Annotated in this window: 112 protein-coding genes and 1 pseudogene (1 of these 113 cut by a window edge); 42 read left to right on the top strand and 71 right to left on the bottom strand. The window is 64.7% G+C overall.

Translation table 11 applies throughout. The features are described 5' to 3' along the window. Together EN846_RS07330 and EN846_RS07325 are read right to left on the bottom strand one after the other, a co-directional pair. Window positions 1-373: the beginning of a 3-hydroxyacyl-CoA dehydrogenase gene (locus tag EN846_RS07330; protein WP_127393571.1), read on the bottom strand. It extends 389 nt beyond the left edge of the window; only the first 373 of its 762 coding nucleotides appear in the window; its start codon is at window positions 371-373; its stop codon lies beyond the left edge, outside the window. A gap of 198 nt (window positions 374-571) precedes the next feature. Further along, window positions 572-1,108, bottom strand: a complete 537-nt coding sequence (locus EN846_RS07325; RefSeq protein WP_127393572.1) for an N-acetyltransferase — start codon at window positions 1,106-1,108, stop codon at window positions 572-574. 274 nt (window positions 1,109-1,382) lie between these two features. Between EN846_RS07325 and EN846_RS07320 the strand changes: the two genes are divergently transcribed. Continuing rightward, window positions 1,383-2,372 (top strand): glutathione S-transferase family protein, encoded by a 990-nt coding sequence (locus EN846_RS07320; RefSeq protein WP_127393573.1) that lies wholly within the window; start codon window positions 1,383-1,385, stop codon window positions 2,370-2,372. 2 nt (window positions 2,373-2,374) lie between these two features. Here the strand turns inward: EN846_RS07320 and EN846_RS07315 are convergent, their stop codons facing one another. Continuing rightward, window positions 2,375-2,848, bottom strand: coding sequence for an NUDIX domain-containing protein (locus tag EN846_RS07315; protein ID WP_187331329.1), 474 nt, complete (start codon window positions 2,846-2,848; stop codon window positions 2,375-2,377). 98 nt (window positions 2,849-2,946) lie between these two features. On the opposite strand from EN846_RS07315, the gene EN846_RS07310 reads away from it, so the two are divergent. Next, the gene (locus EN846_RS07310) at window positions 2,947-3,882 is read left to right on the top strand and encodes a metallophosphoesterase (protein ID WP_128346111.1); all 936 of its coding nucleotides are present in this window, start codon (window positions 2,947-2,949) and stop codon (window positions 3,880-3,882) included. Here EN846_RS07310 and EN846_RS07305 read toward each other — a convergent pair. The 4 genes from EN846_RS07305 to leuA all read right to left on the bottom strand — a co-directional run bounded on the left by EN846_RS07305 (window position 3,872) and on the right by leuA (window position 9,121). Further along, window positions 3,872-4,489, bottom strand: a complete 618-nt coding sequence (locus tag EN846_RS07305; RefSeq protein WP_127282257.1) for a hypothetical protein — start codon at window positions 4,487-4,489, stop codon at window positions 3,872-3,874. The two genes, EN846_RS07310 and EN846_RS07305, sit on opposite strands and share 11 nt — an antisense overlap. Before the next feature lie 88 nt (window positions 4,490-4,577). After that, complete coding sequence (locus EN846_RS07300) at window positions 4,578-5,360, bottom strand: alpha/beta fold hydrolase (RefSeq protein ID WP_127391188.1); 783 nt, start codon at window positions 5,358-5,360, stop codon at window positions 4,578-4,580. Between the two features lie 132 nt (window positions 5,361-5,492). Next, the gene (locus EN846_RS07295; protein WP_135858244.1) at window positions 5,493-7,262 is read right to left on the bottom strand and encodes a hypothetical protein; all 1,770 of its coding nucleotides are present in this window, start codon (window positions 7,260-7,262) and stop codon (window positions 5,493-5,495) included. Window positions 7,263-7,444: 182 nt separating this feature from the next. Further along, the gene (gene leuA, locus EN846_RS07290) at window positions 7,445-9,121 is read right to left on the bottom strand and encodes a 2-isopropylmalate synthase (protein WP_187331335.1); all 1,677 of its coding nucleotides are present in this window, start codon (window positions 9,119-9,121) and stop codon (window positions 7,445-7,447) included. A gap of 456 nt (window positions 9,122-9,577) precedes the next feature. On the opposite strand from leuA, the gene EN846_RS07280 reads away from it, so the two are divergent. Next, window positions 9,578-10,744: an ATP-grasp domain-containing protein gene (locus tag EN846_RS07280; RefSeq protein WP_127391191.1), complete on the top strand. Its 1,167-nt coding sequence runs from the start codon at window positions 9,578-9,580 to the stop codon at window positions 10,742-10,744. Window positions 10,745-10,747: 3 nt separating this feature from the next. After that, entirely contained in the window at window positions 10,748-11,524 is a 777-nt protein-coding gene (locus tag EN846_RS07275) for an alpha/beta hydrolase-fold protein (RefSeq protein WP_127391192.1), read from the top strand. A gap of 87 nt (window positions 11,525-11,611) precedes the next feature. On the opposite strand, the gene EN846_RS07270 is transcribed toward EN846_RS07275, so the two are convergent. The 4 genes from EN846_RS07270 to EN846_RS07255 form a co-directional block, all read right to left on the bottom strand. Then, window positions 11,612-12,700: an AbrB family transcriptional regulator gene (locus EN846_RS07270; protein ID WP_127391193.1), complete on the bottom strand. Its 1,089-nt coding sequence runs from the start codon at window positions 12,698-12,700 to the stop codon at window positions 11,612-11,614. 79 nt (window positions 12,701-12,779) lie between these two features. Further along, window positions 12,780-13,088 (bottom strand): putative quinol monooxygenase, encoded by a 309-nt coding sequence (locus EN846_RS07265; protein ID WP_127282250.1) that lies wholly within the window; start codon window positions 13,086-13,088, stop codon window positions 12,780-12,782. 49 nt (window positions 13,089-13,137) lie between these two features. Further along, entirely contained in the window at window positions 13,138-13,926 is a 789-nt protein-coding gene (locus EN846_RS07260) for an SDR family oxidoreductase (RefSeq protein WP_127391194.1), read from the bottom strand. 81 nt (window positions 13,927-14,007) lie between these two features. Next, window positions 14,008-14,445: a DsrE family protein gene (locus tag EN846_RS07255; protein WP_127391195.1), complete on the bottom strand. Its 438-nt coding sequence runs from the start codon at window positions 14,443-14,445 to the stop codon at window positions 14,008-14,010. Window positions 14,446-14,610: 165 nt separating this feature from the next. Here EN846_RS07255 and EN846_RS07250 point away from each other — a divergent pair, with 165 nt between their 5' ends. Next, window positions 14,611-15,693, top strand: coding sequence for a hypothetical protein (locus EN846_RS07250; RefSeq protein WP_127391196.1), 1,083 nt, complete (start codon window positions 14,611-14,613; stop codon window positions 15,691-15,693). A 115-nt stretch (window positions 15,694-15,808) separates the two neighbouring features. Here the strand turns inward: EN846_RS07250 and EN846_RS07245 are convergent, their stop codons facing one another. The 5 genes from EN846_RS07245 to EN846_RS07225 all read right to left on the bottom strand — a co-directional run bounded on the left by EN846_RS07245 (window position 15,809) and on the right by EN846_RS07225 (window position 22,181). Further along, window positions 15,809-16,756 (bottom strand): cation diffusion facilitator family transporter, encoded by a 948-nt coding sequence (locus tag EN846_RS07245; protein WP_127282246.1) that lies wholly within the window; start codon window positions 16,754-16,756, stop codon window positions 15,809-15,811. A 5-nt stretch (window positions 16,757-16,761) separates the two neighbouring features. Continuing rightward, window positions 16,762-18,951, bottom strand: coding sequence for an anthranilate synthase (locus EN846_RS07240; RefSeq protein ID WP_127391197.1), 2,190 nt, complete (start codon window positions 18,949-18,951; stop codon window positions 16,762-16,764). 238 nt (window positions 18,952-19,189) lie between these two features. Next, window positions 19,190-20,245, bottom strand: coding sequence for a succinylglutamate desuccinylase/aspartoacylase family protein (locus EN846_RS07235; RefSeq protein WP_127391198.1), 1,056 nt, complete (start codon window positions 20,243-20,245; stop codon window positions 19,190-19,192). 101 nt (window positions 20,246-20,346) lie between these two features. Continuing rightward, window positions 20,347-21,723 carry an FAD-containing oxidoreductase gene (locus EN846_RS07230; RefSeq protein ID WP_127391199.1) on the bottom strand — a complete coding sequence of 459 codons (1,377 nt, stop codon included), beginning with the start codon at window positions 21,721-21,723 and terminating at the stop codon, window positions 20,347-20,349. Further along, entirely contained in the window at window positions 21,720-22,181 is a 462-nt protein-coding gene (locus EN846_RS07225) for a DUF4126 domain-containing protein (RefSeq protein WP_127391200.1), read from the bottom strand. Before EN846_RS07225 ends, EN846_RS07230 begins: the two co-directional genes overlap by 4 nt. 129 nt (window positions 22,182-22,310) lie before the next feature. On the opposite strand from EN846_RS07225, the gene EN846_RS07220 reads away from it, so the two are divergent. After that, complete coding sequence (locus EN846_RS07220) at window positions 22,311-22,868, top strand: sugar O-acetyltransferase (protein WP_127391201.1); 558 nt, start codon at window positions 22,311-22,313, stop codon at window positions 22,866-22,868. An 18-nt stretch (window positions 22,869-22,886) separates the two neighbouring features. On the opposite strand, the gene EN846_RS07215 is transcribed toward EN846_RS07220, so the two are convergent. Next, window positions 22,887-23,879: a helix-turn-helix domain-containing protein gene (locus tag EN846_RS07215; protein WP_127391202.1), complete on the bottom strand. Its 993-nt coding sequence runs from the start codon at window positions 23,877-23,879 to the stop codon at window positions 22,887-22,889. Window positions 23,880-24,003: 124 nt separating this feature from the next. Between EN846_RS07215 and EN846_RS07210 the strand changes: the two genes are divergently transcribed. Further along, entirely contained in the window at window positions 24,004-24,651 is a 648-nt protein-coding gene (locus EN846_RS07210; RefSeq protein ID WP_127391203.1) for a cysteine hydrolase family protein, read from the top strand. Between the two features lie 72 nt (window positions 24,652-24,723). On the opposite strand, the gene EN846_RS07205 is transcribed toward EN846_RS07210, so the two are convergent. From EN846_RS07205 to EN846_RS07165, 9 genes and pseudogenes are all read right to left on the bottom strand, one after another. Next, window positions 24,724-26,403 carry a formate--tetrahydrofolate ligase gene (locus EN846_RS07205; RefSeq protein ID WP_127391204.1) on the bottom strand — a complete coding sequence of 560 codons (1,680 nt, stop codon included), beginning with the start codon at window positions 26,401-26,403 and terminating at the stop codon, window positions 24,724-24,726. A 317-nt stretch (window positions 26,404-26,720) separates the two neighbouring features. Continuing rightward, window positions 26,721-27,845: a DUF2333 family protein gene (locus EN846_RS07200; RefSeq protein WP_127285352.1), complete on the bottom strand. Its 1,125-nt coding sequence runs from the start codon at window positions 27,843-27,845 to the stop codon at window positions 26,721-26,723. Between the two features lie 15 nt (window positions 27,846-27,860). Beyond that, window positions 27,861-29,168: a DUF6638 family protein gene (locus EN846_RS07195; RefSeq protein ID WP_128346253.1), complete on the bottom strand. Its 1,308-nt coding sequence runs from the start codon at window positions 29,166-29,168 to the stop codon at window positions 27,861-27,863. A 68-nt stretch (window positions 29,169-29,236) separates the two neighbouring features. Continuing rightward, window positions 29,237-29,648: pseudogene (locus EN846_RS07190) on the bottom strand (DUF559 domain-containing protein). 59 nt (window positions 29,649-29,707) lie between these two features. After that, entirely contained in the window at window positions 29,708-31,618 is a 1,911-nt protein-coding gene (locus tag EN846_RS07185; RefSeq protein ID WP_127392671.1) for an ATP-binding protein, read from the bottom strand. 24 nt (window positions 31,619-31,642) lie between these two features. After that, the gene (locus tag EN846_RS07180) at window positions 31,643-32,788 is read right to left on the bottom strand and encodes a hypothetical protein (RefSeq protein ID WP_127286364.1); all 1,146 of its coding nucleotides are present in this window, start codon (window positions 32,786-32,788) and stop codon (window positions 31,643-31,645) included. Between the two features lie 33 nt (window positions 32,789-32,821). After that, entirely contained in the window at window positions 32,822-33,910 is a 1,089-nt protein-coding gene (locus EN846_RS07175; protein WP_127392670.1) for a hypothetical protein, read from the bottom strand. 303 nt (window positions 33,911-34,213) lie between these two features. Beyond that, entirely contained in the window at window positions 34,214-34,597 is a 384-nt protein-coding gene (locus tag EN846_RS07170; protein ID WP_127286366.1) for a cytochrome c family protein, read from the bottom strand. Window positions 34,598-34,732: 135 nt separating this feature from the next. Beyond that, window positions 34,733-35,344, bottom strand: coding sequence for a thymidine kinase (locus tag EN846_RS07165; protein ID WP_127286367.1), 612 nt, complete (start codon window positions 35,342-35,344; stop codon window positions 34,733-34,735). Between the two features lie 332 nt (window positions 35,345-35,676). Here EN846_RS07165 and EN846_RS07155 point away from each other — a divergent pair, with 332 nt between their 5' ends. The 4 genes from EN846_RS07155 to EN846_RS07140 all read left to right on the top strand — a co-directional run bounded on the left by EN846_RS07155 (window position 35,677) and on the right by EN846_RS07140 (window position 39,933). Next, window positions 35,677-36,612, top strand: coding sequence for a choline ABC transporter substrate-binding protein (locus EN846_RS07155; RefSeq protein WP_127286369.1), 936 nt, complete (start codon window positions 35,677-35,679; stop codon window positions 36,610-36,612). A 120-nt stretch (window positions 36,613-36,732) separates the two neighbouring features. Then, complete coding sequence (gene choW, locus EN846_RS07150) at window positions 36,733-37,587, top strand: choline ABC transporter permease subunit (RefSeq protein WP_127392669.1); 855 nt, start codon at window positions 36,733-36,735, stop codon at window positions 37,585-37,587. Next, on the top strand, window positions 37,584-38,765 hold the full coding sequence (choV, locus tag EN846_RS07145; protein ID WP_127286315.1) for a choline ABC transporter ATP-binding protein: 1,182 nt from the start codon (window positions 37,584-37,586) through the stop codon (window positions 38,763-38,765). The genes choW and choV overlap by 4 nt, the downstream gene beginning before the upstream one ends. A 130-nt stretch (window positions 38,766-38,895) precedes the next feature. Next, entirely contained in the window at window positions 38,896-39,933 is a 1,038-nt protein-coding gene (locus EN846_RS07140; protein WP_127286314.1) for an MBL fold metallo-hydrolase, read from the top strand. 36 nt (window positions 39,934-39,969) lie between these two features. Here EN846_RS07140 and EN846_RS07135 read toward each other — a convergent pair whose 3' ends face one another. After that, window positions 39,970-42,042: a transcriptional regulator gene (locus tag EN846_RS07135; RefSeq protein WP_245493353.1), complete on the bottom strand. Its 2,073-nt coding sequence runs from the start codon at window positions 42,040-42,042 to the stop codon at window positions 39,970-39,972. A 169-nt stretch (window positions 42,043-42,211) separates the two neighbouring features. Here EN846_RS07135 and EN846_RS07130 point away from each other — a divergent pair, with 169 nt between their 5' ends. The 3 genes from EN846_RS07130 (at window position 42,212) to EN846_RS07120 (ending at window position 45,676) form a co-directional block, all read left to right on the top strand. After that, window positions 42,212-43,297: a pyridoxal-phosphate dependent enzyme gene (locus tag EN846_RS07130; protein WP_128346308.1), complete on the top strand. Its 1,086-nt coding sequence runs from the start codon at window positions 42,212-42,214 to the stop codon at window positions 43,295-43,297. Window positions 43,298-43,358: 61 nt separating this feature from the next. Continuing rightward, window positions 43,359-44,867 carry an aspartate aminotransferase family protein gene (locus tag EN846_RS07125; RefSeq protein WP_127393126.1) on the top strand — a complete coding sequence of 503 codons (1,509 nt, stop codon included), beginning with the start codon at window positions 43,359-43,361 and terminating at the stop codon, window positions 44,865-44,867. After that, window positions 44,858-45,676 carry an alpha/beta hydrolase gene (locus EN846_RS07120; RefSeq protein ID WP_127393127.1) on the top strand — a complete coding sequence of 273 codons (819 nt, stop codon included), beginning with the start codon at window positions 44,858-44,860 and terminating at the stop codon, window positions 45,674-45,676. The genes EN846_RS07125 and EN846_RS07120 overlap by 10 nt, the downstream gene beginning before the upstream one ends. A 34-nt stretch (window positions 45,677-45,710) precedes the next feature. Here the strand turns inward: EN846_RS07120 and EN846_RS07115 are convergent, their stop codons facing one another. After that, a complete protein-coding gene (locus EN846_RS07115; protein ID WP_245493354.1) occupies window positions 45,711-47,675 on the bottom strand; it encodes a BTAD domain-containing putative transcriptional regulator in 1,965 nt (654 codons plus the stop codon). Window positions 47,676-47,900: 225 nt separating this feature from the next. Between EN846_RS07115 and EN846_RS07110 the strand changes: the two genes are divergently transcribed. Next, a complete protein-coding gene (locus tag EN846_RS07110; RefSeq protein WP_127285662.1) occupies window positions 47,901-48,137 on the top strand; it encodes a hypothetical protein in 237 nt (78 codons plus the stop codon). Window positions 48,138-48,180: 43 nt separating this feature from the next. On the opposite strand, the gene EN846_RS07105 is transcribed toward EN846_RS07110, so the two are convergent. The 3 genes from EN846_RS07105 to EN846_RS07095 form a co-directional block, all read right to left on the bottom strand. Continuing rightward, entirely contained in the window at window positions 48,181-48,561 is a 381-nt protein-coding gene (locus EN846_RS07105) for a YciI family protein (protein WP_127285663.1), read from the bottom strand. A gap of 95 nt (window positions 48,562-48,656) precedes the next feature. Next, window positions 48,657-50,066, bottom strand: coding sequence for an ATP-binding protein (locus EN846_RS07100; RefSeq protein WP_127393697.1), 1,410 nt, complete (start codon window positions 50,064-50,066; stop codon window positions 48,657-48,659). Then, on the bottom strand, window positions 50,063-50,779 hold the full coding sequence (locus EN846_RS07095) for a response regulator transcription factor (protein WP_127393696.1): 717 nt from the start codon (window positions 50,777-50,779) through the stop codon (window positions 50,063-50,065). Before EN846_RS07095 ends, EN846_RS07100 begins: the two co-directional genes overlap by 4 nt. A 236-nt stretch (window positions 50,780-51,015) precedes the next feature. Here EN846_RS07095 and EN846_RS07090 point away from each other — a divergent pair, with 236 nt between their 5' ends. The 4 genes from EN846_RS07090 (at window position 51,016) to clpS (ending at window position 52,513) form a co-directional block, all read left to right on the top strand. Next, window positions 51,016-51,318 carry a hypothetical protein gene (locus tag EN846_RS07090; protein WP_127285666.1) on the top strand — a complete coding sequence of 101 codons (303 nt, stop codon included), beginning with the start codon at window positions 51,016-51,018 and terminating at the stop codon, window positions 51,316-51,318. A gap of 40 nt (window positions 51,319-51,358) precedes the next feature. Further along, a complete protein-coding gene (locus EN846_RS07085) occupies window positions 51,359-51,604 on the top strand; it encodes a hypothetical protein (protein WP_127285667.1) in 246 nt (81 codons plus the stop codon). A 174-nt stretch (window positions 51,605-51,778) separates the two neighbouring features. Next, window positions 51,779-52,093, top strand: coding sequence for a hypothetical protein (locus EN846_RS07080; RefSeq protein ID WP_127393695.1), 315 nt, complete (start codon window positions 51,779-51,781; stop codon window positions 52,091-52,093). 114 nt (window positions 52,094-52,207) lie between these two features. Beyond that, the gene (clpS, locus tag EN846_RS07075) at window positions 52,208-52,513 is read left to right on the top strand and encodes an ATP-dependent Clp protease adapter ClpS (protein WP_127285669.1); all 306 of its coding nucleotides are present in this window, start codon (window positions 52,208-52,210) and stop codon (window positions 52,511-52,513) included. Window positions 52,514-52,705: 192 nt separating this feature from the next. On the opposite strand, the gene EN846_RS07070 is transcribed toward clpS, so the two are convergent. From EN846_RS07070 to EN846_RS07055, 4 genes are read right to left on the bottom strand one after another with little or no spacing between them, the layout of a single operon-like run. Continuing rightward, window positions 52,706-54,793: a hypothetical protein gene (locus tag EN846_RS07070; RefSeq protein WP_128346310.1), complete on the bottom strand. Its 2,088-nt coding sequence runs from the start codon at window positions 54,791-54,793 to the stop codon at window positions 52,706-52,708. A gap of 3 nt (window positions 54,794-54,796) precedes the next feature. Beyond that, complete coding sequence (locus EN846_RS07065; RefSeq protein ID WP_127393702.1) at window positions 54,797-57,616, bottom strand: DUF4159 domain-containing protein; 2,820 nt, start codon at window positions 57,614-57,616, stop codon at window positions 54,797-54,799. Continuing rightward, window positions 57,613-58,590 carry a DUF58 domain-containing protein gene (locus tag EN846_RS07060; protein ID WP_128346843.1) on the bottom strand — a complete coding sequence of 326 codons (978 nt, stop codon included), beginning with the start codon at window positions 58,588-58,590 and terminating at the stop codon, window positions 57,613-57,615. Before EN846_RS07060 ends, EN846_RS07065 begins: the two co-directional genes overlap by 4 nt. Continuing rightward, entirely contained in the window at window positions 58,590-59,594 is a 1,005-nt protein-coding gene (locus tag EN846_RS07055) for a MoxR family ATPase (RefSeq protein ID WP_127282803.1), read from the bottom strand. Before EN846_RS07055 ends, EN846_RS07060 begins: the two co-directional genes overlap by 1 nt. 145 nt (window positions 59,595-59,739) lie before the next feature. Here EN846_RS07055 and EN846_RS07050 point away from each other — a divergent pair, with 145 nt between their 5' ends. From EN846_RS07050 to EN846_RS07040, 3 genes are read left to right on the top strand one after another with little or no spacing between them, the layout of a single operon-like run. Continuing rightward, window positions 59,740-60,369 carry a DUF1285 domain-containing protein gene (locus EN846_RS07050; protein ID WP_127393653.1) on the top strand — a complete coding sequence of 210 codons (630 nt, stop codon included), beginning with the start codon at window positions 59,740-59,742 and terminating at the stop codon, window positions 60,367-60,369. Continuing rightward, a complete protein-coding gene (locus EN846_RS07045; RefSeq protein WP_127393654.1) occupies window positions 60,369-61,001 on the top strand; it encodes a CoA pyrophosphatase in 633 nt (210 codons plus the stop codon). The genes EN846_RS07050 and EN846_RS07045 overlap by 1 nt, the downstream gene beginning before the upstream one ends. Then, a complete protein-coding gene (locus EN846_RS07040; RefSeq protein ID WP_127393655.1) occupies window positions 60,998-62,266 on the top strand; it encodes a CCA tRNA nucleotidyltransferase in 1,269 nt (422 codons plus the stop codon). The genes EN846_RS07045 and EN846_RS07040 overlap by 4 nt, the downstream gene beginning before the upstream one ends. Window positions 62,267-62,376: 110 nt before the next feature. Here the strand turns inward: EN846_RS07040 and EN846_RS07035 are convergent, their stop codons facing one another. The 5 genes from EN846_RS07035 to hemF form a co-directional block, all read right to left on the bottom strand. Then, window positions 62,377-63,429 carry a S8 family serine peptidase gene (locus EN846_RS07035; protein WP_245511275.1) on the bottom strand — a complete coding sequence of 351 codons (1,053 nt, stop codon included), beginning with the start codon at window positions 63,427-63,429 and terminating at the stop codon, window positions 62,377-62,379. A 14-nt stretch (window positions 63,430-63,443) separates the two neighbouring features. Then, complete coding sequence (locus EN846_RS07030) at window positions 63,444-64,022, bottom strand: hypothetical protein (RefSeq protein WP_127392126.1); 579 nt, start codon at window positions 64,020-64,022, stop codon at window positions 63,444-63,446. 273 nt (window positions 64,023-64,295) lie between these two features. Further along, a complete protein-coding gene (locus EN846_RS07025; RefSeq protein WP_126058661.1) occupies window positions 64,296-64,481 on the bottom strand; it encodes a DUF1059 domain-containing protein in 186 nt (61 codons plus the stop codon). A gap of 236 nt (window positions 64,482-64,717) precedes the next feature. Then, a complete protein-coding gene (locus EN846_RS07020) occupies window positions 64,718-64,978 on the bottom strand; it encodes a DUF1344 domain-containing protein (protein WP_127392127.1) in 261 nt (86 codons plus the stop codon). A 268-nt stretch (window positions 64,979-65,246) separates the two neighbouring features. Continuing rightward, complete coding sequence (gene hemF, locus EN846_RS07015; protein WP_127392128.1) at window positions 65,247-66,161, bottom strand: oxygen-dependent coproporphyrinogen oxidase; 915 nt, start codon at window positions 66,159-66,161, stop codon at window positions 65,247-65,249. 112 nt (window positions 66,162-66,273) lie between these two features. Between hemF and EN846_RS07010 the strand changes: the two genes are divergently transcribed. Further along, a complete protein-coding gene (locus EN846_RS07010) occupies window positions 66,274-66,531 on the top strand; it encodes a hypothetical protein (protein WP_006202578.1) in 258 nt (85 codons plus the stop codon). A gap of 6 nt (window positions 66,532-66,537) precedes the next feature. Here EN846_RS07010 and EN846_RS35015 read toward each other — a convergent pair whose 3' ends face one another. From EN846_RS35015 to EN846_RS07000, 3 genes are all read right to left on the bottom strand, one after another. Beyond that, window positions 66,538-66,699 carry a hypothetical protein gene (locus EN846_RS35015; protein WP_187331331.1) on the bottom strand — a complete coding sequence of 54 codons (162 nt, stop codon included), beginning with the start codon at window positions 66,697-66,699 and terminating at the stop codon, window positions 66,538-66,540. Between the two features lie 83 nt (window positions 66,700-66,782). Next, on the bottom strand, window positions 66,783-67,226 hold the full coding sequence (soxR, locus tag EN846_RS07005) for a redox-sensitive transcriptional activator SoxR (RefSeq protein WP_127392129.1): 444 nt from the start codon (window positions 67,224-67,226) through the stop codon (window positions 66,783-66,785). A gap of 151 nt (window positions 67,227-67,377) precedes the next feature. Continuing rightward, window positions 67,378-67,836, bottom strand: a complete 459-nt coding sequence (locus tag EN846_RS07000; protein WP_128346271.1) for a tRNA (cytidine(34)-2'-O)-methyltransferase — start codon at window positions 67,834-67,836, stop codon at window positions 67,378-67,380. A gap of 461 nt (window positions 67,837-68,297) precedes the next feature. Here EN846_RS07000 and EN846_RS06995 point away from each other — a divergent pair, with 461 nt between their 5' ends. The 4 genes from EN846_RS06995 to EN846_RS06980 are packed head-to-tail and all read left to right on the top strand — an operon-like array spanning window position 68,298 to window position 72,837. After that, window positions 68,298-68,714: a hypothetical protein gene (locus EN846_RS06995; RefSeq protein WP_245493342.1), complete on the top strand. Its 417-nt coding sequence runs from the start codon at window positions 68,298-68,300 to the stop codon at window positions 68,712-68,714. Window positions 68,715-68,739: 25 nt separating this feature from the next. Continuing rightward, a complete protein-coding gene (locus EN846_RS06990) occupies window positions 68,740-70,620 on the top strand; it encodes an ABC transporter ATP-binding protein (protein WP_127392132.1) in 1,881 nt (626 codons plus the stop codon). Between the two features lie 10 nt (window positions 70,621-70,630). Next, complete coding sequence (locus EN846_RS06985) at window positions 70,631-72,514, top strand: ABC transporter ATP-binding protein (RefSeq protein ID WP_127392133.1); 1,884 nt, start codon at window positions 70,631-70,633, stop codon at window positions 72,512-72,514. An 8-nt stretch (window positions 72,515-72,522) separates the two neighbouring features. Next, complete coding sequence (locus tag EN846_RS06980; protein ID WP_127392134.1) at window positions 72,523-72,837, top strand: DUF6665 family protein; 315 nt, start codon at window positions 72,523-72,525, stop codon at window positions 72,835-72,837. Between the two features lie 34 nt (window positions 72,838-72,871). Here EN846_RS06980 and EN846_RS06975 read toward each other — a convergent pair whose 3' ends face one another. After that, window positions 72,872-73,216, bottom strand: coding sequence for a cupin domain-containing protein (locus EN846_RS06975; RefSeq protein ID WP_127282833.1), 345 nt, complete (start codon window positions 73,214-73,216; stop codon window positions 72,872-72,874). 312 nt (window positions 73,217-73,528) lie between these two features. On the opposite strand from EN846_RS06975, the gene petA reads away from it, so the two are divergent. The 4 genes from petA (at window position 73,529) to EN846_RS06955 (ending at window position 76,938) form a co-directional block, all read left to right on the top strand. Beyond that, window positions 73,529-74,089: a ubiquinol-cytochrome c reductase iron-sulfur subunit gene (petA, locus tag EN846_RS06970; RefSeq protein WP_127282815.1), complete on the top strand. Its 561-nt coding sequence runs from the start codon at window positions 73,529-73,531 to the stop codon at window positions 74,087-74,089. A gap of 16 nt (window positions 74,090-74,105) precedes the next feature. Continuing rightward, the gene (locus tag EN846_RS06965) at window positions 74,106-75,407 is read left to right on the top strand and encodes a cytochrome b N-terminal domain-containing protein (RefSeq protein WP_127282816.1); all 1,302 of its coding nucleotides are present in this window, start codon (window positions 74,106-74,108) and stop codon (window positions 75,405-75,407) included. Between the two features lie 20 nt (window positions 75,408-75,427). Then, a complete protein-coding gene (locus EN846_RS06960; RefSeq protein ID WP_127392135.1) occupies window positions 75,428-76,297 on the top strand; it encodes a cytochrome c1 in 870 nt (289 codons plus the stop codon). Between the two features lie 95 nt (window positions 76,298-76,392). Further along, window positions 76,393-76,938 (top strand): adenine phosphoribosyltransferase, encoded by a 546-nt coding sequence (locus tag EN846_RS06955; protein WP_127392136.1) that lies wholly within the window; start codon window positions 76,393-76,395, stop codon window positions 76,936-76,938. A 169-nt stretch (window positions 76,939-77,107) separates the two neighbouring features. Here EN846_RS06955 and EN846_RS06950 read toward each other — a convergent pair whose 3' ends face one another. The 5 genes from EN846_RS06950 to EN846_RS06930 all read right to left on the bottom strand — a co-directional run bounded on the left by EN846_RS06950 (window position 77,108) and on the right by EN846_RS06930 (window position 80,739). After that, window positions 77,108-77,578, bottom strand: coding sequence for a MaoC family dehydratase (locus EN846_RS06950; RefSeq protein ID WP_127392505.1), 471 nt, complete (start codon window positions 77,576-77,578; stop codon window positions 77,108-77,110). Continuing rightward, entirely contained in the window at window positions 77,575-78,036 is a 462-nt protein-coding gene (locus EN846_RS06945) for a MaoC family dehydratase (RefSeq protein ID WP_127392504.1), read from the bottom strand. The genes EN846_RS06950 and EN846_RS06945 overlap by 4 nt, the downstream gene beginning before the upstream one ends. A 115-nt stretch (window positions 78,037-78,151) precedes the next feature. Then, window positions 78,152-79,255, bottom strand: a complete 1,104-nt coding sequence (gene ychF, locus EN846_RS06940) for a redox-regulated ATPase YchF (protein ID WP_127392503.1) — start codon at window positions 79,253-79,255, stop codon at window positions 78,152-78,154. A 95-nt stretch (window positions 79,256-79,350) separates the two neighbouring features. Then, a complete protein-coding gene (gene pth, locus EN846_RS06935) occupies window positions 79,351-80,076 on the bottom strand; it encodes an aminoacyl-tRNA hydrolase (protein WP_127392502.1) in 726 nt (241 codons plus the stop codon). A 21-nt stretch (window positions 80,077-80,097) separates the two neighbouring features. After that, window positions 80,098-80,739, bottom strand: coding sequence for a 50S ribosomal protein L25/general stress protein Ctc (locus EN846_RS06930; RefSeq protein WP_127282823.1), 642 nt, complete (start codon window positions 80,737-80,739; stop codon window positions 80,098-80,100). 353 nt (window positions 80,740-81,092) lie between these two features. Between EN846_RS06930 and EN846_RS06925 the strand changes: the two genes are divergently transcribed. Next, window positions 81,093-81,764, top strand: coding sequence for a glutathione S-transferase family protein (locus EN846_RS06925; RefSeq protein ID WP_127282824.1), 672 nt, complete (start codon window positions 81,093-81,095; stop codon window positions 81,762-81,764). On the opposite strand, the gene EN846_RS06920 is transcribed toward EN846_RS06925, so the two are convergent. Then, on the bottom strand, window positions 81,728-82,186 hold the full coding sequence (locus tag EN846_RS06920; RefSeq protein WP_126059384.1) for a MarR family transcriptional regulator: 459 nt from the start codon (window positions 82,184-82,186) through the stop codon (window positions 81,728-81,730). The genes EN846_RS06925 and EN846_RS06920 overlap by 37 nt on opposite strands. A gap of 153 nt (window positions 82,187-82,339) precedes the next feature. Between EN846_RS06920 and EN846_RS06915 the strand changes: the two genes are divergently transcribed. Then, window positions 82,340-83,182: an alpha/beta hydrolase gene (locus EN846_RS06915; protein WP_127392501.1), complete on the top strand. Its 843-nt coding sequence runs from the start codon at window positions 82,340-82,342 to the stop codon at window positions 83,180-83,182. A gap of 68 nt (window positions 83,183-83,250) precedes the next feature. On the opposite strand, the gene EN846_RS06910 is transcribed toward EN846_RS06915, so the two are convergent. Together EN846_RS06910 and EN846_RS06905 are read right to left on the bottom strand one after the other, a co-directional pair. Next, window positions 83,251-84,000 (bottom strand): SDR family oxidoreductase, encoded by a 750-nt coding sequence (locus tag EN846_RS06910; protein WP_127392500.1) that lies wholly within the window; start codon window positions 83,998-84,000, stop codon window positions 83,251-83,253. A gap of 212 nt (window positions 84,001-84,212) precedes the next feature. Then, the gene (locus EN846_RS06905) at window positions 84,213-85,457 is read right to left on the bottom strand and encodes an MFS transporter (protein ID WP_127392499.1); all 1,245 of its coding nucleotides are present in this window, start codon (window positions 85,455-85,457) and stop codon (window positions 84,213-84,215) included. Between the two features lie 111 nt (window positions 85,458-85,568). Here EN846_RS06905 and EN846_RS06900 point away from each other — a divergent pair, with 111 nt between their 5' ends. Beyond that, window positions 85,569-86,453 carry a helix-turn-helix transcriptional regulator gene (locus tag EN846_RS06900; RefSeq protein ID WP_127392498.1) on the top strand — a complete coding sequence of 295 codons (885 nt, stop codon included), beginning with the start codon at window positions 85,569-85,571 and terminating at the stop codon, window positions 86,451-86,453. Between the two features lie 12 nt (window positions 86,454-86,465). On the opposite strand, the gene EN846_RS06895 is transcribed toward EN846_RS06900, so the two are convergent. From EN846_RS06895 to EN846_RS06865, 7 genes are all read right to left on the bottom strand, one after another. Beyond that, window positions 86,466-87,401 (bottom strand): ribose-phosphate pyrophosphokinase, encoded by a 936-nt coding sequence (locus tag EN846_RS06895; RefSeq protein WP_006202540.1) that lies wholly within the window; start codon window positions 87,399-87,401, stop codon window positions 86,466-86,468. Between the two features lie 154 nt (window positions 87,402-87,555). Then, the gene (locus EN846_RS06890; protein ID WP_127282828.1) at window positions 87,556-88,164 is read right to left on the bottom strand and encodes a hypothetical protein; all 609 of its coding nucleotides are present in this window, start codon (window positions 88,162-88,164) and stop codon (window positions 87,556-87,558) included. Window positions 88,165-88,218: 54 nt separating this feature from the next. Further along, window positions 88,219-89,370: a Xaa-Pro peptidase family protein gene (locus tag EN846_RS06885; RefSeq protein WP_128273768.1), complete on the bottom strand. Its 1,152-nt coding sequence runs from the start codon at window positions 89,368-89,370 to the stop codon at window positions 88,219-88,221. After that, window positions 89,370-90,164, bottom strand: coding sequence for a peptidoglycan editing factor PgeF (gene pgeF, locus EN846_RS06880; RefSeq protein WP_127392948.1), 795 nt, complete (start codon window positions 90,162-90,164; stop codon window positions 89,370-89,372). Before pgeF ends, EN846_RS06885 begins: the two co-directional genes overlap by 1 nt. Window positions 90,165-90,267: 103 nt before the next feature. Further along, window positions 90,268-91,335: a class I SAM-dependent methyltransferase gene (locus EN846_RS06875; RefSeq protein WP_127392947.1), complete on the bottom strand. Its 1,068-nt coding sequence runs from the start codon at window positions 91,333-91,335 to the stop codon at window positions 90,268-90,270. Then, window positions 91,332-92,186 (bottom strand): prolipoprotein diacylglyceryl transferase, encoded by an 855-nt coding sequence (lgt, locus tag EN846_RS06870; RefSeq protein WP_127392946.1) that lies wholly within the window; start codon window positions 92,184-92,186, stop codon window positions 91,332-91,334. Before lgt ends, EN846_RS06875 begins: the two co-directional genes overlap by 4 nt. 105 nt (window positions 92,187-92,291) lie before the next feature. Continuing rightward, a complete protein-coding gene (locus EN846_RS06865; protein ID WP_127392945.1) occupies window positions 92,292-92,531 on the bottom strand; it encodes a BrnA antitoxin family protein in 240 nt (79 codons plus the stop codon). A gap of 182 nt (window positions 92,532-92,713) precedes the next feature. On the opposite strand from EN846_RS06865, the gene EN846_RS06860 reads away from it, so the two are divergent. The 3 genes from EN846_RS06860 (at window position 92,714) to EN846_RS06850 (ending at window position 94,212) form a co-directional block, all read left to right on the top strand. Further along, window positions 92,714-93,016: an accessory factor UbiK family protein gene (locus EN846_RS06860; RefSeq protein WP_127285884.1), complete on the top strand. Its 303-nt coding sequence runs from the start codon at window positions 92,714-92,716 to the stop codon at window positions 93,014-93,016. A gap of 317 nt (window positions 93,017-93,333) precedes the next feature. Further along, window positions 93,334-93,834 (top strand): YbjN domain-containing protein, encoded by a 501-nt coding sequence (locus EN846_RS06855; RefSeq protein WP_127285885.1) that lies wholly within the window; start codon window positions 93,334-93,336, stop codon window positions 93,832-93,834. Window positions 93,835-93,852: 18 nt separating this feature from the next. Next, window positions 93,853-94,212, top strand: a complete 360-nt coding sequence (locus EN846_RS06850) for a tRNA-binding protein (protein WP_127285886.1) — start codon at window positions 93,853-93,855, stop codon at window positions 94,210-94,212. Window positions 94,213-94,274: 62 nt separating this feature from the next. Here EN846_RS06850 and EN846_RS06845 read toward each other — a convergent pair whose 3' ends face one another. From EN846_RS06845 to EN846_RS06825, 5 genes are all read right to left on the bottom strand, one after another. Further along, on the bottom strand, window positions 94,275-95,192 hold the full coding sequence (locus EN846_RS06845) for a hypothetical protein (RefSeq protein ID WP_245493364.1): 918 nt from the start codon (window positions 95,190-95,192) through the stop codon (window positions 94,275-94,277). Between the two features lie 248 nt (window positions 95,193-95,440). Further along, entirely contained in the window at window positions 95,441-96,463 is a 1,023-nt protein-coding gene (locus EN846_RS06840) for a glycosyltransferase family 1 protein (protein ID WP_127392949.1), read from the bottom strand. A gap of 237 nt (window positions 96,464-96,700) precedes the next feature. Further along, window positions 96,701-98,116: an ATP-binding protein gene (locus EN846_RS06835; RefSeq protein WP_127285887.1), complete on the bottom strand. Its 1,416-nt coding sequence runs from the start codon at window positions 98,114-98,116 to the stop codon at window positions 96,701-96,703. Window positions 98,117-98,166: 50 nt separating this feature from the next. Further along, window positions 98,167-98,886, bottom strand: coding sequence for a response regulator transcription factor (locus tag EN846_RS06830; protein ID WP_127393548.1), 720 nt, complete (start codon window positions 98,884-98,886; stop codon window positions 98,167-98,169). Continuing rightward, entirely contained in the window at window positions 98,873-99,406 is a 534-nt protein-coding gene (locus EN846_RS06825; protein ID WP_127285888.1) for a MarR family transcriptional regulator, read from the bottom strand. Before EN846_RS06825 ends, EN846_RS06830 begins: the two co-directional genes overlap by 14 nt. Before the next feature lie 244 nt (window positions 99,407-99,650). Between EN846_RS06825 and EN846_RS06820 the strand changes: the two genes are divergently transcribed. The 3 genes from EN846_RS06820 (at window position 99,651) to EN846_RS06810 (ending at window position 101,785) form a co-directional block, all read left to right on the top strand. Beyond that, window positions 99,651-100,544 (top strand): branched-chain amino acid aminotransferase, encoded by an 894-nt coding sequence (locus EN846_RS06820; protein WP_127285889.1) that lies wholly within the window; start codon window positions 99,651-99,653, stop codon window positions 100,542-100,544. A gap of 147 nt (window positions 100,545-100,691) precedes the next feature. Beyond that, window positions 100,692-101,009 carry a hypothetical protein gene (locus EN846_RS06815; protein ID WP_127285890.1) on the top strand — a complete coding sequence of 106 codons (318 nt, stop codon included), beginning with the start codon at window positions 100,692-100,694 and terminating at the stop codon, window positions 101,007-101,009. Window positions 101,010-101,143: 134 nt separating this feature from the next. Further along, on the top strand, window positions 101,144-101,785 hold the full coding sequence (locus EN846_RS06810) for an MBL fold metallo-hydrolase (RefSeq protein ID WP_127393549.1): 642 nt from the start codon (window positions 101,144-101,146) through the stop codon (window positions 101,783-101,785). Between the two features lie 93 nt (window positions 101,786-101,878). Here EN846_RS06810 and EN846_RS06805 read toward each other — a convergent pair whose 3' ends face one another. The 3 genes from EN846_RS06805 to EN846_RS06795 all read right to left on the bottom strand — a co-directional run bounded on the left by EN846_RS06805 (window position 101,879) and on the right by EN846_RS06795 (window position 103,277). Next, window positions 101,879-102,307, bottom strand: coding sequence for a BA14K family protein (locus EN846_RS06805; RefSeq protein ID WP_127286567.1), 429 nt, complete (start codon window positions 102,305-102,307; stop codon window positions 101,879-101,881). Between the two features lie 194 nt (window positions 102,308-102,501). After that, the gene (locus EN846_RS06800; RefSeq protein ID WP_006202521.1) at window positions 102,502-102,714 is read right to left on the bottom strand and encodes a cold-shock protein; all 213 of its coding nucleotides are present in this window, start codon (window positions 102,712-102,714) and stop codon (window positions 102,502-102,504) included. A 350-nt stretch (window positions 102,715-103,064) separates the two neighbouring features. Then, the gene (locus EN846_RS06795; protein ID WP_006202520.1) at window positions 103,065-103,277 is read right to left on the bottom strand and encodes a cold-shock protein; all 213 of its coding nucleotides are present in this window, start codon (window positions 103,275-103,277) and stop codon (window positions 103,065-103,067) included. 512 nt (window positions 103,278-103,789) lie between these two features. Between EN846_RS06795 and EN846_RS06790 the strand changes: the two genes are divergently transcribed. Next, entirely contained in the window at window positions 103,790-104,194 is a 405-nt protein-coding gene (locus tag EN846_RS06790; RefSeq protein WP_128346362.1) for a Kazal-type serine protease inhibitor, read from the top strand. Between the two features lie 239 nt (window positions 104,195-104,433). Further along, window positions 104,434-106,068 carry a sulfotransferase gene (locus EN846_RS06785; RefSeq protein WP_127309562.1) on the top strand — a complete coding sequence of 545 codons (1,635 nt, stop codon included), beginning with the start codon at window positions 104,434-104,436 and terminating at the stop codon, window positions 106,066-106,068. Between the two features lie 145 nt (window positions 106,069-106,213). On the opposite strand, the gene EN846_RS06780 is transcribed toward EN846_RS06785, so the two are convergent. The 4 genes from EN846_RS06780 to EN846_RS06765 all read right to left on the bottom strand — a co-directional run bounded on the left by EN846_RS06780 (window position 106,214) and on the right by EN846_RS06765 (window position 108,952). Further along, a complete protein-coding gene (locus EN846_RS06780; RefSeq protein ID WP_127393677.1) occupies window positions 106,214-106,567 on the bottom strand; it encodes a DUF1428 family protein in 354 nt (117 codons plus the stop codon). Between the two features lie 10 nt (window positions 106,568-106,577). Further along, window positions 106,578-107,006 carry a glyoxalase/bleomycin resistance/extradiol dioxygenase family protein gene (locus tag EN846_RS06775; protein ID WP_127286563.1) on the bottom strand — a complete coding sequence of 143 codons (429 nt, stop codon included), beginning with the start codon at window positions 107,004-107,006 and terminating at the stop codon, window positions 106,578-106,580. Window positions 107,007-107,129: 123 nt separating this feature from the next. After that, window positions 107,130-107,318, bottom strand: a complete 189-nt coding sequence (locus EN846_RS06770) for a hypothetical protein (protein WP_127393678.1) — start codon at window positions 107,316-107,318, stop codon at window positions 107,130-107,132. 107 nt (window positions 107,319-107,425) lie between these two features. Continuing rightward, window positions 107,426-108,952: an ABC-F family ATP-binding cassette domain-containing protein gene (locus tag EN846_RS06765; RefSeq protein ID WP_127393679.1), complete on the bottom strand. Its 1,527-nt coding sequence runs from the start codon at window positions 108,950-108,952 to the stop codon at window positions 107,426-107,428. Window positions 108,953-109,447 lie beyond the last annotated feature (495 nt).

Genomic DNA, 109,447 nt, shown 5'->3' with positions numbered 1-109,447 from the left:
CGGCAACGAGGCGGATCATGTTGAAGGTGCCGATCAGGTTGATCTCGATCACCTTGCGGTACTGGTCGAGCGGGTGCGGGCCGTCCTTGCCGATCGTCTTCACGCCGATGGCGATGCCGGCGCAATTGACGAGGATGCGCGGCTCGCCGAGTTTTTGCGACACGTCCGCGATCGCGGCGGCGGCGCTGTCGCCGCTGCTGACGTCGCACTGGACGGCGATGCCGCCAATATCGTCGGCGACCTTCCTGGCGCGGTCGATGCCGACATCGAGGATGGCGACGCTGGCGCCCTTGGCGGCGAGGGCACGCGCCGTCGCCTCGCCGAGGCCGGAGCCGCCGCCGGTGACGATCGCTATCTGGCCATTCGGGTTCATGCCGGCATCCTTCACGCTTTTCCGGTCATGCTACGAAGGACGCCGCGAAGGCGCAACGGCAGACGGGGTCAATCGAAGTTTCAATCGAGATCAATCGGCATGCGCCGTTTGACCCGGGGATCGATTGGCATGCGCCAATCGACCCGTGGATCAATCGTACCGATTGACCGGGATCAATCGTGCCGATTGACCCGTGGATCAGGCTATTGCCGGAATTTGTTCGGGCAAACGCGCCTGATCCGCATGGCCGACCTCGCCCGTCAGTTTGGCCACGGCGCCCGGCTTGATTTCGTGGTGAAGCAGCCTGTCGAGATCGACGGGGCGCGGCATGGAAATCTGACCGCGCGGGAAGCGTTTGAAGCCGAGCGGGCCATAATAGGGCTCGTCGCCGACCAGGATCACGGCCGGTGCGCCGGCCTTGGCGGCGGCTTCCAGCGCGATCGCCACAAGCCGGCGGCCGATGCCGAGATTCTTGAAGGCGGGGCGCACCGCAAGCGGTCCGAGCATCAGCGCGCGCCCGGCGCCGGCGGCGATACGCGTCATCCGCACCGAGGCGACGACGGTGTCGCCATCGACGGCGACGAAGGACATCGCGCGATCATGCCCTCCGGCCTCGCGGATCTTGTAGGCGGCAAGCACGAAACGGCCCGGCCCGAAGGCCTCGTCGTTAATGGCTTCGACCTCGGGGTCATGCGCCGGGGTTTCCGGCAGGTATTCGACGTCGGCAAGGCTCATGGTCTTCGCGTTCCGGTATGCGAGGAAAGGTTTGCTGCAAGCGGCAGCGTTCGCCAGTCAGCGCTTCATCAAGCGCGGGCGCCCTTTCGTCGTCGGTCGAACCGGATTGTGGCAAAGTCCAACATGCGGGTTTTCCGCTAGCATCAATTTCCGGCCGCTGCAATCCGCCGTTTTCGTTCGCCGATTCCGGCAAAGTGACGGTCTGTTCAGCAGATCGCGTCTTCGGGATCGCCGCCGTACGCCTACATGCACCTCAAGCGTCAAGGAGATTTGCATGGGATTGCTGGTCGAAGGCAGGTGGCAGGATCGCTGGTACGAGACGGCCGACAATGGCGGCAGGTTCGTGCGGGCGCAGTCGCAATGGCGCGACTGGGTCACGCCCGACGGCGCGCCGGCCGAAGGCCGTACGCGCGGCTTCAAGGCCGAGCCCGGCCGCTACCATCTTTATGTCTCGCTCGCCTGTCCGTGGGCGCACAGGACGCTGATCTTCCGCGCCCTGAAGGGCCTGGAAGACGCAATCTCGGTCTCCATCGTGCACCATTTCATGGGTGCGCACGGATGGACCTTCCTTGCCGAAGACGGCGCCACCGGCGACACGCTGCATGGTCTCGATTTCCTGCACCAGGTCTACAGCAAGGCCGATCCGGCCTATTCGGGCCGGGTGACGGTGCCGGTGCTGTGGGACAAAAAGGAAGAAACGATCGTCTCGAACGAATCTTCCGAGATCATCCGCATGCTCAATTCGGCTTTCGACGAATGGGCCGACAAGAGCGTCGATTTCTATCCCGAGGCGCTGCGCGGGGAGATCGACCGCGTCAACGCACTGGTCTACCCGGCCATCAACAACGGCGTCTATCGCGCCGGCTTCGCCACCACGCAGGCCGCCTATGAGGAGGCGTTCGAAGAGCTGTTTTCGGCCCTCGACAGCCTGGAGGGGAGGCTGTCAAAGCAGCGCTATCTCGTTGGCGGCCGCATCACCGAGGCGGACTGGCGGCTGTTCACCACGCTGGTGCGCTTCGATCCGGTCTATGTCGGGCACTTCAAGTGCAACCTGCGCCGCATCGCCGACTATCCGAACCTGTCGAACTATCTGCGCGACCTCTACCAGGTACCCGGCGTCTCGAAGACGGTCAATCTGCATCACATCAAGGCGCACTACTACGGCAGCCACAAGACGATCAACCCGACGGGCATCGTACCGGTCGGGCCGGAGCTCGGCTATGCCGCGCCGCATGACCGGGCGCGGTTCGGGAAGGCTGCCTAGAGTTACCAATAAGGCGAGATCTCGGCCTTCGCGAAAATCTCGGCGATCCGCCGCAGCGTTGCAGGCGTCGTCGCTTCCGGCAAACGGTCGAGCGGGAAGAAACCCGCCTCGGCGATTTCGTGGTCGGGCAGTTTCGGCGCGGTCTGTTTGAAGCTCTCGATCAGATAGAAGCCAACATGGTCGCGCTTGCTGGAGCGACGGTTGAAATGCACCGACTTCAGCACAGGCGCGGCCGTAATCGTGATGTTGCCCTCCTCGGCCAGCTCGCGCGCCAGGGCCTCCAGAAGCGTTTCGCCGACCTCGACGCCGCCGCCCGGCAGCTGCCAGCCGGGCACATAGGTGTGGCGGATCAGGAAGACGCTGTTCGAGGCGCGATCGTGGACCAGGCCGCGCACACCGAGCGTCATCGGCCGCCTGAGCAGGAACAACAGATGGAACAGTCTTGCCCTGAGGCCCGGCCAGCCGGTCTGACGCATGGCCTGTTCCGGATCGAGGGGTTCCGTCACCGGGAGAACCGCGAGCCGGCGCAAAACCATGAGTGGAAAGCAGGCAGCGGCTCGCTTATGAAGAAGCTATGTTCAGGCTCGCGCATATTTCCGATGTCCATCTGGGGCCGCTTCCCGGTGTAACCTATCGCGAACTCGCCTCCAAGCGCGTGGTCGGCTACGTCAACTGGCAGCGCAACCGCCGCCGCCACATGCATGACGCGGTGATCGACACGATCGTCGCCGACCTCAAGGCCAGCCAGCCGGACCACCTCGCCGTCACCGGCGACCTGGTCAACCTGGCGCTCGACGGCGAGATCGAGATGGCCAGGCACTGGCTGGAGACGCTGGGCTCGCCCGACGACGTTTCGGTCGTGCCCGGAAATCACGATGCCTACGTGCCGGGCGCCTTCGACAAGGTCTGCCGGTCATGGGCGGCGTGGATGAGCGGCGACGGCACCGGCGGGCCGGTCGACCGCAATGCCTTTCCCTATCTGCGCGTGCGTGGCAATGTCGCGCTGATCGGCGTTTCGACGGCGCGCGCCACCGCGCCGTTCATGGCCAATGGCTTCTTCAGGGCAGGCCAGGCGCGAAGGCTCGGCAAGATACTGGACGCAACGGCCGGCAGCGGCCTGTTTCGGGTGGTCATGATCCACCATCCGCCGGTGCGCGGCGCCGTTTCCCAATACAAGCGCCTGTTCGGCATAGAGCTCTTCCAGCGGACGGTAAATCGGCATGGCGCCGAGCTTGTCCTGCACGGCCATTCGCACGATCCGAGCCTGTTCTTCATCGGCACTCGCGGTGTCAGGATCCCGGTCGTCGGTGTCGCCGCGGCCGGGCAGGGGCTCGGCGGCAGGCACCCGGCGGCGCAGTACAATCTGGTCGACATCGAAGGCGAAAAGGGCGACTGGCAGGTCCGCCTGACCCGGCGCGGGCTGACTGGACCGGCAATGCCGCCGTCGGACCTGCAAGTGATCGAACTGGGAGCCGATGCCGAGGCATCGCGCCCATTGGTCAAAAGCTGATTTTCATCGCCGCGAGACGATCCCAGAACAGCACGAGCGATACGGCAAGCCCGACCAGTGCGCCGGCCGCAATCAGGCCGAGACCGGACAGGACAGCCGACCAGGCCCTGCCGCGCCGGGCCGCCCGCAAAGGCGGTTCGGCTTCCGTCACCAAGGCGCGCTGCAGCCTCGGGATGGCATGTTCGGCACCGCCTTCCATCATCCGCTGTCGCTCGACGACGCGCTCTGCCACATAGCGTGTCACCTGATCGGCGACGACCTTCATCTCGCTCGATTCAGCGAGGACCACGCGGCCGATGCGCGTGTCCCTGAGGAAGCGATAGGTGCGACGGTCGCGGCCCATGGCGACGTGGCTGACGGCATCGATCCACAAGCGCGGCTGCAGACCGGACGAGACCGCGAAGTCGAAATTGTCCATGTCGGTGGGCACCTCGGCAAAGACAGGGGCGAGCTCGGCGGCAAGCAGATCGAGCCGCATGCGGTGCGCATCGCGCATGTCGACGACGATATCGTCGCGATCGGCGAAAGCGTTCTTCACGTCGCGGATGGCGTCGGACAGCTTGTGCGACGCCTCGATCGGGGTGGTCTTCTCGCCTGCGTCCTTCATCGGCGGCTGCCTCGCGGTTGGTTAACAGGGGGTTAACACAGTCGCCGGCAAAATGCACTGCCGAGATGGCGGTTCAGCCCTGCCGCCCTTACGCCATGGCCGAGCGCCTGGGGCGCCGACTTGTGTTGCGACGCACGGCGGAAGCGACCAGATCGGATGCTTCCTCGACCAGCATATGGCCGGCTTCCAGCACATGATGCAGGTGAAAATGCGCCGGCAAGTCGTTGGCCTGGGCAACCGGCAGCATGGCGTCGTCCGTGCCCCAGACCACCATCACCGGCATGGCGAGCGTGCCCAACTGTTCGCGCGGAATGGCGCCTTGCCGATCGTCCCTGGTCATGACGGCGGCGATCTCGACAAGCTTCTGTACCTGACCGGGGCGTTCGCGCATCTCGGCAAGCGTATCCACGATGTCTTCCGGGGGCAGGTCCCCCGGTCCGGACATGGCGGCCAAACAGGTACGGACCTCATTTCTGCCGGCGGCAGCCGCATAGCGGCGCAACAGCGGCCCGTTGATCTCCGTGCCAAATCCACCCGGCGCCAGAAGCGTCAGCGAGGCTACCCTTTCGGGCTCGCTCAACGCCATCAGGGTCGCGACCGCGCCGCCCATCGAATGGCCGACGAGATGCACTTTCTTCCTTCCGCGTGTCGCCAGGTCGGCGAGAATGGCCTTGGCGGCGGAGCGCGCCGATGTGCCTGGGACACCGAGTGAAAGGCCGTGGCCGGGCAGGTCGTAGGCAAGCGTCCGCAGGCCGGGAGACAGCGTCGAGATCACCCGGCGCCAGACATCATGGCACCCGCCAAAGCCGTGCAGGAAAACGACAACCTTCGAGCCGGCGCCCCGTTCGGCGGCATAAACGGAAGAATCCATGAAAATATATGAGTTTGTCCAAGCCCAAGCGACCGAACGGCCGCCCGGTAGTCAAATTGTGGCTCGATTGCTCCTTGTCCAGAGCAACAGTCAGTAAATTTTCTGCGATCAGCCGCGCCGGTCTAATACAATTTAGCTGGGGTTACCAAGGCCTGCTGCCTGCAAAGCTTGGACCAACCTGTCGGTGAGATCGGCGGGGTATTTCCGGTCGACGAAGGTCGCGCGCGGATCGGCGGCGAATTTCGGGAATTTGGCGACGAGTTCGTCGACCAACTGGCCGGCCAACTGGTCGCGGCCGGCAAGCTTGGCGCCGATCAGGCGCGCGGCCAGATAATGCGACTTGGTTGCGGTCGTCCGCAACGATTCACTGGCGATGGCAGCCTGCCTCGTATCGCCCAGCATGAATGCGCCGACAAAAAGTCCGTAGTCCCACCATGTCGGATGGCCGCTGAAGGTCTCGACGGCGTGCGCCATGATAGGGGTGCCTTCGCTGTACCTGCCGGCGAAGACCAGGCCGTAGCCGTAGGCCGCGGCCATGCCGAGATCGTAAGGGTTCAGCTCGTGGGCCTTGCGCATCCAGCGTATTGCTTCATCCGTATTGCCGAGGCGCGAATTGAGATAGCCATAGGCGCGATGCGCATAGGGGCTGGTCGGGCCGATCTGCACGGCACGATGGGCAAACGACATCGCCTGCTCGATCGTGGCGCCGGAGGGATAGGCGTAGTGATCGGTGACGGCCTCGAGATGCAGGGAGGCAAGCTCTGAATAGACGAGTGACGATCGCGCACCCTGGCGGGCCAGATCCTCGAGGCAACGGTAGGCGGCCTCATGCGTCGTGGCGCTTTGGTCGAGATAGTATCTGTCGTTGAGCACCAGGCATTGCGTCAGGCCGGTGCCGAGACCGCCTTGATCGATATAGCCGTAGATGGGCCCGGAGGCAGGAATGGTCGAGGTCAGTATGTTGGCGACGCTGTCCTCGACGGCGTCCGGCGCATTGTCCTCGGCCGTCAGGTTGCGCGACAGAAGCACCCTGCCGGTGGCGACGTTCTGCAGTTCGATCGTTACGTCGCTCGGCGTGGGTCCAGGCACGATGTCGAATACGAAGCTGGTGGCGTCGGCGGCCGGATCGTGGGTGCCGTCGGCGTCGCGTCCGATGAAGTCTATGGTGTCGAAACCGGCAAGGCCGGAGCGCAGCGAAGCTGCGACGCGTGCAGCTTCCGGACTGCTCGCCTTCACGGCGATGTAGATCAAAGGCAGGTTCTCCGCCGGCGGCGAAGCGACGCTGCTGGTCGCCGTCGTCTCGACCGTCGAGGCGGTATCCCCGCCGCCAAGCAAGGCATCGCCGCCCTGGCGAAGGATGAGCACGCCCAGCATGGCGATGACGAGGGCGATCGCGCCCCAGAAAAAGCGCAGGTGGCGGGTGAGCGATGGAGCAGGCGCCGAAGCCGCGGGCGACATCAGCGGCGCGGCCTCGGCAAGACCCGGCCCTTCGGGCAATCCCGACGGGACGCTGGCCGGTGCCGCGCCCTCCGCCTGCCTTTGCTCGGCCGGCAGGCGAATGGCATTCAGCTCATAGGAGGGAACATAGCCGCCGCGCGGGATGGCGATACGCACCGGTTCGGCAATGCCTTCATTGGCGAAATAGTGCTGCAGAAGCTCGCGCAGCCTGCCCGCCTGCACGCGCACCACGGCATCGGTCGACGGATCGAAATCGCCGTCCCGGCCGAAAACATCCATGGCGATGGAGAAGCCCTTGAGTCGGTCGGCCTCGCCGGCCTGCTCGCGCTCGACCAGATAGCGCAGCAGCTTTCGGGCACGCTCCGAGCGTCCGAATGTTTCGCTGGCAAGCAGTCGCTCAAGTGTCTCGCGCACTGCGGGGGCGGCAGGCGTGGCATGCTGCAAGTGTCGAACCTCTCGAAGTCGGCACAGGTTAGGGCGCGATCATATAGTGATGGGACTGCCGCACAAGCATACTTGTATTATGCTATCGCGTAAGCCACCGGATAATTGCCCATGGTTAACGGGGCCGGTATCGCAATGCGTGCGGAGCGCCGCGGACGTGCGACGCTCCGGGTAGGCATTGATCAGCCCGCCTTGCGGCCGACGATGCGGTTGGCGGCCGAGACCACAGCCTCCAGCGAAGCGGCGACGATGTTGGTGTTGATGCCGGCGCCGAACAGCTTGCCGCCGGGGTGCTCCATCTCGACATAGGAGATGGCGGAGGCATTCGAGCCGCGCTGCAGCGAATGTTCGGAATAGTCGAGCACCGACATCTCGACGCCGACATGCCGCGACAGCGCATCGACGAAACCATCGATCGGGCCGGTGCCGGTGCCGGTGATGGTCACCTCCTTGCCCTTGTCGAGGATCACCGCCTCGATCACGCGCCGGCCCTTCACCTCGGTGTCGGGATAGGTTTGGTGGTCGATGAATTTCAGCCGGGCGCGGGGCTGGTCGACATAGGTATCGAGGAAGCGCTCATGGATGCGCTTGGCCGGCACTTCCTTGCCTTCGGCGTCGGTGATCGCCTGGATGGCCTGGCTGAACTCGATCTGCAGGTTGCGCGGCAGATTGAGGCCGTAGTCGGCCTGCAGCACATAGGCGATGCCTCCCTTGCCGGACTGCGAGTTGATGCGGATGATCGCCTCATAGGTGCGGCCGACATCGGCAGGGTCGATCGGCAGATAGGGCACTTCCCAGAGCGGCGTGTTGGCCTTCTTCAGCGCCTTCATGCCCTTGTTGATGGCATCCTGGTGCGAGCCGGAGAAGGCGGTGTAGACCAGCTCGCCGACATATGGATGGCGCTCCGGGATTTTCAGCTGGTTCGAATATTCATAGACGTCCTTCATCCGGTTGATGTCGGAACAATCCAGCTCAGGATCGACGCCCTGCGTGTACATGTTGAGCGCCAGCGTGACGATGTCGACATTGCCGGTGCGCTCGCCATTGCCGAACAGCGTGCCCTCAACGCGGTCGGCGCCGGCCATCAGGCCGAGCTCGGTGGTGGCGATGCCGGTGCCGCGGTCGTTGTGCGGATGCAGCGAGACGATCAGGTTCTCGCGATTGTCGAGATTGCGGCACATCCACTCGATACGGTCGGCGTAGATGTTGGGCGTCGACATCTCGACCGTCGAAGGCAGATTGATGATCAGCTTGTTTTCAGCCGTCGGCTTCACGATCTCGGTTACCGCGTTGCAGATCTCCAGCGCGACTTCGAGCTCGGTGCCGGTGAAGCTCTCCGGCGAGTATTCAAAGCGATAGCCGCCGCCGGCCTTTGCCGCCATGTCGGTGATCATCTTGGCGGCGTCGGTGGCGATGCGCTTGATGCCGGCAACGTCCTTTTCGAAGACGACGCGGCGCTGCAATTCGCTGGTGGAGTTGTAGAAGTGCACGATCGGGTTGCTGGCATCCTTCAGCGCCTCGAAGGTGCGGGTGATCAGCTCCGGGCGGCATTGCACCAGCACCTGCAGCGAGACATCGGCCGGCACGTTGCCTTCCTCGATGCACCAGCGGGCGAAATCGAAATCGGTCTGCGAGGCCGAAGGGAAACCGATCTCGATCTCCTTGAAGCCCATGTCGAGCAGCAGCGCGAACATGCGCGCCTTGCGCTCATGGCCCATCGGGTCGATCAGCGCCTGGTTGCCGTCGCGCAGGTCGACCGAGCACCAGATCGGCGCCTTGTCGATGACCTTCGACGGCCAGGTGCGATCGGTGAGGCCGACGGTCGGGTAGGGCTGGTATTTGCGAGCGGCGTCCGTCATGCCCTGGGCTGACCGTGTCATGCCCTTCTCGGCATGGTCGGCCTGGATGTCTTCTCGTGCGTTCATCGTCATCTCTCCCGGCGGCTCGCGGATCCGCCTTCAGACGGATTGGTGCCGAGCGGCGCCTTTACCAAAGTTTCGTTCGCTTGATGTGACTTGCCAACTGGCCAAGGAGCGTGCGCGTAAGCGGCGATTTCGACCGCCGGGCGCTCCTTCAGCGAACCCGGCGATCGCCGATAAGGCCGAGAAGAAGCAGAGTGGAAGCAAGCGCGCGCACGGTCTCGCCGGCAAAGCCGGTCGGACGGGAAGCGACGGAGGAAGCGCGCGTGTTCATGGCGGTTCTCATACAGGAGCGGCATTCGAGAGGCAAGTGCCGGCGCGGGCAGGCTCTTCCCCACGTCCGGCAAATGCGCCAAACTCGCAGGACGAGGCAGCGACGCCGGGGGAGGCCCATCCATGAATTTTGTGTTCTTCTCGCCGCATTTTCCGGCCAATGGCGCCGACTTCTGCGATCGGCTGAAGAAGGCCGGCGCCACCGTGCTTGGCATCGGCGATGCGCCTTATGAGGCGCTGAGCGGAAAACTGAAGGCGGCGCTGTCGGAATATTACCGCGTCGCCGACATGGAGGACTACGAGCCGGTGTTCCGGGCAATGGGCCATTTCATCCACAAATGGGGGCGCATCGACCGTTTCGAGTCGCTCAACGAGCATTGGCTGGAGTTGGAAGCCAACATCCGGACCGACTTCAATATCTTCGGCACCAAGCTCGATTTCGTGAAGAACCTGAAGCGAAAGAGCCGCATGCGCGCCTTCTTCCGCAAGAGCGGCGTCGAGACCATTCCGCAGCGCAAATGCTCCGATCGGGCGGGCGCCATGACCTTCATCCGCCGCGTCGGCTATCCGGTGGTGGTGAAGCCTGATTCCGGCTCGGGCGCCTCGAACACGTTCAAGATTTCCAATGCGAAGGAGCTCGACCAGTTCTTCCGGGACAAACCGGAGGGCGTGACCTTCGTCATGGAGCAATTCATCGAGGGGCTGGTGGTGACGTTCGACGGTCTGGTCAACCGCGACGGCGAGGTGGTGCTGGCGGCCAGCCACCGCTACGACCAGAGCGTCATGGAGGTGGTCAACCGCGACCGCCACATGAGCTACACCTGCTTTCCCGAAATCAGCCCGGCGGTGGAAGAGGCGGGCCGCAAAATCCTCAAGGCGTTCGACGTCCGCGAGCGGTTCTTCCACATCGAGCTGTTCGAGACCAAGGACAAGCGCGTCATCGCGCTCGAGGTCAACATGCGCCCGCCGGGCGCCTGGATGACGGATGCCATCAACTACACGTTCGACGTCGACGTCTATGCGGCATGGGCCGACATGGTGGTCAAGGACGCCGCCGGCGGACCCTACGAAGGCAAGTATTTCACCGCCTACGCCAGCCGCAAACGCCACCTCCACTATTTGCACAGCCATGCGGACGTGCTAGCCGCCCATGGCGACAAGATCGTCCATCACCAGGCCATCGAAGAGGTTTTCAGCCGCGCCATGGGGAATTACGCCTACCAGATGCGTTCGAAGGACCAGACGGCGCTGCGCCAGGCGGTCGACTACATCCACGCGGAAAAGGCGTGAGCGATGGACGTGTCCTACCACAAGGGGTTTGCCAAAAATCTCGGCCGCGACATGGAGTACAAGCGATACGGCCACGCCGGCCGGCCGGTCGTGGTGTTCCCGACCTCGCAAGGGCGCTTCTACCAGTTCGAGGATTCCGGCGGGGTGGGGGCGCTGGCCGAGTTCATCGATACAGGCCGCATCCAGCTGTTCACGCTCGACGGCATCGATTCCGAATCCTTCTTCGACAAACATGGCGATCCTGCGCAGCGTATCGCGCGTCATGAAGCCTATTTCCGCTATGTGCGCGAGGAAGCACTGCCGGAACTGCAGTCGATTGCCGCCAAGGCCAATGGCGGGCGCAATCTGAAGCCGCTGTTCTCTGGCTGTTCGATGGGCGGCTATCATTCGTCGAACTTCGTCTTCCGCTTTCCGGAACTGGCCAGCGGCGTCATTGCGCTGTCCGGCGTCTATTCGACCCGCGATTTCTTCGGCCGGTCGCTCGAGGGCAGCATCTTCTTCAACTCGCCGCTCGACTATTTGCCGGGCATCGTGGACCAGAAGCTGCTCGGCCGGCTGCGGGCGCTGAGGCTGATCTTCTGCTGCGGGCAGGGCGCCTGGGAAGAGCGCATGCTGATCGAAACGCGCGAACTGGAACAGGTGCTGCGCGACAAGTCCATCCCCGCCTGGGTCGACTATTGGGGCGGCGATGTCAGCCATGACTGGCCATGGTGGCACAAGCAGCTGGTCTATTTCTTCGGCCGCTGGCTGGACGAGGACCTGATGAAGCGGCTGGATTGAACCGCAACCGACCCGGTCCGCGGTTTTGCGAAGCTTGCCGATGCCGGCGGCCCAAGGGCCTTTCCAGGCAGGTTCGGGCGCTTTGCCTTATTCCTTGATGCTTCTCGCCACCAGCCGCGCCACGCTCGGGCCGACGAGCAGCACGACGAGGAAGCGGGCCGACTGCAGCGCCATGACGAAGGAAATGTCGACGTTCTGCGCCGCGGCGGCGATGATGGCGACGCTGTCCATGCCGCCGGGGCTGGTCGCCAGATAGGCAGTGAGCGGATCGATGCCGAGCACGCGGCTGATGACGAATGCCATGCCGCCGCAAAAGGCGATCAGCGCCACGATCGAGCCGATGATCTGCGGCAATGCGCGGGTCGCGTCGCGCAGGATCGGCCGGGTGAAGTTCAGGCCGATCGACCAGCCGATCAGGGCGTAGCTGACGGCGAGCAGCCATTGCGGCAATTGCATCTCCACGCCGAAGCCGAGATGGACGATGGTGCCGAAGATGAAGGTGCCGAGGAAGAACGGCGACGGCAGCCGGCAAAGCCGACCGAGCAGGCCGCCGACAAGCGCGACAGCGAGCATCGCGGCAAAAGCCTTCCATTCGATCGGCGGGAACCAGACGATGGCCGGGGCTTCGATGCCCGATGTGTCGACCCACATGCGGGCGATCAGCGCCGCGGTCATCGAGACGAAGATGACGCGCAGATACTGCATGAAGGCGACGAGCCGCTGGTCGGCGCCGAAGGCGCCCGCCATCAGCACCATGGCCGTGGCCGCTCCCGGCGACGAGCCCCAGACGGCCGTGGTGCCGGGCAGTATGCGCCAGCGGCTGATCAGCCAGCCAAGCAGGCTGGAGGCGGCGACGGTCGCAATCACGGCGCCAAGGAAGAGCGGCCATTCCTTGTAGAAGACGGGGAAGATGTCGGCGGAGATCGAAGCGGCGACGAGGCAGCCGACGACGGCTTGCGCCGAGCCGAACAAGGGGCGAGGCACGCGCACCGTGGCGCCGTTGGTTCCGGCGAGGATCGCCGCCAGCATCGGTCCGATCAGCAGCGCCGCCGGCAGAGCAGCGACTTCCAGCGCGCCGGCGAACAGCAGCGAGAGCGCCAGCAGCACCAGCCACTGCCGGGGCGGACGGAGTCGCGCCATGCGTTCAACGGGCGGTTGTTCCGGCGAGGAGTCCATACCCGGCTCTTAGACCGGGCGGGGACAAATGCGAACCCATTTCCCGCGCAAAAGTCCTGATTTGCGTTGCTCCAGGGCGTCAGCCGGTGTTGCCGGCGGGCAAGCCGAAGCCGCCGACGGGATGGGTCTCCACCTGGAATTCAAAACCGGCGATGAAGGGCCGCGCCTTGGCGATCGCCGCCTGGACTTCCGGCAATTGCAAGGACGTCTTGTGGCTCGCCTGGTCGGTCCACACCTCGGTGACCCAGATCGCGTCGGCATCGGCGGGGTCGGTGGCGATGATGTAGCTCAGGCAACCGGGCAAGGCGCCGGTGCTTTCGCGCAGCACGTCCATGACCGCATCGCGCTGACCGCGCGCCGCCCGCATCTTGCCGATCAGTCCGTACATTTGCCCATGTCTCCTTACGGTTGCGCGACAAGAGTATGCAGTCGGCGCCTCACGGCATCAACTGGCCACCGTTCACCTCGATCACCTGGCCGGTGATATAGCCGCTCAACAGGTCGGACGACAGGAAGAGATAGGCGCCGACGCAATCCTCGGCGGTGCCGGCGCGCCCCTGCGGAATGGTGGCGACCATGCCCTTCATCTGTTGATCGGTCGAATAGCGTTCGTGGAAGGGCGTGGCGATGGTGCCCGGCGCCACGGCGTTGACGCGGATGCCGAAGCCGATCAGTTCCTTGGCCATGCCGCGGGTCACGTTGGAGACGAAGGCCTTGGCCGAGCCGTAGAGACCGGCACCACCGCCGGCGCCATTGCGGGCGGCGATCGAGGAGGTGTTGACGATGAAGCCACCCTGGCGCTTCAGCCAGGGTATCGCCTTGCGCGAGGCGGTGAGCACGGACCGCGCGTTGAGATCCATCACCGCGTCGTAATGCGCCTCGGTCTGCTCGGCATAGGCAATCCGGCCGAGCATGCCGCCGGCATTGTTGACCAGCCCGTCGAGGCGGCCGAAATGGCTGGCACTCTCCTCGACGACACGCTCGACATCGGCGGACACCGAGAAATCACCCTGGGTGAGGAAGACCTCGCCGCCGCGGTCGCGGATGATGCCGGCGAGCCTCTCGGCGGCCTCGCGGCTCGCATTGTAGTGGAGCGCGACGCGGCATTTCTGCTTCGCATAGGCCAGTGCAAGGGCGGCGCCGATGCCGGTCGAAGCCCCGGTGACCAGCACCGCTCTATCTGCGAGATCCGGGATGACAAGGGCAGAGCTAGCGGTCGCCGGCATTTCGATCCTCCGAATTTTCGCCCGTCCTTCGTAGGACCTCGCCGCCCCGGTATTCAAGCCCCCGGTCGTAACCCCGGGACTCTAGGGCCTGAGATAGACATAGCCCTGGCGCTGCAGTTCGGCGAGCTTGACGACGCCGCCCTTGTCGGCAACCTGGAAGCCGGCGAGCAGGTCGGCAAGCGTGATGTCCATGCCATGCATGGTGTTGCCGCAGGCTTGCGGAACCAGCCCCTGCTGGACCAGCCCGGCAAACCGGCTGGACGTGGCGCCGGATGCGGCCTTGGTCTTAAAGGCCGCAAGGGCCGGGCCATGCACGACAAGCACGATGTCGACATTGCCGCCGGTGCCTTCGTAGTGGTTCTTGATGTTGCCGAGGACGAAATTGGCCTTGTCGACGTCGCTGAGGTGATAGGCGACCTTCAGCCTTTCCTCCTCCGCGGCAGCCGCCTTGACCTGGCGCAGTCCGAAAAGGCCGGCGGCCCCGGCAAGACCGACACGGAAAATATCTCGGCGCAGCATCGCTCTTCCTCCACCAGCCGGGCACTATGGCCTTGCGTGGCCCCGGCCTCGCTAACCATTTGTTTCTACGCAATTCCCTATGGAAAACAGTTACACGCTTTTCCCGGAACTGCTCCTAGACTAGCATGAATCGCAGTCACGTCCTGTCGGTGGGAGGAGGGTCACATGACGTCGAGGATAGCGGTGGGCGCGGCGCTTGGCGCTGCATTGTTCGTTGTCGGCGCGGCTCTTGCCGACGACACTCCCAAGCTGACGGAACTCAGCCCCAACGGCGCCGATGCCTGTTTCGGACGCGTCTACGACGCGGCGCACCTCAAGGCGCATCCAAAGCAGAAGGTGGCGCGCATCTTCTTTTACTATGGCCACGATCCGGTCAGCCGGCCGAACGAGGAGCCGAGCACGTTTGGCGGCGCCGCCTATGATGGCTTTCTCACCACCACGGTGCGCGGCACCAAGAAGCCGGAATGGGCAGCTGGCTGGTGCAATCGTCAATCCGAGGACGGCAAGAGCGGCCCGATCCATTGCGGCATGGAATGCGACCGCACGCTCGCTTCACTCAAGGTCGACGACAAAGGCCGGCTGATCGTCTCCAACGTACAGCCCGATGTCTATCTGGACGCCGGCGCGGAGGAGGAACTCGGCACGGCGCAGTACAACAAGCAGGCGCTGGGCAGCGAGGACGACAATTTCCGCCTCGACCCGATGCCGGCCGCGACCTGCAAGGCGGAATTCGCGCGCATCGATCCGATCGATCCGGCGCTCGGGGCGCCATTGCGGGAGCGGCTGAAGCCCGACCAGGCGTTCTGCTATGGCCGCGATTACGATGCCGCGCATCTGAAGTCGCACCCCGACCAGGTGACGCAGTCGATCCGGGTTTTCCGCGGGCCGGTCGAACTCGCCTCCTACGCTTCAGGCGGCGATGTGGCCAACTGGCCGGACGGCGCCGACATCGCCGTTTCGGTGACGACCAGGCTGAAGTCGGGCAAGGTCACGCAGACCTATTCCTGCCGGGGCGAGGCCGACCAGTGGCGCTGCGCGGCAAGCTCGAAGATGAGCGATTTTGCCTGCGACGTCTCGCAGAAGGAGATTTTCCTCAAGCGCGGCGCCAACGGCACGATGATGCTGGCCAACCCCAACAGCGCGCTTGCCATCGTCGATCTCTGCTCGAAGGCGGCGGATGGCAAGACGAAGTCCGACGACAAGGTCTATCGGCTGAACCCAATGCCGCAGTCGGCCTGCGCACCGTAAGGTCTGTCGTTTCAGGTGATGCCGGCCTGCGAACGGCAACTTCCTGCGCTTCCGGTGCTCACGTACTTCAAGTACGCTCCGCTCCGGTTCTCGCATCAACAGACCTTGCTCGAGATCAAGCGAACGGCACCGCCGTCGTGCCCTTGGGCAGCTTCGCCTCATCGTCCGGCTCGACATGGATGGTGACGCGGACCGAGGGGATTTCGGCCTTCAGCGCGTCCTCGATGCGGTCGCAGATGACATGGCTGTCGCCCACCGTCATACCGGCGTCGACGACCATGTGAAATTCGATGAAGGTGGCGCGGCCGGCGATGCGCGTCTTGAGGTCGTGCACCTCAAGCGCGCCCTTCGAATTGGCCGAGATGATGTCGCGGATGCGCATATGCTCCTGCGTATCCACCGCGCGGTCCATGAGGCCGCTCAGCGATTCTCCGGTAAGCTTCCAGCCCTGGTAGAGGATGTTCAGCGCCACGAGCAGCGCAAGCAGCGGGTCGAGGATCCGCCAGCCGGTCATCACCGCGGCAACAAGGCCGACGATGACGCCGACCGAAGTCAGCACGTCGGTCATGATATGCTGACCGTCGGCGACCAATGCCGGCGATCGTTCGGCGCGGCCGTTGCGGATCAGCACCAAGGCCCAGGCGGCGTTGACCACAGCGGCGCCGCCGTTGATCATCAAGCCCTCCCAGGGCTGTTCGATCAATGCCGGGTTCTGCAGCGACTGCCACACCTTGGCTATGATCAGCATCGCCGCCACGACGATCAGCACGCCCTCGAGCACCGCCGAAAAATATTCAGCCTTGTGATGACCGAAAGGATGGTCGCTGTCGGCTGGTTTGTGGCTGATGCGGATGGCCCAGAGAGCGGCGGTCGCCGTGATGACGTTGACGATCGATTCCAGCGCGTCGGAATAGAGGGCGACGGAGCCGGTCATCTGCCAGGCGACAAACTTCAGCCCCATCACCAGGAAGGCGATGACGATCGACCAGAAGGCAAGGCTGGCAACCTTGCGCTTGGCTGCGGCTTTTGCCGCGGCCGCCGCCATGTCTTCCGTTGCGGCCATCGCTGCTAGGCTGCCTTTTCCTTGGCCTTGCGCGGCAGATGCGCAACGATGTTCTCGATGATGCGCATGCCGGCATTGTGGCCGAGCGTCATGATCGATTCCGGATGGAACTGCACGGCGGCGATCGGCTCCTTGCGGTGCTCGAAGGCCATGATGACGCCATCCTCGGTCTCGGCGGTGACCAGGAAATCGTCGGGCAGGCGCACCGGATCGGCGAAGATCGAGTGGTAGCGGCCGACGGTCACTTCCTTGGGCAGGCCGGAGAAGATGATGCCCGGCTTGGAGACGCGGATGCGCGACGGCTTGCCGTGCATCGGAATGTGCAACTGCCTGAGTTCGCCGCCATAGGCCTCGGCCAGCGCCTGCAGTCCGAGGCAGACGCCGAAGATCGGCAGGTCGCGGGCGCGCGCCTTCTTGATCGTGGCGGCACAGTCGAAATCCTTCGGCGTGCCGGGTCCGGGCGACAGCACGACGAGGTCGGGCTTCAGCCGTTCGAAAACCTCTTCCGGCACCGGCGTGCGCACGGTGGAGACATTGGCGCCGGTCTGGCGGAAGTAGTTGGCGAGCGTATGGACGAAGGAGTCCTCGTGGTCGACCAGCAGGATGTTGACGCCGTCGCCGACGTGCGCGGTGGCGCGTTCGGCACCGGCCGCATTGCCGGTCTTGGCGTCGCGGATGGCGGAGAGCATGGCGGATGCCTTCAGTTCGGTTTCGGCTTCTTCTTCCTCGGGAATGCTGTCGAAGAGCAGCGTGGCGCCGGCGCGCACCTCGGCGATGCCGTCCTTGATGCGGATGGTGCGCAGCGTCAGCCCGGTGTTCATGTCGCCGTTGAAGTTGACCATGCCGATCGCCCCGCCATACCAGGCGCGCGGGCTCTTCTCGTTCTGTTCGATGAAGCGCATGGCCCAGAGTTTCGGCGCGCCGGTGACGGTGACCGCCCAGGCGTGCGACAGGAAGGCGTCGAAGGCATCCATGCCCTCGCGCAGCCGCCCCTCGATATGGTCGACGGTGTGGATCAGGCGCGAATACATCTCGATCTGGCGGCGGCCGATGACACGCACCGAGCCCGGATCGCAGACGCGAGATTTGTCGTTGCGGTCGACGTCCGAGCACATGGTGAGCTCGGACTCGTCCTTCTTGGAGTTGAGCAGCTTCAGGATCTGCTCGGAGTCCGAAATGGCGTCGTCGCCGCGCTTGATCGTGCCCGAGATCGGGCAGGTCTCGACGCGGCGGCCATTGACGCGCACGAACATCTCCGGCGAGGCGCCGATCAGATATTCGCCCTCGCCGAGATTGATGAAGAAGGAATAGGGCGACGGGTTGATCGATTTCAGCTTACGGGAGATCTCGGAAGGCTCGGTCTCGCAGCGCTCGTAGAACATCTGGCCGGGCACCACCTCGAACAGATCGCCGCGCTTGAAGCTCTCCATCGCCCTCCGCACCAAATTGGCGTATTCGCCGGGCTCGTGATCGCCGCGCGGCGGGATGCGGTCGGCGGTCCTGAACGGCTCGACGGCGGCGTCGCGGTCCAGGCCTTCGGTCGAAAATCCCTCGCCGGAATAGTCGTAGCGGTCGGTCCAGGCCTTGGTCGAATAATGGTCGACGACCAGGATCTCATCGGGCAGGAACAGCACCAGGTCGCGCTGGCTGTCCTTGCGCTCGAGCTTGTAGTCGACCGGGTCGAACTGGAAGGCGAGGTCGTAGCCGAAGGCGCCATAAAGCCCGAGATTGGCGTCTTCCTCGGTCTTGAACAGGGCGGTGATGGCGCGCAGCACCGTGAACACCGAAGGCACGCGGCTGCGCTCTTCCTCGGTGAAGACACGGCCGGGCTTTGCCACATCGAGGCGAATGAGCTTCCTCGTGGACTCGGCGATCGTTACCTCGCTTAATCCGGCGAGCGTCTTGCCGATCACCGGCAGCAGCGCCTCGCCACGGCCGTTCAGCGCCTCGATGCGCATGGCGCGGCCGCGCGCCGAGATCACCAGCGGCGGGTCGATGATGGCGGTGTCCCAGCGCGTGTAGCGGCCCGGATATTCGTAATTCGAGGAGAACACCGCGCCGCGCCGCGAATTGAGGCCATCGACATAGGCGTCGATCGCCCCGTCATAGGGCCGGTCGTGGCGCTCGCGCGTTATCGTCACGCCGCCGGCGGTGACGAAGCGCTCGGCCCCGTTGTCCAGAACTTTTGTCGTCATTGCCGTCTCCATCAGCGTTTTGGGCAACGGACCCGGGAATGGCTTAAAAAACAAATGGCCGCCCGGACATTCCGTTGCGGCCACCCTCTCTATTCACGCGCACGCGTTCGAACAGGCCGCTGTCAGCGAGCCCACCACCAAACAGTCTTATTCGAGCGCATGTTCATGGGATTCCCATAGCGGCGAATGGACGGCCGCGCAACTGGATTCCACGAAGCTGGTAAAGGGCCTGCCTCTCTCAGTCCTCCAGCGTTCCCGACCTTGCGTCGTCGCTCCTTTTGTCGCCGACCAGCTTCAGAAGGTCTTCGCCGGCGCGGATGATGCGCCGCGAACGCCTGGTCAGGATAAGGCCGGCCTGGGGCGCGAACACTTCCATGCTGCCGCCCGTTTCGCCCGGGGCGTGGACGATTTTGGCGAGCCGCGCTCCCTTGGCGACGCGGTCGCCGGGCTTCACGTCATAGACGACCGCGCCACCCTTCGGCGCCGGCATCATGTCGATGTTTTCCAGCGGCGCCACGGTGCCGGTGAAGGCGCCGGGCGTGGCCAAGGCGGGATCGGCGACAACGCCGCGCGCGACCAGCAGCCGATAGAGCCCCTCGGCATCGGAAGCGGCCAATTCGCCGTCTACGTCGAGTATGCCGCGATACTCGACCGTGGTGGCGACCCGCCGGTCAAAACGCGCGACTTCGGCAGGAACGTTCTGATAGGGCATGATCGAGGCGCCCTCGAAGGTGCCGTCAGTGTCCTCGTTCCACAACAGCACCGCATCGACGCCCATGGCCGCCGCGCAATCGGCCATCGCCGGCCACAGGCTGGTGTGGATGTAGAGGTAAGGCAGGCCCTCGTCGTCGCAATGCAGGTCGAGCACGATGTCGTGGCCGAGCGAGAGTTGCAGCAGTCGCGACTTCAGTCGCTGGTCGGGTGTGGCAAGAGTCGTATCGGGCAAAAGCGCGGTGTCGGGGGCGGCAAGCAGCGGGAAGCCGCGGTTGAAATTGGTGCGCGTGCCAAGATGGAAGCGGCCCTGATGCTCGCCGAAATGGTACTGGGCGCGGCCGATCGGGTTGGCCCAAGGCACGATGGTGATGGCGCCCATGATGCGGCCCTCGGCTTCGGCCCTGGCGAGCATCGGCATCAGCGCGTCGATGGCGACCACGCCCGGCAGCTCGCCGGCGTGGAGTGCCGCCTGCAGATAGGCCGAAGGCGCCGCCTTGTCCGTTCCCTCGAAGCGGAGGACCGGGAATTCGTAGGAAACACCCTCGCTGTCGCCGGCTATGCGTTCGATCGATCTGTGCATGGAGGCCTCCGGGAAAGAGGCGAACCCATGCACTTTTGCGATTGCGCTGTCGATTGGTCCAGGCCGAGGCGCTATGGGCGCAAACCACGCCGATGGCGACACTAGGCCAGCGGCTTCAGCTCCTGGGCTATGGTCGGCAGAAGCTCGGAGACGTTGGGGTGGATGTGCATGGCACGCGCCAGCGTCGATATCGGCGCCTTGGCATACATCAGGTCGAGCACCGAGTGGATCACCTCGTCGCCGCCCGGACCAAGCACCGAGCAGCCGAGGATCTCGCCGGTGTCGGCGTCGGCCAGGATCTTCATGAAGCCCTGCGTCTCGCCCTTTTCGACGGCGCGGCCGACGCGGGTCATCGGCCGCTGGCCGACCAGCGCGCGGCGGCCGGATTTCCTCACCGCGGCCTCGGTCATACCGCAGCGGCCGAGCGGCGGATCGATGTAGAGCGCATAGGCCTCGATGCGGTCGCTGACCTTGCGCGGATCGTTGTCGAGCAGGTTGGCGGCGACGATCTCGAAGTCGTTGTAGGAGGTGTGGGTGAAGGCGCCCTTGCCGTTGCAGTCGCCCATCGCCCAGATGCCGGGCACGGTGGTGCGCAACTGGTCGTCGACGACGACGAAGCCGCGCCTGTCGACCTCGACGCCGGCCTTGTCGAGACCGAGATCGTCGGTGTTGGGGTTGCGGCCGAGCGCCAGCAGCACATGCGAACCGACGGCGGGCGGCTTGCCGGCGGCGAAGGTGACGGCGACATCGCTGCCCTGCTTGGCAAAACTGATGTCGTCGGCGCCGAGATGCACCGTGATGCCTTCGTTCTGGAGGATCGACAGGATGGCGGCCGAGACGTCCTCGTCCTCGCGGCCGGTCAGCCGCGGGCTCTTTTCGATCACCGTCACCTCGGAGCCGAAGCGGCGGAACATCTGCGCGAATTCGAGCGAGATGTAGCTGCCGCCGACGACGACGAGGTGGCGGGGCAGCACGTCGAGATCCATCATCGAGGAATTGGTGAGGTAAGGCACCTCCTCGACGCCGGGCAGGTCGGGAACGGCGGCGCGGCCGCCGGTGTTGAGGAAGATCTTCGGCGCGGTCAGCAGCTCGTCGCCGACGCGCACGGTGTTGGCGGACTCGAAACGCGCATGGCCGCGGTAGAGCGTGCATTTCTCCATGCCCGCGATCCAGGTTTCCAGTCCCGTGCGGGAAGCGCCCGACACCTTGTCCTTGCGCGCCTTGATCGCTTTGTAGTCGACGCCCACCGGGCCGGATAAGGTCACGCCATAGTCGGCGGCGCGGCGGGCGAGATGGGCGGCGTAGGCGCTCGCCACCATCGTCTTGGTCGGGATGCAGCCGGTGTTGACGCAGGTGCCGCCGACGAGCTTGCGCTCGACCAGCGCCACGCTCATGCCGGCCGCGTTCAGCCGGCCGGCGAGCGGCGTGCCGGCCTGGCCGGCGCCGATGATGATGGCGTCGAAGGTTTTTGCCGTCATGCCACGGCCGCCACGATCAGCAGGCCGCCGATGATCGCGACGGCGTCCTCGATGAAGGCGGCGGGCGGGTCCTTGCCGAAAGCAGCCGCCAGCCGGCCGCGGAACTCGGCGCCGCCGAGCGTGCCGATCACGGCGCCGATGGCGCCGGCGATCAGGCCGCCGATGGTGGCGCCGCCGGTCGCGCCGAGCACGGCGCCGCAAAAGGCGCCGATGATGACGCGGGCGCCGAACTGCTGCGGCACCTTGCGGCTCGGCGTCGACGGCAGCTGGTCGGTGACCAGCTCGGCGACCCCGAGGATGGTGGAGATGCCGACGGCGATCCAGTGCCCCATGAAACTCGCCCAGGTGCCGGCGACCGGCAGCCAACCGAGCCAGGCGCCCCAGGCGGTGACGGCAAGTGCCGTTCCGGCGCGGAGCCCGGCAACGACCCCGATCAGCAATGCAAGCAGATAGAGCATGATTGACCCCCTCGATGTCAGGACCTCGCAGTCCGGCGCGAGCAAGCTAGCATAGGCCGGACATTTGGCCAGCAGGCTTTCGCCCAGCAAAGGATTGTGCTTTGGCAGTAATTCGATGGAGACGCGGCCATGACGACAAGTGAGCGCATGAAGATGGCGGCGGGCGAGTGGTACACTTGCCTCGATCAGGAACTGGAAGCGCTGCGCGTCGCCGCGCGCGATGCGGTGTTCGAGCACAACGGCCTGCCGCCCCGGCAGCGCGGCGACATCGGCCCGGCCTTGCGGTCATTGTTGGGAAGCACGGGCGAGGGGGCGCGCATCGAGGGGCAGTTCCACTGCGCCTACGGGTTCAACCTCTTTCTAGGCGATGGTGTCTTCCTCAATGCCGGCTGCACAGTCCTCGATACGGCGCCGGTACGCATCGGCAAGCGGACGCTGCTTGGGCCCAACGTGCAGATCTACTGCGCCGAGCATCACCGGGAGGCTGCAGGAAGGCAGGCGGGCCTGGAGATCGCCAAACCGGTGACGATCGGCGCCGATGCCTGGATCGGCGGCAGCGCCATCATCCTCGGCGGCGTCACGATCGGCGATGGTGCCATCGTCGGCGCTGGCGCCGTGGTTACCCGCGACGTCGCAGCGAACACCACGGTGGTCGGCAATCCGGCGCGTCCGGTCAGGCAGCGTTGAGCGGCTTGCCGGTTCGGGTCAAAGCACTGCGGCGTGTGTCGGCCTTTTGGCGCCGGCACTCCTGGAGAACTCGCGCCGATATTGCATCGGCGAGGTCTTGAGCCGCGCGGAAAAATGCTGGCGCAGCGAGGTGGCGCTGCCGAAGCCGGCTTCGAAGGCCACCGTATCCATCGATTTCTCCGTCGCCTCCAGCAGCCTCTGCGCCAGCGCGATCCGCTGGTCGGCCAGCCAGTCGCCGAAGCTGGTGCCGATCGACTTCTGGAAGCGGCGCGTGAAGGTGCGGCGGGTGAGGCCGGCCGCCTCGGCGACGCTGTCGAGGCTGTGCGCCTCGCCGAGCGTCGCCCGCACCTTGTCGAGGGCCTGCGCGAACCGGTCGGCGGTCGGGGTCGGCGCCAGCGGGCGCTCGATGAATTGCGCCTGGCCGCCTTGCCGGTGTGGTGACAGCACGACATGCCGGGCAAGCCGCAACGCCACTTCCGCGCCGTAGCGGGCGCGCACGATATGCAGACAGCAGTCGAGCCCGGCGGCGACGCCGGCCGAGGTTACGATGTCGCCATCGTCGACGTAGAGCACGTCGGCGTCGACGGCGATGTCGGGATGGAGCGCCTGCAGCCTGTCGGTATAGGCCCAGTGCGTCGCCGCCTTGCGTCCGCCGAGCAGTCCCGCGGCGGCGATTGCGAACGTGCCGAGGCACAGCCCCACGATCAGCGCGCCGCGCCGGTGGGCGCGGCCGAGCGCCTCGGCTAGCACCGCCGGAAGCGGGTCTTCGAGATCCTTCCAGCTTGGAATGATGACGATGTCGGCATCGTCGAGTGCCGCAAGCCCATGCGGGACGGCGATGGTCAGCCCGGCGTCGGTGTGGATCGGTCCCTCCTCCATAGCGCAGACGCGGAAATCGAAGCGCGGCAGGCCGAGCCTAGTGCGGTCCGTGCCGAACACCAGGCAAGGCACGGAGAGGTGGAAGGGGCTGATGCCGTCGAAGGCGATGACGGTGACGATCGGGTCGGCCATGGGAGCTCCGGGAGAAACAGGCAAGATTGTCCCAATTCTTTCGCATGATGTCAATCGGGACACTTTTGCCGCGTTGGCGCCGGGCCTAGCTTCTGCCCATCAACCCGGTCGAAAGGAGATCGCCATGTCCGCACCAGCCAATGCCGCCCAGCCGCGCCGCGCCCTCGTCGTCGTCGACGTCCAGAACGACTATGATGGCGGCAACCTCGCCATCCAGCATCCGCCGTTCCGCGACAGCGTCGTCAATGTGGCGCGCGCCATGGACGCGGCGGCGGAAGCCGGCGTCAAGGTAGTGGTCATCAAGCAGATGGCGCCGGAGACCTCGCCGATCTTCGCCAAGGGCAGTCATGGCGGCGAGCTGCATCCCGAGATCGCCGGGCGAAGTCGCGACCATTATGTCGAGAAGACGCTGCCCTCAGCCTTCACCGGCACCGATCTCGAGGCGTGGCTGCGCGCCAATGCCATCGATACGATCGCGGTCGTCGGCTACATGACGCACAATTGCGACCTGTCGACCATCATCCATGCCGTGCATATGGGCTTTGCGGTCGAGTTCCTGTCCGACGCCAGCGGCTCGGTGCCATACGCCAACAGCGCCGGCTATGCCTCGGCCGAGGACATCCACCGCGTGGTCACCATCATCCTGCAGTCGCGTTTCGCGGCGGTGCTCAAGACCGCCGAGTGGGTCGACTGCCTGAAGACCGGCGCCTTGCCGGAGCGCGACACGATCTTTGCCTCCAACCAGCGCGCGCTGGCGCGCAATGCAGCGTAGCCGCGCTCAAATCCGCAAATGAAAAGGGCGCCGCGAAAGCGGCGCCCTTTGTTTTCGCAGCCGAAAGGAAGCCTAGAACAGGCCTTCGATCTGGCCGACCTCGTTGAGGAAGATCTTTTCGGAGGAGGGCGCCTTGGGCAGGCCGGGCATGGTCATGACCTCGCCGCAGATGATGACGACGAAGCCGGCGCCGGCCGAGAGCCGGACCTCGCGCACCGGCACGGTGTGGCCGGTCGGCGCACCGCGCAGGTTCGGATCGGTCGAGAACGAATACTGGGTCTTGGCCATGCAGACCGGCAGGTTGCCGTAGCCGGCCTGCTCCCAGGCGTGCAGCTGGTCGCGGATCGACTTGTCGGCGATCGCCTCGTCGCCGCGGTAGATGCGCTTGACGATGGTGTTGACCTTCTCGAACAGCGGCATCTCGTCGGGATAGAGCGGCGAGAACTGCGAGGCGCCGGATTCGGCGATCTCGACGACTTTCTTCGCCAGATCCTCGATGCCGGCGGAGCCTTGCGCCCAGTGCTTGCACAGGATCGCCTCGGCGCCCTGCGCCTTGACGAAGTCCTTCATCGCCTGGATTTCGGTCTCGGTGTCGGTGGTGAAGTGGTTGATCGCCACCACCGCCGGCACGCCGAACTGCTTCACGTTCTCGATGTGGCGGCCGAGGTTGAGACAGCCCTTCTTGACCGCCTCGATGTTCTCCTTGCCGAGGTCTTCCTTCTTGACGCCGCCATTCATCTTCATGGCGCGCACGGTGGCGACGATGACTGCGGCCGCCGGCTTGAGGCCGGCCTTGCGGCACTTGATGTCGAAGAATTTCTCGGCACCGAGGTCGGCGCCGAAGCCGGCTTCAGTGACGACATAGTCGGCGAGCTTCAGCGCCGTCGTCGTGGCGACGACCGAGTTGCAGCCATGGGCGATGTTGGCGAACGGACCGCCATGGACGAAGGCCGGGTTGTTCTCGAGCGTCTGCACCAGGTTGGGCTGCATGGCGTCCTTCAACAGCACCGCCATGGCGCCGTCGGCCTTGAGGTCGCGGGCATAGACCGGCGACTTGTCGCGGCGGTAGGCGACGATGATGTCGCCGAGGCGCTTCTCGAGGTCCTTGAGGTCGGTGGCAAGGCACAGGATCGCCATCACTTCCGAGGCGACGGTGATGTCGAAGCCGCCTTCGCGCGGATAGCCGTTGGCGACGCCGCCGAGCGAGCAGATGATCTCGCGCAGCGCCCGGTCGTTCATGTCCATGACGCGGCGCCAGGCCACGCGGCGGGTGTCGATGCCGAGTTCGTTGCCCCAGTAGATGTGGTTGTCGATCAGCGCCGAAAGCAGATTGTGCGCCGTGGTGATGGCGTGGAAGTCGCCGGTGAAGTGGAGGTTCATGTCCTCCATCGGCACGACCTGCGCGTAGCCGCCGCCGGCGGCACCGCCCTTGACGCCGAAGTTCGGGCCGAGCGAGGCTTCGCGGATGCAGACGATGGCCTTCTTGCCGATGCGGTTGAGACCGTCGCCGAGACCGACCGTCGTCGTCGTCTTGCCTTCGCCGGCAGGCGTCGGGTTGATGGCGGTGACGAGGATCAGCTTGCCGTCCTTGTTGCCTTTCACCGACTTGATGAACTCGGCCGAGACCTTGGCCTTGTCATGGCCGTAGGGCAGGAGATGCTCGGTCGGAATGCCGATCTTGGCGCCGATCTCCTGGATCTGTTTCTTCCTGGCGGCGCGCGCGATCTCGATGTCGGACTTCACTTCGGCCATGACGGCTTTCCTCTGGATTGGTCGGTGGAGGGGACGGGTTTGATGATCTGTGCATGTTCGAGACGCCGTGCGGGCGTGAGGGCATGTTCTAACCCTGTCGCTGCCGCGGCGTCAACTTTCATGCAACTATGTTTCCTGCGAAGAAAGAGTGTTCCTGCTGCCGGGCCGCTTTGGGTCGGCTGTCTCGAGCCCGGTCGTTGCGCCGTATAGAAGCCAGAGCGGATGCCGCGCCGCCGTCTCAAAACAGCCGCGCAATGCACCGAATGCGACAGGGGCGACGGCGCAAATCCGCAAGCGCCCTTGGCGGAGGGATGCGGCTACTGCGTCAGCACGTTGCTGATCTCGACCATGTTGGAGCGCACCCTCAGCACGTAGAAACCCATCGTGGTCAGGTGGGTCGGCAGCAGCCAGCCGTCCTCGCGGCCGTTGGCGATGATGAAGGGCTGGATGCGCAGCGCCGAGACGAATTGCGAATCCATCGTGTCCCACAGGTTCTGCAGGTGCTTTTCCTTGATGACGTCCTCGAAGTCGGCCTGGGCGGCCTTCATCAGGCCGTAATAGCCATAGAGCTGGCCGTAGGCGAACCAGAAGCGGTCGTCGGCGCGGAAATCGAACCAGCCGTCATTGTGGTTCTCGGCGCGCTCCTTGAGGATTGCCGAGGTCGAGCCGATGTCGGACGAGATGCGGTCGATATATTGCTTGAGATTGTCGGCGCGGGCGTCGAACGTCGCCTGGCAGCTGGCCAGCCTTGCGTTGAAGGAGCGCAGCTTGCGCACGGCGTCGCGATAGTAGCTCGGGGTCGGCGTCTTCGGACCGAACGGATTGAGTCCGAAATACCAGGTTTCCTCGTCGAACTGCAGATTGCCGCGCGCATCCTGGAGATCGGCGTCGATCTGCGAGGTCGTGCGCACGCGGCCGAGATTGTCGGCAAGCTCCGTCGCCGTGCGCCGAACCGCCTGGTTGATGCCGCGCTGGAAGGAAGCCTTGTTGTCCATCCACGGCGTATGATCCCAGTCGATGCCGAACAGGCCGAGCTTGTAGAGGATCATCGACGAGATCCAGGCATTCTGGTTGACGTTGAAGTCGGTCAGATCGGCCGCCACCTGGGCGATCGCCGAGTTGCCGCAGGTCTTGGCCGTATCGGTGCCCGCGCCGGCCGAGACCTGCTCGCCGGCCGACACGTTGCGCTTCTCGAACGTGTAGGTGTCGGGATAGTTCGGGTTGAAATTGTTCCACCACTGGGTGGCGTAGAAGAAATTGGCGTAGAGGCCGATGAGCACCAGCAAGGCCAGGCCAACCACCGCCTTCAGGATCCAGCCGCGCTGCCCATACCAGCGGCCGGCCCACATGAACGGCCACAGGACGACGCCGACGAGAAGACCGATGCCGCGGCCGATCCACTGGAAGATCTGGGTGAAGAAACTCACAATCGGGTCAAGCATGGCTCTCGTCACCCCTCAATCAGTCAAGCCGTAAAGGCGCGTGCGGAACGCCGCCTTGTCTTTCAAATATGTGGTTTTCAGAACGTCCACAACATGCGAGCGCCAGGCGTCGCTGAAGCCGTCATAGTCCCTGTAGAAGCCGGGCTTGTTGAAGACGTAGCGCGAGACGAAGTCCTGCGGCACGAAGTCGGAGATCAGCTGGTTGGTCAGCCAGGCATCGGGATGGTCGGGCTTGGCGCGGATCACCAGGAAGCGCTGCTGCGGGAACACTTCCTCGATCTTGAGATGGCCATACTGGGCGATCTCGCGCTTGGCGGCGTTGAGGAAGGGGAAATTGCCGTCCCTGGTGATCAGGTCGGTATGGCCATGGATCCAGGTCTGCAGCCAGACCTTGTCGACGTCGGTCAGATTGCGGTTCGGCTCGGTGTCGCGGATCAGCGCCCGCACCACCATTTCGGCGCGATGCTCGAGATAGCCGGAGGCTTCGATCCAGGAGGCGCGCGGCAGCTCTATGCGGCCGGTCGCGGCGAGGAATTTGAACACCTTGTCGGCGTCCTTGATCGACAGATAGCTCACCTGCCACGGCCGCGAGCGGCGGAAACCGGGCGCGGCCGGATCGCTGATGACGGTGGTCATGTCGGGATCGACGAAGACGTAGAGGCCGCCGAAATGGCTGGTCCAGTAGGCGTTGTGGCGGAAGATCACCTGGTCGGGCACCAGCGCGTTCTCGCGGATGTCGCCGCAGACCTTGGCCAACTCGACCATGCGCTCCAGCATGGCGTTGTAGCGCCAGGCGTCGGGCTCCTGCTTCAACCTGTCGACCAGCTTGCCGAGCTCGGCGGCCTTGCCGAGCACATCCTCTGCCGACAGCACCCTGAACTCGACCTGATTGATCGACAGCAGGTCCTCGATGTCGTCCACCTTGGGCACCGAGTCCTCGATCTCGCCGTAGATGACGTCCTTGATGGTCAGCGCGTCGATGGCGCGCTGGTTCTTGGACATGAACTCGAACATCAGCTGCGAGGTGTTTGAGAAGGCGGTGTGGACCACCGGCAGGTCGATCTGCGACGGCGTCAGGATGATGAAGCGGCGGTTGACCTCGTTGGGATCGAGATAGTCGTAGTCGCCGCATTCGTCGGCGACCTCGGGCGAGAAGCCGGTGCGGTCGATCTGGAAGCTGTTCAGCCTGGTGGGATTGAGGCCAAAGGCGACGAGCGCCTTGTTGTAGCGCTGGATGAGATGCGGCTCGTCGACGGTCAGCAGCCTGCCGTAGATCAGCTCATTGTCGCGCAGAAGGTCGGGTTTCTTGGCGGGGTGGGTCATTTATGCCTTCTCCCCGTTCACGGGGAGAAGGTGCCCGAAGGGCGGATGAGGGGCGGCGCAGGCGCTCATCATCTTTGCTCCGACGTGGTGACCGGCAGAAATCTCACATCGACACCAATCATTTTGCGATCCAGCCGGCCATCAAGGGCTGCGATGATCGTATCAAGTACACTCGCGCGGCTGTTCAAGACATCCGCGTGCCAAACCCTCAATACCGACCAACCATTTTCATTCATCGTTTCATCTCTGTATCGATCCCGAGACCGACCCGCGTGCTGGCTGCCGTCGACTTCCACGACCAGATTAGCTTCACGACAGGCGAAGTCTGCGAAAAAGGGCCCAATCGGTAGTTGGCGAACAAACTTGTGGCCGTTCAATCGCCGTCCGCGCAGTTCATGCCACAGTCTTTCCTCGGCATCGTTTTCAACCTTCCGATAGCTCACGGGCTCTCGTGACCTTCGGCTCATTTCCTCCACGCATGGCGCTGCCCCTCATCCGCCCTTCGGGCACCTTCTCCCCGTGAACGGGGAGAAGGAAGATCATGCATTCCATAGCCCCTTCTTCTTCATCTCCTCGATTTCGCGCACGGCGCGGTCGCGCAGCCTGGTGTCGCGGATCATCTTGGTCACGGCGGCGTCGTCGGACTTGTCGGAATAGCGGAATTCCGAGTCGGCGTAGCGGTTGATCTCCTGCATGACCATGTCCATCGAGAACGGTCCGCGCAGTTCCTCGATCATCGCCTTCTTGTCGTCGTAGCTCTTGTGCATGAAGGCTTCCGGCTTCTCGAACCACTCGTCGGGCAGCTCGATGTCCATGGCGCGCATCTTGATGGCGTCGGTGACGTTCTTGATGGCGCGGCCGGTGAAGCGCGGCTCGGCATCCTTGATCATGTGCAGGTAGGTGCCGATATCGGTCATCGACTTGGGCGCGCCGTTGTCCTTCATATAGCGCTCGTAGACCTTGATCAGCCCGTCTTCCTGCGGCTTTTCATGCTCCTCGTAGGCTTCCGCCACGGCGCGCTGGATTTCCTGAGCGGCATAGAGCTTGTGGTCGCCGAGCGGGATCTTGTGGTTCTTGCCGGCGAGCAGGACGAAGATGTCGATATAGTCGTCGCGGGTCTGCGGCCCGTCGACCAGCCAGCGGGCGCCGGCGCGCTGGCGCAGCGCGTCGTCGACATTCTCGGGATAGTTTGAAAACATGCCGAAGGCGCAGTTGCCGCGCACCACCGTGCCGGCGCCGGCAAAGGCGTCCATCAGGACGCCGGTGATCTCCTGCTGGCCGGCCGAGGCGCGATCGTCGGAGCGCCGTGCCGCCACCTGGTCGATGTCGTCGATGGTGCCGAAGCCGATGACGCGCGGATTGAGCACGTTGTTGATGAACTGGCGGCAGTTCTGGCCGGACTTGCCCTGGTAGGACGAGATCTGGTCGACGCCGAAATTCTCGTAGGCGAAGGGATAGCCGGCGACCTGGCAGTAGTCGTTGACGAGGCCGGCGATCATCTGGATCAGCGTCGTCTTGCCGGTGCCCGGCGCGCCATCGCCGATGAAGGTGAACAGGAAGCCGCCAAGCTCGACGAACGGGTTCAGCTCGCGCTCGAAATCATAGGCCATCAGCATCTTGGCGAGCTTCACCGACTGGTATTTGGCGATGTGGTTGCCGACGACCTCTTCCGGCTTCTTGAAGGTCATCACCAGCGGCTTCGAGCGCTTGCCGGGCGCGACGTCGAAGCCGTCGAGGGTGAAATCGTCGACATCGATGCGGATATGGGCATTCTCGAATGGCCCGATGCCGTCGAAGCGGCCTTTTCGCGCCAGCAGCCCGTCGATGGCGACGCGGGCAAAGGCGCGCGCGCGCGTCATCAGGTCCGCATCGTCCTTCGATCCGGCAATCGCCTTGTCGAGGCCGGCAATGATCGACTTCACCGCGTCCTGCTGGGTGTCGAACAGGAAGTCGGGCTCGGCGATGTCGTTGGGCGCCTCGCCGTCGCTGTCGATCAGCTGGAAGAGGTACGAGGCGAGGCTGAAGGCGGAGATGTAGGCCGAGGCCGACAGAAGCTTCTTGAAGGTCGCCGCCTCGTCGCCCTCGAGCGGCGCGCGGGCGTTTTTGGCCTGCAGGCTTTCCAGGTCGGAGCCCTCGGCGAAGACATCGGAAATGGCGAGCGCGATCGCCAGGCCGCGTCGGGCGCGGTACAGGAGCGTGTGCTGCGGAATGGTCAGCAGCTGGTCGTCGGGATGGACGGCGGCGACCGTCTTCGACAGCTCGACCTCGCGCGTACGGCGCACCGAACCGACCGAGACGGTCGAGACGAAGCGGCGATTGGTGCCGGCTAGCGCCGTGCCGGATTCGCGCGCCGGATCCTCCAGCACGGCAATGCGGGTGATGAAACTCTGCGCCGTGGCGCGGTGCTTTTCGATCGCGGCTTCCGAAATCGTGGTCAGGCCGGTGTCCATGAAGGGTGCTCCGTGGTGTGACGGTCAGACGTCTGAGATGACCTGTCCATTGGACAGGATGTGGACCTTGTAGCCGGAAAAGATCTTCTGCGCCTCGCCGGCGGCATAGAGCGCCTGATAGGCCTCGTGCGGGATCAGCGCATGGTTCTCGTAGCTCGACACGCCCTGGCGCGCGGCCTCCAGATCGTCGGTGTTGATGAAGAATTCCTGCGTCGTCTTCTCGCTCGAAAACAGGCCCTTGCGGCCGGGTTTCTCGGATTTGGAAAAGACCTCCTGGATGGTCCAGGTGAGCAGCCATGCGTTTTCCGGCTTGCGCACCTTGGCCAGAACCTCGGTCACTGTCGAATTGTTGTCGGTGATGCCCGCCGAATAGAAGGGGCCGAGCACGACGCGGCGGAGCTGCTTTGGGTGCAGCGGCTCGAAATCCTTGTCGAGATTGACCGCGATCGTTGCCGGGGACAGCGTGTAGGCGGAATTCTTCTCGGTGAAATCGTCGAAGCGATGGGCAAGCTCGGGGTTGAGCAGGCCGTCGACCGGCAGCGGGATGTCGACCCTCTCATTGAGCTTGCCGTTGCTGTCGACGAGCTGGCGCACCATGCTTTCGGAAGAGTCCTCGACCGTCACCATATAGATCAGCGGCAGGTTGGCGCTGCCGTCGAAGCAGGCCCAGTGCACAAGGTAATAGGGTCGAAAGGTCTTCGGATTGACCGAGACTTTCGCCGTCTGCGCCAGCGTGAACGGGCCGAAGGTCTGCTCGCTCCTGACGTCCTCCAGGTAGAGCCGCTCGGCCATCGACTTCTGCAGCGCCTCGGGAAACTCCTTGTGGCGCAGGATGAAGTCGGCCATCTCCTCGCGCAGCTCGCCGGCCTGCGGGATGTTGGCCAGCCGGCTCTCCGCCTGACGACGGTCGTTCTCCAGTTCTAGCAGGTTCTGGAACACCGGATAGCCGCTGTCGGCGCGCGAGATGCGGAACGTCTCCATGAAGCCGAGGCGGTTGCGCCAGCAGGAAAACGACTTGTCCAGCCGCGCAATGTATTCGGCGACGATCTTGGCGACGATGCCGTGCCGGTAGAGCGGCGAGCGATCGTCGCGCATGAACACTTCCAGCCCGCTCAGCGCCGCCGTGATGGCGGAAAAATAGCGCGCCGCCGCTTCATTTTCGGGAGTCATGGGTCTGCCTTGGAGACGAACGCCAGCCGCCAATCACTGCTGCACGTAGTTGGCGGAATTGTGCTTCTTCATCACCTCGTCGAAGCGGCGGGCGAAGGCATCGTCGGCCAGCTTCTTGCGGCGCTGGATGTCGGCCGAGGCCACCATGTTCTTCTCGTGCATTTCGAGCAGGTCGCCGATGTGCTTCTGCGAGGCGGCGCCGATGCCGGCCATGGTCTCCTCCGCGGTGTTGTCGACCTGGCTGCCCAGCGTGTTGATCTTGTGAGCGACATCCTGCTGCGCGGCGGTCTTCAGCGAATCCTCCAGCGCCTTGTACAGGACGATGCGCTGCTCGGTGTCGATGGTCAGCTTGTTGATCAGCGTCGACTGCGCGGCGATCTGGTTGTTGAGCGAATCGACGAAGGTCTGGAACATCGAGGTGTAGCGCTCGAGCGTCTGGCTCTCGGCCAGCAATTCCTGCTCCTTGGCCTGCTTCTCGTTGTATTCCGTGGCCATTTTCGAGCGCTCGCCCTCGAGCTGCGTGCGCTCCTTCTGGCTGGTCGAGGCGGCGATCTTGTTCTCGATGTCGAGCAGCATCGGGTTGAGCTCCTCGATGCGCTTCTGCACCGCCTCGAGGTTGGACATCGTCGTCTTGCGGCGCTCGATGACCTGCGACAGGCTGCTTTCCGAGGTCTTGTAGCGCTGGTCGAGCACTTCCTTCTGCGCTTTCAGGATGCCGACGATGGTATCGGACTTAGCCAGCAGCTCCTGCAGGTTGCCGGCCAGCGACATGTTGCGCACGCGATCGGTGCGCATGCGCTGCTTGCGCTGCGCCGAGAAGACGCCGACGAAGTTTTCCCAGCCGGTGTAGTTCTTCATGCTCTCGAATTCGGCGCCGAAGACGTTGGTCGCGTCTTCGAGGCCGATGATCAGGTCGGCGATGTTGCCTTCCATGATCTTCTGCTGTTTCAGCACATCCTCGATGCGGGCGTTCTCGATGTCGAAATTGGCATCGCCGATCTTCTTGTCGGCCCGGGCGAGCGTGTCGAGCACGGTGCCGGACTGCTCGATCTTCGAGCGCATGTCCTGGACGACCTGCTTGGTCTTGGCAATTTCGGCATCGAAATTCTGCAATGTCGCCATAGGGGCCTCCCGCATCGGCATCGGTTTCGTGTCGGCGCGAATATATGTGGAGCATCCGGGGATTGAAAGACGCAAGACAAGAGGTGCTGCGAAAACAAAAGGTTTCGTTTCTCCCTTGAAAGACAAACGAACCATGCGCATGGCCTGACTAGCCGTCCGCCGGCGCATTTCTTTTGCAATTCGACTGTCGCGCCGCCGGGCCGCGGGCGATGCATTTCGCTTCCCGCCGGCGCATCGTCTGGATATTCGGCAAACAATTGCCGGTGAACCGGCGCCTGCCGGGCAAATCGCAGCCGCGGCAGCTCAGGGCTTGGGGTCGGCCTTGAGATAGGCAATGACATTGGCGATGTCGGCGTCGTTCGTCAGTCCGCTGAAGGCCATTTTGTTGCCGGGGACCTTCAGCTTGGGCGCGCGCAGGTACAAGGACAGGTTCGCCTCGTCCCAGACCAGGCCGGCGGCGCCGGCGTCCTTCATGGCCTGCGAATAGTTGAAATTCTGGGCCTTGCCGGCGGTGCGGCCGACGACGCCCAGAAGGTGCGGTCCGACCTTGTCGTGATCGGTCGTCGCCTCATGGCAGGCCATGCACCGGTTGAAGACCTTCTTGCCAAGGGCCGCGTCGCCATCGGCATGGGCGGCAGCGATGGGGGCGAGCAGAAGGATAGCGGCGGACGAAATGGCTCGAAGCATGGCGGGACTCCTGGCTGAGGGCACCTGGATAGGGCCCATGCCTTAACAAACGCCGCACATGATGGCGGGATTGCGGAAGGAGCGCTCATCCGGGCGGCGCGCCTCGCGATGGCGCAAATGGCGACCCGCTTCCGGTCAGGCCTTGGTGAAGCCGATGAAATCGTCAGGCGCGGCGCGACCCATCTCCTCTTCCCAGTGGCGGCGGCAAAGCGAGACATAGACGTCCTTGCCGATCGCCACCTGCTCGCCCTGCCTCGCCACCTTGCCGTCGGGTCCCAGCCGCACGACCATCGTCGCCTTGCGACCGCAGCGGCAGATGGTGCGCACCTCGCGCAGATCGTCGGCAATCGCCAGCAGGGCGCGCGAGCCGGAAAACAGCTTGCCCTGGAAATCGGTGCGCAGGCCGTAGCACATGACCGGTATGTTCAGCCGGTCGGCGATCCGCGCCAGTTGCCAGACCTGGTCCTCCTCGAGGAACTGCGCCTCGTCGACGAAAATGCAATGCACCGTGGTGTGCTCGTGGTGCTCGGCGACCCGGGCGTAGAGGTCATCGCCGTCGCGGAACATCTCGGCCTCTGCCTCGAGGCCAATGCGCGACGAGATCTGCCCGCTGTCGCCCTTGCGGTAATGGCCGGCGACGAACAGCATCGTGGTCATGCCGCGCTCACGATAGTTGTAGGACGCCTGCAGCAGCATCGTCGTCTTGCCGGCATTCATCGTCGCGTAGTTGAAGTAAAGCTTGGCCATGCCGCCCTTGAGGTGTGTCGAGTTTCAGGTGATGCCGGCCTGCAAACGGCGGCTTCCTGCGCTTCCGGTGCTCACGGACCCTGACCTGAATCTCGGCACACCTTATGCCGAGTTGCGGCGAGGCGGGGAGGGGGCGTCGGCGCATTCCCCTGAAAAAGCTGCCGGCCATCAAAAAAGCGGCAGCCGTGTCGCTGATCGGCCAGTGCGCGCCGTTGATCGTGATTGTCTTAGTGCTTGAAACCGCTCCAGAATGGTGTTTGGCTGACGAAACAAGGCGGGGACACAAACCGTAACTTCGCCGCGCCAAAAAGAATCGCAATGGGAGAATATCTATGTCGCGCATGAATTCCTTCGTCGCCGGGCTCGGCCTGGCGGCTTTCCTGTCCACCAGCGCTGCTTTCGCCGGCGACCCCGAAAGCTGCAAGGCGGTGCGCCTCTCCGATGTCGGCTGGACCGACATCCAGGCCACGACCGGCGTCGCCTCGGTGCTGCTCACCGCGCTCGGCTACGAGCCGCAGGTGATCCAGCTGTCGGTCCCGGTCACCATGGCCTCGCTGAAGAACAAGGACCTCGACGTCTTCCTAGGCAACTGGATGCCGTCGATGACCAACGACATCAAGGACTACACCGCCGACGGCTCGGTCGAGACGATCAGCACCAACCTGACCGGTGCCGGCTACGGCATCGTCGTGCCGACCTATGTGGCGGACGCCGGCGTCAAGACGCTGACCGACCTCGGCAAGTTCAAGGACAAGTTCAACGGCAAGATCTATGGCATCGAGGCCGGCAATGACGGCAACCGCATCATCCTCGACATGATCAAGAACCCGAAGGACAATCTCGAAGGCTTCGAATTGGTCGAATCCTCGGAGGCCGGCATGCTGACGCAGGCCGAGCAGTCGATGAAGAGCAATGAGTGGATCGCCTTCCTCGGCTGGACGCCGCATCCGGTGATGGGCGCCATGAAGATCACCTATCTCGACGGTATGGGCGACAGCGGCTTCGGCGCCGCCACCGTCTTCACCAACGTGCGCAAGGGCTACACCACCGAATGCCCGAATGCCGGCAAGTTCATCGCCAACCTGAAGTTCAACCTGGACATGGAAGGCGAGATGATGGACGCCATCCTCAAGGGCGGCGATGCCAACACGGTCGCGACCGACTGGCTGAAGAAGCATCCGGACGCCGTCGCGCCCTGGATCGCCGGCGTCACCACCTTCGACGGCGGCGATGCCGCCGCGGCAGTCAAGACCGCGCTCGGAGGCTGAGCCGACCATGAATCCGGCATGACCGGAGCAAGGGCAGCCACCATGGAAAAGGCTGCCCTTTTTCATATCCTGTGACAAGATGACTGTCCGGCAAGGACGGCGCAGCCAGAGAGGGGCAAGATGGATCCGATTTCGAAATTCCTGGTCGCCTACAAGATCCCCATAGGACCGTGGGGGAAGGCCTTCTTCGGCTTTCTCACCGACAATTTCGACACCATCTTCAGGGCCTTCTCCAACGGCCTCAATTTCCTGCTCGACGGTCTGGTCGACATCTTGCTGGTGGTGCCTCCGGTGCTGCTGGCACTGGTCATCGCCGTCATCGCCTGGTTCCTGCAGCGCTCGCGGCCGCTGGCCATCGCCGTCTTCATCGGCCTCATCTTCATCATCAACCAGAACCTGTGGAAGCAGACGGTGCAGACGCTGGTGCTGGTGGTTGCGGCCGCCGCCATGGCGATGGCCATCGGCGTGCCGCTCGGCATCTGGGCGGCGCACAAGCCGAAGGTCTATCGCATCATGCTGCCGGTGCTGGACCTGATGCAGACGCTGCCGACCTTCGTTTACCTGATCCCGGTGCTGACCCTGTTCGGCCTCGGCAATGCGCCTGGCCTCATCGTCACAATCATCTTCGTCATCCCGACCGCGGTGCGGCTCACCCATCTCGGCGTCGTCTCGGTGCCAAAGGCGATCATCGAGGCCGGCGAGGCGTTCGGCGCCACCAAGAGCCAGCTTCTGTGGAAGGTCGAGCTGCCCTCGGCGCTGCCCACCATCATGGCGGGACTGACGCAGTCGATCATGCTGTCGCTGTCGATGGTGGTGTTCGCCGCGCTGATCGGCGCCGGCGGCCTCGGCACGGAAATCAACCGCGCGCTCGGCTCGCGCCGCATCGATCTCGGGCTTGAAGCCGGCCTCGCCATCGTCGTGCTGGCCATCGTGCTCGACCGGATGACGCGTATCGGCGTTGGAGGCAAGAAATGACCGTCGCCGTTGATTTCAAGGATGTCGATATCGTCTTCGGCGCCGATCAGGCCGGTTCGTTGGCGTTGATCGACAGCGGCGCGAGCCGCGCGGAGATCCTCGAGAAGACCGGCAACGTGCTGGGCTGCGCAGGCGCCAGCCTGACCGTGCACGAGGGCGAGATTTCCGTGCTGATGGGCCTGTCGGGCTCCGGCAAGTCGACCCTGCTCAGAGCCGTCAACCGGCTCAACGTGGTCTCGCGCGGCCAGGTCCTGGTCAAGGACGGCGACCGCACGGTCGATGTCGTCACCTGCGACGAGGCGACGCTCAGGCGCCTGCGCCAGAAGCAAGTGGCGATGGTGTTCCAGCAATTCGGTCTCTTGCCCTGGCGCACGGTGGAAGAGAATGTCGGCTTCGGCCTCGAGCTTGCCGGCGTGCCGGAAGCCGAACGCAAGGCGCGCGTGAAGAAGCAGCTCGAGCTCGTCCATCTCGACCAGTGGTCGAAGAAATACGCGCATGAGCTCTCCGGCGGCATGCAGCAGCGCGTCGGCCTGGCGCGGGCCTTCGCCACCGAGGCGCCGATCCTGTTGATGGACGAGCCGTTCTCGGCGCTCGATCCGCTGATCCGCACCAAGCTGCAGGACGAGTTGCTGCAGCTGCAGGCGGAGCTGAAGAAGACCATCATCTTCGTCAGCCACGACCTCGAGGAGGCGCTGAAGATCGGCAGCCACATCACCATCATGGAAGGCGGGCGCATCGTGCAGACCGGCGCGCCGGAAGACATCGTGCTCAGGCCTGCCAACGACTATGTCCGCGACTTCATCGCCAACGTGAATCCGCTGTCGGTGCTGACCGCCTGGAACGTCATGCGCGACCGCCGCGACCTCGACCACGGCGAGGACGGCTGGGTGTGGCTCGACCGGCGCAAGACGACGCGCTTCAAGATCGACGATCACGGGCTGGTGTCGGCCGCCGAGCGCGACGGCAAGCCTGCGGTGTGGGTCTCCTGTGCCGATGTCGAGCGGCAGCCGGAGGAGACGTCGCAGGTCTTCTGGGCGACACCTGGCACGTCGCTGAAGACGGTGATGCTGGCCATGCACCGCTCGCAAACGGCGCCGGTGGCGCTGTTCGACGAGCAGTCGCGCTTCGTCGGCGCGATCGGCATCCGCGACGTGCTGAGCGCCGTGCTGCGGCGATAGCCGCGGGTACGAGATTGCAGGCGCGACCCAAGGTGCGAGGCCGCACCTTGGTACGGCTGGCAGGCACCGCCACCGTGCCCTAGTATGATCCCTGCGGCGGCGGATCGCGCCGCGGACGGGAGGTGCAGGGATGATTTTCCGACAGCTCTTCGATTCCGTATCGGGGACCTACTCCTACCTGCTGGCCAGTCGCCGGGGCGGCGAGGCGCTGATCATCGATCCGGTGCTGGAGAAGGTCGAGCGCTATCTGCAGCTCGTCAACGAGCTCGACCTCAAGCTGGTCAAGGCGGTGGACACGCATCTGCATGCCGACCACATCACCGGCCTCGGCGCGCTGCGCGACCGGACGCATTGCGTCACGGTGATGGGCGAGCAGACCAAGGCCGACGTGGTGTCGATGCGGCTCGCCGACGGCGACAAGCTGGCCATCGAGGGGCTGGCGCTCGATGTCATCTACACGCCCGGGCATACCGACGATTCCTACAGCTTCATCCTGCCGGACCGGGTGTTCACCGGTGACACGCTGCTCATCCGCGGCACCGGCCGCACCGACTTCCAGAACGGCGATCCGCGCCAGCAGTACGAATCGATCTTCGGCCGCCTGCTCAAGCTTCCCGACGAGACGCTGATCTTCCCGGCGCATGACTACAAGGGCGAGACGGTCTCGACCATCGCAGAGGAGAAAGCCTTCAACCCGCGCCTGCAGGTGAAGTCGGTGGACGAGTATGTCGAGATCATGAACAACCTCAAGCTCGCCAACCCGAAGATGATGGACGTCGCCGTGCCGGCCAACATGAAGGTCGGGCTGCATCAGGACGAGATCGCCGGGCGCGGCTGGTCTGTCACGGCGGACGAGGCGCTGGCGATTGTCGGCAGGCCGGACGTGGCTTTGATCGATCTGCGCGAGAGCGCCGAGCGGGAGCGGCATGGCGTCATCCCGGGCGCCATCCATCTGCCCTATCCCAGGCTGCAGGAGAACATCGCCGCCGGCGGCATGCTCAATGAGTTGGCTCGATCGACCAGCAAGCAGCTTTTGTTCTACTGCGCCTTCGGCGAACGCTCGGCGATGGCGGTGCAGGCGGCACAGGACGTCGGCATCGCCAACGCCCGCCATATCCAGGGCGGCATCGACGCGTGGCGGAAGGCGGGCGGGCCGCTTTTGCGGTAGGCCGTGGCGGCGCCGCGCGGGCCGGATTTCAGAATATCAATTCAGGCCGATGCGCCTGGCGCCGTGCCGGAACATGGCTTCGGCGTCCCGGTCGAAACGGAAGGTGGCGATGAAGTCGTCGGCACGATAGTCCGGCAGGGTCTTGCGGATGGCGGCGGCGAAAGTGCGCGCCTCGTCCTGCCGACCGGCCAGCGCCAGGCAATGCGCGGCGATCGCCAGGATGATGATGTGGGCGTTGGGGCGGGCCGCCGCCTTCAGCGCCCATTCCGAGGCCTCGGCGAACTCTCCAAGGCGGGCATGGGCCATGGCGCGGGCGCCCATCATGCCGAACAGCAGCGGGTCGAAGGGGCTGAGATGGCGCGAATGATCGGACGAGCCGATCGCTGAGCGCGGATCACCCGACTGGGAGTGCACAAAGGACAGCGCGTAGTGGCCGAGCGCGAAATTCGGGCTGAGATCAACGGCCCGTTCCAGCTCGAGCAGCGAGCCGTCGCGCTCGCCGCGCAGCCACAGCGCCCGGCCCATGGCCCAATGCGCCGCCGGATTGTGTTCGTCGACCAGAAGACTTTGTCCGGCGGTTTCGAAGGCAAGCGCAGCTTCGTGGTCGCGGTCGCCCCAGCGCTGGAAGGCGTTCTGCCAGTGGGTGAAGGAGAGGCCGGCATAGGCGCGGGCGAAGGTCGGGTCCTGCTTCAGCGCCATGTCGAAGAACTGGTGGGCCAGCTCGTTTTCGGTCCGGGTGAAGCGGTACATGTGCCAGAGGCCGCGATGGTAGGCCTCCCAGGCGTTGAGCGAATTGGGCGCCTTCAGCATCGCGCGGTTGCGCTCGACAGTGGTGACCTCCGCCGCGATGGAGGACACGATGCTGTTGCCGATATCGTCCAGCACGACAAAGATATCGTCCGGCCGGTGCTCGAACGTCTCGGCCCAGACAATGCGTGCGGTCCGCACTTCGACCAGTTCGACGGCGACGATGACCCTGCCCGACAGGCTGCGGACGGAGCCGGTCGCGACGTAGTCGACATTCAGCCTGCGCCCGGCATCCTCGGGCGAGATGTCCTTCTCCGCCAGCGCGAAAACCGAGCCGCGGGCGATGACGAAGAAATCCCTGAGCTTGGCCAGGCGGGTGATGATGTCATGGGTCAAGCCGTCGGCCAGCCCACCACGAAAATCCGCGGTGCCGGCGCGCTCGACGAACGGCATGACTGCGAGCGAGGCGCGGCGTGTCGCCGATGTCTCGGGCTCGGCCGGAGCGACCGGTGCCTGGGGCACTGCAAACGCCGGCACGGATCGCACGGGTGGCGTCGCGCTGGACTGACGGGATCTTATTTCTTGCCATGCCTCGCGCAGGGGGGCGAAATCCAGCTCCTCCGACTCGAATAGCCGCGCGGCGGCAGCCAGATGCTCCTCGCACGCGCCGATCTGGCCACGCCGCGCATTGTTTTCCAGCAGCGCAAGATGCGCGCGGCTGTCGAAAGGGGCGAGTTCCAGCCATTTGTCGATATAGGCGCCTGCCTCGTCGGATTCGGCCGGAAGCAGCCCGATCAGGTGCTCCAGTATGGCGACATGGCATGACCTGAAACGACGGCGCTGCGCCGTCAGCCAGCTGTTGAAATGCGGGCTGCGGTCGAGTTCCAGCCCGTCGAGGAAATCGCCGGTGAAAAGGTGGGAAAGCGTCCTCAGCCGCTCGAGGCCGAGGCTCTCGATGCCTTCGGCGACCGCGGCAGCGGCTTCCACGGCATCGATGCCAAGTCCGGCAAGACGAAGCGCGACGGTGTCGCCTTCGGTCTCGATCCGGCGCCGGCCCGGCTCGTCGAGCGCGCCGCGCAGCTTGCTGAGGCACCAGCGTAGCTCGCCGCGCGGATCGTTCGGCACATCCCACAAGAGCTCGCACAGGCGGCTGCGTCCGACCGGGTGCGGCGCAAGCGCCAGATAGGCAAGCAATGCACGCAGCTTGCGCGACGCCGGCAGCGCCACTGACATGTCGTCGCGCGAAATAGCCAGCTGTCCGAGCAGCCGCACGGAAAGGCCGGCGGCAGTGCTTTCCAGGCTCGCTCGGGCGGATTCCACGTGCGTTTCCACGCTCGCTCCCACGCTGACCAGTTGCTCCATGTTCTATCACCAAACCCGACAAGGCGCACCGGCAGCGGACATTCCGGCCGGATGCAGCCGTTGCCGAAATGAAGGCACGTCGAGCAACCTAACGCGGCAAGGTCTCGAAACCTCGCCGCCAAGCCCTCCGGTTTGTAACCGGATCGTGAGGACCAAGAGGAGACCAGACATGTTGCAGCAGTTGAAGATCAGAACCACGGCCGGGCGCGGCCGGTTGTTCGACAGCATTCTCGACACGGTCGGCGATACGCCGGTCATCCGCATCAACAATCTCGGCCCGGGCCATGCGACGATCTATGCGAAGGCCGAATTCTTCAATCCGGCCGCATCGGTCAAGGACCGGCTGGCGCTCAACATCATCGAGGAAGGCGAGCGCAGCGGCGCGCTGAAGCCGGGCCAGACCGTGGTCGAGGCGACCAGCGGCAACACCGGCATCGGGCTCGCCATGGTCTGCGCGCAAAAGGGCTACCCGCTGGTGGTGACGATGGCCGACAGCTTTTCCGTCGAACGCCGCAAGCTGATGCGCATGCTGGGCGCCAAGGTGGTGCTGACGCCGCGCGCCCAGAAGGGCTTTGGCATGTACAAGAAGGCGGCCGAGCTGGCCGAGGCCAATGGCTGGTTCCTCGCCCGCCAGTTCGAGACCGAAGCCAACGCCGCCATCCACGAGGCGACCACGGCGCGCGAGATCATCAACGACTTCGCGGGCTCGCGGCTCGACTATCTGGTGACCGGCTACGGCACCGGCGGCACGGTGACCGGCGTCGGCCGGGTGCTCCGCCGGGAGCGGCCGGATGTCAAAATAGTGCTCGCCGAGCCTGCCAACGCCCAGCTGGTCGGCAGCGGCAAGGCGCAGCAGCGCGGCGCCGGCGGGGCGCCGGATGCCAGCCATCCGGCCTTTGAGCCGCATCCGATCCAGGGCTGGACGCCGGACTTCATCCCGAATGTGCTGCAGGAAGCGATCGACAAGCGCTTCTATGACCAGGTGGTGCCGATCCCCGGTCCGGAAGGCATCAAATGGGCGAAGGCGCTGGCGCAGCAGGAGGGCATCTTCACCGGCATTTCCGGAGGCGCCACCTTTGCCGTGGCGCGCCAGATCGCGGGCACTGCTGCCGCCGGCTCGGTGATCCTGTGCATGCTGCCCGACACCGGCGAGCGCTATATGTCGACGCCGCTGTTCGACGGCATCGAGACCGAGATGGATGCCGAGGAGATGGCGCTCTCGCGTTCGACGCCAAGCTGCCAGTTCGACGCCTGACGACAGACTCGTGGCGCCGCCGCCCTCGATGGCGGCGCCACAAGATGTGAGAGAGGGGCAAATGGACAGTTTGGGGGAAGCGTCAACAAGCATGGCCGCGGACGAGACTCTCGATCCGCCGGACTGGGCCGATGTGAAGGCCCTTTCGCACCGCATCATGGACGATGCCATGGGCTATCTGCGTGATGTCCGCGAGCGCCCGGTATGGCAGGAGATGCCGGCCGAGGTGCGGACCTTCTTCACGGCGCCCTTGCCGCGCACGCCATCGCCGCTTGCCGACGTCTATGGCGATGTCGCCCGCAACGTCATGGCCTATCCGATGGGCAACATCCATCCGCGGTTCTGGGCCTGGTACATGGGGTCCAGCAACTTCACCGGCGCGCTCGGCGATTTCCTGGCGGCGATCCAGGGCTCCAATCTCGGCGGCGGCAACCATGCCGCCGGGCTGATGGACAGCCAGGTGGTCGACTGGTGCAAGGAGATGGTGGGCTTTCCGGCCTCGGCCAGCGGCACGCTTGTCAGCGGCGGCTCGATGGCCAACATCATCGGGCTCACCGTGGCGCGCAACATCAAGGCCGGCATCGACGTGCGCGAGCATGGCGTTGCCGCCATTCCGATGCCGCTGCGCTTCTACGCCTCGGACCAGGTCCATTCCTGCCATCGCAAGGCGATGGAAGCACTCGGCCTCGGCAATCACGCGCTGCGCCGCATCCCGACGGATGCCGGGCTGCGCATCGATCTCGCGGCGCTGCGTGCGGCGATATCCGAGGATCGCGCCGCCGGCTTCAAGCCGGCCTGCGTCATCGGCACGGCCGGCACCGTCAACACCGGCGCGATCGACGATCTGCGGGCGTTGGCGGTGCTGGCGGCGGAAGAGGACCTCTGGTTCCATGTCGATGGCTGCATCGGCGCTTTGATCGCGATCGCGCCGGGGAACGCATCGCTGGTCGCCGGGATCGAGCAGGCGCATTCGATCGCGCTCGATCCGCACAAATGGCTGCATGCGCCATTCGAGGCCGGTTGCGCGCTGGTTCGCGATGCCGTGGCGCACCGCGGCACTTTCGCGGTCACGCCGGAATATCTGGAATCGGCGCCGCGCGGCCTCGCCTCCGGGCAATGGCTGCATGACTACGGCCTGCAGACGTCACGCGGCTTTCGCGCGCTCAAGGTGTGGATGGCGCTGAAGGAGCATGGCGTCGAGAAGTTCGGCCGCCTGATCGACCAGAACATCGCCCAAGGCCGCTATCTGGCCGGCCTCATCGCGGCCGAGCCGGCGCTCGAACTGACGGCGCCTGTCACCATCAACATCGTCTGTTTCCGCCATCGGGGAGGCGGCCTGTCCGGCGAGCAGCTGAAGGCGCTCAACACCGAGATCATGCTGCGGCTGCAGGAAGAGGGCATCGCCGCCCTCTCCGACACTACGGTGCATGGGCAGCACTGCCTGAGAGTGGCGATCACCAACCACCGGACGCGACGCGAGGACCTCGAACTGCTGGTCGCGGAAACCTTGCGTATCGGCGCGGAACTTGCGGCGCGGATGTCGCCGGCGGGAGAGCAAACATGCCCTTGATAGACTATGTGGAAGAAGGCTCGGGGCCGCCGGTGCTGTTCGTTCCGGGGTCGTTCAGCACCCATGCGGCCTGGCGGCCGATGCAGAAATGGCTTGCGCCCGGCTATCGCATGATCGGCACCAGTCTCTGCGGCTACGGGGCGACGGCGGAGACCCGCAGGCGCGATGATTTCGGCATGCGGCACGAGCTTCGCATCATCGAGCATGCGGCACGCCGCGCCGGCGAACCCGTGCATCTGGTCGGGCATTCCTTCGGCGGTACGGTCGCCCTTGCCGCTGCCCTGGCAAACTCCGTCGAGGTGGCGAGCCTGACGCTGTTCGAGGCAAATCCGCTGGCCCTCCTTGCTCGGCCGCCGAGGCGGAATATCCATCAAGAAGTTCTGGAACTCAGCCGCGAATTTAGCGCCGCCGTCGATGCCGGCGAAGCCGATGCGGCGGCCATGATCATCGACTTCTGGGGCAGTCCGGGAACATTTGCGGCGATGCCCGAGGCCGTCCGCGACTACTGCCGCAAGACTGCGGCGACCAATGCGATCGACTGGCTGACGGACTTCGGGTTCGAGGCTGGGGTCGAGGACTACCGCCGCCCGGACATTCCGGTTCTCCTCGTCAGGGGCGAGTTCGCCAATCCGGCGATGGTGGCCATGACCGACGTGCTGGCACGGGCTTTGCCGAATGCGCGTCGCGCGGTCGTCGACGGCGCCGGCCACTTCCTCATTGCGACCCATGCGCAAAAATGCGCCGCGCTGCTGACGCGATTCCTGACGGTTGCGGACGCGGCGCTGCCGGAGCTCGCGATGGTGGTTTAGCGGCTGAGGCAGGTCGCCGGATTGAAAGGAGCACTCATTCGGGCAAGCCGGCCAGCCGCAGCGCTTCGACATATCTGGCGAAATAGTCCGGCTTGATCAGCCCCACCCTGTATTTGAGGTTGGAAAGCGTCAGTTCGGGATCGAGCCGCAGCGAGCGCGCGATATGCTTGCTCGCGGCATCCAACCTGCCGGCCATTGCATTGCTGGCGGCCGCGACGCGCAGGCCGGTGAGATAGTATGGCTGCGCGCGGGAAGCCGCCTCGGCAATTGGCCACGCATCATCGTGGCGGCCGGCCACGAAATGCGCGAAAGCGGTGAATGACTGCATGAAAAAGGTCAGCGGATCGAGCGGGCTTAGCCGCCTTGCCCGCGACAGGTGCTCGATGGCGATGTCCGGGTCGTCGTGGCAGGCCTTGAGGCAGCCGCTGGCGCTCCAGGCGGCGGCGCAGTTCGGATTCAGCACGAGCGCGCGGTCGGCCAGTGCCGAACCGGCCTCGTAGTCGCCCATGACATAGCCCAGCGCCAGACCACTGAAGGCCAGCGCCACCGCGTCGTCGTGGCCGGCGATGGCGACGTTGCCGACCAGCCGCGAGACCTCGGTGGTCTCCTTCTGCCGGTCTGTCATCCAGCCATTCGCCATCCGCCAGAAATAGCACCAGGCGGCAGCGCCTTGCGCGGCGGCAAAATCGGGGTCGAGCTGGATAGCCTTGTAGAACTGCGGCAGTGCCTCTTCCAGCCCCTCCCTCGTCCAGCGGTAAAGGCTCGCCATGCCGCGCAGATAGTGGTCGTAGGCGTCGAGACTCTCGGTGGGCTTGCGTTTGGCGCGCGCTATCTCGGCCTGCTCGAGCCTGGGCGAAATCGCGCCGATGACGCTGGATGCGACGAGGTCCTGCAGTTCGAACACCTCCGCGATGTCGCCTTCGAAGCGATCAGCCCAGAGAGTCACCCCCGCCGTCGCTTCGATGAGCTGGCCCGCCACGCGCAGCCGGCTGCCGGCCCTGCGGACGCTGCCCTCCAGCACGTAGCGCACACCGAGTTCCCGTGCCACGCGCGTGACGTCGACCGCCTGGCCCTTGTAGGCAAAGGCGGAATTCCGCGCGATCACGAACAGCCAGTTCACATGCGACAGCGCCGTCGTGATCTCCTCGACGACGCCGTCGGTGAAATATTCCTGCTCGGCGTCGCCGCTCATATTCTGGAACGGCAGAACAGCAATCGACGGCTTTTCCGGCACTGAAACGGCAGGGCGCGGCGGCTCCGCCTTCGCTTCCGGGCGGGACGGTTCGACCTCAGGCGGTCCGCCCTCGGCCATCGGTTCCGTCAGATGCCCCGGCGCTTCGATGCGTTCGAGCAGTGCCCGCGTCGCCTCTTCGGGCTCGACTCCGAGCTCGCGCTTCAGGGCTTCCTTGCAGGCCAGGAACTGGCGGAAGGCATCGTTGGTCTTGCCGCGGCTTCGGAAGATCCGGATCAGGGCGCGGTGGGCCTGCTCGGCGCATGGGTCGAGAGCCACCAGCCGCTCGGCCAGTCTTTCACACGCCTGTTCCTGGTGCGAACCCAATTCCGGCAAGAGGCTCAGTCGCTCGACCAGGTCCAGCGCCTTGCGAGTGTAGGTCGCCCGAAACGGCGCAAGCCATTCGTCGATCTCGTGTGGGAATGCCAGCCCGTCGAGCAGGTCGCCCCGGTAGAAGTCGGCCGCTGCCGCGAGGCTTGCACCATCATCGGCCTGGCACTTCTGGTCAAAAATCCAGATGTCGGCTTCATCGGCATTCGCCGCCAGCCAGATGGTGTCGGCATTGCCTTCGATGCGAATGGTCTCGTCGCCTGTGGACGGAAACAGCCGCCTGATGTCGACCAGGGCCTGGCGCAGGCTGTTTCGCGCCTGCTGCTCGCCGCTGCCAGCCCACAGCATCGCCGCCACCCTCTCGCGGCGAAGGCCCTTGGGGCCAGCCAAAACGAGCGCGGCAAAGAGCAACGCCGTCTTGCGCGTCGCGAAATGCAAAGGTTGCCCGCCTGCGGAGGCAACCTCGATGTCGCCAAGCAATCGGATATGCACCCCGACCCCCGAGAAACAGCCTCAGATAGAATATCACGTCCCGTCGCCGACTTAACGACGATTTAACGCTGCTGTTCGCGGTTTTTCCCCGCGTTTTCACGCCTGCATGAACATCGGCAAAGCGCGCCGGTGGGACATTGCCCTCGTGAGTTCGAAAGAGGGAGAATTGCAATGACCTACATCAGCCTCAGCAGCTTCCGGCCGACCTCCCGTTTTGCCGGCACTCTCGCTGCCCATGTCGCGACCGCCTTCGCCGGGCTTCGGCGCTGGTATCAGGATGCCATGCAGCGCAGGGCTCTGGCCGGACTGTCGATATCTGACCTGAAGGACTTCGGCTATCCCGTCGATGAAGCTCCCGCCGATGTCGCGGCCCGCGGCCGCATCGCCGGGCGCAGTCCTCTGCGGTGATCCTTGCCGACGCGCACTGCCTGAATTGCCCTGCAGGCGCTTCTCATCCCTTGCCGGCAGCCAGCGGCGCGCCGGGCAGGTAAAGCATGATCGGCCGGATTTCGTAGACCGCGCTCGGATTGACGCGCTTGAGGTCGCGCGCCGTGGCAATCGCCTCGTCCTGGTCGGCGCAGTCGAGGACATAGAGGCCCAGCAACTGTTCCTTGGTCTCGGCAAAGGGTCCGTCGATCACCATGCCGTCGCCTGGGCCGCGCAGCGTGACGGCTTTCGCCGTCTCGCCCAGCCTCGCCGCCGGCCCAAGCTTGCCTGCGCGGGTCAGCCTGTCGTTGACCTCGAGCAGGTCGACCATCAGCGCGGCATCCTCCTCGGGCGTCCAGGACTGGACGGTTTGTTCGACGTGGTAGGCCAGGATGGCGTAGAACATGGGTGCGATTTTCCTCAAGCCGGAGCGGGCCGCACTATCCCAAGGATGGCATGGCTGATCCAGTCCCCACGGCAAGCGGCCCTCCGCCTCCTGACTCAAGCTGCCAGCGGCAGGCGCAGCTCCGTCAGCAGGCCGCCGCCAGGGTTGTTGGAGAGGCTGATTTCGCCGCCGGCGGCGCGCGCGATGTTGCGGGCAATGGTCAGGCCAAGGCCAAGGCCGCCGGTCTGGCGGTTGCGCGACTGCTCGATGCGGACGAACGAGCCGAACACCGCGTCGAGCTGGGCCTGGGGGATGCCCGGACCTTCGTCGCGGATCGCCAGCGTGACCGTGTGTTCTGACCGCTCCAGGCTGAGATGCGCCTTCTTGCCATAGGTCACGGCGTTTTGGACAAGGTTGGTGACGCAGCGTTTCAGCGCCACCGGCCGGGCGATGCAGATCAGGCCGCGCGGCCGGGTGCCGTCATGGTCGAACGAAACCTCCTCGAAACCGTCGGCGATCGATTCCACCAGCGACCAGAAATCGATGCGTTCGGCCTTTTCCTCGGTCACCTCGAACTTGGCGAAGTCGATGACGGAGCTGGCGATGCTCTCGATGTCGGCGAGGTCATGGGCGAGCGCTTCGCGCGCCGGCGATTTGCGCAGCAATTCCAGGCGCAGCCGCATCCTGGTCAGCGGCGTGCGCAGATCGTGGGCAAGGGCCGCCGCAAGGTGCTCGCGGTCCTCGACATAGGCGCGCAGCCTGACCTGCATGGCATTGACCGCCTTGGCGGCGGCGCGGATCTCGCGGCTGCCGGTCTCGGCGATCGGCGGGAACTTCAGGTCGTTGCCGATCCGGTTCACGGCGGTTTCCATCATCCGGTAGGGCGCGGTCAGCCGGCGCAACGACCAGATCGACATCACCACCACCAGCCCGGCGATCAGCGAATAAAGCGGCAGGCTGTCGAAACTCAGGATCGGCCCCACCGGGGTGATCGGCTCGGTGAAGTTCAGCCATTGGCCATCGGCAAAGCGCAGCGAGGCCGTCAGCTTGTCGCTCTGGGCGAAATCCGCCGCCAGCACCAGGAGGTCGCGCTCGACCTGGCCGACATCCTTGTTGGGAATGACGCCGCCGGGAGCATCGGCCTCCTGCGTTGCAGGATCGCGCCGCACGCGCGCGTCGGTGATGCCGAATTTCGACAGACGGCCAACGAGGATGTCCTCCAGTTCGGCAAGCTCGTCGTCGCCGGCAATCGAGGAGGAGACGGCGGGCGTATCGGAAACGGTCAGCGCATAGGTGGCGTTGAACAGGCCTGACGCCGTCGCCTTGCGCTCCTCCGGCGTCGCATCATGCATCAGCTGCACCAGCGAGAAGGCGCGGTCGTTCAGCCGGTAGAGATCGACCACGTCGTTGGCGGCGGCGCGGTCGCGCGAGACGATGTAGAGCGTCGCGACCTGGCTGATCAGCAGGCCGGCAATGACGATGAGCAGCACCCAGACGGGCAGGGTCTGCGGCAGGAAGCGTCTCATTCGGTGGTCGTCTCGGGCAAGAACTGGTAGCCGCCGCTGCGCACGGTGAGGATCAGCTTCGGCGTCTTGGGGTCGTCCTCCATCTTGCGCCGCAGCCGGCTGACCAGGATGTCGACGCTGCGGTCGAAACTGTAGCCGGTGTCGCCGCCGGACAGCTCGATCAGCTGGTCGCGGGTCAGCACACGCTGGGCGCTTTTGACGAAGGTCTGCAGGAGGTTGAATTCGGCCATGGTCAGCTCGACCCTGACATCGCCGGCCGCCGTCAGCCGGCGGCGCGAGCAGTCCATCGTCCAGCCGGCGAAATGGTAGATCTGCTTGGCGGCCGGCCGGCGCGGCTCGGCGGCGCCGTTGCGTCTCAGCACGGCGCGGATGCGGGCCAGCAGCTCGCGCGGATCGAAGGGTTTCGGCACATAGTCGTCGGCGCCCATCTCCAGCCCGACGACCCGGTCGGTGGTCTCGGTGACGGCCGTCAGCATGATGATCGGGGTGGTGTAGTTGGCGCGGAGCTCGCGGCAGAGCTCCAGCCCGCTCTTTCCCGGCAGCATCACGTCAAGCACGATGAGGTCGACCTGCGCGCGCCGCAGGATCGCCTCCATCTCGGTGCCGTCGGCGGCAACCGTGGTGCGCAGCCCGCGCTTCTGGAAGAACTCCTGAAGCAGGTCGCGTATGCCCTTGTCGTCGTCGACGATCAGTATGTGTGCGTCGGATTTCACGGGAACCCTGTCATTCTGGTGGCTGTGGTCGTTCTGATATCACCCACACGATAGAATTCCGGCCATATCTTGGCCAGTGGCGACGATGCTTCGCGAGGCTGGATTCACCAGAAACAATCCAGAAACAAAATTCTACAGTCGGGAAAAACTCCTGAAAAATTTCAAGGGCATAACTGGTGTCGTGGCGGTCAGGTCATCGGCTGCGACGCTAGTCTCCGGAGTAACGGACAAGACCAATGCAGAGGTTCACGATCAGCTTGATGGGTGCGTTGCTCAGCATTTCGCTCGTCACGGCAGCGGTCGCGGCCTCCAACGCAAAGGTGACGCCGATCACCCGGGCCGAGCGCTGCAGCGATCTCAACCGCCAGGTTGACGAAGCCCTCGAAACCCACGCCGCGGCAACGCAGGTCACCGCGGCGAAGGCACTTCAGAGAAAGGGAAACCGGTTCTGCGCCAACAAGAAGCAGGCACAGGGAATCCGGATGCTCGCGAACGCTTTGAAGCTGCTTGGAGTGACACCGATCGACCCGGTTCAGTGACGCTCAAACCCCGACCCGCACAAGAAAAGGAAATGAAGCCATGAAAAAGTCCCTCCTCTCCGCCCTCGGCCTCGGCATTGCTCTCGCTTTCTCGATGCCGGCTCTCGGCAATGCGGCCGCGACCACGACCGCTGCTCCGGCTGCTTCGACGACGACCGCTCCGGCGACCGCCGCGCCGGCCAAGGCTGCTCCGAAGAAGGTTGCCGCCAAGAAGGTCTGCAAGGTGACCAAGACGCACAAGTGCCCGGTCAAGAAGGCCAAGAAGGCTCCGGCGAAGAAGTCCTGATCCGCAAGCCTGTTCTTGCAATCGAGGCCGCTTCAGCCGCACATCGGCTGGGGCGGCCTTGGCTCGACTGGTGCCGACCTCCGAACTGAGGCGCCAACCGGGTCACGCTGAAACCGGTCCCACGGCCGGCGATCCTTAACCCGGTCGCAATGCCGATCCTGTAGGACAATCCGCATGAAGAAGCGGTTTTCGTCCCTTATGCGTTCGATGGCGCTTGGCGGCCTGGTCGTCACAGGTCTGGCCAAGATGCTGATCCTTTTGACCGCCAGTCCCGTGCCTGACCCTGCCAGCGGACGGACCGAGCCTTCGCTGTTCGCGCCCAGGATCTCAACCAACTGGGACTACATCACCCCGCTGCAGACCTGGCTGCTGATCGTGCTGATGGCCACGACCCTGATCGCCTTCGCGGCCTGGGCGCTCACGGCCTTGATGGAACGCAGGGCGGACGGGCCGCCCATCGACCGCATCGCCGGCCGCCACGGCCGTTGAACGGCAGACGATAGATCCCACATAGATTCGTGAACGGCCGCGCCGTCGGCGGAAATGGACGGTCGCGGTCGCGCATGACAAAATGTGAGCCTTCCTTGCCGTCGCCGGGTTCCGATGCCTGAAACCGTCACCAAGCCACGCACCAGGACGAAGCCGCAGACCGAGCGGCCGAAACTTTACAAGGTCATCCTGATCAACGACGACTTCACGCCGCGCGAATTCGTGGTGACCGTTCTGAAGGCCGAGTTCAGGCTGAGCGAGGACCAGGCGCAGCGGGTGATGATCACCGCGCACCGGCGCGGCGTCTGCGTCGTCGCCGTCTTCACCAAGGATATCGCAGAAACCAAGGCGACGCGGGCGACGGACGCCGGCAAGGCCAAGGGTTATCCGCTGCTGTTCACCACGGAACCGGAGGAGTAGGGTCGCGACAGCCTTTTTCTCCCCGTCACTATACGGGGAGAAATGTCCGGCAGGACAATGAGGGGCGGCGCTGGCGCTAGAAGAGTTTCCCCTGGATAATCCGTGACGATCGCCAATCACTTCAGTTGGCGCCGCCCCTCATCCGCCCTTCGGGCACCTTCTCCCCGTGAACGGGGCGAAGGGAAGGAGGCGCTACCGGCCTTCGCGGTACCACATCGAGCCCATTGCCAGAAGCAGCAGGCCGAGGCCGAGGAAGCCGCCGAACAGCGGCACGCGCGAGACGGCCTTGAGCAGGCTGTCGTCGGTTGTGCGCAGGCCGATCCAGTCGGCGCCGGATGCCACACCGGAAGAGCGGACCGGAACGACCGAAGGCAGCGTCACGCCGTCGGTGATGCCGCCGAGCGCGGAGGTGGCGGCCAGCCGGCGCACGCTGCCACCGGTCGCCTCGACCGGCGCCTTCAGCCGGTCTTCGGTCGAGATGACATCGGTGAACTCCGGCGCGTTGATCGGGCCGACATGGGCCAGCGCGGTGAGGTCGCCATTGCCGACCTGGTAGAGGCCGATCTCCTTGGTCTCGACGCTGCCGAGGAAGATGCCGGGTTCGGACTTCTCGAGCCTGACGATCAGCGCCTTGCCGGACGGCGTGATGACTTGCGCGGGACCAGGGTCGTCGCTCATCGTCTGGCGGCGGATCTCCAGCACCATGCCGCGTCCGTCGGCAGTCAGCCGCTCCTCCTCGAGCTCCGGCTCCTTCATCAGCCAGTGGGCGATGCGGCGGTAGAGCTGGACATGCGGGCCGCCGCCTTCGAAGCCGCGCGCCCACAGCCAGCCCTGATCGGACAAGAGCATGCCGACGCGGCCTTCGCCCTTGCGGTCGAGCAGGAGCAGCGGCAAATTGTCGGCGCCCTTCATCACCACTTCGCCTTCGGGGTTCTTGACACCGATGGTGCGGAACCAGCGGCTCCAGTGCGGCGGTTCGGTGTTGGAGCCGTCGAGGCCACGCGTCACCGGATGGCGCTGGCCGAGGTCGGTGAGGCGTGGGTAAAAGGCCTTGTCGACGACCTCGCCGCTCGGCATCGCCGGCAGTGCCGACATCAGCGGCGTGCGGGCGATCGAGCTCTCGCCGGCATATTCGGGACCGGCGGCGATCAGCAGCGCGCCGCCCTTTTCGACATATTCGGAGATGTAGTCGTAATAGAGGATCGGCAGCACGTCGCGGTGCTGGTAGCGGTCGAAGATGATCAGGTCGAAATCCTTGATCTTCTCGACGAACAATTCGCGCGTCGGAAAGGCGATCAGCGACAGCTCGTTGATCGGCGTGCCGTCCTGCTTTTCCGGCGGCCGCAAAATGGTGAAGTGGACGAGGTCTACCGAGGCGTCTGACTTCAAAAGGTTGCGCCAGGTGCGCTCGCCCGCATGCGGCTCGCCCGAGACGAGCAGCACGCGCAGATTCTCACGGATGCCGTCGACCAGGGCGATGGCGCGGTTGTTGGCATCGGTCAGCTCGCCCGGCTCGTGATCGATGGCGAGCTCGATGATGTTGCGGCCGGCGTTGGGAACGGTGACCTGCAGCGGCATCGTCTGGCCGATCGTGGCGCGCTCGACCGAGACCTGCTCGCCATTGATCGAGACGCGGACATCGACCTGACCGGCCTGATCGCCGGTGGCGATGACCCGGTAGGTCATATCGAGCGGCTTGCCGACGAGGCCGAAGCGCGGCGCGTTCTCGAACCGGATGCGGCGGTCCTTCTCGTGGTCGTTGCCGGTGATCAGCGCGTGCAGCGGCGCATTGAAATCGGGCGCGCCGGCAGGTGCGTCGTGCACCTCGCCGTCGGTGATCATGATTGCGCCGCCGATGCGCGACGGCGGCACGTCGCGGAAGGCGCCTTCCAGCGCGCTGAACAGCCTGGTGTCGGTGCGTTCCTCGGCGGCATCGGACTTGCCGGCCTCGATGACGCGCACGTCGAACTGCTTGAAGCGGGCAAGCCGCTGCTGCAGCCCGGCGAGCGCTTCGTCGGTCTGCCTGGTACGCTCGCCGATGTCCTGGCTCTGGCTGCGATCGACGACGACGGCGACGACGCTCTTCAACGCGTCGCGCTCCTCGTCGAGGAACACCGGGTTGAGCAGCGCGGCGCCGAGCGCCAGCAAGGCTGTGAAGCGCAGCACCGAGCCGCGCTGGCGGAACCACAGGCCGACCAGCGCCAGCAACGCCAGCGGCGCCAGCACGGCGGCAAGCCAGGGCCAGGACAGAAGCGGTTCGAAGGAGATCGACCAGTTCATCGCTTACTGCCCCAGCCGTTCGAGCAGGACAGGTACATGCACCTGATCGGATTTGTAGTTGCCGGTCAGCATGTACATCATGATGTTGACGCCGGCGCGCAGCGCATAGATCCGCTGCATCGGGTCCGCCGGCACGGTCGGCAGCAACGGGTCGCCATTCTCGTCCACCGCCCAGGCGCCGGCGAAATCATTGGCGGTGATCAGGATCGGCGAAACGCCGTCGCCGACGCGCACCGGACGGTTCTCGGCGTTGCTGGCGTCGAGCGAGGCCTCGACCCAGAGCGGGCTGCCGTTGAACCGCCCGGGAAACTCCGGAAGGATGAAGAAGGATTTGGTCAGCACGTGGTCCGAAGGCACCGGCTCCAGCGGCGGCACGTTGAGATTGCCGAGGATGTCGCGCAGCCGTTCCGTTGCCGGGCTGGTCGAGTTCGCGCCGATGCCGTTGGCGAACTGGTCGCGGGTATCGAACAGCACCGTGCCGCCCTGCTGCATATAGGCGTCGATGCGGGCGATCGAGGTTTCGCTCGGCATCGGGGCGGTGGGGTCGATCGGCCAGTAGATCAGCGGGTAGAAGGACAATTCATCCTTGGCGATGTCGACGCCGGCCGGATCACCGGGCTCCAGCGCGGTCTTCTCGATCAGGAAGCGGGTCAGGCCTTCCAGTCCGGCGCGGCTGATTGAATCGACGCCGGGCTCGCCGGTCAGCACATAGGCGATGCGGGTCTTCGAGATGTCCTCGATCGCCTGCGTGTCGCCCGGCTTCGCGTCATCGGCGCGGGCGAGGTCGGCATGGCCGACAAGCGCGCCAAGCGCGATCAGCAGGGCAGCCGCGGTGGTCGCTGCGGCGCGCCGGGGTCGGCGCGAGAGCAGGCCGCCCATCCAGAACACCGCCAGCGTGTCGAGCACCATCAGTACCAGCGCCGCCGCGACCAGCGAGCCCTTCAGATTGCGCGATTCGTCGAAGGCGTACTGGATGCTGGTCACTGGCAGCGAAAGGTTGGGCCGGGCCAGCGGCGCGAAGGTGCTCGCGGCGTCGAGCAGATTGTGGGCGAACACACCGGTCTCTGAGCCGTAGAGGCCCGGCGGGTTTTCGATCGTCACCGGCAGCGGACCGGCGCCCGGCACCAGCGGCCTTGCGTCCGGCGTCGGCGGCACCAGCGTGCCGTCGGCGGCGATCATGCGGTAGGGCGCCAGCGAGGTGGCGGCGGCTTCGGCATTGGCGACGGCGGCTCCCTGGTTGCGCGACAATTGCACGATGCGCCTCAGCATCTCGACGAAGCTGCCGGAGATCGGCAGGTTCGACCATGTCGCCTCGGGCGTGACGTGGAACAGCACCAGCGTGCCCTTTCCCTTCTTCAGCCCGGTGACCAGCGGCGTGCCGTCGGCCAGCGTCGCCCAGGTGCGCTCGACGATGTCGGGCGTCGGCTCGGCCAGCACCTGCCGGGTGACGGTGACCTCGGCCGGCGGGGCAAGATCGGCGAAGGGCCCGGTCTTCGGGAATTCGGTGACCGGCTGCGGCGTCGTCCAGGACAGCGCGCCGCCCAGCGCGCGCTCGCCGCTGCGCAGCCTGACCGGCAGGAGGTCGTCGTCATTGCCGGCGGCGGCCAGCCGCGAGCCGGCAAAGCGGACCAGCGTGCCGCCCTTGTCGACCCAGTCGGCGAGCTTTGGCCGCACCTGCTCGGGGATGGTGCCGACATCGGCCATGACAATCATCGCCGGCTTCTGATCGAGCAATTGCGGGATGGCGTCGGCAAGGTCGACGCTCGACGGCTCGACCAGATCGGCGAAGGGCTGCAGCGCGCGGCGGATATAGTAGAGCGGCGACAAGAGCGGCTGCGCCTGGTCGGCCTCGGACTGCGACAACAGCCCGACGCGGCGGCGTTTGGAGCTCTCGTCGAGCACGCGCACGGCGCCGGCCTGATGCTCACCGTCGAGCGCGATCGAGGCAAAGTCGTTGCGCAGTTCGAACGGCACCGCCATCGTGCCGGTGGCCGTGGTTTCGCCGGGCGAGAAGGTCAGCGTCGCATCGGCGATGCGGCGGCCCTTGTCGTCGAAGGCGCCGGCGATGACCTGGGCGGGCGCCGGATCGCCGGGCGGACGGATCGCGGTCAATGCAAAGCCATCGACCTGGTTGTCGGCAGCGGTCAGGCCGGCCAGCGTTATCCGGTCGGACGTGGCCCAGACCAGCCGCGCCGCATTCTTCGACAGGAGCGTGTCGAAGGCGGCTTCGTCGCCTTGCGCGGCGAGCCCGTCGGCGAGCACGGCGACGCTTGCGCCGGGATGGCTCTCCAGGCTTGCCGCGACGCGGGCATAGACGGCGGGGCGGTCGGTCGGGATCGGCCGCGGCTTGGCGGCGCGCAGCCTGTCGAGCGCCGTCGCGGCATCGAAGGGGCCGATCTCGGCGTTGGGCTTTTCGGCGGTGAAGGCGATGATGACGGGCACGCCGTTCGAGCCGGCGTCGGCGATCAGCCTTTCGGCCGTGGCGACGCGCTTGCCCCAGTCGGCGGCACTTGCCCAGTCATTGTCGATGACCAATGCCAGGGCCGAGCCTTCGGCCGGCAGTTTTTCACGCGGATTGAAGACCGGTTCGGCAAGTGCGACGACGATCAGGGCGGCCATCAGCAACCTCAGCAGCGTCAGCCACCATGGGCTTTGCTGCGGCGTCTCCTCGCGCTTCAGGACGCGGGCCAGGATCTTCAGCGGCGGAAACACTTCCATCTGTGGCTTCGGCGGGGTGAGCCGCAACAGCCACCAGATCACCGGCAGCGCCAGCAGGCCCCACAGCACCATGGGCGCACCGAAGGAAAGCGGCAGCCAGCTCATGCGCCGATCTTTCCGGCAGGACCGGCGGTCAACCCGGTATGACCTGTGGTCAACCCGGTATGACCTATGGTCAACCCTGAATGACTGCCTTCGGCGGTCAAAGCCATGTGGATGCGCACCAGCGCTTCGGAGGCGAGGCGGTCGGTATGGTTGACGGTGAAGCTCCAGCCCAGCCGCTTGCACCAGCCGGCCAGTTCCTGGCGGCGGGCGCCGTAGAGCAGGCGGTATTCGTCGCCGAGCATCTCGGCGCGGCCGGCGGTCAGCTTGTCGCCGGTTTCGGGATCGGTGAACTCGGTGCGGCCGGCATAGGGAAAGGTTTCCTCGGCCGGGTCGGCGACCTCGATCAGATGGGCGCGCACGCCGTGGCGGGCGAGCACGTCGAGCCAGGCCATGGTCTCTTCGACCGGGTCGAGGAAGTCGCTGACGAGGACGACGTCGGAAAAGCGGCGGATGCCGGAAAGATCGGGCTTTGCCGGCAGCGCGCCGGCATGGCCGAGCTGGGCCGCGATGCGCTCGGCGCCGTTGCGGGCCGTGAACGGGTCGGTGAGGCCCGGCCAGGCGATGCGCTCGCCGCTGCGCGACAGCAGCTCGGCCATGGCCAGCGCCAGGACGAGCGCGCGCGATTCCTTGGAAACGCCGGCGCCGGCCGATTTGTAGAGCATCGAAGGAGAGGGGTCGGCCCACAGCCACACCGTATGAGCGGCCTCCCATTCGCGGTCGCGCACATAGGTGTGATCGTCGCGGGCCGAGCGGCGCCAGTCGATGCGCGAGGAATCGCCTTCGACATAGGGCCGGAACTGCCAGAAATTCTCGCCTATGCCGCGCTTGCGGCGGCCATGCCAGCCGGCGATCACGGTGTTGACGATGCGGCGCGCCTCGACCAGCAGGTCCGGCACCAGCGAGGCCCGCAACCGGCCACGGGCGAGCGCGTCACGCGTCGCAACCGGTGCCTGGACCTCGCCTATTCGTGCCATCAGATGCCTTTTGCCAGTTTCGCCACCACGTCGCGCACCGAGGTGCCTTCGGCGCGGGCGGCGAAAGTCAGCGCCATGCGATGCTGCAGCACCGGCTCGGCCAGGGCACGGATGTCGTCAACCGACGGCGCCAGCCTCCCATCATACAGCGCCCGCGCTCGCGCGCACAGTGTCAGCGCCTGGCTGGCGCGCGGCCCGGGACCCCAGGCGACGAGCTTGTCGGTTTCGGCGTGCCCCTGGCCGGGGCGGGCCGAACGCACCAGCTTGAGGATCGCGTCGACCACGCTTTCCGGCACCGGCATGCGGCGGATCAGCGTCTGGATCTCCTTCAGCCGGGCCGGCTGCAGCACATTCTGCGCCTTGGCGTCCTCGACGCCGGTGGTCTCCAGCAGGATGCGCCGTTCGGCTTCGATTTCCGGATAGAGGATGTCGACCTGCATCAGGAAGCGGTCGAGCTGCGCCTCCGGGAGCGGATAGGTGCCTTCCTGCTCCAGCGGGTTCTGCGTCGCCAGCACATGGAAGGGCGAGGGCAGGTCGTGGCGCGCCCCGGCGATGGTGACGTGGTATTCCTGCATCGCCTGCAGCAGCGCCGACTGGGTGCGCGGCGAGGCGCGGTTGATCTCGTCGGCCATCAGCAATTGCGCGAAGATCGGCCCGGAGATGAAGCGGAAGGAGCGCTTGCCGAACTCGTCCTGCTCCATCACCTCGGAGCCCAGAATATCGGACGGCATCAGGTCGGGGGTGAACTGGATGCGGCGGGAATCGAGACCGAGCACGACGCCCAGCGTCTCGACCAGCTTGGTCTTGGCGAGGCCCGGCACGCCGACCAGCAGCGCATGGCCACCGGCAAGCAGCGCCACCAGCGTGCGCTCGACGACGGCATCCTGGCCGAAGATGACACGGCCGACGCCGTCGCGGACTTTCGAGATGTCCGCCAGTGCCTTTTCGGCCTCGGCAATCATGTCCTTTTCGCTGATCGGGCTTTCCTTGATCATCACGCTCATGCCGTTTCGATCCTTGTGCTGGAAATACCGGCTTGCACTGTCTGTGCCGCAGAATGCCGCGATTCGGCCTCGCCTGGCGCCTGCATTTGAACTTAAATCACAGACTTAGGCTGACAAGCGGAACAACAGTGACTATTTCGTGACCATGACGGAGCTCACAGAACATCGTGAACAGAGCCTCACCAGCGCCACCGAGGCGCGCGGGCTGGAGGCGCTGATCTCGCGCGCGACCCGCGCCGGCAAGGGGCCGGCGCCGGTGGAGCGCTGGAATCCGGACTTCTGCGGCGACCTCGACATGGAGATCAGGGCCGACGGCACCTGGTTCTATCTGGGCACGCCGATCGGGCGCATGCCGCTGGTGCAGCTTTTCTCCACCGTGCTGCGCAAGGACGCGGACGGTAAGACCTATCTGGTGACCCCGGTGGAGAGGGTGGGGATACGCGTCGTCGACGCCCCCTTTGTCGCGGTCGAGATGGATGTGTCCGGCGCCGGCGACGACCAGGTCATCACCTTCCGCACCAATGTCGGCGATGTCGTCGAGGCCGGGCCGGGCCACGCCCTGCGCTTCGTCGACGAGGAGGCGACCGGCGGGCTGAAACCCTATGTGCTGGTGCGCGGCCGGTTGGAGGCGCTGGTGGCGCGGCCGGTGATGTACGAGCTGGTCGAGCATGGCGAGGAGATCGACATCGACGGCAGGACGATGTTTGCCGTGCGCTCCAGGGGCGAGGTCTATCCGATCATGCCCGCCGAGAAGCTGAAACGGCTGAGCGCGTGATGGACCAGGTGACGCCGGCGCCGTTCTCGACCGTGGATTTTCGCCAGCGCGTCGCCGCCCAGGCAGACGCCCATGCCGGCGACGACTATGGCGATCATCGCTTCAATCCCGGCCATCCCAGGCTGAAGCACGTAAAGCCGCTGCGCGACGCCGCCGTGCTGATCCCGGTGGTCGACCATGGCGCTGATGCGACGATGCTTTTGACAAAGCGCGCCGAGAAGCTGCGCAGCCATTCCGGCCAGGTGGCCTTTCCGGGCGGCACGATCGACCCGACCGATCCCAGCCCGGAAGCGGCGGCGTTGCGCGAAACTTTTGAGGAAATCGGCCTCGAGCGCGATCATGTCGAGATCATCGGCCGCATGCCCGACTATGTTTCCGGCAGCGGCTACCGCATCGCGCCGGTGTTGGCGGTGGTTCGGCCAGGCTTCTCCTTGACGCTCAACGCCGACGAGGTCGACGCCGCCTTCGAGGTGCCGCTGCGGTTCCTGATGGACCCGGCCAACCACGCCAGGGACAGCCGCATGTGGGACGACCTCGAATGGTTCTTCTATGACATGCCCTATGGCGGCCAGCGCATCTGGGGCGTCACCGCCGGCATCATCCGCACCCTCTACGAAAGGCTCTATGCTTGAGTGCTCCCGTATCGCTCGCCGGCAGGGCGGACTGGCTGAACGAGAAGCACCTGCAGCGTCTGCTGGCAGCGCTTTCGGACGGCGATGAGCAGGCGCGCGTCGCGGGCGGCGCCGTCCGCAACACGCTGCTCGGCCAGCCGGTCGCCGATATCGACGTCGCAACCACGACGCTGCCGCAGGAAACCCTCCGCCGCGCCGAGGCGGCCGGCTTCAAGACGGTGCCGACCGGTATCGAGCATGGCACCGTCACGGCGATCGCCGGCGGCAAGACCTATGAGGTCACCACGCTGCGCGCCGATATCGAGACCGATGGGCGGCGGGCAAAGGTGTCGTTCGGGCGCGACTGGAAGCTCGACGCCGAGCGGCGCGATTTCACCATCAACGCGCTCTATGCCGAAGCTGACGGAAACGTCGTCGACCTGGTCGGCGGCATCGCCGACATCGCGGCGCGCCGGCTGCGCTTCATCGGCGATGCGGAAGCGCGCATCCGCGAGGATTACCTGCGCATCCTGCGGTTTTTCCGTTTCTTCGCCTGGTATGGCGACGGACGACCCGACGCCGAAGGGTTGAAGGCCTGCGCGCGGCTGAAGGACGGGCTCGGCCAGCTCTCGGCGGAGCGCATCTGGTCCGAACTGAAGAAGCTCCTGTCGGCGCCGGATCCGTCACGCGCGCTTTTGTGGATGCGTCAGGCCGGCGTGCTTACCAGCGTTCTGCCGGAAAGCGAGAAATGGGGCATCGACGCCATCCATGGGCTGATCCGGACCGAGAAGGACCTGGGCTGGGCGGCCGATCCGCTGCTGAGGCTGGAAGCCATGGTGCCGCCCGATGCCGCGCGGATGAAGACGCTTGCCGAGAGGCTGAAATTTTCCGCCGCCGAGGCGGGGCGGCTGAGGCACTGGGCGCTGGCGGCGGCGATCGAGCCGAGGACGAGCGAAGGCGAACTGGCCAAGAAACTCTATCTCGGCGATCGAAACGGCATCGCCGACCGGCTGCGGCTTTCGCTGGCTTCCGCGCGGGCACGGGCCGCCGAGGACAATCAGGCGCTGATCGATGCTGGCGGCTTCTCGCGCCTGCTTGCCTTCGCGTTGAAATGGGAGAAGCCGGTATTCCCGATCAAGGGCGCCGATCTCGCCGAGCTTGGCGCGGCGCCCGGCCCCAGGCTCGGCGCGATCCTGAAAAGTCTCGAGAAGGAATGGATCGCGTCCGGTTTCACCCTTGACCGCGGCGCGCTCATCGAGCGCGCCGTAAAAGCGCTTGAAGCTTAGAGCAATTCCAGGAAAAGTGTGTAACGGTTTTCCGTCCGGAATTGCGTAAAAACAAATAGTTAGAGCGGTTCGGCGATTCCATGAAACGCTGAACCGCTCTAGATCGCAACTTACCTGATCGAAGCGGGAGCCAGTGCGCGTGAAAGGCTGGCTTCGCCCTTGCCGTAGACGGAGGCGTTGTAGTTGAGCAGCGTGTCGGTACGAGCCGTGTTCAGCAACTGGTTGGTGATCTGTGTCGGCGTTGCCGTGGTGAATTTGCTGCCAACGATCGCCGCGTAGCCGGAAATGATCGGCGCCGCGAAGGAGGTGCCGTAAAGGCCGGTCTTGCTGCCGGTGACACCCACGACAAGGAAATGGCTCTGCACGAGCGGGTTGGAGCCGGCGTAGTTGGAGTAGGAGGCAAGCTGGGCCTTGCTGGTCGTCGTGCCGTTGGTGGAGAGCGCGCCGACGAAGATCGCCGAGGCTTTGCCGACCAGCGCGAGGTTGAGGTAATCCTGCTGGCCGTTCTTGATGCCGCCGACGGCGACCGCATCGTTGCCGGCGGCCTTCGAGACGACGGCCGACCCCTTGGTGGCATAAGAGATGATCGAGGCTTCCTCCGGCGCCCAGCCGATCTGGCTGGTGCTGTAACCCGCCCTGGCGTACATGCCGTAGCTCAGATTGAGCACGTTCAGGCCCGCCGCCAGCGCAACCGACGAGCCCGTCGAGAAGTCCTTCGACCGGATGGCTGCCAGGGGCGCAACCATGCTGGCTTCCTGGCGGGTCCATTCGCCGTGCCGCTGGTTTTGCGTGCCGAGGCCGAAATTGCCGGAGAAGCGCGACGTGCTGCTGAAATCGTCGACGATGGTGATGGTGACGCCACTGCCCTTGTAGCCGGCTGCCCATGCGGCGCCGACCTCGGGGCTCATCCAGCTCTGCACCGTCGCTTGCGTCGTCGGCGTGGCCGGGATCGTGGCGCTCACGCAAATCGACCCTGCGCCGTGGCAGAGCGCGGCGGTCTGGTCGGCGTCGAGAGCTTCCTGCGCCGACGCGATCGGCGCCGAGAAGATGGCAAGCGCGGCGGCGAGACCGAATTTCCAGTGGTTGGCTGACATGCTCTTACTCCAGTCGAACAGGAACCAGGACGGACGAATGTGAACTTCGAGGCGGGTCAACCTGCTCATGTCAGCCTCCAAGGTCAGAAAGTAACACGGTAATTCAGCCAGAGACGCATGGTCTCCGGTTTAGCGTTAACCAGATATTTCAGGGTTTGCTCAGGTGCCATCTCGGTGGCCGCGAGCCGGCAGTTGACGCTGTAGGTGCCCAGGTCCCCATAGTCGGCCACGCACGGCTTTTCGGTGAGGTTGCCGCCGATCGTCGAGGTCAGCGAGAAGGACAGGGTGCTGCTCGCACTCGGGTGCATCTGAGTGAGGAAGCCGAGCTTGAAGCTGGGCTCGATGCTGTACTTCTCGGCGCTTTCTCCGGTGCCGAAACCCCACAGGATGCCGGTGTCTTCAGTCAGCTGGGTGAGAAAGTCGACGTGGAGGTCGACCCAGGTGGCGTGATACCACCGGTTGAACGATACCCACGATCCGCTCTGCAACTCATAGCCGCCGTCGCCGAGGCCTCTGGCCCGGTCACTGAGCTGTGAGCCCTGGTGCATGTCGACAAGCGACGTCGTCATCTCCTGCCCGGCCGCCGGAGGCGCGCCAAGGAAGGCGGACAGCAGCAGCGCTGTCCAACGGAAACTGCCTCGATTGCCGGACCTTTCGCGCATGCGCGAAAACACCTCGCCCCACCGTTTCCGGATCAGCGCCTGGTGGCGACGGGCTTCTCTGGCTGCCCCTGTTTCCGGATTATCTCCCCGATGGTGGCACGCCTACCGTTACCGCCTGGTTATCCAAGCAGGTGCGAATATAAGTATTTGATTGAAAATATTTGCGCTCTCGGCAGCCGTGGCCGACAGGCGGAGCGGGATGCTGGCGGGTTCGGCACCCCGCTGCCGCTGAATGATTGCGCAAGTTCCGTGATCCGATCCGGCCGGAAGCCGTTACGCCGCGTCACGCACCTTCTGGATACGCGAGCGGATCGCCTCGATCATCGTCTCGCGAATGGTTGTTTCGCCATGCGTCTCACGCATATGCTCGACGGCACGGCGCATCACCTCGGCCTCTTCTTCGGCGCGTGTATGCCACTCACAGCCGGGCACGAGCGATCCGCAGTGGAATTCCTTCATCGGATTTTCCTTTCCTCCTTGGAGCGCCGACGGACGTCCGCACTCTCGATGCGTGCACGATCCTTTATCGAAAACCGAGAAGCTTCCGGGTCGCGCACTGGCGAGCAACCATAACACGGTTCGATGGCTTTGGTTGCCGCCAGAGCCGAAAAAGGCGGAGCATCGCTGCTCCGCCTTCTTACGCTATCTCGGAGCAAGACCGGACATAACCCTGTCTTGCTCCTGCGAGCAGGCCGTCACTTCATGATCTTGACTGCCTCGGCAATCTTGTTCTTGCCGCTCATGTCCCAGGAAACGCGGACCTTCTCGCCAGCCTGCAGGCCAGGATCCTTGAAGGCCTTGGACAGCGTAAAGGTGGATCCATCATCCAGAACGAGGCTCATGGCCGTTCCATCGAAGCTCTTCACTGTGCCCGTGGTGTGCTTGACCGCCGCGAACGCGGCGCCACCAGAGGCGAGAAGAGCAGCGGTTGCTGCCGTCACAATAAGCTTGCGCATGGCATGTTCTCCTGGAAAATGCGGGCACCCCGGAGCGAGATGAAATCTCGCTCCGGGGAAGGCACCTCACTCAATCTGGGCCGTCCGGTCACGTCGGGTCGCGGCTCACGGGAGAGAAGAGCCGCCGGCGTTTCCCGGCCCGGAAACGACAAATAGCCCTGATTTTTCAAATGCCTATTAGACGAAAAAGATAATCCGGTCGCCACATTGCGCGCCCAGATTCGGCGAATGGGACGCCATTGCGGCTCACGTCCCGCTCACCGATATTTTACGGCCATCTTACCTCAGGCGGCAGGCTGGAGAGGATCGAGACGACATTGCCCCCGGTCTTCAGCCCGAAGATGGTGCCGCGATCGTGAAGCAAGTTGAATTCGGCGTAGCGGCCGCGCCGGACGAGCTGTTCGTCACGGTCGCCGTCGGTCCAGTTGTCGTTGAAATTGGACCGGACCAGGTGCCCGTAGACGACGAGAAAAGAGCGGCCGACATCCTGGACGAAGTTGAAATCGGCGTCCCAGCCGCCCGCGTCCTCGCCAGAATGCAGCCAGTCGAAGAAGATGCCGCCGATGCCGCGTGGCTCGCTGCGGTGCGGCAGGTAGAAATACTCGTCGCACCAGTCCTTGAATTTGGCGTAGTCGGCGACGCCGGCGTTCTTCTCGCAGGCAAACCGCATGGCGCGGTGGAAGGAGAGCGTATCGGGATCGTCCTGGACGCGGCGTCGGTCGAGCACCGGCGTCAGGTCGGCGCCGCCGCCGAACCACTGGCGCGAGGTGACGACCATGCGCGTGTTCATGTGCACGGTTGGCACGTTGGGGTTCCACGGATGCGCGATCAGCGAGATGCCGCTTGCCCAGAAGCGCGGATCCTCCTCGGCGCCCGGCATCTGCTTCCTGAATTCGGGCGAGAACTCGCCATAGACGGTCGAGGTGTGGACGCCGACCTTCTCGAAGACACGGCCGTGCATCATCGACATGGTGCCGCCGCCGCCCTTGCCTTCGTCTCGCTGCCAGGGCGTCTTCTCGAAGCGGCCGGGCGACCACGAGGCCAGAGGCCCCTCCAGATCCTGCTCGATCTGCTCGAAGGCGGCGCAGATGCGCTCGCGCAATGCTTCGAACCACAGGCGCGCCTTCACCTTCTTCTCTTCGATGTCGGCCGGCAGGCCCACCGGTATTTCAGGTCGTTCCAAAATCAGGTCTCCAGTCGCGGACGATAAAGGACTCGTCTTTTCCGGGCGCGATCCCTAATCTCTTAGGGGCAAGGGTCAAGTCCCGTCTGACCACGGTGCAAGGAGTTCCTTCGTGCGCACCCCGGCAAGACCGCCGCTGGATGGCTTGAAGAAGAGGCTCGACCGTTCGCGCGCCGAGCGCGAGCGCATGCCGCGCGACGGCTTCCTGCGCGAGACCTTCGTCCTGCCGCGCTCGGACGCCCGCCTCAAGGCCAAGGAATGGTTCGAGCGCTTTCCCAAGCAGGCCTACTGGACCGAGATCGAAAGCTGGTTCGAACGGCCGGGCGACGTCATCGAATTCACGATAAGGCGGCTGCCGGCGGCGGATTGAGCGGCGTCACAACGAGAACAGATCGCGCAATTTCGGCGAATCCAGAATCAGGTTTTCGCCAAGCAGTTTGCCGAATTTTTCCGGGCCCATTTTCCGCGCCTCATCGAAACTCAAGGAGGTATAGAGCGTTGGTGTGCCGCCGGAATCGATCCGATAGATCGCGATCAACTGTGTCTCTTCCTCAGCTTGAACTAGATGTCCCAGCACAGCGGATTCCTTCCGTACCTGTCATTAATTCGCATCGCTTCCGCTCAGGAGGCTATCAGGCGCCTCGCGCCAGTGCCCTCTCGCGCCAGCCGGTCTTCCTTGTTCCTGAGCGGGCATTTGTCGATCGACATGCAGCCGCAGCCGATGCAGTCGCTCAGGCCGTCGCGCAGCTTCTTCAACTGGGCGATCTTGTGGTCGAGCCCGTCGCGCCAAGCCGTTGAAAGCAGATTCCAATCCTCGCGCGTCGGGGTGCGGCCCTCGGGCAGGGATTGAAGCGCCGCGGCGATCTCGGAGAGCGAGATGCCGACCTCCTGGGCGACCCGGATGATCGCCACGCGCCGCAGCACGTCGCGGCTGTAGCGCCGCTGGTTGCCGGCCGTGCGGTGGCTGCGGATCAGCCCGCGCGTCTCGTAGAAGTGCAGCGCCGATACGGCGACGCCGCTGCGCATGGCCACCTGGCCGACCGTCAATTCCGTTGCTGGAGCCATCTGCTACTTTCCGCTTGACCTCAAGTTAAGTTGAGCTTGTAGCGAAGAAATCCTGATCGGGCAAATGCAGGAGAAGGCGATGTGCGCCTGGACGAGACTGACTGGAGAAACCACGGCCCTCGGTGACGGCAGGGACGGCGGATCGCGGATCCTATGCGAGCTGGCGGATCGCTTCGCCAGCGACCATGGCGACGGACAGCGCGACATTGATGCTGCGCGCGCCCGGCCGCATCGGGATGGTCAGGCGCGCATCCGCAGCGTCATGGACCGGATCCGGCACGCCTGCGGATTCGCGACCGAAAAGCAGAATGTCTCCATCGGCAAAGGCAAAGTCCGTATAGGCGGCAGCGGCTTTGGTGGTGAGCAGCACCAGCCGACGCGCGTCGCCCGCGCGCCATTGCGCGAAGGCGTTCCAGTCGACATGCCGGGTCAGATCGGCCATTTCGAGGTAGTCCATGCCGGCCCGTTTCAGCGCCCGGTCGGAGAGCGGGAAGCCGGCCGGCTCGATGATGTCGACGCCAAGGCCGAGACAGGCGGCGAAGCGCAGGATCGTTCCGGTGTTGCCGGCGATGTCAGGCTGGTAGAGCGCGATGCGGAGACGGTCGTTCATTTCCGCGTCTTTCTAATAAGTGGCAGATCGGCCACAGAGATTTCCAGGTTTCGCAGATTGCTGGACTGGCGGGTGGTCATTTTCTGCGAAGTCGAGTATACGCCTCTCATTGTCAACCCGAACCGATGGAGGGGGAATTCATGATGACCATGCACAACCAGCGCCCCTCCTGGCGCCTTATGCGCTCCGCGGCGGTTTCGGTACGACGATTCTCCTGACTCTCTAAGACTTGATCGCACCGATTCCCGCCGAACCCAGTTTTCGGTTCTCGAAGGAATCCTGCGATGTTCTTCAAACGCCCAAAGGGGCCCGACGCCCCACCTGACCGTGTCCTGACTGACGCCTGCCGTCATGTCCGGACCGACGCTGCGCGCACCGAAGTACTCGGCCGCTTCGGCCGAATGCCGGAAGTCGATGTTGCGTCACCCTTTTTATCGCATTTGCACATGGAGGATGGACCGATGTTCGATCCCTACAATATACCCGGCTCCAGAAGCCTGCACGAGCGCAGGATGGCGACCTGGGCGCTGCTGGTCGGCGAGACCTACTCGTCGGCAGTCCACGCCGAGACGCGCCGGCGTCCGCATCGCGGCATGCTGCCGGACGTCGACTTCTCGCGCGCCGTGCCTGACCACAGCCGGCCTTCGCTGGTGCGCCGCATCATCAGGCTGATCCGGCCCGGCGCGAAAGGCCGGGCAGGCGCCAGTTTTTCGCCCGGAAACTCCGGGGCGTCAGGATCGTCGGCTGAGCCTGTCGGCGAAAAGCCCGCGACACCCTATATTGCGCGAAGCAGGGCCGGCGATGCAGATGATTCTGCATCGCCGGCCCGCGGCGCTGCGCGGTCGAGCAAGCTTGTCCATCAATCCCGCGCCGCGTGAGCGCATAGACAGTCGAGTGCCTGCAATGTTCCGCTGGTTTGAAAACAAGCTCGATCCGTTCCCGGCCGCGGAGCCGGTCGAACCGCCGAAGACGCTGGTCGCCTTCTGCGTGCATTACACGCGCGGCGCCTGGCCCTACATCATCCTCGACGCGCTCCTGGTGACGGCGATTGCCGTCGCCGAAGTGTGGATGTTCGGCTTTATGGGCCGCATCGTCGACTGGCTCTCGGGGCAGAATCGCGAGACTTTCCTGCAGACCGAGAGCTGGAAGCTCGCTGGCATGGCTTTCGTCGTGCTGTTCGCGCTGCCGGGCACCGTGTGGTTCCACTCGCTTCTCAACCAGCAGACGCTGATGGGCAACTACCCCATGCGCATCCGCTGGCAGGTGCATCGCTACCTCTTGAAGCAGTCGATGGCCTTCTATCAGGACGAGTTCGCCGGCCGCATCGCCACCAAGCTGATGCAGACGGCGCTCGCCGTGCGCGAATGCGTCATCAAGCTCATCGACGTGCTCAACTACGTCATCGTCTACTTCCTCGGCATGCTGTTCATCGTCGGTTCGGCCGACTGGCGCCTGGCGGCGCCGCTCGCGATCTGGCTGGTCGGCTATATCGGGCTGCTACGCTACTTCATTCCGCGGCTCGGCAAAGTCGGCGAGGAGCAGGCCAATGCGCGCTCGACCATGACCGGCCGCGTCGTCGACAGCTACAGCAACATCCAGACGGTCAAGCTGTTTTCCCATGCGCGCCGCGAGGCCAGCTTCGCGAAGGAGGGCATGTCAGGCTTCCTCGAGACGGTCTACCGCTCGATGCGGCTGGTGACGGTGCTCTACGGCCTGCTCTATATCCTCAACGCGCTGCTGCTGTTTTCCGTCACCGCGCTGTCGCTGTGGCTGTGGCTCGGCCAGGCGGTGACGATCGGCGCCGTCGCCGTGGTCATCGGCCTGGTGCTCAGGATGTGGGGCATGTCGCAGTGGATCATGTGGGAGATGTCCGGCCTGTTCGAGAACATCGGCACGGTGCAGGACGGGATCCAATCGATCTCGCTGCCGCGCCTGGTCGAGGACCGGCCCGGCGCAAAGGACATCGCCGTCACACGCGGCGAAATCCGCTTCGACGACATCCGCTTCCACTACGGCAAGCAGAAGGGCGTCATCGAGAACCTGTCGCTGACGGTGAAGCCGGGCGAGAAGGTCGGCATCGTCGGCCGCTCAGGCGCCGGCAAGTCGACGCTGGTCAATCTGCTGCTGCGCTTTTACGACCTCGAAGCCGGCCAGATCCTGATCGACGGCCAGGAGATCGCGTCGGTGAGGCAGGACTCGCTGCGTGCGCAGATCGGCATGGTGACGCAGGACACCTCGCTGCTGCACCGCTCGGTGCGCGAGAACATCCTCTATGGCCGGCCGGATGCCACCGATGAGATGCTGCTCGAGGCGGCGGGGCGGGCAGAGGCGCTGGATTTCATAGGCGGGCTGATCGACGCCAACGGCCGCACCGGGTTCGATGCCCATGTCGGCGACCGCGGCGTCAAACTGTCGGGCGGACAGCGGCAGCGCATCGCCATTGCCCGCGTCATGCTGAAGGACGCGCCGATCCTCATCCTCGACGAGGCGACGTCGGCGCTCGATTCCGAGGCCGAGGCGGCGATCCAGGAGAACCTCTACAGGCTGATGCAGGGCAAGACCGTCATCGCCATCGCGCATCGGCTGTCGACCATCGCCGCGATGGACAGGCTCGTCGTCATGGATAAAGGCCGCGTCATCGAGCAAGGTTCGCATGACGACCTCGTCGGCAAGGGCGGACTCTATGCGCAGCTCTGGCAACGCCAGTCGGGCGGCTTCTTGCTCGACGAGGCGCCGGCCGAGGCCGCCAACGACATCGGGGCCAAGGGTCAAGCTGCAGAATGATGGCCACCGCATGATGACAGCCGTCTATCGCTGGTTCGAGCGTTGGGTCTATCCGTTCCGCGAGCCGGCGAACCTTCGGCCACCGACCGGTGTCGGCGGCTTCCTCTGGCACTATGTCGGACAGGCGAAGCTCGCCTTCTTCACAATGCTGGTCATTGGCGGCATTGCACCGCTGGTCGAGGCCGGGCTGTTCTATTTCGTCGGGCGGCTGGTCGACATCCTCGACCAGCTGCCCGGCGAGCGCAGTTGGCATGCGCTGTGGATCGCCGCCGGTCCCGAGCTCCTGTTCATGGGCGCGGTGGTGCTGATCATCCGCACGCTGGTCGTCGGGCTCTCGGCACTGGTCGACGAGCAGACGATCACGCCCGGCTTCTACAATCTGGTGCGCTGGCAGGCGCATCGCCATGTCTCGCGCCAGTCCTACGCCTTCTTCCAGAACGACTTCGCCGGCCGCATCGCCACCAAGGTCTGGCAGGCGGGGCAGGCCACCGGCGACCTGATGGAGAGCTTCATCGAGGTCATCTGGTTCATGATCGTCTATACGGTGACGACGCTGGCGCTGGTCGCCGGCCTCGATCTCAGGCTGGCGGTGCTTGTGGTGCTCTGGATCGCCGCCTTCGGCTTTCTGGCCAAGCGCTATCTGCCGGCGATCCGCAGGCACGCCGAGGCGACCGCCGAGGCCGGCTCGATGATCAATGGCCGAATCGTCGATTCCTACTCCAACGTGCAGACGCTGAAGCTGTTTTCGGCCGATGGCGACGATCGCTACATCCGGAGCGGTTTCGACATCTATCTGGACGCCCTGCGCCCGTTCACCCGCCGGCTGACCGGCGTGCGCATGGCGCTGACGACGCTGTCGGGCGTCATGATCACCGCCATCGCCAGCTTTGCCATCTATCTATGGCTCGAAGGCTCGATCACCGTCGGCGCCGTTGCCTTCACGCTTTCGCTCGTCCTGCGGCTCAACATGCTGCTCGGCCGGGTGATGATGCAGCTCAACGGCATCCTGAGGAACCTCGGCGTGCTGGAGAACTCCAAGGCGTTGATCTCGCAGCCGCTCGGCCTCACCGACGCGCCGGACGCCAAGGAATTGATCGTGGCCGGCGGCCGCATCGATGTGAAGAACGTGACTTTCCATTACGGCAAGGGGGCGGGCGTGCTCGACGGCATCGACCTCGTCGTCAGGCCCGGCGAGAAGGTCGGGCTGGTCGGCCCATCGGGAGCCGGCAAGACGACGCTGGCCAATCTGATCCTGCGCCTCTACGACCTCGAGGGCGGCAAGATCCTGATCGACGGCCAGGATATCGCGCAGGTGACGCAGAATTCGCTGCGCGCCAATATCGGCGTGGTCAGCCAGGACACGGCCCTGTTCCACCGCTCGCTGCGCGACAACATCAAGCTCGGCATGCCGGGCGCGACCGAGACGCAAGTGATCGCGGCGGCGCGGAGGGCCGAGGCACACGAGTTCATCATGGGCCTGCGCGACAACCGCGAGCGCAGCGGCTACGAAGCCTATGTCGGCGAACGCGGCGTGAAGCTGTCTGGCGGCCAGCGCCAGCGTGTGGCAATCGCTCGCGTCTTCCTCAAGGATGCGCCGATCCTGATCCTCGACGAGGCGACCTCGGCGCTCGATTCCGACATCGAGGCGGCGATCCAGGAGAATCTGACGCGGCTGATGGAGAACAAGACCGTGATTGCCATCGCGCACCGGCTGTCGACGATCGCGGCACTCGACCGGCTGGTGGTGCTCGACGGCGGGCGGATCATCGAACAGGGCACGCATGACGAGCTGGTGGCGCTGGACGGGCTTTACGCGCGGCTGTGGAAGCGGCAGTCGGGCGGCTTCCTGTTCAACGAGGAAAGCGTGCTGGAAGAGACGCGGCCGGCGGAGTAGGAAGAGCAATGTCGGTTCGCATGCCCTCCAATTTCGGACGCGCGGGCGCGCAGGAGAGCGCACTCGACCTGCTCGGCCACGAGATCCTCGCCGAAAAGGCGGCGGCTCTCGGCCGCGCCGGCCAGCGCGTCGAGGCGACGTTGGCCAGACTGCGCGAGAACGGCGACGACGAGGAGCGGCGGCCGCGACTGCTCAAGGACGCCGCCGAGGCCGTGCATGCCTATTTCATCCAGCGCGAGCTCTGCGGGTTGCGCAAGCACGATGCGGTGATCCGCGAATACGACATACCGAGGGCAGTCCTGGTCAGGCTCGGCGCGAAATAGGCGCTGCCTTCGGGTCTCTTGCCGTACCGGGGATCTACTCCAGCCACTCGGTGACGAAGCTGCCGTTCTCGTGAATATCGATGGTCTCCAGCGGGCCGGGGCCGAGATTGGTGAATTTGTGCGCCGTGTTGGGCGGCACGATCACGATCTGGCCGGCGAATGCCTCGATCTCCCGGTCGCCGACCGTGAACAGGCCGCTGCCCTGGCGGACGATGAAGATCTCCGCGTAGGGATGCCGGTGCAGGCGCGGACCGCCGCCGGTTCCGGGCAGATAATTGAAGATCAGGCAGGAGTTGGAGCCCCAGGCGCCGCATTCGAGCTCGCCTTGCCAACGGTCGGGCATCCTGGCCCATTTGTCGCGGTCGATGACGTGCGCCATGAGGGCAGAATAGACCGAGCCGGCGCCGACTGTCGAGGCAAAGGCGTGGCAATGATCGCCGTTGTTTTTGCGGTCGTTTCGGGCTGTTTGGCGACCCTTCGGCGCAGCGCCGTCCGGCATCGGATTTTACCCCCGCGACAATCTGACCTTGTGCCTTCACCCGACTGGACAAAAACGGGCTTCACGCATAAACCGAACTCCAAATGCCGGAGGAATTCGCTAGCCTGTTCGCCATGCGCTGTCGGGCCGGCGCGATTGAGCGGGGACAAGGCTCGGCCGCCGGCACGGAAGAGGCGAAAGGATCAGGCACCCGTGAGCGCAACCGATACCCACGATCCCAACCGTCGTGATTTCCTTTATGTCGCCACCGGCACGGCCGCCGTGGTCGGCGCGGGGGCCGTCGCATGGCCGTTCATCGACCAGATGCGCCCCGACGCCTCGACGCTGGCGCTGGCCTCGGTCGAAGTGGACGTCTCGTCGCTGACGCCGGGAACGTCGCTGATCGTGAAGTGGCGCGGCAAGCCGGTCGTGGTGCGCAATCGCACCGAGAAGGAGATGAAGGACGGCGAGGCCGTCAATCTCGCCGACCTCAAGGACCCGATCGCCCGCAACGCCAATTTGCCGGCCGACGCTCCGGCGACCGACGCCAACCGCACGACGCCCGGCAAGGAAGCCTGGATGGTCATGGTCCAGGTCTGCACCCACCTCGGCTGCATCCCGCTTGGCCAGGAAGGCGATTTCGGCGGCTGGTTCTGCCCGTGCCACGGCTCGGTGTACGACACCGCCGGCCGCATCCGCAAAGGCCCGGCGCCCGAGAACATGGCGGTGCCGGTATTCAAGTTCATTTCCGATACCAAGATCCTTATCGGTTGAGGCAGGGGATATTTCGATGAGCGAGGGACACTCGACCTATACGCCCAAGACCGGTCTCGGACGCTGGTTCGACGCCCGCATGCCGCTGCCCAGGCTGGTCTATGATAGCTTCGTCGCCTATCCGGTGCCGCGCAACCTCAACTACATGTGGACGTTCGGCGGCATCCTGTCGATCATGCTGGCGTCGCAGATCCTGACCGGCATCGTGCTGGCCATGCACTACACGTCGGACACCACGCTCGCCTTCGATTCGGTCGAGAAGATCATGCGCGACGTGAATTCGGGCTGGCTGCTGCGCTATCTCCATTCCAACGGCGCCTCGTTCTTCTTCGTCGCCGTCTACATCCACATTTTCCGCGGCCTCTATTACGGCTCCTACAAGGCGCCGCGCGAGCTGCTGTGGATCCTCGGCTGCATCATCTACCTGCTGATGATGGCGACCGGCTTCATGGGCTATGTGCTGCCCTGGGGACAGATGAGCTTCTGGGGCGCCACCGTCATCACCGGCTTCTTCAGCGCCATTCCGTTGGTCGGCAACTGGATCCAGGAACTGCTGCTCGGCGGCTTTGCCGTCGACAACCCGACGCTGAACCGCTTCTTCGCGCTGCATTACCTGTTGCCGTTCATGATCGCCGGCGTCGTCGTGCTGCATATCTGGGCGCTGCATGTCGTCGGGCAGTCGAACCCGACCGGCATCGAGGTCAAGTCGAAGACCGATACCGTTGCCTTCACGCCTTACGCCACCATCAAGGACGCGTTCGGCATGATCGTGTTCCTGTTCGTCTTCGCCTATTTCGTCTTCTACCTGCCGAACTTCCTTGGCCACCCGGACAACTACACGGTCGCCAACCCGCTGAAGACGCCTGCCCATATCGTGCCGGAATGGTACTTCCTGCCGTTCTACGCGATCCTGCGCGCCATCACCTTCAACATCGGGCCGATCAACTCCAAGCTCGGCGGCGTGCTGTGCATGTTCGGCGCCATCGCCATGCTGTTCCTGGTGCCGTGGCTCGACACGTCCAAGGTGCGCTCGGCGGTCTACCGCCCCTGGTACAAGCTGTTCTTCTGGCTGTTCGTGGCCGACGCCATCCTGCTCGGATGGCTGGGCTCGCAGCCGGCCGAAGGCAGCTATGTGTTCATGGCGCAGATGGCGACACTGTTCTACTTCGCCTTCTTCCTGGTCGCGCTGCCGGTGCTCGGGCTGATCGAGACGCCGCGCAGGCTGCCGAATTCGATCACCGAGGCGGTGCTGGAAAAGAACAAGGGCGGCGGCGGACATCCGGCCGGCGCGAACGCCGCGCCGGAAACCAAGGGCTGAGAATCTAAGGGGATTTGGGTATGAAAAAGATTCTCACCTCGCTGGCTCTGCTTGGCCTGGTGGCCGCGGGCACCTGGATGACAGGTGCAGGCGCCATCGCCGAAGAGGCACATAACGCGGCGGCACCGACGCATTTCCCCATCGACGAGCCGAAGGAAATGAGCTGGAGCTTCGCCGGACCGTTCGGCACCTATGACAAGGCCCAGCTGCAGCGCGGCCTGAAGGTCTACAAGGAAGTCTGCTCGGCCTGCCATTCGATGAACCTGGTTGCCTTCCGCACGCTGGAAGGGCTCGGCTATTCGGACGGGCAGGTGAAGGCGCTGGCCGCCGAATACACGATCCACGACGGCCCGAACGATGCCGGCGACATGTTCGACCGCCCGGGCAAGCCGTCCGATCACTTCCCGGCGCCGTTCGCGAACGAGCAGGCCGCCGCATCGGCCAATGGCGGCGCCGCACCGCCCGACATGTCGCTGCTCGCCAAGGCGCGCGGCGTCGAGCGCGGCTTCCCGCGCTTCGTCTTCGACATCTTCACCCAGTACGCCCAGGGCGGCCCCGACTACATCCACTCGCTGCTGACCGGCTACGACCAGACGCCGCCGGCCGGCATGGTGATCCCCGAGGGCACGCACTACAACCCGTACTTCCTGTCCGGCGTGTCGCTGAAGATGCCGAAGCCGCTCTCCGACGGCCAGGTGACCTATGACGACGGTTCGCCGCAGACGGTGGACCAGTATTCCCGCGACGTCTCGGCCTTCCTGATGTGGGCCGCCGAGCCGCATCTGGAGGACCGCAAGAAGACCGGCTTCCGCGTGCTGGTGTTCCTGCTCCTGTTCGGCGCGCTGGTCTATCTCACCAAGCGCAAGGTGTGGGCCGACGTCGCCCACTGAGCGGCTGCGACCGGAAAAATGCGAGGGCGCCGATGGGCGCCCTTTTCTTTTGGGCCGCTAGCCGGCAAAACTGTACGGCAACGGATCAACCGCCCATGAAATCCTCTCTCGAAGAAACGCTGCTCGCGGCCATCCGCACCATTCCGGACTATCCGAAGCCGGGCATCTTGTTCCGCGATATCACCACCCTGCTCGGCAATGCGCGTGCTTTCCGCCGCGCCATCGACGAGCTGGTACATCCCTATGTCGGGCTGAAGGTCGACAAGATCGCCGGCATCGAGGCGCGCGGCTTCATCCTCGGCGGCGCCGTCGCGCACCAGCTCTCGGCCGGCTTCGTGCCGATCCGCAAGAAGGGCAAGCTGCCCTATGAGACGGTGCGCGTCGCCTACAGCCTGGAATACGGGCTGGACGAGATGGAGATGCACAAGGACGGCGTTTCGCCCGGTGAGAAAGTGATCCTGGTCGACGACCTGATCGCCACCGGCGGCACGGCGGAGGCGGCGGTCAAGCTGTTGCGCCAGATCGGTGCCGACATCGTCGCCGCCTGCTTCGTCATCGACCTGCCGGATCTCGGCGGGCGCCAGAAGCTCGAAGCGCTCGGCGTGCCGGTGCGGACGCTGATCGGCTTCGAGGGGCATTGAGCGCCTTATCCCTCGCCCCGTTTACGGGGAGAGGGACGCGGAGCGAGCAACGCGAGCGGAGCCAGGGTGAGGGGTAAGCGCGGCCGTCGAGTTTCAGACACTTGCGCCGGTGCCGCCCCTCATCCGCCCTTCGGGCACCTTCTCCCCGTGAACGGGGAGAAGGAAGAGGCTACTCCACCTTCACCAGCACCGCGCTGTCGAACTCGATGACCTTGTCGCCGGTCGAATCGAAGGCTTCGCAGCGCAGCGTGAGCAGGTTCCAGCCGGGGCGCGCGGCAAGCGGGCGGTGGGCGAGCGCGGTGCGCGTGAAGGTCACGGTCTCGCCGGCATAGACCGGCTTCAGCCATTTCAGGTTGCGGAAACCGGGCGAGGGGCCGAATTCGGGCTGCGGGCCTGGGCCGGTCCAGCGCACCCCCTCGGTCTCCATGCGCTTTTCGAGATTGTACTTCATCCAGGTGGCGGCGGTGTGCCAGCCGGAGGCGCACAAGCCACCGAGCACGCTCTTCTTCGCAGCCTCCTCATCGACATGAAAGACCTGGGGGTCGTATTTGCGGGCGAAGGCCTTGATCTCGTCGGGCTCGAATTTGTGCGCGCCCAGCGTGACGGTGTGGCCGATCAGGAAGAACTCGTCGAGGGTCACGCCGCGGCCTCCCGGGTCAGGAACATGCCGGTGTTCTCGAGCTCGAAGACGCTCTCGCCGCGCTGGTTGAACAGTTCGCTGCGCATGGTGACGAGGCCGAGCTGAGGCCGCGATTTGGACTGGCGCTTGGCAAGCACGGTCACCGTCCCGCTGAGCGTATCGCCGGCGAGCACCGGCTTCTTCCATTTGACGTGTTCGATGCCGGGCGATCCCTGCGAAGTCGAGTCGAGCAGGAAGGCATCGCACAGCATGCGCATGAACATCGCGCAGGTGTGCCAGCCCGAAGCCGACAGGCCGCCGAGGATGCTGGCCTTGCCGGCCGCCTTGTCGAGGTGCATCGGCTGGGCGTCGAACTCGCTGGCGAACGCGATGATCTCGGCGGCGTATACGTGCTTCACACCGAGGTCGAGCGAGGCGCCCTCGACGAAATCCTCATAGGCCCAGGTCTTTGCGGTCATGGTCCGGATCCGGTTGACGAACGCGCGATCCCGTTAGGATCGGCACCCCGGATGCCGGCCAACAGGCGTTTGGTCAAGTCATTTCTGGTGAGCCAGCCGCGCGTAGCCCAGACCGTCAGGTGTTGAACTTGAACAGCATGACGTCGCCGTCCTGGACGACATATTCCTTGCCTTCATCGCGGGCCTTGCCGGCCTCCTTGGCCGCAACTTCGCCGCCGAGGGTGACGAAGTCGTTGAAGGCGATGGTCTGGGCGCGGATAAAGCCGCGCTCGAAATCGGTATGGATGACGCCGGCCGCCTGAGGGGCCTTGTCGCCCTTGTGAATGGTCCAGGCGCGCGTCTCCTTCGGCCCGGCGGTGAAATAGGTGATGAGATGCAACAGGTCGTAGCCGGCGCGGATCACCTTGTTGAGACCCGGCTCGTCGAGCCCGAGAGAGGCAAGGAACTCCATCTCCTCCTCGTCGGAAAGCTGGGCAACCTCGGCTTCGATCGCCGCCGAGATGACGACAGTGCCGGCGCCCTGCGCGGCGGCCATCTTTTCCACGGCCCTGGAGTGCTCGTTGCCGGTCGCGGCATCGGCTTCCGCGACGTTGCAGACGTAGAGAACCGGGTGTGAGGTGAGCAGGTTCAGCCCCTGCAGGATGCGCAGATCCTCCGCCGCTATGCCCTTCAACAGGATGCGGGTCGGCTTGCCGGCCTGCAGCAGTTCGAGCGCCGCCTCCATCATCGGCAGCACGGTCATCGCTTCCTTGTCCTTGCCGGCGGCGCGCTTGCGGAACTGGACCATGCGGCGCTCGAGGCTTTCGAGGTCGGCGAGCATCAGCTCGGTCTCGACCGTCTCGGCATCGGCGACGGGGTCGATGCGGCCCTCGACATGGGTGATGTCATCGTCCTCGAAGCAGCGCAACACATGGACGATGGCGTCGACCTCGCGGATGTTGGCGAGGAACTGGTTGCCCAGCCCTTCGCCTTTGGAGGCGCCGCGCACCAGGCCGGCGATGTCGACGAAGGAGATGCGTGTCGGGATGATCTCCTTCGACTTGGCGATCGAGGCGATCTTCTGCAGGCGGGAGTCCGGCACCGCGACCTCGCCGGTGTTGGGCTCGATGGTGCAGAACGGATAGTTGGCGGCCTGCGCCGCCGCCGTCCTGGTCAGCGCGTTGAAGAGCGTCGACTTGCCGACATTAGGCAAGCCGACGATGCCGCATTTGAAACCCATTTTGTCCGGTCCTATCGGGAAATCGAAATTTGATCAGGGCTATGGGCGAAAGGGGTGACGAACGTCAAGCCCTCGGCCGCCATCCCCGGCGACGTTCAGCCCTTGCCGCCGAACAGCTTCTTCAGCATGGCGGCCATCGGGCCGGTTTCGGGCAGCTTTGCCGGCGCCTGCTGCGGCCGTGCCTGGCGAATGTGGCTCTGCGCCTTCGCCGCCTTGGGCGGCGGGCGGTCGTCGTCGCCGGTTGGCGTCAGTTTTTCACGCAGGGCGAGCGTGATGCGGTTCATGAAGGAATTGTCGTCGCCCTTGGCCAGCAGGCCGGCGTCCTCGGCGATGGTGTCGAGCAGAACCTCGAGCCATTCGCGGTCCGCCTTGGCGAAGTCGCCAAGCACGTGGCCGTGCACCATTTCCTTGACGCCCGGATGGCCGACGCCGACACGCACGCGGCGATAGGCCTTGCCGATATGGTCGTCCAGCGAGCGAATGCCGTTGTGGCCGCCGGAGCCGCCACCGACCTTGACCCGAACCTTGCCGGCGGCAAGGTCGATCTCGTCATAGAAAACGGTGAGCGCGGCAGGCTCGAGCTTGTAGAAGCGCAGCGCCTCGCCGACCGCCTGGCCGGACAGGTTCATGAAGGTCTGCGGCTTGACCAGGAGGATCTTTTCGCCGGCGAGCGTACCTTCGGCGATCAGGCCCTGGAATTTCTTCGACCAGGGCGAAAAAGAATGGCGGCGGGCGATCGCGTCCACCGCCATGAAACCGACATTGTGCCGGTTGTTGGCATATTTCGCGCCCGGATTGCCGAGGCCTGCGAACACAAGCATCGTCGTCTCCGGGCGGGAAAATTACTTCTCTTCGGCGGCCGGAGCCGCTTCGGGCGCTGCCGCCTCGACCGTCTCTTCGACCTCGGGCTTCATCGCCGACGAGCCGGCAATGGTGGCGATGGTGAAGTCGCGGTCGGCGATGACCGGCTTGACGCCGGCCGGGAGCGTAACCGCCGAGATGTGGATCGAGTCGCCGATATCCGTGCCGGCGAGATCGACGGTGATGAACTCCGGGATCGCGTTGGCCGGGCAGTGGAACTCGACCTCGTGACGCACGATGTTGAGCACGCCGCCGCGCTTGATGCCGGGCGACTTGTCCTCATTGATGAAGTGGACAGGCACGTCGACATTGACCTCGGTGTCCTTGCCGATGCGCAGGAAGTCGACATGGACCGGGAAATCCTTGACCGGGTCGAGCTGGAAGTCCTTGGGCAGAACCTGGATCTTGCTGCCGCCGACATCGATCGTGGCGACCGTGGTCAGGAACCCGCCGCCGTGGATCTTGTAGTAGACGTCCTTGTAGTTGAGGGCGATCGCCAGGGGAGGCTGCTTGTCGCCGTAAATCACTGCAGGCACTTTACCGTTACGGCGAACTGCACGGGCGGACCCCTTACCGACCTGTTCGCGCGCTTCGGCCTTGAGCTCGTAAGTATCGTGGCTCATGGCATTTCCTTTCGCGTGTTGTGGAGCGTTTGCGGCAGGCAATATGCCCAGCCGAAACGTCGAAAGCCGCCAGGCCTGGATGTCCGAACGCCGGTGGCCGCCAGAAGCGGACCTTTGTTCGGGGATCACAAGGGAAGGCAGCCTTCCGCCGCGTTGCCTCCAAGGGTGTCTACGCGGGTGGCGGCTCTATAGCGGAAGGCGGGCGCAGGCGCAAGCGGTTGGTCTGGAAGGCTTTCGCGACGTTTCCAATGTCGAAAGCACACAGTCAAGATTCCCCGTCCGTCCGGATGTAGGATCGGGCAGGCTTCAATCGTCCTGCGGCAGTTGTCTCAACCAACCCGCGAGCATTCGATATGAAACTCCTGTTCAGCCGCAATCCCAATCCTCGCCTCGGAGTCGCGACGGCGCGCCATCTCAAAGCGGACGTTACGTTCGAATTCGCCTCACCCATGGCATCGGGGCAGGCCGAGCGCTATCGCGTGCTCAACCCAAATCTGACCTTGCCGATACTGGTCGGCTCCGGATGGAGCCTGTGGGAGGCCGACGCCATCGCCTGTCGGCTCTCCCGCGAGGTGGGCTCGAATTTTTGGCGCGGCGGGGACGATGAGCCGGACATGATCCGCTGGATAAGCTGGGGCAAGGAGAATTTCGCCAGAGGCTGCGACATGGTGCATTTCGAGCGCGGCACCAAGCAGCGCTGGGGGCTGGGTCCTATCGACCAGGCCCTGGTCGAGGAAGGGTTCAGGGTTTTCCACGCGGCTGCCGCCATCCTCGCCCCGGTGCTCGCGCAAAGGGAGTGGCTGGTCGGAAATTCCGTCTCGTACGCCGACTTTCGCATGGCGACGTTTCTGCCCTTCAACGATGCTGCCGGGCTGCCGCTCGACGACTATCCGTCGATACGCCGCTGGTATGACCAACTCGAGGCGATCGATGCATGGCGCGACCCTTTCGCGGGTCTCGAGGCGCCGCCATTGCCGCGCGTGAAGAGTTACATTTCCAACGGTCGGCCCGGAACAGCGGTCTGATCGGCAGCGAGCGCCTCGCGCAAGGCCCAGACCTTTTGGGTGAGGGAATCGATCTCGGCCAATGTCATCCCGGAGCGCTCGATGAGCGTTTCACCCAGACAGTTGCATTGCGTGAGCAGCGCCCGGCCGGCCACGGTGAGATCAACCTGCACCTGGCGCTCGTCGGCATGGCTGCGCTGGCGGCTCACAAGACCGGCCTGCTCCATGCGCTTGACCAGAGGCGTGACGGTGCTCGATTCCAGCGCCAGCCTGCGCGCGATCGCGCCGACCGACATGCCATCCGCCTCTCCCAGCGCGTTGAGCACGAGATATTGCGGGTAGGTGATCCCCATCTCGTCGAGCATGGGCTTGTAGGTGCGGTTGATCGCCATGCTCGTGGCGTAGAGGGCGAAACAGAGCTGATTGTCCAACGGGAGAGGCACGGCGAATTCCCTTTGCCGACTGAGCATTTTGCAATGTTTACCACGGAAAATGATATCGCGATACATATTTCTTGTGGACAGGGGTTTCGATCTGCGCTAACGATATCGTTGTCGCGATATTGATTATCGCGAAAATAATCAATGGAGATTGAGATGACCAAGCCGGGCAGCAGCACGATCACCACCAAGGACGGAACCGAGATTTTCTACAAGGACTGGGGAGCTGGCCAGCCTATCGTCTTCCATCACGGCTGGCCGTTGAGCAGCGACGACTGGGACGCCCAGATGCTGTTCTTCCTGTCGAAGGGCTATCGCGTCATCGCTCATGACCGGCGCGGCCATGGCCGTTCCACCCAGACGGATACCGGCAACGAGATGGACACCTACGCCGCCGATGTCGCCGAACTCGCTGCGCATCTCGACCTCAAGAACGCCATCCATGTCGGTCATTCCACCGGCGGCGGCGAGGTGGCCCGCTACGTTGCCAAGTACGGCGCTGGCGGCCGCGTCGCCAAGGCGGTGCTGATCGGCGCGGTGCCGCCGATCATGCTCAAGACCGCGGCCAATCCCGGCGGCCTGCCGATCGAGGTGTTCGACGGCTTCCGCTCCGCCCAGGCCGCCAACCGCGCCCAGTTCTTCCGCGATGTTCCGGCCGGCCCGTTCTACGGCTTCAACCGTCCCGGCGCCGAAGTCTCGCAAGGCGTCATCGACAATTGGTGGCGCCAGGGCATGATGGGCGGCACCAAGGCGCACTACGACTGCATCAAGGCATTCTCGGAAACCGACTTCACCGAGGACCTTAGGGCAATCGACGTGCCGGTGCTGGTGATGCATGGCGACGACGACCAGATCGTGCCGATCGCGGACTCCGCGCTGCTCGCCATCAAGCTGCTCAAGAAGGGTGAGCTCAAGGTCTACAAGGGTCTTCCGCATGGCATGGCCACGACCCATGCCGACATCATCAACGCCGACCTTCTGGCCTTCTTCAAGGCGTAAGGCCTTTCGGAACATAACAAAACACACCCGCCATCTGGCGGGTGTTCTTGGGTCAGGCCGTGCCGATATCAGGCGATGCTCAAGCCGCCGTCGATCAGAATTTCCGCACCGACGATGAACGGGCATTCGTCCGAAGCGAGAAAAACCACTGCGTTGGCAATTTCCTCGGCGGTCCCGAAACGACCGGCAGGCACCAGGCCGACCACTGCCTCGGCGCGCGCCTTCGCCGCTTCGGCATCCAGCCCGAGCTTGTCGTTGAGCGGCGTGTCGATCGGACCCGGGCTGATCACATTGGCGCGGATGCCGCGCCCTATCAGTTCGCCGGAGAGCGTTCTGGCGAGCGAGATCATGCCGGCCTTGGCGAGCGAATAGACGTGTGTCCCGGCCATTCCCATATGCGCGTTGACCGAGCCGCTGAGGATGATCGAGGATGGGTTCGAAAGCAGCGGCACCAGGGCCTTGATCAGGAAATACGGGCCTTTGAGGTCGATATCGATGCTCCTGTCGAACGCCGCCTCGGTCCAGTCATCGAGCGGGCGCAGGTTGGCGATGCCGGCGTTGAGGAAGACGGCGTCGAGCCTGCCGAAGGTTTCTCCGATCTGTCGCGCGATATCGTTCTGCGTCGTAACATCGCCGGCGTCGGCGGCGATGACAAACGTATCGCCGCCAAGAATCTTGCGGACCTCCTCGAGACGGCCCGTGTTGGTGCCAGTGATGGCGACACGAGCGCCTTCCTCAATGAAGCGCCGCGCCGTCGCCAGACCGATGCCGCTGGTGCCGCCGGTAATCAGCGCGACCTTGTCTTTAAGTCTGGACACTACAGATTGCCTCATCTCGCTCGTAGCGCAGCGCACCGATCGGGCGCTGAGCCCGGCACTTCAGGTCAAGTTGAAGGCGTTCGCGCTACGTCTCGTGATGTCGCGCACACGTTTCAAACACTAACAGGCTTTCGCCTGGCGTGTGGGAGAGAATCCATGAGCGCGTGGCAACTGCCACGAGCTCACGTCGAGTCCCGAAGATCGGCGGTTCCTTAACGGGTCACCGCTTCCGCCTTCCGCGCTTCCTTCATGTTCGGCAAGAACACCGTCAGCAGGCCGAGCAGCGGCAAATACGAGCAGACCTGGTAGACGAAGTCGATGCCCTTCATGTCGGCCAGGACGCCGAGCACGGCGGCGGCGATGCCGCCCATGCCGAAGGCGAAGCCGAAGAAGATGCCGGCAATCATGCCGACGCGACCAGGCACCAGTTCCTGCGCGAAGACGACGATGTTGGAGAAGGCTGACGACAGGATGAGCCCGATCAGCACCGTCAGCACCATCGTCCATTCGAGGTTGGCGTAGGGGAGCGCCAGCGTGAACGGCAGCACGCCGACGATCGAGAACCAGATCATCGCCTTCTGGCCATAGCGGTCGCCGAACGGGCCGCCGAGCAGGATGCCCAGCGCCGAGGCGCCGAGGAACAGGAACAGCATGACTTGGCTCATCTGCACCGAAACGCCGAACTTATGGATGGCGTAGAAGGTGTAGTAGCTAGAGATCGAGGCGATGTAGGCGTTCTTGGTCAGCACCAGCAGCGTCAGCACCGCCAGTGCCCACATGACCTTGCGGCGCGGGAAGGGCGAGACGAAGCTGGCCTGCTTGCGGCTGGCGAGCGAGGCGCGCAGCCGGCTGTACCAGCCGCCGACCTGCCACAGGACGACAATGCCGATCAGCGAACCGACGGCGAACCAGGAGATGCTGGTCTGGCCGAAGGGCACGACGATAAAGGCAGCGAGCAGCGGCCCCATCGCCTGGCCGAAATTGCCGCCGACCTGGAACAGCGACTGGGCAAGACCGTAGCGGCCGCCCGACGCGAAGCGGGCGATGCGCGAAGATTCCGGATGGAAGATCGCCGAGCCGATGCCGATCAGCGAGGCGCCGATCAGCAGCAGCCAGTAGTGGCCGGCATGTGCGAGCACGACCAGCCCGATCAGCGAGGAGGCCATGCCCCAAGGCAGCGAATAGGGCATCGGCCGCTTGTCGGTGATAGCGCCGATCAGCGGCTGCAGCAGCGACGCCGTCACCTGGAATGTGAAGGTCAAAAGCCCGATCTGCCAGAAATCGAGACCGTAATTGTCTTTCAGAAGCGGATAAATGGCCGACAGCAGCGACTGCATGATGTCGTTGACGCAGTGGCAGAAGCTCACCGCAAGAATGACGGTGAAGGCCGTCGCTTGCGCCGAAGTGTGGCTGGCCGGCGCCGGAGTGGCGACGGCGGTGGCTGTGGTGTCGGTCAAGGCATGCTCCGTGGACTTCTAGGCAACGATCCGCAGGCAGCCTTATAGGATGGTTGCAAAGCGACTTCTTTCGTGGTTTGGTCCAATAGTTTCGCAAGTGGGCCATCGCCAATGCCGCATGGCAGGGAAGTCTTCAAGGGCGATGCCGCCGAACTCGGCCGGCTGCACCAGAGCCGCTGGCAGTGGCTGGAGGAGGCTGTCGGCCCAGCGGTGGCGCTGCCGACCGAATATCCCGACGGCTATCACGTGCCACTGCATCGCCACAGCCGCAGCCAGTTGCTGCATGCGCTGGTCGGCGTCGTGCTGGTGACGACGAAACACGGGCGCTGGATGGTGCCGCCCGACCACGCCATGTGGATCCCCGCCGGGATCGAGCATTCCGTCGAAATGCTGGGCGATGTCTCGATGCGTTCGGTCTATGTGATGCCGAACGCGATTGCCGGCCTGCCGGAGGGACTGCGCGTCGTCGGCATCACCGAGCTGATGCACAGCCTGATCGTGGAATCGGAAAAGCTGCCGCAGGGCGCGGAGCTCGAAGGGCGCGGCGGGCTGATCATGGGGCTTCTGCTGCATGAGATCCCGAACCTGCCGGAGCGGCCGCTCGGCCTGCCGTTCCCGTCGGATCCGAAACTGGCGGCGCTTTGCCGGCGCTTCGTCGCCGAACCCTCGCCGCATGCGACGATCGACGAATGGGCCGACGCCGCCGGCATGAGCCGCCGTACCTTCACCCGCGCCTTCCATCGCCAGACCGGGCTGTCGCTGTCGACATGGCGCCAGCAGGCGTGCCTGTTCGCGGCGCTGCCCAGGCTTGCCGACGGCGAGCCGATCACCAGGGTAGCGCTCGACCTCGGCTATGACAGCGTGCCGGCCTTCATCACCATGTTCAAGCGCATGCTGGGCGCCTCGCCGCGCGGCTATATGCGCGGCGCGCGCGATGCCGGGGAGGGCGTGCGGCGGCTGAGCGGCCCGGCCAGACCGGAAAACGCAATGGTCTAGTCGAACAGGGGTCTAGTCGAACAGGCTCGACACCGATTCCTCGGTCGCGGTGCGCGAGATCGCCTCGCCCATCAGGTCGGCGATCGAGATGACGCGGATGTTGGGCGCGTCGAGCACGCCCTGGGTCGGCTGGATGGAATCGGTGATCACCAGTTCCTGCAGCTTCGAGCCGCTGATGCGGGCGACCGCGCCGCCCGAGAGCACGCCATGGGTGATGTAGGCGGTGACGCTGGTGGCGCCGTTGGCCAGCAGCGCGTCGGCCGCGTTGCACAGCGTGCCGCCGGAATCGACGATGTCGTCGATCAGCAGGCAATCCTTGCCGGCGACAGCGCCGATGATGTTCATCACTTCCGATTCGCCCGGACGTTCGCGGCGCTTGTCGACGATGGCGAGTTGCGCATCGAAGCGCTTGGCCAGCGCCCGCGCCCGCACCACGCCGCCAATGTCGGGAGAGACGACGACGACGTTGGCGAGCTGCTTGTATTTCGCCTTAACGTCGCGGGCCATCACCGGCACCGAGAAGAGGTTGTCGGTCGGGATATCGAAGAAGCCCTGGATCTGGCCGGCATGGAGATCGAGCGTCAGCACGCGGTCGACGCCGGCGCGCGTGATCATGTTGGCGACCAGCTTGGCCGAGATCGGCGTGCGGCCGGAAGCGCGCCGATCCTGTCTGGCATAGCCGAAATAGGGGATGACCGCCGTGATGCGCTTCGCCGAGGAGCGCATGAAGGCGTCGATCATGATGAGCAGTTCCATCAGATGATCGTTGGTCGGAAAGGAGGTGGACTGCAGGATGAAGACATCCTCGCCGCGCACGTTCTCCTGGATCTCGACGAAGATCTCCTGATCGGCGAAGCGCCGGACGCTGGCCTTCCCCAGCGGGATGTTCAGATAGCGAGCGACCGCCTCGGCCAGCACCCTGTTGGAATTGCCCGCGAAAAGCTTCATGCACCGTTCCTGGTGAAGGATGGAGAGACCGGACAGACTCTCATGAGCCTTTGATGCGGGCTTTTAGCGGCCCGCGCCGGTATTGCAAGCCTCGTGATCGGGATTCCGTCGGCCAAGGTCAAAAACGTCGCAGGCGATGAAAGCCGGCAACAGCTTAGCCGGCCTGTCCGCCGAGCCAGGCGGCGAACTGGTCGATCGTCTGGTCGGCGATGCCTTGCATGGTCGCCGGCGCGACCGCCGTCCAGCCGTCGCCGCCCTTGACCGAAGGCGCCTTCTGCTGGCCGTTGATGCGGTGCAGCCGGTTGCCCGAGGGATCGTAAATGTCCCAGACGTAGATCACGGTGGTGTCGCTGCCTTCCGAGATCGCCGAGAAATATCCCTTCAGCACATGCGTGGCGGTCTGGTCGGTGCTGCCGGCAAGCGTGATGCCGCGCTGCCTGGCGCGCGTCTGCAGCTCGGCCGTCAGCGGTGCCGCGGATTCCACCGAGGCGCCGACGATCGGCGCCACCTGCAGCCTTGTCCTGGCGAGGGCGGCGGTGCTCTGGCCCGGTGAAGCGGGAGCCGGCGACGAAACAGCCGGGGCAGTCGTCGACGGCGCTGGAACGGTCGTGGTTGCCGTATTGCTCTGAGTGGCAGGCAGGGTCTGCGCCGAGGCCGCCGGCGGCGTGATGGCCGAGGGTTCCAGAACGTCCTTGGCATTGGTGCAGGCGGCCAACGCCAACGCGGCAAGCAATGACACGGTCGTCACCTGCGATCGTCTCATCTGCCTGAAAACTCCCTGGCGAAGAACGCCCCTCGCGAACCTGCCATTATGGATTCACTGTACGATCAAGTCGAGATCATGGCGGGACAGCGGCCTCGGCTGCGATTCGGTGGTCAGGTAGGTGCGGCCCAGGGTCATCGCAGTCTCGGTTTCGGAGTCCATAATGATCATGTGGGCGAACAGCGTCATGTTGGGCGCGATCGGCTCGGGATTGCCCTGATAGAACATCGGCATGTCCATCCAGGATGGGGTGAAGCGGGCCCCAACCGAATAGCCGCATGCGTTCAGCCGGTGCTTGGTCAGATTGTGGGCTTCGAGCGTGCGGGCGTGCGCGTCGAAGACGTCGCCGAAGGTGTTGCCCGGCGTCATCGCCTTCTCCACCGCCAGAAGCGCGGCGCGGGCGGCATCGAACAGCTCCTGATGGCGCTTCGAAACCTTGCCGGTCAGCACCGTGCGCATCATCGGCGCGTGATAGTGGTGGAAGACGCCGGCCCATTCGAGCGTCAGCTGGTCGCTCTTGGTCAGCTTGCGGCGACCGGCCTTGTAGCGGCAAAGCAGCGCGTCGGCGCCGGAGCCGATGATGAACTCATTGGCCGGGTAGTCGCCGCCGCCGGCAAAGACCGCGCCCTGCATGGCGGCGAGGATCAGCGCTTCGTCGCCGCCCTGCTTGATCAGCGGCAGGGCCGCGTCGAGCGCGTCGTCGGAGAGGCTGGCGGCCTTTTCGGCCTTGGCGATCTCGGCCGGGCTCTTGAACAGGCGCAGCCGGCCGACGATGCCGGAGGCATCGGCGATCTGGCCGAAGGTCTGCAACTGCTCGTCGAGGCGGCGGCCGTTGTACGCCGTCAGGCCGTGAGTGTCGTATTCGACGCCGATGCGGGCGCCGAGCAGGTCGAGTTCGTTGAGCAGGTTGCGCAGGTCGATCGCCGGATTGGCGCCGTCGCGGTCGGTCCACAGAACGATGTTGTCGATGATCGAGGTCTGGCGCGCCTGCCTGAGATCGGCGGAGCGGGTCAGCAGCACCATCGAGCCGTCGGCCTTCACCACAAGGCACTGGAAGAAGCAGAAGCCGAACGTGTCGTAGCCGGTCAGCCAGTACATGCTCTCCTGTGCGAACAGGAGCACGGCGTCGAGCTTCTTCTCCGTCATCTCGATGATCAGCCGGTCGCGCCGCGCGTCGAATTCCGATCGTTCGAAGTGCAACGCCATTATTCTTTCTCCAAAACAATTGCCGAAACCTGGCGCCCGTAATCCGCTTCCTTGCGATGGGTGGTGCGCCGGTAGGAATAGAAAAGGTCTTCTTCAGTGTAAGTGCAGCGGCCGAGTCCCTCGGCGGTGACCCCCGCCTTTCTCAGCCGGTCGACCGTATAGAGGTTGAGGTCGAACATGGCGTGGCCGGGCTTTGCCGAAGGCGCGAAATAACCGACATTGCCGGCATCGGCGTCGACGAAACGAGCGACGAATTCCGGGCCGACCTCGTAATTCTCCGGCCCGATCGACGGTCCGAGAACCGCCACGATCCGCTCGCGGCGGGCGCCGAGGCTTTCCATCGCCGCAACGGTGTTTTCAAGCACGCCGGCGAAGGCGCCTTTCCAGCCGGCATGCGCGGCGCCAACGACGCGCGCCTCGGCGTCGGCGAACAGTACCGGCCCGCAATCGGCCGTCGAGGCGCCGACGGCAATGCCCGGCCGGTCGGTGACGATGGCGTCGGCCTGGGGGCGCGGGCCGGCAAAGGGTTCCCTGGCGATGACGACATCGGGCGAATGGACCTGATGAGCGGTCAGCAAATGGCTGGCCGGCACGCCCATCCAGTCGGCGACGCGGCGGCGGTTCTCGGCAACGCGCTCCTGGTCGTCATTCGAGCCGGTGCCGATATTGAGGCCGCGATAGATGCCGGCGGAGACCCCGCCAACGCGGGTGAAATAGCCGTGGCGGATGCCGTGCGTCCTGGCGGCGTCGAGCAGCGGCGAGCGAACAGGATCCGGTTTGGTCTGATCAAGCATGGATGGGTTTGTTGTCCGCGCCGAGGATTTCGTCAAGGCGAAGTTCGGAACGAGGCTCGAACAGGCGGCGTGCGTCCGATGCCGATCGGGCCTCGTCGGCGGATCAGGACGTGCCCACTTTTGGCTGGATTTTCAATACCTTGAAGAGCTCGCCCATCGCATCCGGTCCGGCCAAACGCTCGACCGCATCGGAAATGGCCTGCCGCACGCTGTCGTCGGCCTTGGCGCCAAGCTGGCCGGCGCGCGCGAGCAGGCCCAGGCCGAGCAGAAAGTCGCCTTGCGTCGTCATCTGGACATCGAGCCCGTGGGCCCGGACCACGGCGGCGAGGGCGGCGAAATCGACATGCGCGGTCAGATCGGCCTCGCCGGGATTGGCCAGCACTTTGTCGTGATCGTGCTTGCGCAAGGCCTGCAGCGTGTCGCCGATGCCGGGCTGAAGATGGCCGTAGTCGATGAACAGGCCGGCGCCGCCATGTCGGGCTATCCGTTCGGCAATGGCCGCCATCAGCGCGGCGCGGGCAGGCGCCACTTCGACCACAGCCCCTTCCGGGGCGTCGGCGGCGCCCGCTGGCAGCAGGGAGGGATCGACCGAGCCGGCGCCGGCGAAGAAGCGCAGGCCATCCTCGTCGTCGAGGCCGACCATGCGTTCACGCCAGCCGGAGCTGGTCCGAACGAACTGGCGGATGGGCACGGCGTCGAACAGTTCGTTGCCGACGATGAAGAGCGGCTTTTTCGGCAGCGTCTCGATGGTTTGGTGCCAGTCAAGTCTCACCGGCTGGCCGGCGAGCGTCTCCTTCTGGACTTCGGTCAGGCGCGGGCTGGTCTCGATCATGGCGAACGAGACGCCGGCGGCGAAGGCGGGATCGAGCCGCAGGACGGCGCGCAGCATGTCCTTCGTCAGCGTGCCGCGGCCGGGGCCGATCTCGGCGATGGTTGCGGGCAGCGGCCGGCCAGAAGCCTGCCAGGCCTGGTAGAGCCAGACGGCGACCAGCTCGCCGAACATCTGGCTGATCTCCGGCGCGGTGACGAAATCGCCCGCCGCGCCGAAAGGCTCGCGGGTGGTGTAATAGCCGTCCTCGGGATCGAACAGGCAAAGCGCCATGTATTCACTGACCGGGATCGGCCCCACCGCACCGATGAGATCGATGATGCGGGTCTTCAGCCGCGTCATGCCGGTTGCGTCTGCGTCACCGGCCTGGCCGTGGCCATCGCCCAGATGCCGGCCAGCACCATGGGCGTCGACAGGATCATGCCCATGGTCAGCCAGTTGGTGCCGAGCAGGTAGCCGAGCTGCTGGTCCGGTTCGCGGAAGAATTCGACAAAGATGCGCGACAGGCCGTAGCCGCAGATGAAGGCGCCGCCGACGAAGCGGGGCGTCTTCAGCTTCAGCCTGGAATGGGTGAGGAAGCGCAGCACGAGGAACAGCACCAGGCCTTCGAGGAGGGCTTCGTAAAGCTGGCTCGGATGGCGCGAGAACGGACCGCCATTGGGGAACTCCACCGCCCATGGCACGTCGGTCGGCCGCCCCCAGAGCTCGGAATTGATGAAGTTGGCGACGCGCACAAGGCCAAGCCCGACCGGCACGCCCGCTGACACCACGTCGAACAGCGTCCATGTGCGGATGCCGCGCTTGAAGGAGAACAGCGTCATGGCGAGGATGACGCCCAGCAGGCCGCCATGGAACGACATGCCGCCCTGCCAGACGGCGACGATGTCGAGTGGATGCGCGATGTAGCGCGCCAGGTCGTAGAACAGCACATAGCCGGCGCGCCCGCCGACCACGACGCCGATCGCTGCCCAGACAATGAAGTCGTCGAGATCCTCCGGTTTCATCGGCAAGGCGCCGTCCGGCCACAGCCTGGCATTGGTGACGAGGCGCTTGGCGTACCACCAGGCAAAGAGGATGCCGACGATGTAGCCGACGCCGTACCAGTGCACCGCCAGCGGGCCGATCTGGACGATGACCGGGTCGATGTTGGGGAAGGGCAGGGAGGCCAGCGGCAACAGGAAATATTCGCTCAACAGGGTCTCCCGGGTGCGTTCTGGTTTCGGGCGCGGACGATGCGGCAGGGTTTTGGCAGGGTCAAGGCAAGGTGGTGGTTGCCTTGGCCGCCGCAGATGGCGGGGTCAATCCTGAGGCTTGCCGCCGACCATCCGCCTTAGAGCGTCATTGATCCTGTCCTGCCAGCCGGGACCGTCTTCCTGGAAGTGGTCCAGCACGGCACGATCGATTCTGATCGAAACAAGCTCTCTGACGTTCGGCGCGGCTGAGGGTTCGCGAATTGGGATCGCCGGTTTCTTGGTCGGCTTGAAGGCGGCCTCCGCGGCTGCCATCGGATTTGTCGGTCGGCGCGGGGGCGTTGTCATTGGTTGACCCTGACTGAGAGCGACTCGTGCTTGACGCAGGTCGACTTGAAAGCACTACAATAGGCCACGAGGCGCCATCACGTACAGGCTCGGCCGGCGAGGTGCGATGCCGCAGCCGCCGCAACGTTCTTGCATTCCGCGCCGCGCGCCACTACGTCAAATCGAGCAAGCGAGGATTTGCCATGTCGACCGGACCGAACCGCATTCTCGATGAATTCGCCAAGCTGATGACGGATGCCGCCGGCGCCGCGCAAGGCGTGCGGCGCGAAGTGGAGACGGCCTTCAAGGGCCAGGCCGAGCGCATCCTGAATACCATGGACGTGGTGCAGCGCGAGGAGTTCGAGGCCGCACGCGAGATGGCGGTGAAAGCCCGTGAAGACAACGTCCTGCTCGCCGCCCGCATCGAGGCGCTCGAGGCGAAGCTTGCCGAACTCACCGGGCAGGCCGCACCAGCGGCGGCGACGAAGGCCAAAACGAAAAAATAATCGTTAAACTTTTCCACAAAGCACAATCCGAAAAAGCGCTTTGCCGTGAATCGCTTACCGGCATTGCATGAATCATCGTGACAGCGCCTTTCCACATGCGAATGACGCACTGCGAAAAATTGGGCTGGTCACGCGACTCCCGATCAATAGACTGAATTTGTTGCATGATTCGAAGCAGGGTCATGCGCCGGGCGGTGGGGTCCGGTCTGGGGTCTTTGCGTTTGACGAAGTTCCTGGCCGTCCGAGTTCTAGACAAGATTGTTCGTCGTGTGTGCCCCGCGGAGCGTGTGGCGCTCCCCTGAACACAGGAAGCATCCATGGAACTTCTCGAACTCGAATTCTCCCGCGAAATCCACCCGGTGGATGTCATCGAGCAGGTGGCCCACAACAATGACTGGTCGTTCGAGCGTGCCGGCGACGATGAGATTTCGATTTCGGTGGCGGGCAGTTGGACCGACTATCATGTCTCCTTCTCCTGGATGGAGGATTTCGAGGCGCTGCATCTGGCCTGCGCCTTCGACATCAAGGTGCCCGAGACGCGCGCGCTGGAGGTGATGCGGCTCTTGTCGCTGATCAACGAACAGATGCTGTTCGGCCATTTCGACCTGTGGGAGCAGGAAGGCGCGATCATGTTCCGCCAGTCGCTACTGCTTGCCGGCGGGGTCGAGCCGTCGAGCCAGCAGGTCGAGGTGCTGCTGTCGTCGGCTCTCGAGGCCTGCGAATGCTATTTCCAGGCCTTCCAGTTCGTCGTCTGGTCGGGGACCTCGGCCAAGGACGCGCTTGCCGGCGTGCTGTTCGAGACCTACGGCACCGCCTGAGCCGGATCAGGATCCAAGATGAGTGCGAGTGGCGCGCGCAAGCCCGAGATCAGTTTCGCCGATTTCGACCGAGTCGACATTCGCGCCGGCACCATCATCGAGGCCGAGCCTTTCCCCGAGGCGCGCAAGCCGGCATTCAAGCTGAAGATCGATTTCGGCCCTGCGATCGGGGTGAAGAAATCATCGGCGCAGATCACCAAATACTATGCGCCGGAGACGCTTGTCGGCCGGCAGGTGTTCGCCGTGGTCAATTTCCCGCCGCGCCAGATCGGAAAGTTCATGTCGGAGGTGCTGACGCTCGGCTTTCCCGACGAAGAGGGCGCCGTGGTGCTCGGCGCCATTGAGCGCAAGGTGCCGGACGGCGGACGGCTATTCTGAGATCTAGCGAGCAGGCTGCAGTCAATCCACACAGCGCCGCCAGGGAGCCCCGGCGAGCGCCATCACGGTGCTGCGGCCGGCCGGACTGAAGCGTTCGCTTTTGGCCGAAACGCGCCGAGAATGGTCCCTACTGTTGCGGCTGAAAGCACGAGATGGAGGCCGTCGAACGGCCAGGCCAGTCCGAAATGCATCAGCATACGGTTCAGCAAGGAAGGCGACGCGCCGTCCGCGGGAATCAGGATCAAGCCTACGGCGAGGCCCAGCCCATATTTGAGTATGGCAACCATTGCGAAAACGATGAACATTATGGCGACGAAACGCAGACGATTGCCGTCGAGCGCACGCCAGCACCCGACTGGATCAAACGAGCCCGTCCAGAGAAAATCGCCGACAAGGAGATATTCCCAAGCAAGTATGAAGCCGCCCACAAGCATGTTGAAGATTCCCCTCGCCATCGCCCAGGAAGCGACGTCCTCGGGGCTGAGCGGCAGGTCATGTGTGGCCAGTAGGCCGGCAACAAACAGTCTGTGCTCGCCGGCGACCGCAAAGCCGCAGAGAAGCTGGACGGCCGCGAGAAGCAACGCAGCCAGAAGAATCCGTTGGCCGAGCTCAAAGCGCACGCCCGGGATAGCGAAGCGTTTGACTCGGTCAATGCCGCGTCGAACAACGATATGGCCGCGCTCGGGCGCGTTTGCCATGCGATCCAGGACGAATGCAAAGACCATCGCCGAGAACGGCGCGGCAACAATCGCGGAAAGCCATGTCCCGTGGGCAAAGCCTTGCGATAGGAGCCAGGCAGGCACCTGCTCCGGATCGGCAAAGAGAATAAGGACAAGCGCCGCCAGACAGAGCGTCATCAGAAAGCAGGGAAACCAGGCGGCCAGGAAGAGTGGCCAGGCATTCGCCCGGCAATAGCCTAACACCCTCGCAACGGTCTTGCCGACGCGCAGGAGGCGACGTTTGGGCGATACGGCAGGCAATTCGTCCAGCGTTGAAATCGGCGTCGCTCCCGCAGCGAACTACACATGCAGAATAATGCACTGCGATCAACTGTCGCGCAAGGTCTCGAAAGGAACACGCTCGCGGGATTTAAGCTCGCCGGCGCTCGGTCTCTCGGCGCATCTCAAAAACTTCACGCGGAAGACTTTGGCGAATTGTCGATGTTCGGGATCTTCTGCGAGAAATGCACGAGAGGGCGGGATTGAAGAGGCCACACAACTGCCAACGGTCAGGCCGCCAGCTTGCGCGTCGTTCCCAGCGCTTCCTCGACCGTGTCGAGGAACATTTCCGCGCAAGCCGTCCAGCTGTAGCGCATGGCGCGCTGGCGCGCCTCGTTGCGGTCGACGTGGAGCGCGGCAAGGGCGGCCTCACGCAAATCTTCGGAGACCGCGCCGCCGACGCCGTCGCCGACAATGTCGATCGGTCCGGTGACCGGATAGGCGGCGACCGGCGTACCGCTGGCCAGCGCCTCGATGATGACGTTGCCGAAGGTGTCGGTGCGGCTGGGGAAGACGAAGACGTCGGCCGAGGCATAGATCTCGGCCAGTTCGTCATTCGGGCGATGGCCAAGGAAATGGGCGTTGGGATAGCGTGCCTTGAGCTTCGCCAGCTCCGGCCCTTCGCCGACGACGACCTTGCTGCCAGGCAAATCGAGGTCGAGGAAGGCGCCCAGGTTCTTCTCGATCGCGACGCGGCCGACGCAGAGGAAGACCGGACCGGGAAATCCCATGTCCTTGCGCTTGTCCGGCCGGAAATGGTCGGTATCGACGCCGCGCGTCCAGGGCTTCAGCTTGTTGAAGCCGCGCGCGGCAAGATCGTCCGCCAGCGACTGGGTGGCGACCAGCGTGCCCTGACCGGAATTGTGGAAATCGCGCAGCCAGCGATAGGCCCAGCTCTCGGGCACCGGCAGCCGGGCGCTCAGATATTCGGGAAAGCGGGTGTGGTAGCTGGTGGTGAAGGGACGGCCGGCATTGCGGCAATAGCGCCTGGCCATGATGCCCAGCGGACCTTCGGTGACGATATGGATGTGGTCGGCCTTGCGCCGATCGATCAGGCGCGCGACGTGGCCGGGCGTAGTCAGCGCGAGGCGGATGTCGGGATAGGTCGGCAGCGGCAAGGTGCGGAAGATGTTCGGGGTCAGGAAATCCAGTTCGACGTCGAAGGATTTCAGCGTTTCGGTGAGCCGCTCCAGCGTATGGACGACGCCGTTGACTTGCGGACGCCAGGCGTCGGTGACCATCAGGATACGCATGGCGATCCCGATGCGCATGGCGGCCCTTTGCTGGAAAGGTCGTCTTTTGCCTTGATACGATGCCGGAACGGAGACCAGGCGGCAGCCCGCGCTTCGCTCCAGCGCACCCTTGAAGGCGCGGGCTCGAACCGGGGCGGCAGGGCCGAATCAACTAAAGTCACACGTTTCATGCGCGCTCTTCACCATGGTTTCATGACGAGCGGATGAAGCCGGCAATTCTTGCTTGGAAACCCCGGGCTAGGCCGGAACCTTGATTACCGCGCGCAGGCCGCCAAGCGGGCTGTCTTCCAGCATGATGTCGCCGCCATGACTGCGGGCGATATCGCGGGCGATGGAGAGGCCAAGGCCGGTCCCGCTGGCGTCGAGATTGCGCGCCTCGTCGAGCCGCAGGAAGGGCTTGAACACTTCCTCGCGCTTTTCGCGCGGAATGCCCGGCCCGTTGTCATCGACGGTGACTTGAAGCGAACCGCCTCTGTGATCGGCGTTGATCTCCACGGTCCTCGCATAGCGGAAGGCGTTGCCGATGACGTTGGACAAGAGCCGGGCGAAGGCGTTCGGACGCACATGCACGTGCGGATCGCCGACAAGCGTGGTCGACAGCTTGCATTTGCGCAGCGCCGCCTCCTCGCCGAGTTTCTGGAAATAGGCGTCGAGGTCGAAACGGCCGGGGTCCTCCGATGCCTCGCCGCGGGCGAAGGCGAGATAGCCCTCGAGCATCGACTGCATGTCGTCGATGTCCTGGTCGAGCGCCGCCTTGGTCTCGGCCTTGCCGGGCGCCAGCGCCAGCTGCAGCTTGAAGCGGGTGAGGATGGTCCTGAGGTCATGACTGACGCCGGTCAGCATGGCGGTGCGCTGCTCGATCTGGCGTTCGATGCGCTCGCGCATCTGGATGAAGGCAAAGCCGGCGCGGCGAACCTCCTCGGCGCCGCGCGGGCGGAAATCCCGCGGCATCGGCCGTCCTTTGCCGAAGCTCTCGGCGGCCTCGGCAAGCGTCAGGATCGGCCGGATCTGGTTGCGCAGGAAAGGAATGGCGATCATCAGCAGCACCAGCGAGGTGCCGACCATCCAGATCAGGAAGATGTGGGTGTTGGAGGCATAGGCCTGGCTGCGGCGCACGAAGACGCGCAGCACCTTGCCTTCGAGCTGGACGCGGACCTCGACGATGTTGGAATTGCCGACGGTGTCGATCCAGAACGGCCGGTTGATCTGGCGGGTGATCTCGGCCGAGAGGATCTCGTCGAGGATCGAGAAGAACGGTTTCGGTCCGGGCGGCGGCAGCGGATCGGGCGGCAAAAGGTCGACCTTGAGCTGCATGCGATCCTGGGCGATGCGGATGATGTTGGCGTAGTCGGCATCGTGCGGATAGGTTTCCATCATGTCGATGATGGCGGCGATGTCGCGCACGGTCGCCTGTGACAGGCGCTGCGTCACGGTCTGCCAGTGGCGTTCCATGAAGACGAAGGCGACGACCGACTGCAGCAGGATCATTGGAGCGATGACGATGATCAGGGAGCGGGCGTAGAGCCGCTTCGGCATGTATAGCGCGACCAGGCGCCAGAACCGGTTCCAGGCGCGCGACATGGCTTTCAGCACTCGCATCGCGCGATCGCTCAAGCCGTCATTTCCCGGCCTTTCCAGTTGCGTGGTCGCCATCCGCCCTTCCGCTCGTCAACGGCCGTTCAGCAAAGGGCCTTACAGATAATCTATTCCACGCTGAGCCGATACCCAATACCGCGCACCGTCTGCAGCCAGACCGGGTTGGACGGGTCGCGCTCGATCTTGCGGCGCAGCCGGTTGATCTGGACATCGATGGTGCGCTCGCCGACGTCCGACTCGTCGCCGACCAGTTCATGGCGCGGTATCGTCTCGCCGGCGCGCGCGGCAAAGATCGCCAGGATCTCCTGCTCGCGGTCGGTCAGCTTCAGCGCCTCGCCGCCACGCTTCAGCTCGCGCCTGGCGATCTGGAAGGTGTAGGGGCCGAACACCAGCTGCTCGACCTTGGGCGTCGCCACCGGGCCGCCGCGGCGCAGGATGTTGTTGATGCGCAGGATCAGCTCGCGCGGGTCGAACGGCTTCGGCAGATAGTCGTCCGCGCCGGCCTCCAATCCGGTGATGCGGCTGTCGGTTTCGGACAGCGCGGTCAGCATCAGGATCGGCACGTTCTTTTCGGCCCTGAGCGCCTTGGTGAGGTCGACGCCGGTTTCGCCCGGCATCATCACGTCGAGCACGAGCAGGTCGAAATCGAGGCCGGCGAGCTTGCGCCGGGCCTCGCCAGAATTGCCGGCGACGGTGACGCGGAAGCCGTTTTCGGACAGGTACTGCTTGAGCAGGTTGCGGATACGGGTGTCGTCATCGACGACAAGCAGATGCGGCGCGTCATCGTCCGGCACTGTCGGATGATCAACCCTCTCAATGGTCTCCATGGCTCTTCCCCGATATTTTCGCAGGCACAATGTCGATCTGCGCTCTTAGTTCCGGATTGACCATCGCTTCCAGGAAACGTTCGATCGAGGCGCGGTCGGCGGCACCGGAATCCTCCAATGCAGCATGGATGCGGCGTGACTGTGGCCGCGCCAGCGCCAGGGCCAGGGCGCGGCCCTTGGCGGTCGGGTAAAGTTCGCGCTGGCGGCGGTCGCGCGGTCCTTGCAACTGGACGATATGGTCGGTGTCGATGAGCTGCTTGAGCACGCGCGCCAGGCTCTGCTTGGTGATCTTGAGCACGTCGAGCAATTCGGCGACGGTCAGGCCAGGCCTGCGGTTGACGAAATGCAGGACACGGTGATGGGCGCGGCCGAAGCCGTAGTCGGCCAGAATCTGGTCCGGATCGGAAGTGAAGTCGCGATAGGCAAAGAAAAGCAGCTCGATGATGGCGAAGTCGATGCCGTCCTCGTCGGTGATCGCCGTCCTGATCGGTTTGCCGGCGGCATTGCTCTGATCCGTCATCTTGTCTCCATGCGAAGGGGAATTATGTCAGTACTATTGACGTAATTTCCCGGCAATGGTAATTTTTGACAAGCTTTTCGGCGGATTGCGAACGAAAAGGCAAGGGGGAGCCGTTTTTCCGGAACTTCCTGAGTTTGCCATACCTTTGATATCCGCCTACGCTTTCGGACCCCGGCCGCGTGCCGCGGCCGACACGAAACACACGATACAACGATGTGCGGGCTTTCGCCCGCGGGAGGTTTCCATGGCATCCGTTCCTTTCGACCAACTGGACGGCTTCATCTGGATGAACGGCGAGTTCGTCGCGTGGGCCGACGCCAAGATTCATGTGCTGACCCATGGCCTGCACTATGCCAGCGCCGTCTTCGAGGGCGAGCGCGCCTATGGCGGCGAGATCTTCAAGCTCACCGAGCATACCGAGCGCCTGCATGAATCGGCGCGCCTGCTCGGCTTCAAGATCCCCTACACGGTCGCCGAACTCGACGACGCCTGCCGCACGCTGTTGAAGAAGCAGGGCTTCCAGGACGCCTATGTGCGCCCGATCGCCTGGCGCGGCAGCGAGCAGATGGGCGTTTCGGCGCAGAACAACCGCATCAACTGCGCCATCGCCATCTGGCAGTGGCCGAGCTATTTCGACCCGGCGCAGAAACTGAAGGGCATTCGCCTCGACCTCGCCGAATGGCGCCGGCCCGATCCGCGCACCGCGCCGTCGAAGTCGAAGGCCGCCGGCCTCTACATGATCTGCACGCTGTCCAAGCATGCCGCCGAGGCCAAGGGCTATGCCGACGCCATGATGCTGGACTGGCGCGGCCAGGTCGCCGAGGCGACCGGCGCCAACATCTTCTTCGTCAAGGACGGCAAGATCCATACGCCGAAGCCCGACTGCTTCCTCGACGGCATTACCCGTCGCACCGTGATCGGGCTGGCCAAGGAACGCGGCCTGGAGGTGATCGAGCGCGCAATCATGCCGGAAGAACTCGAGGGCTTCGAGCAGTGCTTCCTCACCGGCACGGCAGCCGAAGTGACGCCGGTTTCGGAGATCGGTCCATACCGATTCGAGGTTGGCGAGATCGCCAAGTCGCTGATGAATGACTATTCTGCTGCAGTGCAACCAAAGCATGCGATCGCCGCAGAATAGCGATAAGTCACAGCTTTTTTGTCTTACAGGGGCGGTTTTCAGGCCGCCCCTTTTATTTAAGCCCCAGTGCATTTGACTTTCGGCCAATTCAGCGTCTCATGATGACGTCGGCCCGAGGAGGCTGGCAGTCATGGAGGGACTGTTAACATGGATACGAACACGCTCGTTGCGATCGTTGTTCAGGTGATTACGGGTATCATTGGTGGTCAGGCAGTGGGCGCGGCGCTGAAGCAAGCGGCGCTGGGTCAGCTTCCCAAAATCCTGGGCGGTGCCATCGGTGGCGTCGGCGGCGCGGCGATCCTCGGCAGCCTGCTCGGCGGTGGCACGATCGATCCGGCGGCGGCTGCCGCGGCGGCAGGCGGATTGGGCAGCGCGTTGAACATTCCAAACATCGTTGGCGGCGCGGGCGGCGGCGCCATCCTGACCGGCATCATCGGCGCGGTCCTGAATGCGATGAAGAAATAGGCCTGCCAGGTTCGGGCTTTTCGCATGGGCGGCTTCGGCCGCCCATTTGTTTTCGGCTCATCGAGATCGTCACTGCCGGTGGACGCCGTTCGCATGTGTCTCTACATCGGGGCAGACACAGCGAAAGGACAATCATGGGTCAGCTCAACGCCGGCATCGTGCCGGTCACGCCCTTCCAGCAGAACTGCACGATCCTCTTCGACATGGACGACAGACAGGGAGTCGTGGTCGACCCCGGCGGCGATGTCGACAAGGTGCTGGCGGTGCTGAAGGACAATGACATCAGGGCTGGCGCTATCTGGATCACCCATGGCCATGTCGACCATGCCGGAGGCGCGATGGAACTGAAGGAGGCGCTCGGCGTCGATATCATTGGCCCGCACGAGGCCGACAGGCCGCTGCTCGCCAACCTCGAAAACCAGGCCAAGCGCTTCGGCATCACCGACGCGGTGCGCAACTGCGTGCCGGACCGCTTCCTCGCCGAGGGCGAGGCGGTCTCGTTCGGGGAGCATGTCTTCGAGGTCCTGCATTGCCCTGGCCATGCGCCGGGCCACGTCGTCTACTTCAACCGCGCGGCCAAGTTCGCCCATGTCGGCGACGTGCTGTTTCGCGGCTCGATCGGGCGCACCGACCTGCCCGGCGGCGACCACGCCGCGCTGATTGCTTCGATCAAGGACAAGCTTCTGCCGCTCGGCGACGACATCGGCTTCATCTGCGGCCACGGCCCCGGCGGCCGCTTCGGCGAGGAGCGCCGCACCAATCCGTTCCTGACCTGAATCTCAACACCCCCTGGGTGAGCGCCTAAAGGACCCCAAACAAAAAAGCGCTGGCCTTGCGGTCAGCGCTTTCCTGTTTGGGGCAGGGAAGCCTCAGTTGGCGACGCAGAAGTGCTGCTCGCCATCATTGCCGGTGAAGGTACCGGTGCGGGAATTGAAGGTGCGATAGCGGTCCGAGCAGTATTCGTACCAGGCACGGGTCCACGGTTCCGCATAGCGGTCGGCATAGACGACGCGCGGCTGCGCATAATAGCGGCGAACCGGAGCCGGCCGCACATAGCGGTAGTCATAGTCGTCGTAGCCCGGCTCGTAATAGCTGTTGTAGCGAGGCTGCGGGTTGCTCAACGCGCCGGCGATCAGGGCGCCGGCAGCAAGGCCGACAACGCCGGCGGCGAGGGCGTCGTTGTGGTTGTGATGGTGACGGCGCCAGCGCCAGTCATCGGCATTGGCCGCCGGCAAGGTGGCCAATATGGTCGCGGCGATGCCGGTGGACAGAATGGCGGTCTTGAGAATTCGATTCATTTCGGTCTCCTTCGCGCCGGCCCGTGTACTTTCGGGGGGATGCGGACCGGCTTTAGCAAAGGTTAATAAGAGACCGTGGCTGAACGGAGGCTGAACGAAATCCGGCCTGACATTTCGATTGCTTGCGCAAAACCATAGACCCGGCGAGAGCGGACCCGCCTCATCAGTCTCCGCCAGGTCTGTCCTGAACCGGCTCAGCCGATCGACAGGTTGACGGCCTTCGGACCCTTGCCGCGCTTGTCCGGCTCGGTGTCGAATGTCACTTTCTGCCCATCCTCAAGACCGGGAAGACCCGACGCCTGCACGGCCGAAATATGGACGAAGACATCCTTCGCGCCATCGTCCGGCGTGATGAAGCCGAAGCCTTTGGCATGATTGAAGAACTTGACGGTGCCGGTCTGCGGCATGGGAAGCTCCTTATGATCCCATAAAGTCCAGTTTCGGGCCGGCAAATGCCCGAGTGGAAATTTGTCCTTTATTTTAGCGCTATCGGCAAGAGAAAGTTTTTGCCCCGCCCGGCAGGCATTTTGGCAGCGCTTTGCGTCCGCCGCGCTTCGCGTGCCGTGATCCAAATTGTCGTTTTGGTGCACGCCGTTAGCCGAATGCCCGGTACCGTTCGGCGAGCCTTCCACCGGGCATGGAAAAGGCGCGACGGTGACCGTCGCGCCTTCGAGAATTCAGCCCGGCTCGGAAGCCGGTTCACGACCTTGCAGCGCGCCATCGCTCCTCCGCGCGGGCGATGCCCCAGATCGATCGATCAGGCAGCGCGGAGATTGACCGCCTTCGGACCCTTGCCCATGCGGTCGGGCTCGACGTCGAAGGTGACCTTCTGGCCGTCGACCAGGGTGCGCAGGCCCGAAGCCTCGATCGCCGAGATATGGACGAACACATCCTTGGCGCCGCCGTCAGGCGTGATGAAGCCGAAGCCTTTGGTGGCGTTGAAAAACTTTACGGTGCCGGTCTGGGCCATTGGGGGAAACTCCTCTCACCCGTGTCAGTCATATGGTTTGCCCGCCGCTGGCGCCTTGGGCATGTCCCGGTGGTTGCTTCGGCAGTCATGCATTGGCGCATGGTCAAACCCCCCGCCGAAAAACGGGGCCGTCAGAGATTCACAGTATCGGGGAAAGGTCGTCCAAAACGTTCCGCTCTCCGGGTCGCAAATGCCCGAACACGGAATTTATCGCACGGAAACGTGATGGTTGCAAGACAGCGCCGCGGGTGGGCCCGATGGGCGCCCCCGACGCAGCGCTTCGATAGACCCGGCCCCATGCCCCGGTCATCGGCCAGAGCCCGGCCACGCATGGGCCAGCGGCCCCTCGCGGGTGGCCGGACGGCGCCAGCGGCGGCGCCATTTCGTCCGCAAACGGGGGTTGCATTTGTCAGAGGAATGGCGAGGATCGGCAGGCGTGTTTTGCGCCGGAGCGGGGGTCATTGCACTTTGGTTTGCGCATGCTCTTCGGACCCATGCGCCGGGAGGTATTCATGAGATTTATTGCGACGCTTTTCTCGCGACAGGGCTTTGCTCTCCTGTTCCTGTCGGCACTTCTAGCAGCCTGCACGGTGGTGGTTGACGAAGGTCCTGGACCGCGCCCGCCAAGGCCGGAGCCGCAATTCTGCACCAGGGAGTATGAGCCGGTCTGCGCCCGCCGCGGCGGCGACCGCCAGACCTTCGCCAATGCCTGCCTTGCCGACCGGGCCGGGTATCGCATCGTGCGCGATGGCCCATGCCGCGACGGCGGTGGGGGCGGCGGTGGCGACGAGCCGACCTTCTGCACCCGCGAATACGCTCCGGTCTGCGCCCGCCGCGGCGGGCAATTGCGCACCTTCCCGAATGGATGCGAGGCCCGCGCCGCGGACTATCGCATCATCGGTGACGGCCCGTGCTGAGCAAGCAAGGCCTCGTCGTCGCGAGCGGCGAGGCCTTGCGGCGGCAGATCCCATCTCCTTTTTGCCGAGGAGATGGCCATCTCCATCTGCGACCGGCGAAGCCGTTGCGTCTTGAAACTGCCGGCCGCATGGCTTAGGTCCGGCAAGCGGACAAACACGGCAGGTTTCCCATCACCAGAGATCCAAGACGAGGCGCGGGTTCCGGCCCTGGCGGGCAGACGCTGGGGCTCGATCAGCGCGTGCAGCAGGCGCTGCAACTGCATCAGGCCGGCCGTCGGCAAGAGGCGGAGATTCTCTACCGCCAGGTGCTGGCGCAAAAGGCGAACCATGCCGCGGCCGCGCATTTCCTCGGGCTTCTGCTGCACCAGACCGGGCGCGGCGAAGAGGGGCTGGCGCTGATCGAGCAGTCGGTGCGCCTGCAGCCCGGCAATCCCGATTTCCTCAACAATCTGGGTACCGTGCTGCGCGACCTCGGCCGCGTCGCGGCTGCGGTCGATTGGTTCCGCAAGGCGGTGACGTTGCGGCCGGACCAGCTGGCGGTGCGCGACAATCTCGGCTCGGCGCTGAAGCAACTCGGCCAGTTCGAGGGCGCCGAAGACATCTATCGCGGCACGATCGGCCGCAATCCGTTCCATGTGCGCGCCCGCATCGGGCTGGCCGAGACGCTGCAGGAGGCGGGGCGGCTGGACGAGGCGATCGCGGTGTTCCGCGAGGCGCTGGCGATCCGGCCGAAGGACGCCGACCTGCTGTACGGACTGGGCGTCGGCATGATGGAGAAGGGCAAGCTGGACGAGGCGGCCGACCTCGCCCGGCAGGCGCTGGCGATCGCTCCCGCCATGGCAAGGGCATGGCTGCTGCTGACGCAGGTCAAGCGCCAGACCGAGCGCGACGCCGAACTCGTCGGCATGGAGGCGCAACACGCCAAGGCGCCGCAGGGAAGCCTGGCGCGCATGCAGCTTTCCTTCGGCCTCGGCAAGGCCAATGACGACCTTAAGGATTATCCCCGCGCCTTCGACTATTTCGCCGAGGGCAATGCCATCCGCCGCACCGGCATCGACTACGATCCGGCGAGGACGCGCGATGAATTCGAGGCGATGAAGGCGACGTTCGATAGGGCGTTCTACGAAAAGCACAAGCCAAGTTCGATCGCCGACGACACCCCGATCTTCGTCGTCGGTATGCCGCGTTCCGGCACCACGCTGGTCGAGCAGATCATCGCCAGCCATCCGCAGGTCTATGGCGCGGGCGAGCTCAGCATCCTGAAGACGGCGGTCGGCAAGCAGTTTCCGCTCACCATGAAGGGCGGCTTTCCGCAAGGCATCGCCGACATGCCCGACAAGGCCTTCGGCGAAGCGGGCGAGGCCTATCTCGATATGCTGCATGCCCGCTATCCGGGCTTCCGCCATGTCACCGACAAGATGCCCGGCAACTTCCTGCTGGTCGGCTTCATCCATCTGATGCTGCCGCAGGCGAAGATCATCCATTGCGCGCGCGATGCGGCGGCCACCTGCCTGTCGATCTACAAGGTGCATTTCCGCGGCGACAGCCACCGTTACGGCTACGATCTCGGTGAGCTCGCCGACTTCCACAATCTCTATGCCGACATCATGGCGCATTGGCGCAACGTGCTGCCCGGCGTCGTTCACGATGTGCGCTACGAGGATTTCGTTGCCGACCAGGAAGGGCAGACGCGGGCGCTGATGGCGCATCTCGGCCTGCCCTGGGACGACAAGGTGCTGTCCTTCCACGAGACCGACCGTCCCGTGCGCACGGCCTCGGCCGCCCAGGTGCGCCAGCCGATGTACCAGGGCTCGGTCGACCTTTGGAAGCGTTATGGGGACAGGCTGAAGCCGCTGCTGGACAAGCTTGGCTGATATTGAGGTGAGGCCGGCCTGCGAACGGCGGCTCCCTGCGCTTCCGGTGCTCACGTACGTTAAGTACGCTCCGCTCCGGTTCTCGGGAACCGCCATTCTCGACTCGGCCTGACCTCAATCTCAACCCAGCTTGGGGCCGAGCTCCTCAAAGCTCGATGAACGTCTGGAAGCCGCCAAAGATCATGCGCTTCCCGTCGAACGGCATTGTCGGCCAATCGGCCTTCAGCCGCTCGTCGACCATTATCTTCGCCATCACTTCGTCGCGCCGTGTTCGCGACTCGTAGACAACCCATGCAAAGACGACGACCTCGTCGTCCTTGGCCTGCACGGCGCGCGGGAACGAGGTGAGCTCGCCATAGGGCACGTCGTCGCCGATGCATTCGACATAGGAAAGCGCGCCGTACTCCATCCAGATGGTGCCTGCTTGCCCAGCCATCTTCTTATAGGCGTCGAGATTTGCCTTGGGGACGGCGAGAACGAAACCATCGACATAGGACATCGTGTTTCTCCTATGCCTTCTTGACAGGCGCGTTCATCGCCCATTCGACACCGAACGGATCGCGCATGTTGCCCCACTGGTCGCCCCAGAACATCACCTGCAGCGGCATGACGACCTCGCAGCCGGCGTCGACGGCGCGCTTCCACCAGGCCTCGATGTCGTCGCTGCCGAGATGGAGCTGCATCGTGTAGCCCTGCGGCTTCACGGGCGACATGCCGTGCTCGGGATAGAAGTCGGAGATCATCAGCGTCGAGCCGTTGATGTGGAGATGGATGTGCATGGTGCGGCCCTGCTCATCCGGCGGATAGAAGAATACCTGCTCGGCGCCGAAGGCCTTCTTGTAGAATTCGGCGGCCTTGAAGGCGCCGTCGAGCTGCAGATAGGGGGTCAATCCACCGAGCACTTTGGCGGCCGGCTGAACGGGGGTCTGGTCGGTCATTTTCTGCTCCTCTTTGCGTTTTGGTCTGACCTTGCGAACCACAGGACGAACGAGACGGCCGCGATCCTACACGGGCCTCGGATTCTTTTCGAACCGCCGAAACCGCGCCGGGCTGGTCGCCTGTCAAATCACCCTGGCCGAGCAGGTTACCGCGCCGGCGCGAGGGCTGTACTGCACGTCGAAGATTTCCGGAACGCCGATGTCCTTGCGCAGTTCGGCAGGGAGCGAAAGCAGGATACGCTCGCTGCGGTAGCGGGCGCGCGTCGCCGCGTACCGGGTTGCGATGCGACCGATGGATGACAGGACCGACATGATGAATTCTCCCTGGTTGATGCCGGCATCATCGTGTCGGCATCCCAAGGACGTGGCGCGTCCCGGCTATCCGACAGATCGCCGGGATTTTTTCGACCGGAGATTTTTCAGTTACCCCACTCGGCCACCGCGCGGAAGAAATCCTCGGGGTCGTCGACCTCGGTCAGGCGGCGTTTCTCGATCAGCCAGAAGCGGTTGCCGACGGCGCGGATGAAGGCGCGGTCGTGCGAGGCGAGAACGCAGCTCGCCTGCTGCGCCAGCAGTTCCGCCTCCAGCGCTTCCTGGCCGTCGATGTCGAGATGGTTGGTCGGCTCGTCGAGCAGGTAGAAATTGGGATTGGCAAGCCTGAGCGCCAGCATCACCAGCCGGGCCTTCTGACCGCCCGACAAAAGCCCGATCCGGCGCGCCTGCATGTCGATGGCAACGCCGGCGCCGGCGAGCAGCGAGCGGGCGCGTTGTTCGCCAATGTCGAATCTGCGTGTCACCATCGCCAGCGGCGTGTCGCCGCCGCTCATGCCCGACAGAGCCTGATCGCTGTAGCCGAGCATCGTCGACGGCGTCACCTTCACGTTCCGTACGCTTTCCGGCTCGGCGACGGCGTTGCGGAGCAGGGTGACGAAGCGCGACTTGCCGACCCCGTTGCGGCCGAGCAGCACGATGCGGTCGCCCTGGCAGATGTGGCGCTTGCCGGTCCGGAACAGCAGCGTGCCGTCAGGTGTTTCCACTGCCGCGTCGTCGAGCGTGATCATGACCTTGGCGTGGGTGCCGCTGTTGGCGAGCCTGATGGCGCCTGCCGAACGCTCGCGGTGCGCCGGCATGGCCGCGTCTTCCAGCTTCTCCGCCCGCTGGTTGAGCTGCTTGGTCTTGACGGTCAGCAGGTCGCTGCCCGAATTGATGCCGATGTTGTTGAGCTTGGCCGCCTGGCGGCGGAGTTGCTGGGCGACCTTCATGTCGCGCTCGAACTTGCGCGCCGTCGAGGCATCGACGTCATCGAGCGCCTCGCGCGCCCGCGAATAGGGAAGCGAGAACACCGGCGACTGCTCCGGGCGCAGGAACAGCGTGCGGTTGGTGGTGGCGTCGAGGAAAGCGCGATCGTGGCTGGCGATGATGACCGGCACCTCGCGCGGCAGCGCGTTCAGCCAGTTTTCCAGCTGGCCGATTTTCGCCAGGTCGAGATGGTTGGTCGGCTCGTCGAGCAGCAGCACATCGGGTTCGGCGACCCATGCGCGGGCGATCAGCGCCAATCGCTGCCAGCCGCCGCTCAAAGCGCGCATCGCCCTTTCGCGCATCGGCTCCGGCACGTCGAGGGAGTCGAGAACTACATCGACCCGCCACAGCTCACTATCGGCCTGGTCGGGCGGCAAGGCATCGGCCACCACTTGATGGAAGGTCCGATCGAGAAGCGCGTCGGGGACTGATTGCTCGACATGGCCGACGCGCAGGCCGCGCGACCGGGTGATGTCGCCGCTGGTGGCTTCCAACTCGCCGGTCAGGCATTTGAGCAAGGTGGATTTGCCGCGGCCGTTGGCGGCGACGATGCCGAGCCGGTCGCCGGCGGCGATGGTGAGGTCGAGATTGGAAAACAGCGGCGCACTCATGGTGACGCCGAGGGATTTGAGGCTGATCAGGGCCATAACGATTTCTCTGGTCTTGCCGGGAACCGGCTGATGCACCTTGACGGTGCGCTGGCTGATCAACGGATCAGCTTAGCGGCACCACGAAAGGGCAGACCAAAAATCGAAACGGGAAAACCCGGACCGTCCGGTCAGCCCTGCAAGCAAGCTCGCAGGGCGGAAATCGGGCCACGCTGACGATGGTGATCGATAAACACGCAGCCCTCCTTTCTGGACGTTCGAGTAGGGAGATTGGGTACACCGGAGGAGGGGCGGATGGCAAGGGGCCAGGCGGGGAAGGACTCCCCTTCTCCCCCTGTGGGAGAAGGTGTCGCCGAAGGCGACGGATGAGGGGTGCTCCAGAAAACACCAACCTCTCACCCCGCTGGAACACCCCTTGTGTGTCTGGAATCGTGCATTGTTGAGGGGTGCCACGGACCAGGTGCTTGCCTGATCCGTGGCGGCGGTCGAGAGCCCGTCACCCCTCAGGTAGCCTAAACCGTGGATGAGCTGGGG

This window comes from Mesorhizobium sp. M4B.F.Ca.ET.203.01.1.1 (assembly GCF_004791025.1).
Lineage (GTDB): Bacteria > Pseudomonadota > Alphaproteobacteria > Rhizobiales > Rhizobiaceae > Mesorhizobium > Mesorhizobium abyssinicae.
Note: the sequence above shows the minus strand (reverse complement) of the source record. Positions and strands in the feature narration are given on the sequence as shown.

What these genes read in the sequence shown, in the direction of transcription:
- EN846_RS06885 (WP_128273768.1), bottom strand. Translation starts at nt 89,370, where the DNA reads ATGGCGTTGCACTTCGAACGATCGGAATTCGACGCGCGGCGCGACCGG.
- choV (WP_127286315.1), top strand. Translation starts at nt 37,584, where the DNA reads ATGACCGTCGCCGTTGATTTCAAGGATGTCGATATCGTCTTCGGCGCC.
- EN846_RS07325 (WP_127393572.1), bottom strand. Translation starts at nt 1,108, where the DNA reads ATGAGCCTTGCCGACGTCGAATACCTGCCGGAAACCCCGGCGCATGAC.
- EN846_RS06960 (WP_127392135.1), top strand. Translation starts at nt 75,428, where the DNA reads ATGAAAAAGATTCTCACCTCGCTGGCTCTGCTTGGCCTGGTGGCCGCG.
- EN846_RS07250 (WP_127391196.1), top strand. Translation starts at nt 14,611, where the DNA reads ATGACGTCGAGGATAGCGGTGGGCGCGGCGCTTGGCGCTGCATTGTTC.
- EN846_RS06765 (WP_127393679.1), bottom strand. Translation starts at nt 108,952, where the DNA reads ATGGCCCTGATCAGCCTCAAATCCCTCGGCGTCACCATGAGTGCGCCG.
- EN846_RS07100 (WP_127393697.1), bottom strand. Translation starts at nt 50,066, where the DNA reads ATGAGACGCTTCCTGCCGCAGACCCTGCCCGTCTGGGTGCTGCTCATC.
- EN846_RS07265 (WP_127282250.1), bottom strand. Translation starts at nt 13,088, where the DNA reads ATGTACGGACTGATCGGCAAGATGCGGGCGGCGCGCGGTCAGCGCGAT.
- EN846_RS07320 (WP_127393573.1), top strand. Translation starts at nt 1,383, where the DNA reads ATGGGATTGCTGGTCGAAGGCAGGTGGCAGGATCGCTGGTACGAGACG.
- EN846_RS07135 (WP_245493353.1), bottom strand. Translation starts at nt 42,042, where the DNA reads ATGGAGCAACTGGTCAGCGTGGGAGCGAGCGTGGAAACGCACGTGGAA.
- EN846_RS06840 (WP_127392949.1), bottom strand. Translation starts at nt 96,463, where the DNA reads ATGCGTATCCTGATGGTCACCGACGCCTGGCGTCCGCAAGTCAACGGC.
- EN846_RS07045 (WP_127393654.1), top strand. Translation starts at nt 60,369, where the DNA reads ATGGACCAGGTGACGCCGGCGCCGTTCTCGACCGTGGATTTTCGCCAG.
- EN846_RS06795 (WP_006202520.1), bottom strand. Translation starts at nt 103,277, where the DNA reads ATGGCCCAGACCGGCACCGTAAAGTTTTTCAACGCCACCAAAGGCTTC.
- EN846_RS07110 (WP_127285662.1), top strand. Translation starts at nt 47,901, where the DNA reads ATGACCTACATCAGCCTCAGCAGCTTCCGGCCGACCTCCCGTTTTGCC.
- EN846_RS07155 (WP_127286369.1), top strand. Translation starts at nt 35,677, where the DNA reads ATGTCGCGCATGAATTCCTTCGTCGCCGGGCTCGGCCTGGCGGCTTTC.
- EN846_RS06850 (WP_127285886.1), top strand. Translation starts at nt 93,853, where the DNA reads ATGAGTGCGAGTGGCGCGCGCAAGCCCGAGATCAGTTTCGCCGATTTC.
- EN846_RS06925 (WP_127282824.1), top strand. Translation starts at nt 81,093, where the DNA reads ATGAAACTCCTGTTCAGCCGCAATCCCAATCCTCGCCTCGGAGTCGCG.
- EN846_RS07255 (WP_127391195.1), bottom strand. Translation starts at nt 14,445, where the DNA reads ATGCTGCGCCGAGATATTTTCCGTGTCGGTCTTGCCGGGGCCGCCGGC.
- EN846_RS07020 (WP_127392127.1), bottom strand. Translation starts at nt 64,978, where the DNA reads ATGCGCAAGCTTATTGTGACGGCAGCAACCGCTGCTCTTCTCGCCTCT.
- EN846_RS06805 (WP_127286567.1), bottom strand. Translation starts at nt 102,307, where the DNA reads ATGAATCGAATTCTCAAGACCGCCATTCTGTCCACCGGCATCGCCGCG.
- EN846_RS07180 (WP_127286364.1), bottom strand. Translation starts at nt 32,788, where the DNA reads ATGACTCCCGAAAATGAAGCGGCGGCGCGCTATTTTTCCGCCATCACG.
- EN846_RS07310 (WP_128346111.1), top strand. Translation starts at nt 2,947, where the DNA reads ATGTTCAGGCTCGCGCATATTTCCGATGTCCATCTGGGGCCGCTTCCC.
- EN846_RS07225 (WP_127391200.1), bottom strand. Translation starts at nt 22,181, where the DNA reads ATGCTCTATCTGCTTGCATTGCTGATCGGGGTCGTTGCCGGGCTCCGC.
- EN846_RS07185 (WP_127392671.1), bottom strand. Translation starts at nt 31,618, where the DNA reads ATGGACACCGGCCTGACCACGATTTCGGAAGCCGCGATCGAAAAGCAC.
- ychF (WP_127392503.1), bottom strand. Translation starts at nt 79,255, where the DNA reads ATGGGTTTCAAATGCGGCATCGTCGGCTTGCCTAATGTCGGCAAGTCG.
- EN846_RS06770 (WP_127393678.1), bottom strand. Translation starts at nt 107,318, where the DNA reads ATGTCGGTCCTGTCATCCATCGGTCGCATCGCAACCCGGTACGCGGCG.
- EN846_RS07165 (WP_127286367.1), bottom strand. Translation starts at nt 35,344, where the DNA reads ATGGCCAAGCTTTACTTCAACTACGCGACGATGAATGCCGGCAAGACG.
- EN846_RS06815 (WP_127285890.1), top strand. Translation starts at nt 100,692, where the DNA reads ATGGATACGAACACGCTCGTTGCGATCGTTGTTCAGGTGATTACGGGT.
- EN846_RS07065 (WP_127393702.1), bottom strand. Translation starts at nt 57,616, where the DNA reads ATGAGCTGGCTGCCGCTTTCCTTCGGTGCGCCCATGGTGCTGTGGGGC.
- EN846_RS06780 (WP_127393677.1), bottom strand. Translation starts at nt 106,567, where the DNA reads ATGTCCTATGTCGATGGTTTCGTTCTCGCCGTCCCCAAGGCAAATCTC.
- EN846_RS07140 (WP_127286314.1), top strand. Translation starts at nt 38,896, where the DNA reads ATGATTTTCCGACAGCTCTTCGATTCCGTATCGGGGACCTACTCCTAC.
- EN846_RS07270 (WP_127391193.1), bottom strand. Translation starts at nt 12,700, where the DNA reads ATGGACTCCTCGCCGGAACAACCGCCCGTTGAACGCATGGCGCGACTC.
- EN846_RS07050 (WP_127393653.1), top strand. Translation starts at nt 59,740, where the DNA reads ATGACGGAGCTCACAGAACATCGTGAACAGAGCCTCACCAGCGCCACC.
- EN846_RS07090 (WP_127285666.1), top strand. Translation starts at nt 51,016, where the DNA reads ATGCAGAGGTTCACGATCAGCTTGATGGGTGCGTTGCTCAGCATTTCG.
- EN846_RS06825 (WP_127285888.1), bottom strand. Translation starts at nt 99,406, where the DNA reads ATGACGGATCAGAGCAATGCCGCCGGCAAACCGATCAGGACGGCGATC.
- EN846_RS07030 (WP_127392126.1), bottom strand. Translation starts at nt 64,022, where the DNA reads ATGCGCGAAAGGTCCGGCAATCGAGGCAGTTTCCGTTGGACAGCGCTG.
- soxR (WP_127392129.1), bottom strand. Translation starts at nt 67,226, where the DNA reads ATGGCTCCAGCAACGGAATTGACGGTCGGCCAGGTGGCCATGCGCAGC.
- EN846_RS06790 (WP_128346362.1), top strand. Translation starts at nt 103,790, where the DNA reads ATGAGATTTATTGCGACGCTTTTCTCGCGACAGGGCTTTGCTCTCCTG.
- EN846_RS06800 (WP_006202521.1), bottom strand. Translation starts at nt 102,714, where the DNA reads ATGCCGCAGACCGGCACCGTCAAGTTCTTCAATCATGCCAAAGGCTTC.
- EN846_RS07315 (WP_187331329.1), bottom strand. Translation starts at nt 2,848, where the DNA reads ATGCGTCAGACCGGCTGGCCGGGCCTCAGGGCAAGACTGTTCCATCTG.
- clpS (WP_127285669.1), top strand. Translation starts at nt 52,208, where the DNA reads ATGCCTGAAACCGTCACCAAGCCACGCACCAGGACGAAGCCGCAGACC.
- EN846_RS06875 (WP_127392947.1), bottom strand. Translation starts at nt 91,335, where the DNA reads ATGACGCGGCTGAAGACCCGCATCATCGATCTCATCGGTGCGGTGGGG.
- leuA (WP_187331335.1), bottom strand. Translation starts at nt 9,121, where the DNA reads ATGACGGACGCCGCTCGCAAATACCAGCCCTACCCGACCGTCGGCCTC.
- EN846_RS06820 (WP_127285889.1), top strand. Translation starts at nt 99,651, where the DNA reads ATGGCATCCGTTCCTTTCGACCAACTGGACGGCTTCATCTGGATGAAC.
- EN846_RS06860 (WP_127285884.1), top strand. Translation starts at nt 92,714, where the DNA reads ATGTCGACCGGACCGAACCGCATTCTCGATGAATTCGCCAAGCTGATG.
- EN846_RS07060 (WP_128346843.1), bottom strand. Translation starts at nt 58,590, where the DNA reads ATGGCACGAATAGGCGAGGTCCAGGCACCGGTTGCGACGCGTGACGCG.
- EN846_RS07245 (WP_127282246.1), bottom strand. Translation starts at nt 16,756, where the DNA reads ATGGCCGCAACGGAAGACATGGCGGCGGCCGCGGCAAAAGCCGCAGCC.
- EN846_RS06995 (WP_245493342.1), top strand. Translation starts at nt 68,298, where the DNA reads ATGTTCGATCCCTACAATATACCCGGCTCCAGAAGCCTGCACGAGCGC.
- EN846_RS06945 (WP_127392504.1), bottom strand. Translation starts at nt 78,036, where the DNA reads ATGACCGCAAAGACCTGGGCCTATGAGGATTTCGTCGAGGGCGCCTCG.
- EN846_RS07025 (WP_126058661.1), bottom strand. Translation starts at nt 64,481, where the DNA reads ATGAAGGAATTCCACTGCGGATCGCTCGTGCCCGGCTGTGAGTGGCAT.
- EN846_RS07125 (WP_127393126.1), top strand. Translation starts at nt 43,359, where the DNA reads ATGGACAGTTTGGGGGAAGCGTCAACAAGCATGGCCGCGGACGAGACT.
- EN846_RS06855 (WP_127285885.1), top strand. Translation starts at nt 93,334, where the DNA reads ATGGAACTTCTCGAACTCGAATTCTCCCGCGAAATCCACCCGGTGGAT.
- EN846_RS06990 (WP_127392132.1), top strand. Translation starts at nt 68,740, where the DNA reads ATGTTCCGCTGGTTTGAAAACAAGCTCGATCCGTTCCCGGCCGCGGAG.
- EN846_RS07120 (WP_127393127.1), top strand. Translation starts at nt 44,858, where the DNA reads ATGCCCTTGATAGACTATGTGGAAGAAGGCTCGGGGCCGCCGGTGCTG.
- choW (WP_127392669.1), top strand. Translation starts at nt 36,733, where the DNA reads ATGGATCCGATTTCGAAATTCCTGGTCGCCTACAAGATCCCCATAGGA.
- EN846_RS07275 (WP_127391192.1), top strand. Translation starts at nt 10,748, where the DNA reads ATGGACGTGTCCTACCACAAGGGGTTTGCCAAAAATCTCGGCCGCGAC.
- pth (WP_127392502.1), bottom strand. Translation starts at nt 80,076, where the DNA reads ATGCTTGTGTTCGCAGGCCTCGGCAATCCGGGCGCGAAATATGCCAAC.
- pgeF (WP_127392948.1), bottom strand. Translation starts at nt 90,164, where the DNA reads ATGCTTGATCAGACCAAACCGGATCCTGTTCGCTCGCCGCTGCTCGAC.
- EN846_RS07175 (WP_127392670.1), bottom strand. Translation starts at nt 33,910, where the DNA reads ATGGCGACATTGCAGAATTTCGATGCCGAAATTGCCAAGACCAAGCAG.
- EN846_RS07200 (WP_127285352.1), bottom strand. Translation starts at nt 27,845, where the DNA reads ATGCTTGACCCGATTGTGAGTTTCTTCACCCAGATCTTCCAGTGGATC.
- EN846_RS07260 (WP_127391194.1), bottom strand. Translation starts at nt 13,926, where the DNA reads ATGCCGGCGACCGCTAGCTCTGCCCTTGTCATCCCGGATCTCGCAGAT.
- EN846_RS07085 (WP_127285667.1), top strand. Translation starts at nt 51,359, where the DNA reads ATGAAAAAGTCCCTCCTCTCCGCCCTCGGCCTCGGCATTGCTCTCGCT.
- EN846_RS06775 (WP_127286563.1), bottom strand. Translation starts at nt 107,006, where the DNA reads ATGACCGACCAGACCCCCGTTCAGCCGGCCGCCAAAGTGCTCGGTGGA.
- EN846_RS06865 (WP_127392945.1), bottom strand. Translation starts at nt 92,531, where the DNA reads ATGACAACGCCCCCGCGCCGACCGACAAATCCGATGGCAGCCGCGGAG.
- EN846_RS07055 (WP_127282803.1), bottom strand. Translation starts at nt 59,594, where the DNA reads ATGAGCGTGATGATCAAGGAAAGCCCGATCAGCGAAAAGGACATGATT.
- EN846_RS07280 (WP_127391191.1), top strand. Translation starts at nt 9,578, where the DNA reads ATGAATTTTGTGTTCTTCTCGCCGCATTTTCCGGCCAATGGCGCCGAC.
- EN846_RS07205 (WP_127391204.1), bottom strand. Translation starts at nt 26,403, where the DNA reads ATGGCCGAAGTGAAGTCCGACATCGAGATCGCGCGCGCCGCCAGGAAG.
- EN846_RS06900 (WP_127392498.1), top strand. Translation starts at nt 85,569, where the DNA reads ATGCCGCATGGCAGGGAAGTCTTCAAGGGCGATGCCGCCGAACTCGGC.
- EN846_RS07210 (WP_127391203.1), top strand. Translation starts at nt 24,004, where the DNA reads ATGTCCGCACCAGCCAATGCCGCCCAGCCGCGCCGCGCCCTCGTCGTC.
- EN846_RS06810 (WP_127393549.1), top strand. Translation starts at nt 101,144, where the DNA reads ATGGGTCAGCTCAACGCCGGCATCGTGCCGGTCACGCCCTTCCAGCAG.
- EN846_RS07130 (WP_128346308.1), top strand. Translation starts at nt 42,212, where the DNA reads ATGTTGCAGCAGTTGAAGATCAGAACCACGGCCGGGCGCGGCCGGTTG.
- EN846_RS07305 (WP_127282257.1), bottom strand. Translation starts at nt 4,489, where the DNA reads ATGAAGGACGCAGGCGAGAAGACCACCCCGATCGAGGCGTCGCACAAG.
- EN846_RS06980 (WP_127392134.1), top strand. Translation starts at nt 72,523, where the DNA reads ATGTCGGTTCGCATGCCCTCCAATTTCGGACGCGCGGGCGCGCAGGAG.
- EN846_RS07240 (WP_127391197.1), bottom strand. Translation starts at nt 18,951, where the DNA reads ATGACGACAAAAGTTCTGGACAACGGGGCCGAGCGCTTCGTCACCGCC.
- EN846_RS06975 (WP_127282833.1), bottom strand. Translation starts at nt 73,216, where the DNA reads ATGGCGCACGTCATCGACCGCGACAAATGGGCCAGGATGCCCGACCGT.
- EN846_RS06930 (WP_127282823.1), bottom strand. Translation starts at nt 80,739, where the DNA reads ATGAGCCACGATACTTACGAGCTCAAGGCCGAAGCGCGCGAACAGGTC.
- EN846_RS07215 (WP_127391202.1), bottom strand. Translation starts at nt 23,879, where the DNA reads ATGGCCGACCCGATCGTCACCGTCATCGCCTTCGACGGCATCAGCCCC.
- EN846_RS06830 (WP_127393548.1), bottom strand. Translation starts at nt 98,886, where the DNA reads ATGGAGACCATTGAGAGGGTTGATCATCCGACAGTGCCGGACGATGAC.
- EN846_RS06985 (WP_127392133.1), top strand. Translation starts at nt 70,631, where the DNA reads ATGATGACAGCCGTCTATCGCTGGTTCGAGCGTTGGGTCTATCCGTTC.
- EN846_RS06915 (WP_127392501.1), top strand. Translation starts at nt 82,340, where the DNA reads ATGACCAAGCCGGGCAGCAGCACGATCACCACCAAGGACGGAACCGAG.
- EN846_RS07070 (WP_128346310.1), bottom strand. Translation starts at nt 54,793, where the DNA reads ATGAACTGGTCGATCTCCTTCGAACCGCTTCTGTCCTGGCCCTGGCTT.
- EN846_RS07235 (WP_127391198.1), bottom strand. Translation starts at nt 20,245, where the DNA reads ATGCACAGATCGATCGAACGCATAGCCGGCGACAGCGAGGGTGTTTCC.
- EN846_RS07230 (WP_127391199.1), bottom strand. Translation starts at nt 21,723, where the DNA reads ATGACGGCAAAAACCTTCGACGCCATCATCATCGGCGCCGGCCAGGCC.
- EN846_RS07080 (WP_127393695.1), top strand. Translation starts at nt 51,779, where the DNA reads ATGAAGAAGCGGTTTTCGTCCCTTATGCGTTCGATGGCGCTTGGCGGC.
- EN846_RS07035 (WP_245511275.1), bottom strand. Translation starts at nt 63,429, where the DNA reads ATGAGCAGGTTGACCCGCCTCGAAGTTCACATTCGTCCGTCCTGGTTC.
- EN846_RS06835 (WP_127285887.1), bottom strand. Translation starts at nt 98,116, where the DNA reads ATGGCGACCACGCAACTGGAAAGGCCGGGAAATGACGGCTTGAGCGAT.
- EN846_RS06965 (WP_127282816.1), top strand. Translation starts at nt 74,106, where the DNA reads ATGAGCGAGGGACACTCGACCTATACGCCCAAGACCGGTCTCGGACGC.
- EN846_RS06955 (WP_127392136.1), top strand. Translation starts at nt 76,393, where the DNA reads ATGAAATCCTCTCTCGAAGAAACGCTGCTCGCGGCCATCCGCACCATT.
- EN846_RS07105 (WP_127285663.1), bottom strand. Translation starts at nt 48,561, where the DNA reads ATGTTCTACGCCATCCTGGCCTACCACGTCGAACAAACCGTCCAGTCC.
- EN846_RS07220 (WP_127391201.1), top strand. Translation starts at nt 22,311, where the DNA reads ATGACGACAAGTGAGCGCATGAAGATGGCGGCGGGCGAGTGGTACACT.
- EN846_RS06895 (WP_006202540.1), bottom strand. Translation starts at nt 87,401, where the DNA reads ATGAAGCTTTTCGCGGGCAATTCCAACAGGGTGCTGGCCGAGGCGGTC.
- EN846_RS07300 (WP_127391188.1), bottom strand. Translation starts at nt 5,360, where the DNA reads ATGGATTCTTCCGTTTATGCCGCCGAACGGGGCGCCGGCTCGAAGGTT.
- EN846_RS07195 (WP_128346253.1), bottom strand. Translation starts at nt 29,168, where the DNA reads ATGACCCACCCCGCCAAGAAACCCGACCTTCTGCGCGACAATGAGCTG.
- EN846_RS06890 (WP_127282828.1), bottom strand. Translation starts at nt 88,164, where the DNA reads ATGAGACGATCGCAGGTGACGACCGTGTCATTGCTTGCCGCGTTGGCG.
- EN846_RS07170 (WP_127286366.1), bottom strand. Translation starts at nt 34,597, where the DNA reads ATGCTTCGAGCCATTTCGTCCGCCGCTATCCTTCTGCTCGCCCCCATC.
- EN846_RS07000 (WP_128346271.1), bottom strand. Translation starts at nt 67,836, where the DNA reads ATGAACGACCGTCTCCGCATCGCGCTCTACCAGCCTGACATCGCCGGC.